The 115063-nt window shown below is 56.2% G+C and carries 110 protein-coding genes, 1 tRNA gene and 2 pseudogenes (2 of these 113 running past the window's edge); 33 read left to right on the top strand and 80 right to left on the bottom strand.

Annotated elements, in window-relative coordinates:
* From ERD84_RS08190 to ERD84_RS08175, 4 genes are all read right to left on the bottom strand, one after another.
* Positions 1 to 1049: the 5' portion of an aminopeptidase P family protein gene (locus tag ERD84_RS08190; RefSeq protein ID WP_130039144.1), read on the bottom strand. The gene continues 745 nt to the left of window position 1, outside the view; 1049 of the gene's 1794 nt are visible here — the first part of the coding sequence; the start codon lies at positions 1047 to 1049; its stop codon lies off the left edge, out of view.
* A 90-nt stretch (positions 1050 to 1139) separates the two neighbouring features.
* On the bottom strand, positions 1140 to 1793 hold the full coding sequence (locus ERD84_RS08185; protein ID WP_130039143.1) for a CoA transferase subunit B: 654 nt from the start codon (positions 1791 to 1793) through the stop codon (positions 1140 to 1142).
* 2 nt (positions 1794 to 1795) lie between these two features.
* Positions 1796 to 2503: a CoA transferase subunit A gene (locus tag ERD84_RS08180; protein WP_130039142.1), complete on the bottom strand. Its 708-nt coding sequence runs from the start codon at positions 2501 to 2503 to the stop codon at positions 1796 to 1798.
* A 68-nt stretch (positions 2504 to 2571) separates the two neighbouring features.
* The gene (locus ERD84_RS08175; RefSeq protein WP_130039141.1) at positions 2572 to 3012 is read right to left on the bottom strand and encodes an acyl-CoA thioesterase; all 441 of its coding nucleotides are present in this window, start codon (positions 3010 to 3012) and stop codon (positions 2572 to 2574) included.
* 132 nt (positions 3013 to 3144) lie between these two features.
* On the opposite strand from ERD84_RS08175, the gene ERD84_RS08170 reads away from it, so the two are divergent.
* Positions 3145 to 4791, top strand: coding sequence for an electron transfer flavoprotein-ubiquinone oxidoreductase (locus ERD84_RS08170; RefSeq protein ID WP_167667364.1), 1647 nt, complete (start codon positions 3145 to 3147; stop codon positions 4789 to 4791).
* A gap of 15 nt (positions 4792 to 4806) precedes the next feature.
* Here ERD84_RS08170 and ERD84_RS08165 read toward each other — a convergent pair whose 3' ends face one another.
* From ERD84_RS08165 to ERD84_RS08150, 4 genes are all read right to left on the bottom strand, one after another.
* Positions 4807 to 5712: a DMT family transporter gene (locus ERD84_RS08165; protein WP_130039140.1), complete on the bottom strand. Its 906-nt coding sequence runs from the start codon at positions 5710 to 5712 to the stop codon at positions 4807 to 4809.
* Between the two features lie 100 nt (positions 5713 to 5812).
* Complete coding sequence (gene acs / locus ERD84_RS08160) at positions 5813 to 7792, bottom strand: acetate--CoA ligase (protein WP_130039139.1); 1980 nt, start codon at positions 7790 to 7792, stop codon at positions 5813 to 5815.
* Between the two features lie 136 nt (positions 7793 to 7928).
* Positions 7929 to 9257, bottom strand: a complete 1329-nt coding sequence (locus ERD84_RS08155) for an MFS transporter (RefSeq protein WP_130039138.1) — start codon at positions 9255 to 9257, stop codon at positions 7929 to 7931.
* A 46-nt stretch (positions 9258 to 9303) separates the two neighbouring features.
* On the bottom strand, positions 9304 to 9711 hold the full coding sequence (locus ERD84_RS08150; protein ID WP_130039137.1) for a GlcG/HbpS family heme-binding protein: 408 nt from the start codon (positions 9709 to 9711) through the stop codon (positions 9304 to 9306).
* A 315-nt stretch (positions 9712 to 10026) separates the two neighbouring features.
* Between ERD84_RS08150 and ERD84_RS08145 the strand changes: the two genes are divergently transcribed.
* A complete protein-coding gene (locus ERD84_RS08145) occupies positions 10027 to 10674 on the top strand; it encodes a C40 family peptidase (protein WP_180001929.1) in 648 nt (215 codons plus the stop codon).
* A 70-nt stretch (positions 10675 to 10744) separates the two neighbouring features.
* Here ERD84_RS08145 and ERD84_RS08140 read toward each other — a convergent pair whose 3' ends face one another.
* The 4 genes from ERD84_RS08140 to ERD84_RS08125 form a co-directional block, all read right to left on the bottom strand.
* Positions 10745 to 11140, bottom strand: a complete 396-nt coding sequence (locus ERD84_RS08140) for a DUF2325 domain-containing protein (RefSeq protein ID WP_130039136.1) — start codon at positions 11138 to 11140, stop codon at positions 10745 to 10747.
* Between the two features lie 97 nt (positions 11141 to 11237).
* Positions 11238 to 12191: a CysB family HTH-type transcriptional regulator gene (locus tag ERD84_RS08135; protein WP_130039135.1), complete on the bottom strand. Its 954-nt coding sequence runs from the start codon at positions 12189 to 12191 to the stop codon at positions 11238 to 11240.
* Between the two features lie 74 nt (positions 12192 to 12265).
* Positions 12266 to 13759 carry a CoA-acylating methylmalonate-semialdehyde dehydrogenase gene (locus tag ERD84_RS08130; RefSeq protein WP_130039134.1) on the bottom strand — a complete coding sequence of 498 codons (1494 nt, stop codon included), beginning with the start codon at positions 13757 to 13759 and terminating at the stop codon, positions 12266 to 12268.
* A gap of 96 nt (positions 13760 to 13855) precedes the next feature.
* Positions 13856 to 15067, bottom strand: a complete 1212-nt coding sequence (locus ERD84_RS08125) for an ABC transporter substrate-binding protein (RefSeq protein WP_130039133.1) — start codon at positions 15065 to 15067, stop codon at positions 13856 to 13858.
* Between the two features lie 197 nt (positions 15068 to 15264).
* Here ERD84_RS08125 and ERD84_RS08120 point away from each other — a divergent pair, with 197 nt between their 5' ends.
* Complete coding sequence (locus ERD84_RS08120) at positions 15265 to 16185, top strand: LysR family transcriptional regulator (protein WP_130039132.1); 921 nt, start codon at positions 15265 to 15267, stop codon at positions 16183 to 16185.
* Between the two features lie 157 nt (positions 16186 to 16342).
* On the opposite strand, the gene lptF is transcribed toward ERD84_RS08120, so the two are convergent.
* Entirely contained in the window at positions 16343 to 17458 is a 1116-nt protein-coding gene (lptF, locus tag ERD84_RS08115; RefSeq protein WP_130039131.1) for an LPS export ABC transporter permease LptF, read from the bottom strand.
* A 55-nt stretch (positions 17459 to 17513) separates the two neighbouring features.
* Here lptF and ERD84_RS08110 point away from each other — a divergent pair, with 55 nt between their 5' ends.
* The 3 genes from ERD84_RS08110 (at position 17514) to ERD84_RS08100 (ending at position 20265) form a co-directional block, all read left to right on the top strand.
* On the top strand, positions 17514 to 19013 hold the full coding sequence (locus tag ERD84_RS08110; RefSeq protein ID WP_130039130.1) for a leucyl aminopeptidase: 1500 nt from the start codon (positions 17514 to 17516) through the stop codon (positions 19011 to 19013).
* Positions 19014 to 19021: 8 nt separating this feature from the next.
* A complete protein-coding gene (locus ERD84_RS08105) occupies positions 19022 to 19450 on the top strand; it encodes a DNA polymerase III subunit chi (RefSeq protein WP_130039129.1) in 429 nt (142 codons plus the stop codon).
* A gap of 107 nt (positions 19451 to 19557) precedes the next feature.
* Positions 19558 to 20265: a Bax inhibitor-1/YccA family protein gene (locus ERD84_RS08100; protein ID WP_130039128.1), complete on the top strand. Its 708-nt coding sequence runs from the start codon at positions 19558 to 19560 to the stop codon at positions 20263 to 20265.
* 68 nt (positions 20266 to 20333) lie between these two features.
* Here ERD84_RS08100 and rarD read toward each other — a convergent pair whose 3' ends face one another.
* The 20 genes from rarD to ERD84_RS08000 form a co-directional block, all read right to left on the bottom strand.
* Positions 20334 to 21248, bottom strand: a complete 915-nt coding sequence (gene rarD, locus ERD84_RS08095) for an EamA family transporter RarD (RefSeq protein ID WP_209019822.1) — start codon at positions 21246 to 21248, stop codon at positions 20334 to 20336.
* Positions 21236 to 21820 carry a PIN domain-containing protein gene (locus tag ERD84_RS08090; protein ID WP_130039127.1) on the bottom strand — a complete coding sequence of 195 codons (585 nt, stop codon included), beginning with the start codon at positions 21818 to 21820 and terminating at the stop codon, positions 21236 to 21238. Before ERD84_RS08090 ends, rarD begins: the two co-directional genes overlap by 13 nt.
* Entirely contained in the window at positions 21817 to 22401 is a 585-nt protein-coding gene (recO, locus tag ERD84_RS08085) for a DNA repair protein RecO (protein WP_130039126.1), read from the bottom strand. The genes ERD84_RS08090 and recO overlap by 4 nt, the downstream gene beginning before the upstream one ends.
* Complete coding sequence (gene era / locus ERD84_RS08080; RefSeq protein WP_130039125.1) at positions 22394 to 23281, bottom strand: GTPase Era; 888 nt, start codon at positions 23279 to 23281, stop codon at positions 22394 to 22396. The genes recO and era overlap by 8 nt, the downstream gene beginning before the upstream one ends.
* A complete protein-coding gene (gene rnc, locus ERD84_RS08075) occupies positions 23278 to 24036 on the bottom strand; it encodes a ribonuclease III (protein ID WP_130039124.1) in 759 nt (252 codons plus the stop codon). The genes era and rnc overlap by 4 nt, the downstream gene beginning before the upstream one ends.
* Positions 24036 to 24923: a signal peptidase I gene (lepB, locus tag ERD84_RS08070; protein ID WP_130039123.1), complete on the bottom strand. Its 888-nt coding sequence runs from the start codon at positions 24921 to 24923 to the stop codon at positions 24036 to 24038. Before lepB ends, rnc begins: the two co-directional genes overlap by 1 nt.
* 27 nt (positions 24924 to 24950) lie before the next feature.
* Positions 24951 to 26744 carry a translation elongation factor 4 gene (gene lepA / locus ERD84_RS08065; RefSeq protein WP_130039122.1) on the bottom strand — a complete coding sequence of 598 codons (1794 nt, stop codon included), beginning with the start codon at positions 26742 to 26744 and terminating at the stop codon, positions 24951 to 24953.
* A gap of 166 nt (positions 26745 to 26910) precedes the next feature.
* Entirely contained in the window at positions 26911 to 28404 is a 1494-nt protein-coding gene (locus tag ERD84_RS08060) for a Do family serine endopeptidase (protein WP_130039993.1), read from the bottom strand.
* Between the two features lie 41 nt (positions 28405 to 28445).
* On the bottom strand, positions 28446 to 29447 hold the full coding sequence (locus ERD84_RS08055) for a MucB/RseB C-terminal domain-containing protein (protein ID WP_130039121.1): 1002 nt from the start codon (positions 29445 to 29447) through the stop codon (positions 28446 to 28448).
* Positions 29447 to 29947, bottom strand: coding sequence for a sigma-E factor negative regulatory protein (locus tag ERD84_RS08050; RefSeq protein WP_130039120.1), 501 nt, complete (start codon positions 29945 to 29947; stop codon positions 29447 to 29449). The genes ERD84_RS08055 and ERD84_RS08050 overlap by 1 nt, the downstream gene beginning before the upstream one ends.
* Before the next feature lie 10 nt (positions 29948 to 29957).
* Entirely contained in the window at positions 29958 to 30557 is a 600-nt protein-coding gene (gene rpoE / locus ERD84_RS08045; protein WP_013742765.1) for an RNA polymerase sigma factor RpoE, read from the bottom strand.
* The gene (locus ERD84_RS08040) at positions 30554 to 30904 is read right to left on the bottom strand and encodes a hypothetical protein (RefSeq protein WP_130039119.1); all 351 of its coding nucleotides are present in this window, start codon (positions 30902 to 30904) and stop codon (positions 30554 to 30556) included. Before ERD84_RS08040 ends, rpoE begins: the two co-directional genes overlap by 4 nt.
* Before the next feature lie 13 nt (positions 30905 to 30917).
* Entirely contained in the window at positions 30918 to 32147 is a 1230-nt protein-coding gene (gene fabF / locus ERD84_RS08035) for a beta-ketoacyl-ACP synthase II (RefSeq protein WP_130039118.1), read from the bottom strand.
* 233 nt (positions 32148 to 32380) lie between these two features.
* Complete coding sequence (acpP, locus tag ERD84_RS08030; RefSeq protein ID WP_013742768.1) at positions 32381 to 32620, bottom strand: acyl carrier protein; 240 nt, start codon at positions 32618 to 32620, stop codon at positions 32381 to 32383.
* Positions 32621 to 32801: 181 nt separating this feature from the next.
* Positions 32802 to 33545, bottom strand: a complete 744-nt coding sequence (gene fabG / locus ERD84_RS08025) for a 3-oxoacyl-ACP reductase FabG (RefSeq protein ID WP_130039117.1) — start codon at positions 33543 to 33545, stop codon at positions 32802 to 32804.
* A gap of 5 nt (positions 33546 to 33550) precedes the next feature.
* Positions 33551 to 34483, bottom strand: a complete 933-nt coding sequence (fabD, locus tag ERD84_RS08020) for an ACP S-malonyltransferase (protein WP_130039116.1) — start codon at positions 34481 to 34483, stop codon at positions 33551 to 33553.
* A gap of 70 nt (positions 34484 to 34553) precedes the next feature.
* Positions 34554 to 35528: a beta-ketoacyl-ACP synthase III gene (locus ERD84_RS08015; protein WP_130039115.1), complete on the bottom strand. Its 975-nt coding sequence runs from the start codon at positions 35526 to 35528 to the stop codon at positions 34554 to 34556.
* A gap of 20 nt (positions 35529 to 35548) precedes the next feature.
* Positions 35549 to 36631, bottom strand: a complete 1083-nt coding sequence (gene plsX / locus ERD84_RS08010; RefSeq protein ID WP_130039114.1) for a phosphate acyltransferase PlsX — start codon at positions 36629 to 36631, stop codon at positions 35549 to 35551.
* Positions 36632 to 36677: 46 nt separating this feature from the next.
* Positions 36678 to 36860 (bottom strand): 50S ribosomal protein L32, encoded by a 183-nt coding sequence (gene rpmF, locus ERD84_RS08005; protein ID WP_130039113.1) that lies wholly within the window; start codon positions 36858 to 36860, stop codon positions 36678 to 36680.
* A gap of 81 nt (positions 36861 to 36941) precedes the next feature.
* Positions 36942 to 37454, bottom strand: a complete 513-nt coding sequence (locus ERD84_RS08000) for a YceD family protein (RefSeq protein WP_130039112.1) — start codon at positions 37452 to 37454, stop codon at positions 36942 to 36944.
* A 92-nt stretch (positions 37455 to 37546) separates the two neighbouring features.
* On the opposite strand from ERD84_RS08000, the gene ERD84_RS07995 reads away from it, so the two are divergent.
* From ERD84_RS07995 to ERD84_RS07985, 3 genes are all read left to right on the top strand, one after another.
* Positions 37547 to 38125 (top strand): Maf family nucleotide pyrophosphatase, encoded by a 579-nt coding sequence (locus ERD84_RS07995; protein ID WP_130039111.1) that lies wholly within the window; start codon positions 37547 to 37549, stop codon positions 38123 to 38125.
* Entirely contained in the window at positions 38122 to 38841 is a 720-nt protein-coding gene (locus ERD84_RS07990; RefSeq protein WP_130039110.1) for an SAM-dependent methyltransferase, read from the top strand. Before ERD84_RS07995 ends, ERD84_RS07990 begins: the two co-directional genes overlap by 4 nt.
* A gap of 65 nt (positions 38842 to 38906) precedes the next feature.
* The gene (locus tag ERD84_RS07985; RefSeq protein ID WP_167667423.1) at positions 38907 to 39656 is read left to right on the top strand and encodes an N-acetylmuramoyl-L-alanine amidase; all 750 of its coding nucleotides are present in this window, start codon (positions 38907 to 38909) and stop codon (positions 39654 to 39656) included.
* Positions 39657 to 39698: 42 nt separating this feature from the next.
* Here the strand turns inward: ERD84_RS07985 and ERD84_RS07980 are convergent, their stop codons facing one another.
* From ERD84_RS07980 to ERD84_RS07965, 4 genes are all read right to left on the bottom strand, one after another.
* Complete coding sequence (locus tag ERD84_RS07980; protein WP_130039108.1) at positions 39699 to 40337, bottom strand: protein-methionine-sulfoxide reductase heme-binding subunit MsrQ; 639 nt, start codon at positions 40335 to 40337, stop codon at positions 39699 to 39701.
* A gap of 2 nt (positions 40338 to 40339) precedes the next feature.
* Complete coding sequence (msrP, locus tag ERD84_RS07975; RefSeq protein ID WP_130039107.1) at positions 40340 to 41305, bottom strand: protein-methionine-sulfoxide reductase catalytic subunit MsrP; 966 nt, start codon at positions 41303 to 41305, stop codon at positions 40340 to 40342.
* A 132-nt stretch (positions 41306 to 41437) separates the two neighbouring features.
* A complete protein-coding gene (locus tag ERD84_RS07970; protein ID WP_130039106.1) occupies positions 41438 to 42091 on the bottom strand; it encodes an HAD-IA family hydrolase in 654 nt (217 codons plus the stop codon).
* Positions 42088 to 43056 carry an RluA family pseudouridine synthase gene (locus tag ERD84_RS07965; RefSeq protein ID WP_130039105.1) on the bottom strand — a complete coding sequence of 323 codons (969 nt, stop codon included), beginning with the start codon at positions 43054 to 43056 and terminating at the stop codon, positions 42088 to 42090. The genes ERD84_RS07970 and ERD84_RS07965 overlap by 4 nt, the downstream gene beginning before the upstream one ends.
* A gap of 484 nt (positions 43057 to 43540) precedes the next feature.
* On the opposite strand from ERD84_RS07965, the gene ERD84_RS07960 reads away from it, so the two are divergent.
* Positions 43541 to 46495, top strand: coding sequence for an Rne/Rng family ribonuclease (locus ERD84_RS07960; protein ID WP_130039104.1), 2955 nt, complete (start codon positions 43541 to 43543; stop codon positions 46493 to 46495).
* Positions 46496 to 46641: 146 nt separating this feature from the next.
* Here ERD84_RS07960 and accD read toward each other — a convergent pair whose 3' ends face one another.
* From accD to ERD84_RS07940, 4 genes are all read right to left on the bottom strand, one after another.
* Positions 46642 to 47517 carry an acetyl-CoA carboxylase, carboxyltransferase subunit beta gene (accD, locus tag ERD84_RS07955; protein ID WP_130039103.1) on the bottom strand — a complete coding sequence of 292 codons (876 nt, stop codon included), beginning with the start codon at positions 47515 to 47517 and terminating at the stop codon, positions 46642 to 46644.
* 95 nt (positions 47518 to 47612) lie between these two features.
* Positions 47613 to 48458, bottom strand: coding sequence for a tryptophan synthase subunit alpha (gene trpA, locus ERD84_RS07950; protein ID WP_130039102.1), 846 nt, complete (start codon positions 48456 to 48458; stop codon positions 47613 to 47615).
* 16 nt (positions 48459 to 48474) lie between these two features.
* Complete coding sequence (gene trpB / locus ERD84_RS07945) at positions 48475 to 49674, bottom strand: tryptophan synthase subunit beta (protein ID WP_130039101.1); 1200 nt, start codon at positions 49672 to 49674, stop codon at positions 48475 to 48477.
* Between the two features lie 126 nt (positions 49675 to 49800).
* Complete coding sequence (locus ERD84_RS07940; protein ID WP_130039100.1) at positions 49801 to 52071, bottom strand: RelA/SpoT family protein; 2271 nt, start codon at positions 52069 to 52071, stop codon at positions 49801 to 49803.
* A 97-nt stretch (positions 52072 to 52168) separates the two neighbouring features.
* Here ERD84_RS07940 and ERD84_RS07935 point away from each other — a divergent pair, with 97 nt between their 5' ends.
* Positions 52169 to 52684, top strand: coding sequence for a flavodoxin family protein (locus tag ERD84_RS07935; RefSeq protein WP_130039099.1), 516 nt, complete (start codon positions 52169 to 52171; stop codon positions 52682 to 52684).
* Between the two features lie 24 nt (positions 52685 to 52708).
* On the opposite strand, the gene ERD84_RS07930 is transcribed toward ERD84_RS07935, so the two are convergent.
* Both ERD84_RS07930 and pncB read right to left on the bottom strand, forming a co-directional pair.
* Positions 52709 to 53062, bottom strand: a complete 354-nt coding sequence (locus tag ERD84_RS07930; RefSeq protein ID WP_130039098.1) for a RidA family protein — start codon at positions 53060 to 53062, stop codon at positions 52709 to 52711.
* A gap of 59 nt (positions 53063 to 53121) precedes the next feature.
* On the bottom strand, positions 53122 to 54297 hold the full coding sequence (gene pncB, locus ERD84_RS07925; RefSeq protein WP_130039097.1) for a nicotinate phosphoribosyltransferase: 1176 nt from the start codon (positions 54295 to 54297) through the stop codon (positions 53122 to 53124).
* Between the two features lie 217 nt (positions 54298 to 54514).
* Here pncB and fdxA point away from each other — a divergent pair, with 217 nt between their 5' ends.
* The 9 genes from fdxA (at position 54515) to ERD84_RS07880 (ending at position 62518) form a co-directional block, all read left to right on the top strand.
* Positions 54515 to 54838, top strand: coding sequence for a ferredoxin FdxA (gene fdxA, locus ERD84_RS07920; RefSeq protein ID WP_130039096.1), 324 nt, complete (start codon positions 54515 to 54517; stop codon positions 54836 to 54838).
* Positions 54839 to 55183: 345 nt separating this feature from the next.
* Entirely contained in the window at positions 55184 to 56410 is a 1227-nt protein-coding gene (locus tag ERD84_RS07915; RefSeq protein WP_130039095.1) for a polyhydroxyalkanoate depolymerase, read from the top strand.
* Positions 56411 to 56466: 56 nt separating this feature from the next.
* Positions 56467 to 57096 (top strand): RnfABCDGE type electron transport complex subunit B, encoded by a 630-nt coding sequence (locus tag ERD84_RS07910; protein ID WP_130039094.1) that lies wholly within the window; start codon positions 56467 to 56469, stop codon positions 57094 to 57096.
* A complete protein-coding gene (gene nth, locus ERD84_RS07905) occupies positions 57093 to 57725 on the top strand; it encodes an endonuclease III (RefSeq protein WP_130039093.1) in 633 nt (210 codons plus the stop codon). Before ERD84_RS07910 ends, nth begins: the two co-directional genes overlap by 4 nt.
* Before the next feature lie 99 nt (positions 57726 to 57824).
* The gene (locus tag ERD84_RS07900) at positions 57825 to 58595 is read left to right on the top strand and encodes an ABC transporter ATP-binding protein (RefSeq protein ID WP_130039092.1); all 771 of its coding nucleotides are present in this window, start codon (positions 57825 to 57827) and stop codon (positions 58593 to 58595) included.
* Positions 58592 to 59305 carry an ABC transporter ATP-binding protein gene (locus ERD84_RS07895; RefSeq protein WP_130039091.1) on the top strand — a complete coding sequence of 238 codons (714 nt, stop codon included), beginning with the start codon at positions 58592 to 58594 and terminating at the stop codon, positions 59303 to 59305. Before ERD84_RS07900 ends, ERD84_RS07895 begins: the two co-directional genes overlap by 4 nt.
* A gap of 52 nt (positions 59306 to 59357) precedes the next feature.
* Positions 59358 to 60569 (top strand): ABC transporter substrate-binding protein, encoded by a 1212-nt coding sequence (locus ERD84_RS07890; protein ID WP_130039090.1) that lies wholly within the window; start codon positions 59358 to 59360, stop codon positions 60567 to 60569.
* A gap of 99 nt (positions 60570 to 60668) precedes the next feature.
* Positions 60669 to 61556, top strand: a complete 888-nt coding sequence (locus ERD84_RS07885) for a branched-chain amino acid ABC transporter permease (RefSeq protein ID WP_130039089.1) — start codon at positions 60669 to 60671, stop codon at positions 61554 to 61556.
* On the top strand, positions 61553 to 62518 hold the full coding sequence (locus tag ERD84_RS07880; RefSeq protein ID WP_130039088.1) for a branched-chain amino acid ABC transporter permease: 966 nt from the start codon (positions 61553 to 61555) through the stop codon (positions 62516 to 62518). Before ERD84_RS07885 ends, ERD84_RS07880 begins: the two co-directional genes overlap by 4 nt.
* 239 nt (positions 62519 to 62757) lie before the next feature.
* Here ERD84_RS07880 and ERD84_RS07875 read toward each other — a convergent pair whose 3' ends face one another.
* The 4 genes from ERD84_RS07875 to ERD84_RS07860 all read right to left on the bottom strand — a co-directional run bounded on the left by ERD84_RS07875 (position 62758) and on the right by ERD84_RS07860 (position 67705).
* The gene (locus tag ERD84_RS07875; RefSeq protein ID WP_130039087.1) at positions 62758 to 63534 is read right to left on the bottom strand and encodes an ABC transporter ATP-binding protein; all 777 of its coding nucleotides are present in this window, start codon (positions 63532 to 63534) and stop codon (positions 62758 to 62760) included.
* Positions 63531 to 65384, bottom strand: coding sequence for a branched-chain amino acid ABC transporter ATP-binding protein/permease (locus tag ERD84_RS07870; RefSeq protein ID WP_130039086.1), 1854 nt, complete (start codon positions 65382 to 65384; stop codon positions 63531 to 63533). The genes ERD84_RS07875 and ERD84_RS07870 overlap by 4 nt, the downstream gene beginning before the upstream one ends.
* A gap of 4 nt (positions 65385 to 65388) precedes the next feature.
* Entirely contained in the window at positions 65389 to 66426 is a 1038-nt protein-coding gene (locus tag ERD84_RS07865; protein WP_130039085.1) for a branched-chain amino acid ABC transporter permease, read from the bottom strand.
* 109 nt (positions 66427 to 66535) lie between these two features.
* Positions 66536 to 67705, bottom strand: a complete 1170-nt coding sequence (locus tag ERD84_RS07860) for an ABC transporter substrate-binding protein (RefSeq protein ID WP_130039084.1) — start codon at positions 67703 to 67705, stop codon at positions 66536 to 66538.
* Between the two features lie 422 nt (positions 67706 to 68127).
* On the opposite strand from ERD84_RS07860, the gene msrB reads away from it, so the two are divergent.
* The 4 genes from msrB to ERD84_RS07840 are packed head-to-tail and all read left to right on the top strand — an operon-like array spanning position 68128 to position 70161.
* On the top strand, positions 68128 to 68523 hold the full coding sequence (gene msrB, locus ERD84_RS07855; RefSeq protein WP_130039992.1) for a peptide-methionine (R)-S-oxide reductase MsrB: 396 nt from the start codon (positions 68128 to 68130) through the stop codon (positions 68521 to 68523).
* Complete coding sequence (locus ERD84_RS07850) at positions 68520 to 69104, top strand: septation protein A (RefSeq protein WP_130039083.1); 585 nt, start codon at positions 68520 to 68522, stop codon at positions 69102 to 69104. The genes msrB and ERD84_RS07850 overlap by 4 nt, the downstream gene beginning before the upstream one ends.
* The gene (locus ERD84_RS07845; protein ID WP_130039082.1) at positions 69104 to 69367 is read left to right on the top strand and encodes a BolA family protein; all 264 of its coding nucleotides are present in this window, start codon (positions 69104 to 69106) and stop codon (positions 69365 to 69367) included. Before ERD84_RS07850 ends, ERD84_RS07845 begins: the two co-directional genes overlap by 1 nt.
* A 17-nt stretch (positions 69368 to 69384) precedes the next feature.
* Positions 69385 to 70161: a peptidylprolyl isomerase gene (locus tag ERD84_RS07840; protein WP_130039081.1), complete on the top strand. Its 777-nt coding sequence runs from the start codon at positions 69385 to 69387 to the stop codon at positions 70159 to 70161.
* 201 nt (positions 70162 to 70362) lie between these two features.
* Here the strand turns inward: ERD84_RS07840 and ligA are convergent, their stop codons facing one another.
* From ligA to smc, 3 genes are read right to left on the bottom strand one after another with little or no spacing between them, the layout of a single operon-like run.
* A complete protein-coding gene (gene ligA, locus ERD84_RS07835; RefSeq protein ID WP_245150645.1) occupies positions 70363 to 72459 on the bottom strand; it encodes an NAD-dependent DNA ligase LigA in 2097 nt (698 codons plus the stop codon).
* The gene (locus ERD84_RS07830) at positions 72456 to 73478 is read right to left on the bottom strand and encodes a cell division protein ZipA C-terminal FtsZ-binding domain-containing protein (RefSeq protein WP_130039080.1); all 1023 of its coding nucleotides are present in this window, start codon (positions 73476 to 73478) and stop codon (positions 72456 to 72458) included. The genes ligA and ERD84_RS07830 overlap by 4 nt, the downstream gene beginning before the upstream one ends.
* 42 nt (positions 73479 to 73520) lie before the next feature.
* Entirely contained in the window at positions 73521 to 77045 is a 3525-nt protein-coding gene (smc, locus tag ERD84_RS07825) for a chromosome segregation protein SMC (protein ID WP_130039079.1), read from the bottom strand.
* Between the two features lie 259 nt (positions 77046 to 77304).
* Here smc and lplT point away from each other — a divergent pair, with 259 nt between their 5' ends.
* On the top strand, positions 77305 to 78612 hold the full coding sequence (gene lplT / locus ERD84_RS07820; RefSeq protein WP_130039078.1) for a lysophospholipid transporter LplT: 1308 nt from the start codon (positions 77305 to 77307) through the stop codon (positions 78610 to 78612).
* On the opposite strand, the gene ERD84_RS07815 is transcribed toward lplT, so the two are convergent.
* Both ERD84_RS07815 and tsaB read right to left on the bottom strand, forming a co-directional pair.
* On the bottom strand, positions 78606 to 79496 hold the full coding sequence (locus ERD84_RS07815; protein ID WP_130039077.1) for a uracil-DNA glycosylase: 891 nt from the start codon (positions 79494 to 79496) through the stop codon (positions 78606 to 78608). The genes lplT and ERD84_RS07815 overlap by 7 nt on opposite strands.
* A complete protein-coding gene (gene tsaB, locus ERD84_RS07810) occupies positions 79496 to 80734 on the bottom strand; it encodes a tRNA (adenosine(37)-N6)-threonylcarbamoyltransferase complex dimerization subunit type 1 TsaB (RefSeq protein WP_130039076.1) in 1239 nt (412 codons plus the stop codon). Before tsaB ends, ERD84_RS07815 begins: the two co-directional genes overlap by 1 nt.
* Before the next feature lie 243 nt (positions 80735 to 80977).
* Here tsaB and ompR point away from each other — a divergent pair, with 243 nt between their 5' ends.
* The 3 genes from ompR to ERD84_RS07795 are packed head-to-tail and all read left to right on the top strand — an operon-like array spanning position 80978 to position 83720.
* On the top strand, positions 80978 to 81712 hold the full coding sequence (gene ompR / locus ERD84_RS07805; protein ID WP_013742819.1) for an osmolarity response regulator transcription factor OmpR: 735 nt from the start codon (positions 80978 to 80980) through the stop codon (positions 81710 to 81712).
* Between the two features lie 34 nt (positions 81713 to 81746).
* A complete protein-coding gene (locus ERD84_RS07800) occupies positions 81747 to 83150 on the top strand; it encodes a sensor histidine kinase (RefSeq protein WP_130039075.1) in 1404 nt (467 codons plus the stop codon).
* Between the two features lie 21 nt (positions 83151 to 83171).
* The gene (locus tag ERD84_RS07795) at positions 83172 to 83720 is read left to right on the top strand and encodes a peroxiredoxin (protein ID WP_130039074.1); all 549 of its coding nucleotides are present in this window, start codon (positions 83172 to 83174) and stop codon (positions 83718 to 83720) included.
* Positions 83721 to 83747: 27 nt separating this feature from the next.
* Here the strand turns inward: ERD84_RS07795 and ispF are convergent, their stop codons facing one another.
* On the bottom strand, positions 83748 to 84230 hold the full coding sequence (gene ispF / locus ERD84_RS07790) for a 2-C-methyl-D-erythritol 2,4-cyclodiphosphate synthase (RefSeq protein WP_130039073.1): 483 nt from the start codon (positions 84228 to 84230) through the stop codon (positions 83748 to 83750).
* A 19-nt stretch (positions 84231 to 84249) separates the two neighbouring features.
* A complete protein-coding gene (locus tag ERD84_RS07785) occupies positions 84250 to 85026 on the bottom strand; it encodes an IspD/TarI family cytidylyltransferase (RefSeq protein WP_130039072.1) in 777 nt (258 codons plus the stop codon).
* 30 nt (positions 85027 to 85056) lie between these two features.
* Between ERD84_RS07785 and mfd the strand changes: the two genes are divergently transcribed.
* Positions 85057 to 88521 (top strand): transcription-repair coupling factor, encoded by a 3465-nt coding sequence (mfd, locus tag ERD84_RS07780; RefSeq protein WP_130039071.1) that lies wholly within the window; start codon positions 85057 to 85059, stop codon positions 88519 to 88521.
* On the opposite strand, the gene ERD84_RS16170 is transcribed toward mfd, so the two are convergent.
* Positions 88454 to 88705: a nuclear transport factor 2 family protein gene (locus tag ERD84_RS16170; RefSeq protein ID WP_371743171.1), complete on the bottom strand. Its 252-nt coding sequence runs from the start codon at positions 88703 to 88705 to the stop codon at positions 88454 to 88456. The two genes, mfd and ERD84_RS16170, sit on opposite strands and share 68 nt — an antisense overlap.
* A 103-nt stretch (positions 88706 to 88808) precedes the next feature.
* Positions 88809 to 89627 (bottom strand): alpha/beta fold hydrolase, encoded by an 819-nt coding sequence (locus ERD84_RS07770; protein ID WP_245150644.1) that lies wholly within the window; start codon positions 89625 to 89627, stop codon positions 88809 to 88811.
* Between the two features lie 48 nt (positions 89628 to 89675).
* On the opposite strand from ERD84_RS07770, the gene ERD84_RS07765 reads away from it, so the two are divergent.
* Entirely contained in the window at positions 89676 to 89990 is a 315-nt protein-coding gene (locus tag ERD84_RS07765; protein ID WP_130039069.1) for an ArsR/SmtB family transcription factor, read from the top strand.
* A 60-nt stretch (positions 89991 to 90050) separates the two neighbouring features.
* Here ERD84_RS07765 and ERD84_RS07760 read toward each other — a convergent pair whose 3' ends face one another.
* Positions 90051 to 90446, bottom strand: coding sequence for a DUF1330 domain-containing protein (locus ERD84_RS07760; protein ID WP_245150643.1), 396 nt, complete (start codon positions 90444 to 90446; stop codon positions 90051 to 90053).
* A gap of 121 nt (positions 90447 to 90567) precedes the next feature.
* Here ERD84_RS07760 and ERD84_RS07755 point away from each other — a divergent pair, with 121 nt between their 5' ends.
* Together ERD84_RS07755 and ERD84_RS07750 are read left to right on the top strand one after the other, a co-directional pair.
* Positions 90568 to 90948 carry a nuclear transport factor 2 family protein gene (locus ERD84_RS07755; RefSeq protein ID WP_130039068.1) on the top strand — a complete coding sequence of 127 codons (381 nt, stop codon included), beginning with the start codon at positions 90568 to 90570 and terminating at the stop codon, positions 90946 to 90948.
* Positions 90949 to 90988: 40 nt separating this feature from the next.
* Positions 90989 to 91840 carry a helix-turn-helix domain-containing protein gene (locus ERD84_RS07750; RefSeq protein WP_209019821.1) on the top strand — a complete coding sequence of 284 codons (852 nt, stop codon included), beginning with the start codon at positions 90989 to 90991 and terminating at the stop codon, positions 91838 to 91840.
* Positions 91841 to 91854: 14 nt separating this feature from the next.
* Here ERD84_RS07750 and serB read toward each other — a convergent pair whose 3' ends face one another.
* Positions 91855 to 92706, bottom strand: a complete 852-nt coding sequence (gene serB / locus ERD84_RS07745; RefSeq protein WP_130039067.1) for a phosphoserine phosphatase SerB — start codon at positions 92704 to 92706, stop codon at positions 91855 to 91857.
* 144 nt (positions 92707 to 92850) lie between these two features.
* On the opposite strand from serB, the gene ERD84_RS07740 reads away from it, so the two are divergent.
* Complete coding sequence (locus ERD84_RS07740) at positions 92851 to 95349, top strand: DUF3772 domain-containing protein (RefSeq protein WP_245150642.1); 2499 nt, start codon at positions 92851 to 92853, stop codon at positions 95347 to 95349.
* Here ERD84_RS07740 and ERD84_RS16140 read toward each other — a convergent pair.
* From ERD84_RS16140 to tpiA, 22 genes and pseudogenes are all read right to left on the bottom strand, one after another.
* A pseudogene (locus ERD84_RS16140) lies at positions 95264 to 95470 on the bottom strand (DUF2818 family protein); the annotation flags it as partial. The gene ERD84_RS07740 and the pseudogene ERD84_RS16140 overlap by 86 nt on opposite strands.
* Positions 95471 to 95710: 240 nt before the next feature.
* Positions 95711 to 95806: pseudogene (locus tag ERD84_RS16135) on the bottom strand (DUF2818 family protein); the annotation flags it as partial.
* Positions 95807 to 95810: 4 nt separating this feature from the next.
* Positions 95811 to 97292: an NADH-quinone oxidoreductase subunit NuoN gene (gene nuoN / locus ERD84_RS07730; RefSeq protein WP_130039065.1), complete on the bottom strand. Its 1482-nt coding sequence runs from the start codon at positions 97290 to 97292 to the stop codon at positions 95811 to 95813.
* Positions 97293 to 97304: 12 nt separating this feature from the next.
* Positions 97305 to 98792, bottom strand: a complete 1488-nt coding sequence (locus ERD84_RS07725) for an NADH-quinone oxidoreductase subunit M (protein ID WP_167667361.1) — start codon at positions 98790 to 98792, stop codon at positions 97305 to 97307.
* Between the two features lie 11 nt (positions 98793 to 98803).
* Complete coding sequence (gene nuoL, locus ERD84_RS07720) at positions 98804 to 100804, bottom strand: NADH-quinone oxidoreductase subunit L (RefSeq protein ID WP_130039063.1); 2001 nt, start codon at positions 100802 to 100804, stop codon at positions 98804 to 98806.
* A 16-nt stretch (positions 100805 to 100820) separates the two neighbouring features.
* Positions 100821 to 101129 (bottom strand): NADH-quinone oxidoreductase subunit NuoK, encoded by a 309-nt coding sequence (nuoK, locus tag ERD84_RS07715; RefSeq protein ID WP_013742830.1) that lies wholly within the window; start codon positions 101127 to 101129, stop codon positions 100821 to 100823.
* Positions 101126 to 101764: an NADH-quinone oxidoreductase subunit J gene (locus ERD84_RS07710; RefSeq protein ID WP_130039062.1), complete on the bottom strand. Its 639-nt coding sequence runs from the start codon at positions 101762 to 101764 to the stop codon at positions 101126 to 101128. Before ERD84_RS07710 ends, nuoK begins: the two co-directional genes overlap by 4 nt.
* 17 nt (positions 101765 to 101781) lie before the next feature.
* Entirely contained in the window at positions 101782 to 102270 is a 489-nt protein-coding gene (nuoI, locus tag ERD84_RS07705; protein WP_013742832.1) for an NADH-quinone oxidoreductase subunit NuoI, read from the bottom strand.
* Between the two features lie 17 nt (positions 102271 to 102287).
* Positions 102288 to 103361: an NADH-quinone oxidoreductase subunit NuoH gene (nuoH, locus tag ERD84_RS07700; RefSeq protein ID WP_130039061.1), complete on the bottom strand. Its 1074-nt coding sequence runs from the start codon at positions 103359 to 103361 to the stop codon at positions 102288 to 102290.
* The gene (gene nuoG / locus ERD84_RS07695) at positions 103361 to 105697 is read right to left on the bottom strand and encodes an NADH-quinone oxidoreductase subunit NuoG (RefSeq protein ID WP_130039060.1); all 2337 of its coding nucleotides are present in this window, start codon (positions 105695 to 105697) and stop codon (positions 103361 to 103363) included. The genes nuoH and nuoG overlap by 1 nt, the downstream gene beginning before the upstream one ends.
* 14 nt (positions 105698 to 105711) lie before the next feature.
* Entirely contained in the window at positions 105712 to 107079 is a 1368-nt protein-coding gene (gene nuoF, locus ERD84_RS07690) for an NADH-quinone oxidoreductase subunit NuoF (protein ID WP_130039059.1), read from the bottom strand.
* The gene (gene nuoE / locus ERD84_RS07685; RefSeq protein WP_130039058.1) at positions 107076 to 107570 is read right to left on the bottom strand and encodes an NADH-quinone oxidoreductase subunit NuoE; all 495 of its coding nucleotides are present in this window, start codon (positions 107568 to 107570) and stop codon (positions 107076 to 107078) included. The genes nuoF and nuoE overlap by 4 nt, the downstream gene beginning before the upstream one ends.
* 35 nt (positions 107571 to 107605) lie before the next feature.
* Complete coding sequence (locus ERD84_RS07680; protein WP_130039057.1) at positions 107606 to 108862, bottom strand: NADH-quinone oxidoreductase subunit D; 1257 nt, start codon at positions 108860 to 108862, stop codon at positions 107606 to 107608.
* Between the two features lie 3 nt (positions 108863 to 108865).
* Positions 108866 to 109477, bottom strand: a complete 612-nt coding sequence (locus ERD84_RS07675) for an NADH-quinone oxidoreductase subunit C (protein ID WP_130039056.1) — start codon at positions 109475 to 109477, stop codon at positions 108866 to 108868.
* A 40-nt stretch (positions 109478 to 109517) separates the two neighbouring features.
* A complete protein-coding gene (locus ERD84_RS07670; protein WP_013742839.1) occupies positions 109518 to 109994 on the bottom strand; it encodes a NuoB/complex I 20 kDa subunit family protein in 477 nt (158 codons plus the stop codon).
* A 53-nt stretch (positions 109995 to 110047) separates the two neighbouring features.
* A complete protein-coding gene (locus ERD84_RS07665; protein ID WP_130039055.1) occupies positions 110048 to 110407 on the bottom strand; it encodes an NADH-quinone oxidoreductase subunit A in 360 nt (119 codons plus the stop codon).
* Positions 110408 to 110650: 243 nt separating this feature from the next.
* Positions 110651 to 111733, bottom strand: coding sequence for a porin (locus ERD84_RS07660; protein WP_130039054.1), 1083 nt, complete (start codon positions 111731 to 111733; stop codon positions 110651 to 110653).
* A gap of 669 nt (positions 111734 to 112402) precedes the next feature.
* Positions 112403 to 113005 carry a GNAT family N-acetyltransferase gene (locus ERD84_RS07655; protein WP_130039053.1) on the bottom strand — a complete coding sequence of 201 codons (603 nt, stop codon included), beginning with the start codon at positions 113003 to 113005 and terminating at the stop codon, positions 112403 to 112405.
* A 42-nt stretch (positions 113006 to 113047) separates the two neighbouring features.
* Entirely contained in the window at positions 113048 to 113992 is a 945-nt protein-coding gene (locus ERD84_RS07650) for a rhodanese-like domain-containing protein (protein ID WP_130039986.1), read from the bottom strand.
* Positions 113993 to 114164: 172 nt separating this feature from the next.
* A tRNA-Leu gene (locus tag ERD84_RS07645) sits at positions 114165 to 114249 on the bottom strand.
* A 105-nt stretch (positions 114250 to 114354) separates the two neighbouring features.
* Positions 114355 to 114894 (bottom strand): preprotein translocase subunit SecG, encoded by a 540-nt coding sequence (gene secG / locus ERD84_RS07640; protein ID WP_130039052.1) that lies wholly within the window; start codon positions 114892 to 114894, stop codon positions 114355 to 114357.
* A 16-nt stretch (positions 114895 to 114910) separates the two neighbouring features.
* On the bottom strand, positions 114911 to 115063 hold the end of the coding sequence (gene tpiA / locus ERD84_RS07635) for a triose-phosphate isomerase (protein WP_130039051.1). It continues 597 nt past the right edge of the window; the window shows 153 of its 750 coding nt (coding positions 598-750); its start codon lies beyond the right edge, outside the window — the gene reads right to left on this strand; it ends in the stop codon at positions 114911 to 114913.

Genomic DNA, 115063 nt, shown 5'->3' with positions numbered 1-115063 from the left:
GTGATTTGCTCGTCTATCGTTATTTCAGTAATGCGCTCGCGTCCCTGGGCAGCCTCGAACCAGGCAAAGAATTCGCATAGGGCCGCGCCATCTTGCTCCATGGTCAGGCGTACATGATCGGCCTCGGCGGCATTCTTGCGCGACTTGAACAACTGCGACGGATTAATAGCTTCCACCACATCGACAAACGCAGCAGCACCAAATGTACCTACGGTGGAACGCGCAGGATCAAGCAGCAAAGCCTGGCCTTCTGGCAGGCAAGCCAGCGCCCCGGCGGCCTCGTCGTAAGGGGCAATACTGATGCCATCGGCCAGCAGGCGCTCTTGCAGATCAGCCGCTATTTTTCCTGGCGCCACAAACAGGCGGGCGGTGTCGGCACCGATCAGCGCATAGGCCAGGAAGACTGGGTTGTAGGGCACATCGTTGCCGCGCAGATTGAACAACCAGGCAATATCGTCCAGCGAAGACAACCAATGCCAATCAGCCTGATGCTCGGCCATGGCAGCCCTGACATCGGCCAGGTTCTGAGCCCTGCTGCGACAAGCAAACGGCGCAAGATGCTCAAACACTGTGCCCTGCGGCAATGCCGGGCGCGGAGTCCAGACATCATTCAGCACATCAATATCGGTCAGCAAGACAATATTCTTTTTGGACAGAACCTCTTGCCACTGCCTATAGGTTTGCAGCGCCAGCACTTGTCCGTCGACGCTCACTCGCTCGCCCGGGGTCAGATACTCGGCCAGCCATGCGGCCGGCCCGGGCACACCCGCCTGCCCGGCACGCATGAGCGTAATGCCTGTGCCCTGCAGGTCATGCTCGGCCTGCTCCCAGTAGCGGCTATCGGTCCAGAGCCCCGCGTACGTGTCGCTGACCACCAGTGTCCCTGCTGATCCTTCGAAACCACTCAACCATTGCCTGCCCTGCCAACGCTCCGGCAAGTATTCGGACAAATGAGGATCGGAGGTGGGGACGACGCAAGCCTGCACCTTGTGGGCCTGCATGGCCTGGCGCAAAGCCTGGATACGTTGGGCAAAAACAGACTGACTCACATTACTTCCTTCAGAAACGTAAACGCCTGCGCCAGCACGGTGATGACTGACGCAGGCGTTGGCCGGGGCCGATATTCGGACTGATCAGGCTTATGCTACAGCCGAAACATCCAGCTTGGCGGCCGTCTTGGCCTTGATTTCGTCGACCGTGACCCCAGGCGCCATTTCGAGCAGCTTGAGTCCATTATCGGTAACCTCGAGGACGCACAAGTCAGTGATGATCAGGTCGACCACACCAACGCCGGTCAAAGGCAGCGTGCATTCAGGCAAGAGCTTCATGTCTTCGGTGCCGTCTTTTTTACGCGCGACGTGGTCCATCAGTACAACCACCCGGCTGACCCCTGCCACCAAATCCATGGCACCACCCATGCCTTTGATCATTTTGCCCGGGATCATCCAGTTGGCCAGATCGCCCTTTTCGGACACCTGCATGGCACCCAGAATGGCGAGATTGATCTTGCCGCCACGGATCATGGCAAACGAATCGGCCGAAGCAAAGATGGACGAGCCTGGCAAAGTGGTGACCGTTTGCTTGCCGGCATTGATCATGTCGGCGTCAATTTCGTCTTCGGTCGGGAATGGACCTATGCCCAGCAAACCGTTCTCGGATTGCAACCAGACCTCGACACCTTCGGGGACATGGTTGGCCACCAGTGTAGGCATACCTATGCCCAGGTTCACATAAAAACCGTCTTGCAGTTCACGCGCGGCGCGTGCCGCCATTTCATCACGAGTCCAAGCCATTGTTATGCTCCTTGCGCGTTGCGGACAGTACGTTGCTCAATGCGTTTTTCCGGATTGGCATTGAGCACAAGACGATGTGCATAAATGCCTGGCAAATGCACCTGGTCGGGGTCGATGGCACCCAGCTCAACGATTTCCTCGACCTCGACAATGGTGATCTTGCCCGCCATGGCCACATTGGGATTGAAGTTGCGCGCTGTTTTGCGGAACTGCAGGTTGCCGCTGCGATCAGCCCGGTAGGCCTTGACCAGCGACACATCGGGGACAATCGAGCGTTCCATCACATAGGTTTCGCCATCAAACTCGCGCAGCTCTTTGCCATCGGCCACTATGGTGCCCACACCCGTACGGGTGAAAAAAGCCGGGATACCTGCGCCGCCGGCACGCAGTTTTTCGGCCAGCGTACCCTGCGGTGTGAATTCCAGCTCTAGCTCGCCCGCCAGATACTGGCGTTCGAACTCTTTGTTCTCGCCCACATACGAGGCAATCATTTTCTTGATCTGGCGGGTGGACAGCAACTGACCCAGGCCGAAACCGTCGACACCGGCGTTATTGCTGACACAAGTCAAATTCTGCACACCTGAATCGCGCAATGCTGCAATAAGTGCCTCAGGAATACCGCAGAGACCAAAGCCGCCTACGGCAATGGTCTGGCCGTCGGCGACGACGCCCTTCAGCGCTTCTTCGGCGCTGGCATAGACTTTATCCATTACTCCTATCCTTATTCAATTGTCATTCTTCGGCTTTGAGTGGCAACACCCTCGGCCAGTCAAAAATTTTACGCTGACATCAATTCTGCCAGAAGTGCCAGCTCTTGTTCGGACCAAGGCAGTGACTTGCCCGTTTCGGCATCAGTGCCAACAATGACATAACTGCCTTTCGCATAGAGAACGCCTGGCTCATCCTCACGTTCGAGCAAGGTCTCCATTTCGATGCTGGAACGACCCACCCGAACCAGTACCTGGGTCACTACGGCCATGGCCGGATACATCAGGGGCTTAAGAAAATCACAGGCAACGTGCGCCACCACACCGGCCTTGCGTGAAGGGGGCATAATTCCCACCTGAGAGAACAATTGCACCCGCGCTTCCTCAAAGAAACGAAAATACACAGTATTATTTACGTGATTCAGGGCATCAAGGTCACCCCAGCGCACTGGCATGGCACAGCGGTAAACACTACCGACAGCAGGTGTTGATGTTGGGGTTATGATTTGCATTGATCAGCGTCCTATCCAGGCCCTACAGTACGGGCAAGTATAACGTGACGCACAGAACCATTTTTTTACGAATCCGTAGCCATACAGCAGTGTCGAGCTGCAGCACATAAAGAAAGACAGGAGAATTTTGCAATGTCTGAACGCGAATCCATGGAGTACGACGTCGTCGTCGTCGGAGGCGGGCCAGCAGGCCTGGCCAGCGCCATACGGTTAAAACAACTGGCCGCACAGCACGAACACGAAATCAGCGTTTGCGTACTTGAAAAAGGCGCCGAAATCGGCGCTCATATTCTGTCCGGTGCCGTGATGGACCCTCGCGCGCTCACAGAGCTGATTCCCGACTGGAAAGAAAAAGGTGCTCCGCTGGATACGGCCGTATCCGAGGACAAGTTCCTGTTCCTGACCGAAAAAGGCGCTCGCCCGACACCCAACTGGCTGCTGCCCGCCTGTTTCCAGAATCATGGCAATTACATTGTCCAGCTCGGCAACGTCACCCGCTGGCTGGGCGAACAAGCCGAAGCCCTCGGCGTCGATATTTTCCCGGGCTTTGCGGCGGCTGAAATCCTCTACACCGACGATGGCGCTGTAAAAGGCGTAGCCACTGGCGACATGGGTGTAGCCCGCGACGGCTCTCACTCCGGGCACTACCAGCCCGGCATGGAGCTGCTGGCACGCTACACCGTATTTGCCGAGGGCTCGCGCGGGCAGCTCGGCCGCCAGCTTATCGATCGCTACAAGCTCGACGCAGGGCGCGACCCACAAAGTTACGGTATAGGCATCAAGGAAATGTGGGAAGTCGACCCGGCCCAATCACAACCCGGACTGGTGGTGCACACGGCGGGCTGGCCACTAGATTCCGACACCTATGGCGGCTCGTTTCTTTATCACCTGAACAACAATATTGTCGTGGTTGGCCTGGTCGTGGGCCTGGACTATGCCAATCCGTGGCTGTCACCCTTCGAAGAGTTCCAGCGTTATAAAACCCACCCCGCGATCCGTCCCACTTTTGAAGGCGGCAAACGCATCGCCTATGGCGCACGCTCGCTCACGGCAGGCGGCCTGCTATCTTTGCCCAAGCTGTGCTTTCCCGGCGGCGTCATGGTCGGCTGTGAGGCAGGCGTCTTGAATGCGTCGCGCATCAAGGGTAGTCACTCAGCCATCAAGACTGGCGCCCTGGCTGCCGAAGCCGCCTTTGACGCCATCGTGGCCGATCGACGACACGACGAGTTGGTGGCCTACCCCACTGCCTTCCAGAGTTCTTGGCTACATGCCGAACTGAACAAATCCCGAAACTTCAAGCAGTGGTTCAAAAAAGGCCGCACTGTAGCCACCATCATGACGGGCGTTGAACAATGGCTGCTCAAAGGCAAGATGCCCTGGACGCTGCATCATAGCAAGCCCGATCACGCCTGCCTGCAACCTGCTGCCGAGTGCGCGCGCATCGACTATCCCAAGCCGGACGGCAAGCTGACTTTCGACCGTCTGAGCTCGGTGTTTATCTCGAATACCAACCACGAGGAAGATCAGCCCGTTCATCTGACCCTTAAGGATTCCTCGGTACCCGTATCGGTCAACCTGGCCAAATATGGTGGCCCCGAGGCGCGCTTCTGCCCCGCAGGCGTATACGAATTCGTCAAGACGGACAATGGCGAAGACAAGCTGCAAATCAATGCACAAAACTGCGTGCACTGCAAAACCTGCGATATCAAAGACCCCACCCAAAATATCGTATGGGTCGCCCCGCAAGGTGGCGAAGGCCCGGTCTACAACGGCATGTAATGCACGGGCGCGGCTTTATGTCGCGCCCTGCCCGCCAGGGGCTTTGCCGCGAGACCCTTCCAGGTTCACGACGACCAGCCCCGCCATCACCAGAGCAACTCCAGTCAACTCGAGCGACGTGGGCTGCTCGGACAAAATCAACCAGGCCAGTACTACTGTCAGGACAGGCACTCCCAGGCTGGACATCCCGGCAACGGTCGCGCTCACGCGCCGCACCACTGACATCCAGAGCCACCAACCCAACGCTGACGCAATCACCGCCATGTAGGCAATACCCCAGAAGAGGTCAGGCGCCCAGACAACATCTTGCTGCGGCACGACCAGTGTTACCAGGAAGGACAATAGTGCCCCCAGCGCCATCTGCCACATGGTCAGGTTCAGTACATTGGGAGCATGACGCTGGAACATGATTTTGGACAAGACGGTTCCCAAGCCCCAACTGATACCACCCAACAAAGCCAGCACGGAACCCGTCAATGAACCCATGCCCTGCCATGGGGCGATAATGGCAAGCAGCCCTGCTCCGGCGCAGGCAAACCCCAGTGCATGGCGCCGGGTCGGGCGGTCTCCAAGCAGAAGCCAAGCAAACAGAACAACCCAAAAGGGCATGGTGTAGGCCAGCATTACGACTCGGCCCGCCCCACCTGTTACCAGGGCAAACTGACACAGGCATTGAAACGCCGTCGTCTGGAAGATGGCAATGCCCAAGGTCAGCAGAAAGGGGGGGAACTTAAGAGACTGCCGGGTAAGCAACAACACGAGCAGCAAAACAACAAAAGCCAGACCGTAGCGTGCCATGACCAGGTCAAAGGGACCTATGAAAGCCACCAAGTGCTTCATGACGATCCAGCTGAACCCCCATAGGGTCACCGTCAGGGCCATCAGCAACATGGCGCCGTGATCGGTTTGTTTTGAATTCAATTGCTGCTCCAAAGCGGGCCCGAGACCGAGGCGGGAAGGATCAACAATATATCATTCCTGGCCCGGCATCACAGCCGGGCCAGCATGCCTCACCAAAATACTAATGTGCTTGCGACAACTGATCGAGAATCGCAGGATTTTCCAGTGTGGATACATCTTGCGTGACCTGCTCGCCCTTGGCCACCACACGCAGCAGACGCCGCATGATTTTGCCCGACCGGGTCTTGGGCAGGTTCTCGCCGAAACGTATGTCTTTGGGCTTGGCAATGGGGCCAATTTCGCGTGCCACCCAGTCGCGCAATTGCTTGGCAATATGATCAGCCTCTTCACCTTCCGGCAAGGACTGGTTGAGCACCACAAACGCGACCACGGCCTCGCCCGTGGTCGCATCCGGACGCCCAACCACTGCGGCCTCAGCCACCAGGTCGTGTGCAACCAATGCCGACTCAACCTCCATGGTGCCCAAGCGATGGCCTGAAACATTCAGGACGTCGTCGATGCGACCCATGATCCAGAAATAATTGTCTTTATCCCGCTGCGCACCGTCGCCAGCCAAGTAATAGCCCTTGAGTTCGGGTGGAAAATAGCTTTTCTTGAAGCGCTCTGGGTCGCCCCAGATGGTGCGTATCATTCCGGGCCATGGACGCTTGATCACCAGGAAGCCGCCCTTGCCCTGCTCGACCTCTTCTCCAGCTTCGTCGACGACCGCCGCCGCAATACCTGGCAAGGGTAAGGTGCAAGACCCTGGCTTGAGTGGTGTCACACCAGGCAGCGGGGTGATCATGTGAGCCCCGGTTTCTGTTTGCCACCAGGTATCCAGCACCGGGCAGCGCTCGCCCCCCACGTTCTTGTAATACCACATCCAGGCTTCCGGATTGATAGGTTCACCCACTGATCCAATAATGCGCAGGGAGCTCAGATCGTATTCACGCGGATGATGGGATGGCGAAGCCTCGGCAGCCTTGGTCAGGGAACGAATGGCCGTGGGCGCCGTATAGAACACAGTAACCTTGTGACGCTGAATCATGTCCCAGAATCGGCCTACCGTGGGATAAGTAGGCACACCTTCAAATACCACCTGAGTCAGCCCGGCCGCCAGCGGGCCGTAGGTAATATAGGTGTGTCCTGTCACCCAGCCCACATCGGCGGTGCACCAGAATACATCGCTGTCCTTGGCATCGAACGTCCAATTGACCGTCAGCAGGGACCACAGCAGAAAGCCACCCGAGGCATGCTGCACGCCCTTGGGCTTGCCTGTCGAACCTGAGGTATACAAAATGAATAAAGGATGTTCGGCACTCAGCGCAACCGGCTCGCATTGACTGGCCTGATTGGCCGTCGCATCATGCATCCAGACATCGCGCCCTTCGCTCCAGGCTACCTGGCCACCTGTGCGCTTGTAGACGATCACATGGCTGACAGCTTCGCAACCACCCATACCCAGCGCTTCATCCACCGCATTCTTCAGGGGTATGGTCTTGCCACCACGTACCTGCTCGTCAGCGGTAATGACCAGGGATGCGCCCACATCGACCGTACGCTCATGCAGGCTTTTGGAAGAAAACCCGCCAAACACTACCGAGTGGATGATGCCCAGACGAGCACATGCCTGCATGGCCACCACGGCTTCGATGGACATGGGCATGTAAATAATGGCCCGCTCGCCGGTCTTGTGGCCCAGAGCCTTGATGCCGTTGGCGAACTCACATACACGCGCATGCAGCTCTTTGTAGGTGACTTTGGTCACCTTGCCGTCATCGGATTCGAAAATAAGCGCCGTTTTATTGGCAGTTGGCGTGCCAAGATGCTTGTCGAGGCAATTGGCGGAAACGTTTAGCTCACCATCACCAAACCAACGATAGAACGGCGCTTCCGACTCGTCGAGTACCTGAGTGAAAGGCTTATTCCAGACTAGATTCTCTCGGGCCAAGCGCGCCCAGAACTCATCTGGGTTCGCATCAGCCTCGTTACACATCGCACGATACCCGTCCATACCGGAAATCGCGGCACCCTGAACCAAGTTGTCGAAGGGAGGAAAAACACGGTTCTCCGTCAATATGGATTCAATCTCATTAGACATGCTGCTCGCTCCTTTTTGTTGAATTATTCATCTACCGTAGCGGACAAGACTTACATCATGCTGACAACTCCCGGCATGATTGCTTTGTTGCTTATATTTGTGATGGATTATTAGCGTGCCTGATGAACCTCGCAGGCTACACAGACATAGTATCGCGCGCTCGCGCCCCGCGAGCAAAATCCAGACGCGTGAGTACAGCCAGTCCAGCCACGAAAAACACTCCGGTGCACAGCAGGGCCAGCCGATGGTTGCCATCGGTGAGCCAGGTGACCAAGCCATAGAACAAAGGCCCGACCAAAGCGGCAAGCTGTATGGCGAATGTCCATAGAGAATAGAACTCGGCCAGGCGCTTGCGCGGCGCCAGCGCACCCACCATAGCCCGTCCCGCGCTCTGGCTGGTCCCCATGCATAGGCCGGCCACGGTAGCCGCCAGCCAGAACACCCAGACCTCGATGGCGCTGTAAGCCAGCAGCACCATGACAATCCAACCCACCAGAGTCATGAACAACGCAGGCTTATGGCCAAGTCTGTCTTGTAGATAGCCGAACAGAAACGCTCCGGCAGCCGCTGCAATATTGACCGTAAAGACCAGCAGCATGGTCTGCTCCATGGTGAAACCCATGGCTTCGGTGGCGTACACCGCCGCCAGCGTCACGACGACCGCAATGCCCGCCTGATAGCAGGCGCCGCAAATCAACAAAATACGAAAGTCGGGAAAGTTGACGGACGTATCGTGCCATGCTGCCCGCAGGCGCCCCAGCACGCCTTCCGCAGGTTTATGCGTGGGTGGCGTACGCTCGCGCAAAAAAAGAAAAGACGGTATGGCGGCCAGAGCAAACAGACCCGCCGTCAACACCATGACGTAAGGAACGTACTGGCTGGCCGTCTGGCCGCGCCCACTGGCCCACGACACCAGGGCCAGCGACAGGCCCAGGGCCAGCATGCCGCCAAAATACCCAAAACTCCAGCCCCATCCTGACACGCGCCCCAAGGCATGGGGCCGTGCAATTTCCGGCAAAAAGGCTGCGACAATGGACTCGCCCACACAGTAACAGTAGTTGGCCAGGGCAATCACCAGCAAGCCCCAAAAGATATCGCCGGGCCCTGTCAGGCCCAGCAAGGCCGTTGCCACCACGCAGCCCACCGTACTGGTAAACAACAAGCGACGCTTGCCAGCCCGGGCATCAGCACGAGCCCCCAGGCTGGGCATGGTGAACATAATCAATAAATACGACAACGACAAAGCCGCTGTAAAAGCCAGCGTGCCCCAGGACTTGCCGGCAGCCACAACACCCACGAAATAAACGCTGAAAACCGTAGTCAGGACAACCGTGGTAAAGCCGGAATTGGCAAAGTCATACATGGCCCATGCCCACACTTCGCGTTTTGCCACGCCTGCATTCAAGGCGGAATTCGGCCCGGAAGCCTGCACTGCTGAAGCAGAACCAGTCTTATCAGCAGGCATTGCGTCCTCTTCTTGCATGGATCTTCACGTATTTACGATTTATGCATCATGCCTGCAGCGCTGCGATGCCTGCTCGGGCAATTTCCACATCTTCAGACGACTTCACACCAGACACACCTACTGCGCCCACCACCTGGCCATCAACCACGATCGGTACTCCGCCTTCAAGCATGCCCTGAATGGCCGGTACCGATAGAAACGCCGTACGGCCCTGATTGATGGCGTCTTCGTAACCTTTGGATTCGCGTTGCCCCAACGCAGCCGTATGAGCCTTGGCCGGCGCAATATGCGCGGAGATCGGTGCTGCGCCATCGAGCCGCAGCATGCCCAGCAGGTGGCCACCGTCATCTACGACTGAAATGGTGACTGCCCACTTGTTCTTGCCGGCATGCTGTTCTGCTGCTGACAAGATCGCTTTTACATCAGCCAGACTCAGTACAGGTTTGGTTTTCATATGTATCCTTAAGCAAATAATCATTATTATCAAATAACGCAGCGGTCGCCGCCGACGCGGCCTATAGACTAGCCTGCACGCCTGCCGACGTAAAGCGACTACCATCAAATACTGCAAGTAAAAAACTTTGGATCAGGCAAAACTTCTTTACGTTTAAGCGTCAATTCGTTAAACTTGCCGGGTCCCTTAAGTTTAATTTGTGTAAAGTTTTCTCTTTAGCCCGCATTTTCTGCCAAACATTATCGATTTCACTGTTATTTGTTGCCAAATCGAAAATCCGGCGGTGGGCTTTATGCAAACAAAAACCCGTTAATTATGCCGCCGCACCGACTATACCGCCTATCTCCGTACTTTACAGCTCAAAATTTCTGGCGCGGCGCCAAAAGCCTGTTAGCGCTCTCTTGCCTGGCCCTCGCAGGCTGCGCCACCAATAGCAATAGTCAAAACCAGTTCGCCAACAGCAGCATGCTCATCAAGGCTGAACGCGACCTCTACCTGGCCAAGACTCAATCCGATCCCCTAGGCGCCTATCTATCCAATCGCGAACAAAGTTACGCGCACGGCACTTCACCAGCAGCCACATCGGCACTGGCGTCAACAGCACTCAGTGTGCTGGGCATCAAATATCGTTATGGTGGCGAAACGCCTGACACTGGCTTCGACTGCAGCGGTCTGGTCACCTACGCAGCTGAAAAATCGCTAGGCTTGAAATTGCCTCGCCAATCCGCTCAAATGGCGCGCTTGGGCACCTCGGTCAAACGCAACGAACTCAAAAAAGGCGATCTCGTATTCTTCAATACCCGAGGACGTCGTTTTTCACATGTAGGTATTTATCTGGGCGATCGCAAGTTCGTGCATGCCCCTCGTACCGGAAGCGTAGTGCGTATCGAAAGCATGGACATCGCCTATTGGAAAAAGCGCTATAACGGCGCCCGCAGGCTGGCCATCAATACAACCCATTAAGGCCCTTGCCTGACGAGCTTGTACACTTAAGCTCGTTGAATTTACGAATTCGAATTAACCAAACAGCGTATTATGCCGCCCGAACTCTCGGGCGTGCACCCCGCCTGTCCGTCGCCGCAAATTTGACTTGCGGCTCGCTTGCCGAAAGTTTTGCATCGCAGGCCTCACAGTAGCCGCACTGATTCAACGCTTGCTTCATGCTGCAGACCGAACGCCTGCAAGCCAATACCCTGATACCCGCCCGCTGAGCCGCCGCACGAAAGGTTTTCATGACGTTATGGCCCAGGAAATCAGTGAGCAAAATCAATAATTCGGTGCCTGACGGCAGTTGCAGCGTTTTCTTTTGATGTGAAGGGTCACGACCGCTGATGTGATGGCGAATAGCAATATTATGCCCCTTCAATAGTTCCGGGATATTGCCCAAACGATCGGCCCCCACCACTACTGCACTAACGTATTGCGACATGATTGCTCCAAAGCAAGTTGTTTCGCTAACGATAATCATTCTTATTATCATTGTCAACTTAAATCTGGAACCCTCTTCAAAACTATTTTCCGAAAGATCAGGGGTCGACCTTGGGACTCTTGTTGATGGCTTCCTGCACAACCTTGCGCGTCAGTTCGGGAGCCAGCATTTCAAGCAATACGTACACGTAATCGCGTAGAAAGACACCCGACTTGACCGCCACACGAGTAACATGCGTGCCGAACAGATGACCGGCAGGCAAGCCCACCAAACCCTTGTCCCGGCGAGGGTCAAACGCCATGCCTGCAATAATGCCTATGCCCAGACCTACGTCTACATAAGTCTTGATCACGTCCGCATCGATCGCTTCCAACACGATATCAGGCGTAATGCCGGCCGAGGCAAACACCTCGTCGAGCGTCCCCCGTCCAGAAAAAGCGTGATCATAGGTGACGATCGGGTATTCGGCCAGTTGTGCAAGAGTGATCGCCTTGGCGGCACTGGACGTCAGTTGAGCAAGCGGATGGTCTGGCCGCACAACGATGGTGTGCTCCCAGGAATACACTGGCAATGAAGCCAGACCTGGCGTCAGTGCCAGTGTCTCGGTTGCAATCGCAACGTCGGCCTGCTCGTGCAGCACCATACGGGCCAAATGGGGTGGATTACCTTCAGCCAGCGACAGCCTGACCTTGGGAAAGCGCTCGCGGAACGCCGGTATGACTTTTGGCAGGATATAGCGCGCCTGAGCGTGCGTACAGGCAATGGTCAAGCCGCCTTCGTCACGTCGGGCGAACTCATCGCTCACTTTTTTCAGGTTGTCTACTTCGCGCATGATGCGGTCAATGACCTGCGCCACTACATGTCCAGGCTTGGTCAGGCCCTTGATGCGCTTTCCGTGTCGCTCGAATATCTTGACACCCAACTCGTCTTCAAACTCGATGATGGCCTTTGATACACCAGGCTGCGAGGTATATAAGGTGCGTGCAGCCTCAGTCAGGTTGAAATTACGGCGTATGGTTTCCCGAACAAAACGAAATTGCTGCAGATTCATAAAAATAGCCCTTGAATATCAAGGGCTATTATATGTAATAAAGAAATAAAAATATATTCTTTCTAGTTATAAGCTTACTTCATTGAGATCGTGGTATTGACACCCGATGCATGTGCCGACCAGCGTGCCGTGACGGTTTTGGTTTGTGTCCAGAAATGCACGGCCTGCTTGCCATTCGGGCCCAGATCTCCAAGTTTGGATGCACGCGAACCCGTGAAGCTGAACCATGCCACCGGCACCGGAATGGGAATATTGATGCCGATCTGGCCTACATCGATGTTGTGCTGGAAGTAGCGTGCGGCACCGCCATCCTGTGTGAATACAGCCACCCCATTGCCGTTGGGATTATCGTTGATGAACTGAACGGCTTCTTCCAGCGTATCAACAGCCACCACACAAAGCACCGGCCCGAAGACCTCTTCCTGGTAAATCGTCATATTGGCCTTGACGCCATTGAATACGGTCGGGCCAACAAAGTTGCCGCTTTCGTATCCGGCTACCTTCAGATTACGGCCGTCGAGCACAAGCTCGGCGCCCTCATCCACGCCCTGTTGAATCAGGCTTTCTACACGCTTCTTGGCATTGGGGGAGACCAAAGGCCCCAGATCGGCATCTTTATCAGAGCCGACACTGACCTTGAGCTTCTTGGCACGCTCGATGAAGTCGGGCAGCCAATCGCGCGCCTCGCCCACCAGTACGGCCACCGATGTGGCCATGCAACGCTGGCCCGCAGCACCGAAAGCCGCACCCACCAACTGATTGAGCGCTACTTCGCGATCGGCATCGGGCAAGATGACGCAATGATTCTTGGCTCCCATCATCGCCTGGCAACGCTTGCCCGCATTGGACGCCCGTTGATAGATCTCAGTACCCACCCGCGTGGAACCAATAAACGAAACAGCCTTGATGTCAGGGTGCTCACAAATGCCATTGGCAATATCGGGGCCACCGTGCACCACGTTCAGCACGCCGGGAGGCAGGCCAGCCTCGAGTGCCAGCTGAGCCAGCATCAGTGTTGAGCTGGGATCTTGCTCGGATGGCTTCAAAATAAAGGTGTTGCCCGCCGAAACCGCAATGGGGAACATGAAGCAAGGCAGCATGATGGGGAAATTGAAAGCCGTAATGCCGGCACATACGCCCAAAGGCTGTATCAGCGTATAAACATCAATACCGGTTGCCGCATTCTCGGCATACTCGCCCAGCTGCAGCGAGGTCATGGAGCACGCGTGCTCGATAACCTCCAGGCCCCGACCTACTTCACCTTCGGCATCAGGCAAGGTTTTACCGTGCTCAATCGAAATGGACTTGGCAATGGCCGGGATATTATCGCGCACCAGCTTCTGCAGATTCAGCATGATGCGGGTACGTGCAGCCTGGCTGGTATTACGCCATTTCTGGAAGGCTTCTTTGGAATTGGAGACCGCCCGATCCAGCTCTTCTTTGGTGGCGAAAGGCACTTGAGCAACCACTTCCTGGGTTGCGGGATTGATGACATCCCGCCATTCGGTGGTGGTGGACTGGACGAGCTCTCCGCCGATAAGCAGCGGAATACGTGGTACTGCACTCATTAAGGTCTCCTTGGCGCATACATGATGCTGATAAATAAAAATGTACTTCAGCCGGCCTGCGCCCTGTTGCAATGCGCAGGCCGGGCCTGACCCGGATCAGCTCTTCTTGACCAAGGGGCAGGTGGACTCGGACAAAGGCTGGAAGGCTTCGTCTGCAGGAATGGTCGCCATCAGTGTGGACAAATCCCAATCGCCGGTCGATTCGGCTGGCGTCTTGGCCTCATATAAGTACATATCGTGAATCACGCGTCCATCCGGACGAATCGATGCGTTATGCATGATCGGATCATCGATGGGGATCTCACGCATCTTGTCGGCCACTACATTGCCATCAGTCGATTGCGCGGCAGCCACGGCCTTCAGATAATGCAACACGCTGGAATACACACCGCCATGGGTCATGGTCGGCTTAGTACCATCGAAAGCCTTGGCATAACGATCGGACCACTTGCGCGAGGCATCGTCAAAGTCCCAGTAAAAGCCATCGACATAAGTCAGGCCCTGGCCGTTTTCCAGGCCCAGTGCGCGCAAATCCGTCAGGAAGATCAGCAGTGAAGCCAGCCGCTGGCCGCCTTCAACAATACCGAATTCACGTGCCTGCTTGATGGCATTGACCACATCGGCGCCGCTATTGGCCAGAGCAACGACCTGGGCTTTGGAGCTTTGCGCCTGCAGCAGGTAAGAAGCGAAATCGGCTACGCCCAGCGGATGCAGCACAGAACCTACGACTGTACCGCCCATTTCCTTGACCATGTCTTCCGAGCCTTTTTGCAGGGAGTGGCCGAAGGCGTAATCAACGGTAATGAAAAACCATGACTTGCCTCCTTTGTTCACCATGGCCCGCACACCGCCCACCGACTGGGAATAGACGTCGAACATCCAGTGGAAACCCACGGGCGAGCAGCTATCGTTGGTGAGGCCAGTTGTAGCCGGCCCCGAAAACAGCGCTACTTTGTTTTTCTCTTTGGCAATACTTTGTACAGCCAGCGCTACCGCCGAATTGGTCAGGTCGGCAATGGCCGTTACACCATCACGATCAAACCATTCGCGTGCCTTGGCTGCACCAATGTCCGCCTTGTTCTGGTGATCTGCCGATACCACCTCGATGTCCATGCCCTTGCACTCGGCCTTCAGGCAGTCTTCGACAGCCAGCTTTGCCGCAGCGACCGAACCCGACCCACCCATTGCGGCGTAAGTTCCTGACATATCGGTGAGGATACCGATCTTGACAGGCGGCACAGCCGCGTGCGCGCTTCCCATCAAACCCACACACAGGCTCGCAGCCAATGACAAAGTAAATTTTTGCATGTATGTCTCCGTTGTCTTTATGTTTTTTGTACATCAAGCCGAGTAGGCGTGACAAGGGCTCGTTTACTGCCCCGACCGTAGCAATACATGACAGTCTTGGCTGCAGAGGAGTACCCAAGTCCAGTTTAGTTGTGTAAAAAACTAATTTCCATCAAAATATTTGCACATTCATTGCTAAAAAATGCACAACACACATTATGCTCGACTGGGATGGTTTACGTTACTTTCTTGAAGTCGCCCGCACACAGCGGGTCAGTGCAGCCGCTCTGCGGCTGGGCGTGCAGCACAGTACCGTATCGCGCCGCATACATGCGCTGGAACGCGAACTGGACACGCTGCTGTTCGACAAGTCCAAAGCAACGGGATTTACGCTGACGGAAGAAGGCATCCGTTTTTTTGCCTATGCCGAACAGATAGAAGGCACGCTGACTACTGCACGCGAAGAGATCTCTGGCCAATCGCAAACCTTATCTGGTCATTTACGGGTGGGCTCGACCGAAGGTTTCGGCAATTATGTGCTGGCCCCTCTGATGACCGATTTTCAGCGACGCTTTCCCGCCATTACTCTGGACATCATGCCTGTGCCGCGCTTTATCAGTTTGTCGAAGCGCGAAGCGGACATCGCGATCTCGCTTGAGCGTCCCCAGCGCGGCCCTTATTTATGTACCAAACTGCTCGATTACTCCTTGAAGCTGTACGGCACGGCTGAGTACCTTGCCCGCAAGGCGCCCATACGCAAAAAGACTGACTTGGCTGAGCATACCTTTATCGGCTACGTAGAAGAGCTTTTGTTCAGCGACCGGTTGCGTTACCTGGACGATATAGTCGCGAACAGCAGGGTCATATTCAAAAGCACCAGCGTCATCGCGCAATACCACGCAACCTTGCAAGGCGAGTCGCTTGCCATATTGCCCTGCTTCATGGCGGCCCAGGATCCTCGTCTGCAGGCGGTGCTGGAAGACGACATTGTGGTCACACGCAGTTTCTGGATGTATTGCCATGAAGATTTGCGGCACTCCAGGCGGGTGATGGCGCTATGGGATTTCCTGAAAAAATCGGTGCAGTTGAATCAGGCGCTGCTGCGAGGGGAAGCCGGTACGCTGCGATATTTGGCTTGAGTTGTTTGTGATTGCCTGATATTTGGCGACGGGCTGAAATAAACCGGGACGTCCTTGGCGAAGCCAGGGGCCTTAGTGCGCCAAGCCGGAACAGCCCCTGACACACCCGGCTTACTTACGAACCGAGAAAGGCTGTGACCAGAAACCCTCAGGACGATCAGGCTTGCGCCGGCCCAGAATCCTTGGGCGCCTTCACCCGTAACTTTCGCCACATCATATAGCACATCAGCGCCGTGAATATCGCATGCACCAGCCATAAGCCTATGCCAAAACTCAACTGCCCGCTTCCGATCCAGCCTCGCGACAGATTGATCAAATTCATATACAGCAACCCTACCAGCCCGGCAATCAGGAAGTCGCCCGAGCGTCCCAGACGTGGATTCACCGCCCCCAAAGGAATCGCCAGCAAAGCCAGATTCAATGCCGCCAGCGGCAAAGCCAACCGCCACATAATCTGCGACGAAGCGCGATCGTTATTATCGGTGAACAATTTAAGCGTCGGTCTGGCCTTGATCTGGCTTTCGGCCATACGGCGTACCGCCTCGGCAGAACTTTCGCTGGCATTGCTTTCAAGCCTAAAGCCATAGCTATCGAACTCCATCAGCCGAAAGTCCGGCATATTTGGCTTAAGATCGTAGCGATGGCCATTAGTCAGCACCAGAAAACGATCGCCGTTTTCCTCTGTCTGAATTTTCGCGCTTTCCGCCGTAACCACGCTCAACCACTCCGGCGTCACGACCCGGGCAATCACCTTGCCCATCTCCTGGCCCGGTTCAGTTGGCTCTTCAGCAAAGAAAACCCGCGCACCATCTTCGGTTTCAATGAACTGCCCCGCTGTCACCTTGGACAAATCGGAACGCTGCTCAAAACGCTGTCTGTACTCGCTGATCTGCCGATAGGCCCAGGGCGAAGCCATCAAAGTCAGCACGGCAATGATTATGGCCACCGGCACCGCACAGCGCAGCACAGGCCTGATCCAGTCTTTTAGCGACAAGCCACTGGCAAACCACACCACCATCTCGGACTCGCGGAAATTACGCGTAACCGTCGTAAGCACAGCGATAAAAAGCGACACCGATAAAATAACCGGTAAAGCGGTAATACTGGAGAACGTAGCCAGGCCAAATACCACGTTGGCACCAATGGTGCCGTTGGCGGCTTCACCCAGCAGGCGAACCAGCAATACACTGAGCCAAACGACCAGCAGCGTCGAGAACACGACACCTGCGTGACTCATAATTTCGGAGACGACTGAACGTTTGAATAGTGACATGAGAGAATATACGGGATAATCGTAAGCATCTTGTCGACACCTACTGGAAACTGGAATGGAATTTAGCACACAGACCACTGCTTCTTTGCATCAAATCAAAACAGCGGCCCTTGCCGTGGGCGTTTTTTCGGACGGCCTGCTCAGCCCTGCCGCCGATGTCATCGACCACGCCAGCAATGGTGCGCTACGCGCCATCATCAAGACTGAATTCAAAGCCAAGCCCCATACACATCTGGTGCTCCGGGACCTGACTGGCGTTTCAGCTGCTCGCGTCATTTTAGTTGGATTGGGGAAACAAGACAGCTATAACGCCGCCGCCCACGCCGGCGCCGAACTCGTCTTTGCCAATTATTGCGCAAATGCTGGTCTTACAGAAGGCGTATCTGCACTGGCGGCCATAGAGTGTCCCAACGTCAAGCTGCGCACCCGTGCCAAAGCAACAGCAATAGCCGCTAGCCGTGCCCTTTACCGCTACGACGCCACCTTTGGCGAAAAACGCGAAGCCGCGCCCAAACTCAAGAAAATCGCAGTTTGGGTGGCTCGCAACCAGGCGACCGAAGCACAGCATGGCCTGCGCGAAGGCCGCGCTATCGGCAATGGCATGAATCTGACTCGCCTGCTGGGTGACTTGCCACCCAATGTTTGTACACCCACCTACCTGGGCAGTACCGCCAAGGCGCTGGCCAAAGAGTTCAAAAACCTCAAGGCCGAGGTGCTGGGTGTCAAACAAATAGAAGCACTGAAAATGGGCTCCTTCCTGTCAGTCGCCCGTGGCTCGTACGAGCCCCCTGCTTTCATTGTGCTCAAGCATAGCGCGGCAGGCAAAGGCTCCAGTAAAAAGGCCAAGGCTCCCATCGTACTTGTCGGCAAGGGTATCACTTTCGATGCGGGTGGCATCTCGCTCAAGCCAGCTTCCAATATGGACGAAATGAAGTACGACATGTGTGGCGCAGCCAGCGTACTGGGTACGATGCGCGCCGTGGCCGAGCTTGAACTCGACCGCGATGTCATCGGCATTGTTCCTTCCTGCGAAAACCTGCCCAGCGGACGTGCCAACAAGCCCGGGGACATCGTTATCAGCATGTCGGGGCAAACCATAGAAATCCTGAATACCGATGCCGAAGGCCGCCTGGTCCTGTGCGACGCCCTGACTTATGCCGAACGCTTCAAGCCTGCGGCAGTCATCGATATCGCCACTCTGACCGGTGCTTGCGTTGTGGCGCTGGGCCATGTCAACACGGGTCTTTTCAGCACCAACGACGAGCTGGCCGAAGGTCTGCTTCAGGCTGGACGCGAAGCCAACGACACCGCATGGCGCATGCCTATGGACGACGCCTACCAAGAGCAACTACGCTCGAACTTTGCCGACGTCGCCAACATCGGTGGCCCCCCTGCTGGCGCTGTCACCGCCGCTTGCTTCCTGTCGCGCTTCACCAAGAACTATCCCTGGGCCCATCTGGATATCGCTGGTACGGCCTGGCGCAGTGGCAAAGACAAAGGTGCTTCGGGCCGCCCCGTACCCTTGCTGGTCCAGTATCTGCTCAATCAGGCTTGATGCCAGCCATGAGCCGGGTCGACTTTGCCTTTGGGGCGCCCAATCGCTTGCGGACGGCTTGCGAAGTCGTGCGCAAGCATTACAGCGCGGGTCGCCGACTGGTGGTCTACACCCAAGATAGGCAAAGACTGGAGCGCTTCGACCATCTGCTGTGGGGCTTCGACCCCACAGCCTTTGTGCCTCACGTCATGACCGACGATCCGCTGGCAGCCCAGACGCCTGTGCAACTGACGGCGGCAACCCCGGTCGTTGCCGCGGAAAACAGCCAGTCAGTCTGGCTGATCAATCTCGACCTGTCATGCCCGCCTGGCTACGAACATTTCGACCGTATCCTCGAGATCGTTTCCGACCACGAAGAAGACAAGCTTGCGGCTCGCGAACGGTGGCTACAATATAAAGCATCCGGCCATGCCCTCCATGCGCATAAACTAGGGTAATTAATGGCATAAACAAGTTGCATGTTCAGTTAATTGTCAGTTAACCTAGCTTTTAAACACGCCAACAACGGCGAATCAAGCAATTCCGCACAAGGAAAGGATTACATATGAGCGATTTACGTCAACCCGTGACGCCAGGCACCGGATACGGCTCGACCGCGTCGTCCGTGGTGCGCAACCGCGTCCTGCGCAATACCTACTGGCTACTGGCCCTATCCATGATCCCCACGGTGCTGGGAGCCCTGGTAGGCCTGAACACCGGCATCAACCAGATCATGGGCTCCAGCCCCGGCGTCAGTGCCATCGTCTTTCTGGCGGGCGCCTTCGGCCTGATGTTCCTGATCGAGCGTAATAAAAACAGCTCGGTCGGTGTGGCCCTGCTGCTGGCTTTCACCTTCTTCATGGGCATCATGCTGTCCCGTTTGCTGGGCCATGTATTGGGCCTGGCCAATGGCTCGCAACTGATCATGTTTGCCTTTGGCGGGACCGCCATCGTATTCGGAGCCATGGCCAGTATTGCCTCGACCAGCAAGCGCGACTTTTCCACCATGCACAAATTTCTGTTCATCGGTGTCATCATTCTGATTGTCGCTTCGCTGGCCAACATCTTCCTGCAGATGCCGGCACTGATGCTCACTATCTCGGTCCTGGCTGTAGCCATTTTTTCGGCACTGTTGCTGGTCGATCTTCAACGCATCGTCAACGGTGGCGAAACCAACTACGTCACTGCCACCCTGGCCGTTTACCTCGACGTCTACAATATTTTTGCCAATCTGCTGATGCTGCTCGGCTTCTTTGGCGGCAGCCGCGAATAACCATCTGGTCTCCAGGCGCCGGACTCCATCCGGCACTGGCCCGCACTAAATAAATCGCTCAGGCTTCCTTACCTGGGCGATTCTTTTTTGCCGGTAGCTGATTGCCGCCAGGCCATCGCGCCCTCGCCGGCAATCAACAGCACAGCAACCCAGATCGGCACATAGGTAAACCAGGCCTGGTACGACACCACCTCGTGCAAAAACAGAAAAGCCACCCAGAACAGCAATACAGGCTCTACATAGCCCAATATGCCGAAGAGCCCCAGCGGCAGCATACGACTGGCCGAAATATAGGCCACCAGCGCCGCCGAGCTGATCACGCCCAGCAACGGCACTTGTCCAAACAGCCGTGGAAACCGGGAAAACTGCTCCAGCACACTCAGGTCCTGGCTAAATAGAATGAACAAGGCGCCTGGCGTCATGAACAGCATGTCGAACCACAAGGCGCTGAGCGACCCCATGCGCAACCGTCTGCGCAACATGAAGTACGGCGGATAGCCGAACATGACCAAGGCAGTCGCCCACGAAAATGAACCGGACCGCCATAACTCATGGGTCACGCCCAACGCCGCGACCAGAACAGCCACCGTTTGCACTTTGCTCAGGCGCTCGCCATAGAACAGCCGCCCCAGCAACACCATGACCATGGGCAGCAAAAAATAGCCCATGGAGACATCCAGCCCCTTCTGATTGAGAGGCGCCCAGGCGAACAACCATAGCTGCATGCCAATCAGGGTTGCACTCAACAACAGCAATAACCACAAGACGGGTTCCTGACGCAAACGTCCATACACGGCTGATATCTCGTCCCAGCTCCGGGCTCGGTGAATGACCAGGGCAAGTACCGGCAGGCACAGCAATACCCGCCAGGCAAAAACTTCTGTTCCTTTCAAAGGAGGCAAGACTGTTGTGTAGTAATAAAGCGTGGCGAACAGGAAAGATGACAAAACCGACAGTGCGACGCCTTGCCTCATGGATTGCATGGACACACCTTATTGAGCCGGAACAGGCGTTCCCGCTTCAGAATGACACTTACGGCTTCTACTGGCCTGCCGGGCGCCTGTGCGTAGGCGGGCAAGGCCTCAAGCAATTCCAGCATGCATTGTGGATAGGCTTCCCAGCAACGCAGGAGCAACTGGTCAGGATCGAGTAAGGTCAAATCCAGCCCATGGAGCTCAGACCGATTGAAATCCCTGATATTGCGTGTGACGATGCCCACGCTGGCTTGCGGCCGTGCCGCCTGCATGGACCTGGCTGCCGCAATCACATGCCAGTCTTTGGGATCACTGCGTTGCAACCCCTTCTTGTAGTCTTCGATCTCGCCACAGTCGGCTGCAGGAAAACCCTGCTGCAACGACCGCCATTGGGCATCGACCTCATCCTGAGACACCGACCATAAACGCGCCGCGTTACGACGCCACTCATCACCAATGATCCGGCTCCAGGCGGGCTCGAAGCATCCTTGCCTAGCCAGTTGCAAAAGCCCCCGACGCAATACATTGGAAATCAGTACACAGGTATCCAGAACCAGTACCTGCGGAATACGAGAGTTCAATATTTCTGCAGCTCCATCAGTACCTTGCGCGTGAGCAAGGGCCGGTTCAACAGCTCATTGAGTCGTGCACGCAAAGACTGACGCAAGGCCGGCTCAATCTGTGGGTCATCAAAATCCGGTGTGTCGTCTTCGACGCCGTAGCCGGTTTCATTCAGCAAAATCCATTCGAAGCGGCGCAGCGCACTGGCGGCGGACTGCTGCAAGGCAAGTTGTTGCAGGGCCATGTCGTAGGCCTCGTACAGCACAGGATGCGGATCCTCACGAGGTAACAGGCGCAGCAGCAACTCGTTCATATACCAGGCCGACATATAAGCCTGGCCGCTCAACTTGCGTATGCCCATGCACTCGGCCCGGGTCAGGGTCTTGACTTCATTGGCCCCGCTCCAGGACAGTGCGAGTGGTTGAAAGGCAGACAGCACAGGGCGCAGCACCGAATAAGGGCGCTTGGCCCCTTTGGCAACCAGGGCGACTACGCCATGATTCCGGGTAAACGCCTGTATGATCAGCGAGGTTTCCCGCCAGGGGGCTGAATGCAGCAAATAGCCCGCCGCGTCTTGAACACGCAGGCTCCGTTTACTCATATCCCAATTCGCGCAGCGTACTCTCGCGATCAGACCAGCCCTTGCGCACTTTGATGTACACATCCAGGAAAACTGGCTTGTCGAGCAGCTTGACCATGTCTTGCCGCGCTTCGGTCGCAATACGCTTCATGTGCGCGCCGCCCGTGCCCAGCAAAATGGGGCGATGGGTTTCACGCTCGACCAGTATGCAGGCAGCCACCCGTACACCCGCCTCGTTCTCATCCCACTGCTCGATGACAACGGTGCACCCATAAGGCAATTCGTCGCCAACCAGACGGAATACTTTCTCGCGTATGAGTTCGGCCACAATAAAACGCATGGGACGATCGGTCAGGGTGTCGGCCTCGAACATAGGCTCGCCTTCAGGCAGGCGTGCAGCTATTTCCTGCAGCAGATTTTCAAGCTGTACGCCGCGCAAAGCGCTGACGGGCACCACCGCCGAATAGGAATGCTGCGCCATGATTTTGCTGACGTAGGCGAACATGTCGTTCTTGCTCTTGAGCGCGTCAACTTTATTGACGGCCAATATGGTATGACCCGACTGCGGCAGCAAAGGCAGCAACTGGGCGTCGCCGGCCGACCACTTACCCGCTTCGACCACGTGTACCGTCACATCGACATCGGCCAGTGCCTGGGTCACGACACGGTTCATCATGCGATTCATGGTGCCGCCGTGACGCGTCTGGAATCCTGGCGTATCGACGAAAACGAACTGCTCGTGGTCGCGCGTCAGCACGCCATGTATGCGATGACGGGTGGTTTGAGCCTTGCGAGAAACAATCGATATTTTGCTGCCGATCAGGGCATTGGTCAGGGTCGACTTGCCAACATTCGGGCGTCCAACCACTGCCACAAAGCCACAACGAAAAGGAGTCGTCATTTTTTCTCCTGGGAAACAGCAACCGGCAGGGAAAGCTGGGTTGATTTGCGGGCGCGGGCTTTACGCTGCCCCTTGGCTTGCGGTATGGCGTTGATGGCGGTAATAGCCAGCTCGGCGGCGGACTGCTCGGCCGCACGACGGCTGGCGCCTCCGGCCGATACTTTGATATCAAGCGCAGGTATCTGACATTCAACCTCAAACAGCTGATTATGCGCCGCGCCATGCGTGGCGACAACGGCATAGACGGGAAGATCAAGCTTGCGCCCCTGCAGTAACTCTTGCAAGAGTGTCTTGGGATCTTTGCCCAGGGTCTTGGCATCTACATGATCAAGGATGGTTTCGTACTGGCGCTGAATTACCTGTTGCGCCGCATCGAAGCCCCCATCGAGATAGACTGCGCCAAACAGCGCTTCGAGCGCATCAGCCAGAATCGATGGCCGCCGGAAACCACCGCTTTTCAACTCGCCTTCGCCCAGCCGCAAATATTGGGACAGATTCAATCGGCTTGCAATATCGGCCAGCGCCGCCTGCTTCACCAGATTGGCGCGCAGACGTGACAGATCACCTTCGTCTATTTTGGGAAAGCGCACAAACAGCAGAGACGCCACCACGAAATTCAGTACCGAATCGCCCAGAAACTCGAGTCGCTCGTTATGGGGCCCACTGTGGCTGCGATGAGTAAGCGCCTGTTCCAGCAAATTGGCATCACTGAACTGATAGCCCAGCGCTGCCTGCAAGGTATTCTGGCTGGCCATTAATCAAAACTACCTATGCGGCTGGGCTCACTGAAGTTCATCCAGATAAAAAACGCCCGGCCAACAATGTATTCGTCGGGCACAAAGCCCCAATAGCGGCTATCCAGGCTATTGTCGCGATTATCTCCCATCATGAAGTAATGACCGGGCGGCACCGTGCACCGCACGCCATTGCCCAGGTACTCGCAATTTTCGCGATACGGGTAGTTGGTGATTGCCATATAGTCTTGCGAAGCTTGCTTGTTCAGCAAAATATTGTGCTGCACATCGCCCAGTTGCTCGGTATAACGTCCAACGTAAGCGGAGCGGTCGGGCTCGAAGAAGTCGCCGGCACGAGTATGTGCAACCTCTTTTCCGTTGATGGTCAGCACCTTGTTCCGATACTGAATCACATCGCCAGGCAGCCCCACGACCCGCTTGATGTAGTCTACATCGGTATCGACCGGATAGCGGAACACCATGACATCACCGCGACTAGGTTTGCCCAGCTCGATCACTTTCTTGTCAATGACCGGCAAGCGAATGCCATACTGGAACTTGTTGACCAGGATGAGATCGCCATTTTGCAAAGTGGGAAGCATGGAGCCTGAAGGAATCCGGAAAGGTTCGACGACAAAAGAGCGCAAGGCGAACACAAACAGAATAACGGGGAAAAAACTGACGCAGTACTCGATCCACCATGGCGCGCGATTGGCATTATCGTAGGCTTCCTGGCGCACGCGGGCTGCTTCCGCCTGCCCCAGTCCGGCTACCGCCGGACCGGTGGCTGCCATGGCTGCTACGCCGTTGGCTCGTCGGCGTGCCCGCCAATAAAAAAAGTCCAGACACCAGACAATACCGGTTATGACCAACAGAACAAACAAAATCAGGGCGAAATCCCAACTCATGCCAGATGTACCTTGTTATTTTTCATATTACTTGTCTTCAACCTGCAAAATAGCCAAAAAGGCCTCTTGGGGGATTTCAACGTTACCCACCTGCTTCATGCGCTTCTTGCCTGCCTTCTGCTTTTCAAGCAGTTTTTTCTTGCGGGAAATGTCACCACCATAGCACTTGGCCAGTACGTTCTTGCGCAAGGCCTTGACGTTTTCACGGGCAACGACCTCGGCACCGATAGCCGCCTGTATGGCGATATCGAACATTTGCCGCGGAATCAGGCTACGCATTTTGGAGACCACTTCACGGCCGCGATAGCGGGCGTTGGATCGGTGAACGATCATGGACAAGGCGTCGACACGGTCGCCGTTGATCAGCAGGTCAACCCGCACGACATCGGCTGACCGATACTCTTTGAACTCATAGTCCATCGAAGCATAGCCTCGGGATACCGACTTGAGTTTGTCGAAAAAATCGAGCACGATTTCAGCAAGAGGCATTTCATAGGACAAATGCACTTGTCGACCGTGGTAGGTCATGTTCAGCTGTATACCGCGTTTGGCCATGCACAGCGACATGACCGGCCCGACATATTCTTGCGGCATAAACAGGGTGACCGTGACGATAGGCTCGCGGATCTCGGTGATATTGCCGACTTCCGGCATGCGCGAGGGGCTTTCTATCATGGCCACCGTGCCATCGCGCTGCTCTACCTCGTACACCACGGAAGGCGCCGTGGTGATGATGTCCATGTCGAACTCGCGTTCCAGGCGCTCCTGCACGATTTCCATGTGCAGCAAACCCAGGAAGCCACAGCGGAAACCAAAACCCAGCGCCTGCGAAACTTCGGGCTCGAACATCAGGGACGAATCGTTAAGCTTCAGCTTTTCCAACGAGTCGCGCAACTGGTCATATTCGCTGCTTTCCACTGGATACAAACCGGCAAAAACCTGCGGCTTGACCTCTTTGAACCCAGGCAAAGCTGTTGTTGCCGGCTTGCCTGCCAGGGTGATGGTATCGCCCACCTTGGCATGCTCAAGCTCTTTGATGCCGGCAATCACAAAACCGACTTCGCCGGCCGATAACTGCTGACGTGGGACGGACTTGGGTGTGAAAACACCAATATGCTCGCACAAATGACTGGCGCCAGCGGCCATGAGCAGAATCTTGTCCTTGGGCCTGAGCACACCGTTGACAATGCGCACCAGCATCACCACGCCAACGTAGTTGTCAAACCACGAGTCTATGATCAACGCTTGCAAAGGCTGGCTGGGATCGCCTACGGGTGCAGGCACCTTTGCCACAATGGTTTCCAGGATCTCGTCTATGCCGAGACCGGTTTTGGCACTGCACAACACCGCTTCCGACGCATCTATGCCTATAACATCTTCGATCTCTTGCCTGGCATTTTCGGGCTCAGCCGAGGGCAAATCCATTTTATTCAGGACGGGTATGACCTCGACCCCCAGCTCGATGGCGGTATAGCAATTGGCGACGGTCTGAGCCTCGACACCTTGCGAAGCGTCCACCACCAACAGAGCCCCCTCGCAAGCCGACAATGAGCGGCTGACTTCATAGGAAAAGTCTACGTGTCCGGGAGTATCGATAAGGTTGAGCGCATAGGTCTTGCCGTCTTGCGCCTTGTAGCTGAGCGCTGCGGTCTGGGCCTTGATAGTAATACCCCGCTCGCGCTCGATATCCATGGAGTCAAGCACCTGGGTCGACATCTCGCGGTCGGCCAGGCCGCCACAACGATGGATCAAGCGATCGGCAAGTGTGGATTTACCGTGGTCGATATGGGCAATGATGGAAAAGTTGCGGATGTGATCCATAAACCAGCAAAAAGAAGCTCGGCACAGCCAGAGCAATATTTAGAAAATGAAAAAGCAAAAAAGAGCGCCGGGAGCGGTCTGAACATTGCCCACTTGTGGCGGCCTGTTCAAACCCTGCTACCCGGCGCTCCTTCCGGCTCTGCGCCATTTTAGCCGTTTCTACAGATTATTTTCGGGGAGTCACGGTAACCCACTGTGATTGCTCGCCTCGCACCACCAACAATGCGGCAGCACGTGATTTATCGAGATCAGAAACGACCTTGGCATACTGGTTGGGACTGGTGATATCGATATCGTTGATGGTCACGATGACGTCCCCCTCGGTCAGGCCAGCGGCAGCTGCTGGCTCTTCAACCTCGGCAATCTGCACTCCACCCTTGAACCCGAGCTTTTCGTGCGCATCTTCATCGACTTTGGTGACCTTCAAACCCAGGGCATCAACCGGTGAAACCTGCGGTGCTTCGGCTTTTTCGGCTGGCGCGCTTTCCTCGGCCCCTGGCATCTCACCAACCTTGACACGCAGCTTGACTGCCTTGCCCTTGCGCCATACTTCCATATCGACGCGGCTGTCGGGCTTGGTGGCACCTACTATACGCGGCAAGTCGGTCATGTGCTTGATATCCTTGCCATCGAACGTGATGATGACATCGCCTGACCGGATGCCAGCCTTGTCGGCCGGACCGTCTTTCTCGACATTGCTGACCATGGCACCCTTGGAGTCATCCAGCCCTATGGCCTTGGCTACGTCGTCGGATACCGTACTGATCTGTACACCGATCCGGCCACGAGTAACCTTGCCATGCTCTTTGAGCTGTTCGACCACACGCATGGCCTCATCGATAGGAATGGCCAGCGAAATACCCATAAAGCCTCCGCTTTGCGAAATGATCTGTGAGTTCACTCCGATCACTTGCCCAGCCAGGTTGATCAATGGGCCACCCGAGTTGCCTGGGTTGACTGCTACGTCGGTCTGGATGAAAGGCAGGTAGTCTCCGGTCTCGCGATTGATGGCACTGATGATACCCGATGTCGCAGTGGAATCCAGACCAAATGGCGAGCCGATGGCCAACACCCACTGGCCCTTCTTGAGCTTGTTGGAATCACCGATAGGCAACGGCGTCAGGTCTTTGGCATCTATTTTGATCAGGGCGATATCGGTGCGTTGATCAGTACCAATAATTTCGGCCTTGTATTCTTTACCGGAGGTCAGGGTAACAAAGATGCCGTTGGACTTGGCAACCACATGGTTGTTGGTCAGGATATAGCCATCGTCCGAAATGATGAAGCCAGAACCGACACCGCGCGGCACAGTACGCTCTTGCTGTTGGCCAGAGTCTGGGGCGCTGCGTCCGCGCGGGCCCGGCATGCCGGGCGGCATGAAGTCAGGGCCAAAGAACCAGCGAAACATTTCATATGGATCGTTGCTGTTAGGTCCGGACCGGCCAGTGCGCACCGGCACTGCTTCAGTTGTACGGATATTGACCACCGAATTTTCAGTTTCGGCGACAACTTGAGTGAAGTCAGGTACCGATAAAGTAGGTACGGGGGTCGCTTGCTCGCTACTGGCCGCACCCACGGCTGAACACGCGACCAACAGGCTTGCCGAAGCTGCAGCCAGGATTTTTTTAAACTTATTCTGTCCTAGATAAGTAGAAAACATCATGAAACTCCTAGGTTGTTGTTTATTATTCGTTAAAACTATTAATGATCGGAGCGCGGCACATACTCAGTGCTTTGAGCAATGCTGCGCAAGGTACCAGCGGGCACCTCACCCAATGCGGTCAGCCTGTAATCGCCTATACGGGCCTGAAAAATATTCATGGCGCCGGCTCTTGCCATGCCGCCTGCAGACGGCTCAGGGCGATTCGGGTCGTAAGGCTCGATAAAGACCGAGATAGCAGCCAGGCCATCGGTGACGACCAACTGACTGACTTTACGACCCCGCTTCATAGGTCTGGATACTTGGGTAACAGACTGGAAACCCGGAGGAAAAGGAATACGCCATCCATCGGCTGCCAAATCAACTGGTTCCATGGCGGTTTCCACCACTTTCCAATTTTTGGTATTCCATTCAGAAACCAACTGTTCCGGTCGGACCTTGTCACCTAGTTGCAGGCTGTTAAAGGAAATCTGATCAATCAGACCATGCTCCGCACTAATCGTTTGTACCTTGAGGAGCAAATTAGTTTCATTATCGGCGCACAAACGGTAGCCATAACGATGCGCGTCGTTGGGCAGAAGCTCGATCATGGAGCATTCCCGGCTGGCAATGCGATGCGGCACAGGCAGGACATTGACTTGATAATGCTCGGAAATATTCGCACCAGACCCGAGTATCAGGGCAGGAAAACGATCACCACGCCGGCGCTCTACCAAGACCTGTTTTTTTTCAGGGACCAGGCATTGTGTGACTTCGTTATGGCGCAGAAACTCGCGCGGAGCACCGTCGAGCAGTTCCAGGCGTTCGCGCTCACCTGTGCCATCGACTATATGCACGACGCGCGAAGACACCATGGCCGTGCCTTGCTGGTAGGTATAGACACCTGAGTAATCCAGCGTGCGGGCCGCATCCTGGATTTTTTGAAGTATCTGAAGCGGTTGTGCATTCGATGGTGGCGGTTCGGCCGCCCATACAGGCAGCGCCAACATACAGACTGCCACCAACAGCAATCGCCTGGAGGTATGCCTATGCATTGCAAGCATTAGCGGGGCACCTCGAAAGAGGCCTGGCGCACAGCGTTGACACCGGCGATCTCTCGGTGCGCATCCAGATAATCGTGCAAGGCGCCGGCATCGTCTCCGGCACTAGCCACAACTTGTACTGTTCCTTGCTGTTCGACACCACTGCCGTACATATAGGGATAGGCAACCCAAACCACCGACGCCACTGCGGCTGCCACCGCCAGGCCCGACAAGCCTAAGCGTACCGGCTTGTGCCGGCGCAACGTACGTGGCGCCACAATATGCGGCTCAGCGTCGATAGCTTTTGCAATTCGTGCATAGAAGAAGTCGCTGGGCTTGATGGCCAGATCCGAGTTACGCAGCACATCACCGATCAGATGGTAGTTATCCCAAACCTGGCGTCCGTAGGGCGTATCGAGCTCTTCGGGGCGCATTTCACCTTCGCCATCTATCCAGGTGGACACGGACGCTTCCCAGGAAGGAAGATCATCGGGGTCGGCGGCTTGTTGAACGACTTGCATGCTTGGCTCCTTACCAACGACGCTCGGAATCACTACCCAGTACAGGCCGCAGCTGTGCAGCTATGGCTTCCCGCGCACGGAAAATCCGCGAACGCACAGTCCCGATGGGACAGGCCATACTTTGGGCGATATCTTCGTAGCTCATACCTTCAATTTCACGTAAGACAATGGCCGTGCGCAGATCGTCGGGCAGCGCATTAATGGCTGCGTTGACGGTTTCAGCGATCTCACGGCTTGTTGCCATTGATTCCGGAGTGTTATTGTCAGTTAGGTTATCAATTTGGCTAAAAGTTTCACCATCTTCGGTTTCTATTACATTTAGCGTATTGGGACGGCGTCCGCTGGCTACCTGCCAATTGCGGGCGGTATTGATGGCAATGCGGTACAGCCAGGTATAAAAGGCGCTGTCTCCACGAAACTGAGGAATGGCACGATAAGCCTTGATAAACGCCTCTTGTGCGACATCTTCGATTTCGGCGGGGTCACGTATCATGCGTGAAAGCAGCCGCATGATCTTGCGCTGATATTTCAGCACCAGCAGATCGAACGCCCGCTTATCGCCTCTCTGAACGCGCGCTACCAGTTCCGCGTCGACATCACGCTCGCTCATACCCGTTCCTTGTATGTTGGTCGCGGCGACAAAGCCAGTTGCCGTGCCACGCAAATACGTAATTCACGCCAGGCACTGTCAGTCAGGCCATGCTTGCTAATGGTGAGTTCCAGCGCATCGGCGCCGACCATATCCTGCGTATGAAAGCGCAGTGTCATCCAGGCAAAGGCGGGCCAGGCATGAGCCAGGCGCAAACGTTGCATACCCTCGGCATCAGCCAATGTCCACAAGCCTGACCGCTCTTGCAAGGACAAGCGTTTTTGCCGTGCAGGGCCTAGCCGCCAAAACACGCCAGGCAGCCCTGCCCCGCGCTGGCGGCAGACTGGCCATTGCCTGACGGGAGACACTGGGCTCCCCAGGTCAGACCCTGCGAACAATCATGGAGCCGTTTGTGCCACCAAAGCCGAACGAATTCGACAACGCGACATTGATCTTGAGGTCACGGGCTTCGTTGGCGCAGTAGTCCAGATCGCACTCGGGGTCTTGGTTGAAGATGTTGATGGTGGGCGGCGAAATCTGGTTATAGACCGCCAATGTAGTGAAGACGGCCTCGATGCCACCCGCTGCGCCGAGCAAGTGACCGGTCATGGACTTGGTTGAGTTCACGACCAGCTTTTTGGCGTGATCACCGAATGCGAGCTTGAGTGCTTCGCTTTCGTTCTTGTCGCCCAGAGGTGTTGAAGTTCCGTGCGCATTGACGTAATTGACTTCTTCCGGATTGACGCCGCCATTGCGCAAGGCGTTCACGACTCCGCGCCGTGGGCCGTCACGATCAGGCGAAGTGATGTGATGCGCATCGGAGCTCATGCCATAACCGCTAAATTCGCCATAAATACGTGCGCCGCGTTTACGGGCATGCTCGTACTCTTCGAGCACCAGGGCGCCAGCGCCCTCGCCCAACACGAAACCGTCGCGGTCACGATCCCAGGGTCGCGAAGCCGTCGTAGGATCATCGTTGCGGGTAGACAAGGCGCGCATCGCAGCAAACCCACCTATGCCGAGCGGCGATACGGTGGATTCGGCCCCTCCGGCGACCATGACATCGGCATCACCGTATTCAATCAGCCGTGCCGCATCGCCAATGGAATGCAGCCCGGTCGTGCAAGCGGATACAACCGCATAGCTGGGTCCTTTCAGGCCCAGCATAATGGAGAGCTGTCCGGAAATAAGATTGATCAGTGATGCCGGCACAAAGAAGGGAGAGATGCGGCGTGGGCCGCGCTCAAGGTATTCAATCTGGGTTTCTTCGATACGGGGCAAGCCTCCGATACCGGAACCGATAATCGTACCCATGCGATCGGCATTTTCTTCCGTCAGGACCAGGCCGCTATCGCGCCATGCCTGCGCCCCTGCCGCCACACCATAATGGATGAAAGTATCCATTTGCTTGGCTTCTTTGGACGACATGTACTGAGTAACGTCAAAATCCTTGACCTCACCCGCAATCTGGGCATTAAACCCTGATGGATCGAAGCGTGTAATACGCCCAATGCCAGAGCGCCCATTGACGATATTGTCCCATGCGCTGTCAATATCGTTGCCGACCGGCGAAACTATGCCCAGACCAGTGATGACGACACGTCGTTTCACGGATGACTCCTAAGTAAAAAAGCGATTCGAAGCAAACAGGCACACCGTTATTTCAAATCTGGAGGAGATTTGAAATAACGATAGTTCCACACTTCAGGGACCCTCTGATCAAGCCTGCCGAGTCTGATGCGCCCAGGGGGATGCAGCAGCCGGGCGGACTTGAACAGAGGGTCCCGAAAAACCGCCTTGAGGTGACGCGACCACTCACACGCCGCGCACCCGAAAAGTTGATATTACTGCTTGCTGTGCGACGAAATATAGTCAACAGCTTGCTGAACCGTCGTGATCTTCTCAGCTTCCTCGTCGGGAATTTCGGTTTCGAATTCGTCTTCGAGTGCCATCACGAGCTCGACCATATCGAGCGAATCGGCACCGAGGTCGTCAAGGAATGAAGATTCGTTTTTGATCTCGGCTTCGTTGACGCCAAGTTGTTCAGCGACGATCTTCTTGACGCGCTGTTCGATGCTTTCCATGCAGATCTCCAAGTGGGAAAAATTCCCGCGAATTATAGCCAAACGAAAATATTATTGGTGTTGGCCGTGACTAAAAAAACGGCATTACCAGATACGAGCCTATGCATATTGTTGCAAGCCTATATTGGAATACCTCTGGGATGAACAGATTTTACCCTACCAGAGGGCACCTGTTCGGTTATTACATATACATTCCGCCATTCACGTGCAGTGTCGTACCGGTAATATAAGCAGCCTGCGGGCCTGCCAGAAAGGCGACGGCATGAGCAATATCGCTGGCGGCACCCAGGCGGCCCAGCGGAATCTGAGCCAAAATGGCCGATGCCTGGTTCTCGTTCAGGGCACGCGTCATGTCGGTTTCGATAAAGCCCGGGGCAACGCAATTAACAGTGATATTACGGCTGCCCAGCTCTCTGGCCAATGCCCGGGCCATGCCGGCCACACCCGCCTTGGCAGCCGCGTAGTTGGCCTGCCCGGGGTTGCCGCTGGATCCGATCACCGACGTAATATTGATGATGCGACCCCAGCGGGCTTTCATCATGCTCTTGGTTACCGCACGCGACAAGCGGAATACGGCCGACAGATTGGTGTCTATGACCGCTTGCCAGTCGTCATCTTTCATGCGCATGGCAAGGTTATCGCGGGTAATACCAGCGTTATTCACCAGAATATGCGGCCCGCCATCTTGCTTGGCCAACTCTGCCACCAGGCTTTCACACGCCGCTGCGTCGTCTACATTCAGCACAACGCCACGTCCGCCTGTAACAGCCAGCATTTCACTGATGGACTGCGCTCCGGCCTCGGAGGTTGCAGTACCCACCACCGTGGCGCCGCGAGCGGCCAATTCAAGCGCGATCGCCTTGCCTATGCCACGGGTGGCGCCGGTTACCAGGGCAAGCTTGCCCTCGAGTTGTTTGTCTTGCATGGCTATCATCCCTGTAAAGTTTCCAGCGCTGCCTGCAGCGACGCCGGATCGGCGATCGACAAACCGATCAAATCACGGTCTATGCGCTTGGTCAGGCCAGTCAGCACCTTGCCCGGACCACACTCCACGATGTGTGTAATACCTTGCGCCTTCATGGCCTGCAAGGTTTCAACCCAGCGCACGGGATGCCAGGCCTGACGCACCAAGGCATCTTTGATGGCAGCGGGTCCAGATGGGCTGGCTACATCGACATTATTGATCAAAGGATATTTCGGCGAGGCCATATTGATGCTGGCCAGCGATTGCTCCAGTACGTGGGCGGCGGGCTCGAGCAAACTGGAATGGAACGGCGCGGACACCGGCAGCATGAGCGCACGCTTGGCGCCTTCAGACTTGGCCAGCTCGCAGGCACGCTCTACAGCGCCCTTATGACCGGCAATCACTACCTGCGCCGGCGCATTGAAATTGACTGCCTCAACGACTTCGCCTTGAGCGGCACGCTCACACACAGCCTGCACCACGTCGTCATCCAGACCCAATACGGCGGCCATGCCACCCGTACCCACTGGCACCGCAGCCTGCATGGCATCGGCGCGAACGCGCACCACACGCACAGCGTCTTCCAGGCTCAGGGCACCTGCGGCAGCCAGGGCTGAATACTCGCCCAGACTATGACCGGCCACCAGCACAGGCTCTTGGCCGCCGGCATCGACCCAGGCCTGGTACATGGCCACGGCAGCCGTCAGCATGACCGGCTGGGTGTTGGTTGTAAGGTTGAGGTCTTCGGCAGGGCCGGAGGCAATGAGCGCGCCCAGATCCTGACCCAGCGCTTCAGAAGCCTGACCCACCACACGCTGAACGGCAGCGTTGCCAGCCCAGGCGTCAAGCATGCCCACAGACTGTGATCCTTGTCCGGGGAAAACAAAAGCAATTTTCATAACATGCAGACAAAAAATTGAAAGAAACTTCGGCCGCGACGACGGCGAGCCGACCCATTCGTGTTTGTACCTATATTTTGACCAGCACGGAACCCCAGGTGAAGCCACCACCAACACCTTGCATCAGAACGGTATCACCCGTTTTGATCCGCCCATCACGGCGGGCTGCATCATAAGCCAGCGGGACACTGGCGGCAGAGGTATTGGCATGGCTATCGACCGTAATCACGACCTTATCGTCGGCAATATTGAGCCGTCGACCCAGGAAATTGATAATGCGCACGTTGGCCTGATGCGGCACAAGCCAGTCGATATCCTCAAACCGGACACCCGCCTGCTCGCAAACATCGAGCGCTGATTTGGTCAGCGACGTCACGGCCAGTTTGAAGACGGCCTGACCATCCATGCGCAGGAAGGGATCACCCACCACCTTGCCATGCGCCACATTACCTGCAGCACATAGTATTTTCATTTGACTGCCATCGGCATTCAATTGGGCGGCCAAAATACCAGGCTCTTCGGAGGCCTGCAGCACGACCGCACCGGCACCGTCGCCAAACAACACGCAGGTACTGCGGTCGTTCCAGTCGAGAATACTGGAAAACACTTCGGCACCGATGACCAGGGCCGTCTTGGCCCGGCCCGCCTGAATGAAGGCATCGGCGGTAGCCAGGGCATACACAAAGCCACTGCACACGGCCTGCACATCGAACGCAGCGCCACCCTTGGCACCCAGATTGGCCTGAACCAGGCAAGCCGTACTGGGAAAGACAAAATCGGGGGTAGAAGTGGCCACGATAATGAGATCCAGGTCGGCGGCAGCCACACCCGCGTTCTCGAGAGCCGCCTGTGCTGCCTTGGTGGCCAGCTGACTGGTGGTCACGCCGGGGTCGGCGATATGGCGCTGGCGTATGCCTGTACGTTCGACGATCCAGGTATCCGAGGTTTCAATATTACGAGTGGCAAGATCGGCGGCGAGCTCGTCATTGGAGACGACTCGCGTAGGCAAATAAGCACCCGACCCTATTATCTTGGCGTAAGGCATAGTAGCTTCCAGATACCTGACTATGAGGCAGGATCAGACAAATCGTTGGAAAGCTTCGCCGATTGCGCCGCAGCATCCTGCAAGCTCTGGCGAAGATGATCAATGGCGTTGGTGGTGCCATCAAGCAAACCATTATGCACTGCTTCGCGAGCCCGTTGCAGGGCGAAGCCGAAAGCGTATGCGTCAGCCGAACCATGGCTTTTGACAACAATACCCCGCAAGCCCAGCAAGGTGGCACCGTTGTAGCGGCGGTTATCGACCCGATCGCGCAGCCGGTTCAATACCGGCTTGGCCAGAGCACCTGCGGCAAGCGACAGTACGTCACGCTTGAACTCGGCACGCATCATGGTGGCAATCAGCTTGGCCAGGCCTTCTACGGATTTCAGCACGACATTGCCCACGAAACCATCGCAAACAACTACGTCTACCGTACCCTTGAAGATGTCGTCGCCCTCTACATTGCCGTAGAAATTGAGTCCACTGGTACGCAACAACTCGGCCGCCTGCTTGACGACTTCGTTGCCTTTGATGACTTCTTCACCAATATTGAGCAAGCCAACAGAAGGTTGCTGACGCAGGTCGACAGTGGACACCAGGGCCGAACCCATAATGGCGAACTGCAACAAGTGCTCGGCCGAACAATCGACATTGGCCCCAAGGTCGAGGACCGTCGTGGCACCACCCTTCTGGTTGGGAATAGAAGTGGCAATGGCCGGCCGGTCGATGCCGTCCAGTGTTTTGAGCACATAGCGCGAGATCGCCATCCAGGCGCCAGTATTGCCCGCCGAGATACAGGCGTCAGCACGGCCATCCTTGACAGCCTGAACCGCCACACGCATGGAGGAATCTTTCTTGCGCCGCAACGCCACTTCGACGGAGTCATCCATAAGGACGACTTCGGAAGCGGGCAGGATCTCGTACCAATCTTTACCTGGACTGCCGGCATCACGCAGATGAGCCTCGATGGCCATCGCATCGCCCACCAGCAGGAACCGGGTGTCGGGATACTGCTTGACGAATCGACATGCTGCAGGAATGGTGACCGGCAAGCCGAAGTCGCCCCCCATGCAGTCTATGGCAATTCGAATATCGGTTTTCGACATCAAACGCGTAGGTGCCGTGCTATTGCACTAGTGCAAAAACTGACAATTATTCGTCGTTTTTGGTTTTGAGCACTTTACGGCCACGGTAGATACCGTTAGGGCTGATGTGGTGGCGCAGGTGCAGCTCGCCGGTGGTGGGCTCGACTGCCGTGGCGGGCGCCGAAACGAAATCGTGCGAACGATGCATACCGCGTTTAGACGGGCTCTTTTTGTTTTGCTGAACGGCCATGATGACTCCTGAAAACGGGTCGCTATTGTACGCGATGATCCCGCAAGTTAAGTGCGTTAATAATCAAGTTGATACGAAAATTCAATTTTTCTTGAGCTGGCTCAAGACTGCAAAAGGCGACGGCTTGTCCGTATCGACAACCGGTTCGTCTGCAAGCTGCGTCGGTAAGGACGGGCAAACATCATGCTTGGGCACATAAGGCAGGCTAAGGATGATTTCATCTTCAACCAGCCCCGACACATCGAGGCGCGCCGACCCGACTATGCGCTCGATGACTTCATCGGTATCAGCCTGATGATCGTCTTCGAGCTCAAGATCGGCCTCGGATCTGACCAACTGCACACGATTTTCCGTTTCCATCTGAAACGAAAAAGCCTGCATGCAGCGCTGGCACTCAAGTACCGGACAAGCCCGCACTGCAATCCGCAGAAAATACTGTCCGTGCGCGTCTTTTTCGCCCGTTACAGCCCATTCGGCCTGCGCATCGCCCTGCTCCGGCAGCCCATCAAGAAGCCGCGCAAACTGTACTATAGGCGCGGTACCGCGAACCGTATCACCCAAACGGGCTAGTTCGTAGGCATCAATGTATTGCATCCCTACACCTAAAGGCTTCAAGCACAAAGAAAACATTAGATAATAACGTGCTCAGGCATTTACAGTCAAACCAAACCAGGTAAAAACCGCTTATGCGTCTCATCTTAGCCTCAAGTTCACCCTATCGCCGGGAATTACTCACGCGTCTGGGCATCCCCTTTACCTCTGTTGCGCCCAATATAGACGAAAGCCCCCTGCCGGGCGAGGCTCCGGCCGACCTCGCACTCAGACTGTCTGTGGCCAAAGCACAGGCTGTTGGCCTCGACCACTCGGGCGCCCTGCTTATCGGCTCGGACCAGGTCGCCACCATAAACGGCCAGCCTATAGGTAAGCCAGGTAACTTCGAGCGCGCCCAGGCACAGCTTGAACTACTGAGCGGACAAACTGTAGAATTTCATAGCGCCTTATGCGTCAGCGACGGTCACCGCCACGAAGTGGCAGATGTCATCACTCGCTGCAACTTCCGCCAACTGAGCACACAGGAAATCACCGCCTACCTGCTGCGTGAACAGCCTTACGATACTGCTGGCAGCGCAAAAGCCGAAGGACTGGGCATTGCGCTCATGGATAGCATGCAGTCAGACGACCCCACCGCCATCATCGGCTTGCCGCTGATCACGCTATCCCGCATGCTGCGATCATTCGGACTCAACCCTTTGGAGCACTCTTGAAACCCACCGGCACTTTGCATTTGATCCCCGTCTCTCTGGGTGAGTCAGCGCCTGGCAACTGGTTACCGCAAGCCACTCACGAGCTGGCATCACAGCTTTCCACGTACATTGCCGAGAACGCAAAAACAGCAAGAGCATTCCTGAAACTCATAGGCACAACACGGCCACTGCAGGAAATCACCATCCATACACTGACTGATAAAGTCGATGCCCAGCAGATTAAAACCTGGCTCAGTCCCTTGCTTGACTGTGGCGACATCGGACTCGTCTCCGAGGCTGGGTGTCCTGCTGTCGCCGACCCGGGGGCCAAGGTTGTGGCCCAAGCCCACCAGATGGGCTTACGGGTGATTCCCTGGGTAGGTCCATCGTCCATTCTGCTCAGCCTCATGGCCAGCGGACTGGACGGACAACGTTTTGCCTTCCACGGCTATGCCCCGGTCGATGCCAACGAACGGGCCAAACAACTCAAGGCCTGGGAAGCAGCATCACAAAAACAACATCAGACCCAGATTCTGATCGAGACGCCCTACCGCAACGGCGCCATGTTCGACACGCTCAAACAAGCCCTGAAAGGCAACACCCGCTTATGTGTAGCCAGCTCCCTCACCACCCCGGATGAGTGGATACAGACGCACACCACCAGCCACTGGAAAACGCTGCCTGCGCCTGACCTGTCCAAGAAACCCACCATTTTTCTTTATCTGGCGGGTCGATAGTGTCACATCCACGACTTTATTCGGCACCCACGCGGCGCACCGTGCGCCACTTCTTACTGGCCGCCATGATATTGTTGCTGTCGGCCTGCAGCACCTATAGGCCGGGCGAACTGGACATAGATCGCAGCATTCAGGCCAAAAGCCAGAACAGTCGCGTCGAGTTCGTGGTACTGCATTACACCTCGGCCAGTAACGAGGCATCCCTGAGAATTCTCTCAGAGCGCAATGTCAGCAGCCACTACCTGGTCACCAATGAGGCTCACCCTCATGTATATCAACTGGTCGATGAAAGCCGCCGGGCCTGGCATGCCGGCGTAAGCGCATGGTTTGACCGTAGCGACATGAACAGCGGCTCCATAGGCATTGAAATTGTCAATCAGGGGCGCGAGGGTGATCAATGGGAACCCTATAACCCCGTGCAAATACAGGTGGTAGCCACCCTGCTGCAAGACATCATTCGCCGCCACCAAATCAAGCCGCACAATATTGTCGGTCACAGCGACATCGCCCCGCAGCGCAAGATCGATCCGGGTCCACTGTTTCCCTGGAAACAGCTGGCCGACCAAGGCATAGGCCGCTGGTACGATGAAGACAAGGCGAGGCAGTATGAGCAGGAGTTTCTGACGCTGGGGCTGCCCGATATTGCCTGGACACAGGCGCAACTGCGTCGCCTGGGCTATACCGTGCCCCACAGTGGCGAGCTCGATAAAGCCAGCAAAAATGTCATTGCCGCCTTTCAAATGCACTACCGTCCGGCACAATATGACGGCCTGCCCGACGCACAAACCTTGGCGATCATGAAAGCGCTGCGTTAAGCTGGCGGGGCAGCTTCTGGCGCCCAAGGCCTGTCGCGTCTCTTAAACCGAGCGGCGCCGATAGAAATAAAAGACCCGGATCAACAAAAGCCCTGCCAGCAAGGCGCCATACAGATAAGGTTCGGCAAAATCATTTTTGCCCGCCCGCACCAGCCAGAAATGCCACACCGAAAGTATGGCTATCATGTACACACTGCGGTGCAATTGCTGCCAGCCCCGACCCAGGCGGTGTATCCATCCTCGCGTCGAGGTTATGGCTAGCGCAACCATGGGCACAAAGGCAAGCACCCCAACCAGGATGAAGGTACGCTGAACGATGTCAGCCCACATCGATGTCAAAGTCCAGCCGCGCTCCCAATACGCCCAGCCCAGCACATGCAGGCAGGTGTAAAAAAAGGCAAACAAACCCAGCATGCGGCGCAAGCGCACCAGGGCGGGCTGTCGGAGCAGCCGGCGCAAGGGGGTCACGCACAAGGTCAACCCCAGTAGCACCAGTGCCCATATGCCGGAAGAACGGATCAGGAACTCAGGCGGATTGGCGCTCAGGCCGTCATGGGTACCCAGCCATATCCAGCGCGCCAAGGGATACAAGGCCAACAGAAAGACCAGCGGCTTGACACGCGCCACTTCGCGCGCAGTCCAGTTGCGTGTACCGGGCGCACCGATTTGTTGTGCAGACATGCTCAATAGTTCTTTCGCAAGTCCATGCCCTCGTACAGAGAGGCAACTTGCTCAGCATAGCCGTTGTACATCAGGGTATCGACGCGCGGCGCAAAAAAGCCGTCGCCTATCCGCCTTTCGGTGGCCTGACTCCAGCGCGGATGCGGCACCTGAGGATTGACGTTGGCATAAAAGCCGTATTCTTGTGGCGCAATCTTGACCCAGCTGGTCATAGGCATGTTTTCAAGCAGGCGGATTTTGACGATGGACTTGCCGGACTTGAAACCGTATTTCCAGGGCACAACCAGACGCAAAGGCGCCCCGTTCTGGTTGGGCAATTGTTTGCCATACACACCCAACACAAGCATGGCCAGCGGGTGCATGGCTTCATCAATACGCAGGCCTTCTACATACGGCCAGTCGATGATACGACTACCCACGCCCGGCATATTGTCTTTCTGGACGACAGTGGTGAACTCCACGAACTTCGCCTTGCTGGTAGGCTCGACGGCTTTGAGCAGCGTCGAGAGCGAGTAGCCGCTCCAGGGAATCACCATGGACCAGGCTTCGACGCAACGCAGCCGATAGACGCGCTCTTCGATGGGCGCAAGCTTGAGCAGGTCGTCTATGTCGAAAGTGCGCGGCCGGGCGACTTCGCCTTCGACGCTGACCGTCCAGGGCCGTGTTTGCAGTTTGTGGGCATTCTCGAAGGGGTCGCTCTTGCCGGTGCCGAATTCGTAATAGTTGTTGTACGAGGTGATATCTTTTTCGGACGTGGGCTTGTCCATGAGCTGGTAATCGGGGTTGGGTGTGGCGGCCAGAAGTGCCTGTTCACTCTGGGCCCAGGACGAGGCAACGGGCGCCAGCGACCCCGCACCGGCAGCTACGATTCCCATGCCGGCGTGCCGCAGCCACGTTCGTCGGGATTGCCAGACGGCTTCAGATGTGATTTCAGAGGGCGATATGGACGGCAGCTTGAGTCTGGACATGATGTACCACGCTGTAACGATGTCTGGGTATGACGGCGAATGGCGGCTGAAAGTTCCGTTGTTTTTGAGTTTGCATGAAGATCTTACTCCCTGCTTGCAGCAGGGCAGTCAGCGCACATAACACCGCCACCCCTAAACCCGAGCCAGCACCCACTCCCGCATCTCAGGCACACTGCCAACCACCACAGTAGGCTCGGCTGCCAGCAGAACCGACGGCTCATGCGCCCCGTAAGTCACCGCCATGCTGTCCACCCCCGCCGCCGTAGCCATCTGGATATCGTGTGACGTATCGCCCACCATCAGGACCCGATCAGGCTCCAGACCCAACTCCTCCATCAGCTCCAGCAACATCGCCGGATGAGGCTTGCTGAACGACTCATCGGCGCAGCGCGTCGCATCGAAGTGGCTCCGCAACTGCATCGCATCCAGCACCCGGTCCAGCCCGACACGGCTCTTTCCGGTTGCCACCCCCAGACTCACCCGACTGGCCCGCAACTCAAGCAACAACCCGGCAATGCCATCAAACAGCTTGATATGCGGATCACGACTCAGGAAATGAAACCGATAGCGGTCCAGAAACTCATCCATGCGCTCTTCAGTGAGGGTAGGAACACAATGATACAAGGCACTTTGCAGCGAAAGGCCAATCACCCAGCTGGCTTCGCTGGCCGATGGAACCGGCAAGGCCAAATCTGTACACGCACCCTGGATGGCCGCAACAATGGAATGGGTGGAATCCATGACAGTGCCATCCCAATCGAAAATAACCGCCTCGTAACGTTTCACCGACGCTGCTCCAGATAATCAAGAATTCTCAGACACACAGGCGGCAGATCCGCCCTGAATACCAATGGATCACCCGTCAACGGATGAGGGATTTCCAGCCGGCAGGCATGCAAAAACATGCGATTGAGACCCAGACTGGCAAAATAGGCACGAACCTCATCACTGCCATATTTGTCATCGCCCACAATGGGATAGCCGCTGGCTGCCAGGTGCACACGTATCTGGTGAGTGCGCCCGGTGCGCAGCTCGGCGCCCAGCAAACTGTGGCGACCATAACGTTTTTGCATGGTAATAATGGTGTGGGCGGCCTTACCTTGCGCATCCACCTTGACCCGGCGCTCGCCCGAAGCCGTGAGCCACTTCAGCAGCGGCTGGCGCAAGTGTTGTTTATCGTTCACCCAATCGCCCACTACCAGAGCCTGGTAATGCTTGCGTCCGCCCCCCTCGCGCATCATATCGTGCAGACCCAGCAGGGCCTTGCGCTTCTTGGCAATGATCAGCAAGCCCGACGTTTCACGGTCAAGCCGATGGGCAAGCTCCAGGAAGGACGCGTCGGGACGCGCAGCACGCAATTGCTCGATAACACCGAAAGACACGCCGCTGCCGCCATGAACCGCTACACCGGCCGGCTTATCGATCACAAGAATCGCTTCGTCTTCAAACACGACGGGAAATACCGCCGGCGGCACACGGCGGGGCTCGTCTGAGCGCGGCAGACGCAAGGGTGGCACGCGCACGGTATCGCCTATCTCGAGACGATAATCGGCAGCGATACGGCCTTTGTTGACTCTGACCTCGCCATTGCGAATAGCCTTGTACAAGTGGCTTTTGGGCACCCCCTTGCACAAGCGTAACAAAAAGTTATCTATGCGCTGTCCAGCCTGCTCGTCGCCGATTTCCACGAAACGAACGCTGGGATTGTCATGTTTGGCAATAACTGTTTTGCTCATAGGGAAAAGCGGCATATAATCGCGTCAGCCTATAGAAGCTGAAAAAACCGCCGAACGTAGAGATGCAAGGGTGCGTCTCCGTTGGACGAGTAAAGGCCGTATTGTACTGCCCTGGTTTCAGCTTCTGGGTCATTAGGTCGCCGGCGCAGCTGCGATGCGCAAATAGTGGTGTGGCGTATAGCCCGCTATTTGCTTTTTTGCTGCCAACCGCGTGCGACGCTGAATCCTTTGCAAAGTTTGTCTTCGTTTAATGCACCAGGCGCGAATTTACATGCGCGTCTGCCGTTCCCAGCAATTTTTTTGTCAACAATCACTATAGTGCAACTGACCTTCCTGCTGACTGAACCACGTACCTACAGGTACGCCGTGCCTACCCGACACAAGGTGGGCACTGCCTGACGCCGTCAGCCATGCCCCATGCGAATTCAGCGCCACACACCGAGTGACCCGCGGTCGTGCGCCGTACAGCGGCGCGCCATGACTACGGAGAAACACACTCATGAAACGAATGTTGTTCAATGCAACGCATCAAGAAGAACTACGCGTTGCTATTGTCGACGGTCAGAAGCTCATCGACCTCGACATCGAAACTGCCGGACGCGAACAGCGTAAAGGCAATATCTACAAAGGCGTCATCACCCGCATCGAACCCGGCCTCGAGGCCTGCTTCGTCAGCTATGGCGAAGACCGGCACGGCTTTTTACCCTTCAAGGAAGTCGCACGCAGCTACTTCAAAGAAGGCGTCGATGTGCGCACTGCGCGTATCCAGGAAGCACTGACCGAAGGGCAGGAACTGATCATCCAGGTCGAAAAGGAAGAACGAGGCAACAAGGGCGCCGCCCTGACCACCTTTATTTCCCTGGCAGGCCGCTACTTGGTCCTGATGCCCAACAATCCTCGCGGCGGCGGCGTTTCGCGCCGTGTCGAAGGCGAAGATCGTCAGGAACTGCGTGACACCATGGACCAGCTCGACATTCCGTCGGGCATGAGCATTATTGCCCGCACGGCAGGCATAGGCCGCAGCGTCGAAGAGTTGCAATGGGACTTGTCCTATCTGCTGCAACTTTGGGCTGCCATCGATGGTGCTGCCAGCGAAAACGCAGCTCCCATACTCATCTATCTGGAATCGAGCCTGGTCATCCGCGCCATTCGCGATTACTACTCGCCGGAAATCGGCGAAATCCTGATTGATACCGACGATATCTACGAGCAAGCTACTGCTTTCATGAGCGTGGTCATGCCCGATACGGTCCAGCGGGTCAAAATGTATCGCGACGACATCCCCCTGTTCTCGCGCTTCCAGATCGAACACCAGATCGAAACCGCCTATTCACGTACGGTGCAGCTACCCTCGGGTGGCTCGGTTGTCATAGACCACACCGAGGCCTTGGTGGCCATCGACGTGAACTCGGCGCGTTCCACACGCGGTTCCGACATCGAAGAAACCGCCACGCGCACCAACCTGGAAGCCGCCGACGAAGTGGCCCGCCAGCTGCGTCTGCGCGACTTGGGCGGCCTGATCGTGATCGACTTCATCGACATGGAAGAAGGCAAGAACCAACGCGCTGTCGAACAACGCCTGCGCGACGCCCTGCACTTTGACCGCGCCCGTGTTCAGATGGGCAAAATCTCGCGTTTTGGCCTGATGGAACTCTCACGCCAGCGCCTGCGCCCGGCCTTGAACGAAGGCTCTCACGTCACCTGCCCGCGCTGTAACGGCACCGGTGTGGTGCGCGACGCAGAATCCAGCGCCCTGCACGTGCTTCGCCTGCTTCAGGAAGAAGCCATGAAAGAAGGCACGGCGGCGCTACACGCCCAAGTACCTGTTGACGTGGCAACCTTCTTGTTGAACGAGAAGCGTGCCGACATTACCAAGATCGAGGCAAGACTCAAGGTCAACCTCATCCTGATTCCCAACAAGAATCTAGAAACGCCCCACCACCACATCGAACGCCTGCGCCACGATGACCCTCGCCTGGAAGAAAGCAAAAGCAGCATAGAACTCGTCAGCCAGCCTGAAGAGCAGCTCACTCTGGCTTCCAGCAAAAACCAGGAAGCCAAGGCCGCCACCCGTCCCGAAGCGCTGGTCAAGGGCATTACACCGGCACAACCGGCGCCCATTTCAACGACCGCTTCCGCAGCCTCGACTGCCACGGCACAAGGCCCCGGCCTGATCAAGCGTCTGATCAACTGGCTGACTGGCGCCAGCGCCCCCGCAGCCAAGGAAGAACCCAAACCCGAAGCATCCAGCAAGCCTCACGGCGGACGTGGCAAGAACAGCCGTCACGGCGACCGTCGTGAGCGTGGTCAGGGTGACCGCAACAACCGCAATCGTCGTGGCGAACGTCGTCAGGATACGATTGAGGGCAAGTCGGACGAAAGCCAGGCCCCACGCGGACGTCGCCAGTCATCTCAGCAAAACGAGGACGGCAGCCCGGCACGCAGCAACACGGCTGCACGGACGCCGAGCGGCGAAAGTACCGAAACAACAGAAAGCAACAACCGTGGCGGACGCAACCGTCGTGGCCGTGGTCGCAACCGCCGAGATGAAAAGCCGAATGGCCAGGCAGAAGCCGATACGTTGCTCGCCCCGGAAGCTGTTGTCGCCGGCGCGATAACCGACGCACAAGATCAGGTCGAATCCTCGGCTGAGGTCGTCACACAAAATACCGACGCCACCCCAGATACCGAACAGCTTGATCCTGAGCGCAAGCGCCGCCGTCGCCGCAGCCGTCGCGGTCGTCGCAACACCGAAGGAAGCGCAGACGTCAACGCCGCAGACAGCGATGAAGCCGTCGACGCTGTCGACGCTAGCAAACAGGTTCTCCAGACACACGAGACACCTGCTTTCAATGCTGCAGCCTTACCCGCCATGGCTACCACAGCCGGCCAAATAGTTGAGTCAGCTACCGATGCTGATGCCCAGGAGGCCATGCCCCTGGAAACAAGCGCATCCGATCAGACGACGCCTGCACAGGCTGCCGAGCCGGTAGAGCAAGAGCCCGCCGAGACCGACGAAATTGTAGGCACGGCTGAAGTTGTGGCAAACACGACCGTCCCAGCCGCAGCAGCACAAACAAACGCTGATGAAGCGTCTGCCACCCAGCCTGCTGCCGACGCAGAACCTGAGGCAGAGGTATCGGAGGCAGTCACGAATGCAGCAGAAGCTGGTATTACCGCAGCCCCTGAGGCAGAGAAAGTCTCTGAAGCAAGCGTTATTGCAGAAGCTGCTGAAGAGGCCGGCACCACCTCTAATGCTGTAACGACCGCAGCGCCCAAAGAAGCATCCAGCTCGCTGCAAGAAATGCTGCAAACTGCCGGAATGCAATTGATCGAGACCAAATCAGCCCCGGCACCCCAGTCTGCCGCTGCGCCGGTACGTCTGGGCAGGGCCCGCAAGCCGGTCACCAAGGTTGCGGTCGAAGAAGCCTTGCAGCAAGTGGAAACACACTAAAGGATAAAAGAGGCCTGTTGATCGGCAGGCCCTCTTGACCTTCACCGGCCTGCTCTCTTGATGCTCTCGCATCGGTCCAGCGGGCTGGTATAAAAAAAAGCCTGTTGAGTGTTGAACTCAACAGGCTTTTTTATTCGGGGCCTGGCTCAGGACTTGGCCACCACATCGACGGGCTGGCGCATCAGGACGGCCAGCAAGTGAGCCAGCTCATTGCGCATCTCGCGCCGATCTACCACCATGTCGATAGCCCCCTTTTCAAGCAGGAACTCTGAGCGCTGAAACCCTTCTGGCAGCTTCTCGCGCACGGTTTGCTCGATTACGCGAGGGCCGGCAAAACCGATCAAGGCATGTGGCTCGGCCATCACCACATCACCCATAAACGCAAAGCTGGCAGAAACGCCACCCATGGTCGGGTCAGTCAGGATACTGATGAACGGCAAGCCGGCAGCCGACAACTGTGTCAGCATGGCATTGGTCTTGGCCATTTGCATCAGCGACAGCAAGCTTTCCTGCATTCGGGCACCACCTGAAGCCGAAACGCAAATAAAGGGCGTACGATTCTTGATGGCTTCCTGCACTCCACGTGCAAAGCGTTCACCTACCACCGAACCCATGGAACCACCCATAAAGCTGAATTCGAAGCAGGCCAGTACAACCGGCACAGCAAGAATGGAGCCACTCATTACGACCATGGCTTCGCTTTCACCGGTTTGCTTGGTGGCCTCGGCTACGCGCTCTGGATACTTGCGGCTATCCTTGAATTTAAGTGGGTCCATAGGACGCGTGTTCTGTCCGATTTCGACCCGTCCTTCGGCATCAAGCAAGGCCTCGATGCGCTCTCGGGCACCAATACGCATATGATGGCTGCATTTCGGGCAAACATTGAGAGTTGCTTTCAGGTCTTCTTTGTACAGAACGGATTCGCAGGACGGGCACTTGACCCATACCCCTTCGGGAACGCGCCGCCCCCCTTCGTTACTGCGGTTAATCCGCGGGGGCAGAATTTTTTCGATCCAACTCATGTTTTATTCCAAATGAGTACCTGGTTCTACACCAGGCTTTGTTCTATTCCTATAGCCCGCCGAACACGGCGAGCCTGCTTTCAACATGCAGGGCTTCAACCCTCGTCCAAGGCCTGGCGTATACCACCCAACCAACTTGCAGCTGCGGATATCGCTGCCTCATCGATATCGTTGGCCTCTTGGCCGCCGGCCGACGCTTCAGCCACGGCAGCCTCCATGGTCTGGATCAGCTTGCTGCCGATAACAACGGCATCGGCGCATGATGCCAGACGCTTGGCACTGTCGGCATCACGTATGCCAAAACCCACACCCACCGGTACGGATACATGCCGACGGATAGCGGCAAGCCGTGCCGCAACGTCATCGGTATCAATATGGCCTGCACCCGTGACACCCTTCAGGGAAACATAGTAAACGTAGCCGCGTGCAATTTGGGCAACTTTTTGCATGCGCTCTTCGGTGGAAGTGGGCGCCAGCAGAAAAATGGGATCGATGCCTGCATCGCCCAACTGAACAGCAAAATCGGCAATTTCCTCGGGTGGATAATCTACCACCAGGACGCCATCAACCCCAGCCTGGGCGGCAAATTGCGCAAAGGCACGCTGCCCCATTCGTTCGATCGGATTCGCATATCCCATGAGCACCACCGGCGTGATGGTGTCGGTTTGCCTGAACTGTGCCACCATGTCGAACACCTGGCGCAAGCCAACGCCGCGCTTGATGGCGCGTTCTGCCGCCCGCTGTATGACAGGACCATCGGCCATCGGATCAGAAAATGGTACGCCAAGCTCGATGACATCAGCGCCCGCCTTGACCAGGGCATGCATGAGGCGAGGTGTAGCAGCAAGCGATGGGTCGCCCGCAGTGATATAAGGAATAAGCGCGGTGTGTCCCGGCTTATTGGCAAACGCGGCCTTGAGCCGTTCGTTCGAAGCAGTCATTTTATTGAGCAATCCTTCATAGGCTGATGCCACTGGCATCAGCAACCGTATGCATGTCTTTATCGCCGCGACCAGACAAATTCACCAGAATGATCTTGTCTTTGGCCAGGGTGGGCGCCAATTTAAGCGCATAAGCCAGGGCGTGTGATGACTCCAGCGCAGGCATGATGCCTTCGCTGCGACAGCAGTCGTGGAAAGCGGCCAACGCCTCCTGGTCGTTGATATACACGTATTCGGCGCGTCCGGTGTCTTTCAGCCAGGCATGCTCCGGACCCACGCCAGGGTAATCAAGGCCCGCCGAAATCGAATGCGTTTCCTGGACCTGACCATTTTCGTCTTGCATGACGTAGGTGCGATTACCATGCAATACACCCACGTGGCCAGCGTTAAGCGATGCCGCGTGCCTGCCGGTGTCCAGCCCCTCGCCTGCCGCTTCAACACCTATGAGCTTCACGTCTTCGTGATTGATGTAGGGATGGAAAATTCCCATGGCATTGGAACCACCGCCCACCGAAGCAACAACATAATCAGGCTGACGACCAGCATCTACGGGCATTTGCTCGAGGCACTCATTGCCAATCACCGCCTGGAAGTCGCGCACCATCATGGGATAGGGGTGTGGCCCCGCCACCGTACCGATAATATAGAAAGTATTTTCAATATTGGTAACCCAGTCGCGCATGGCTTCGTTCAGTGCGTCTTTAAGCGTACGCGAGCCCGAATCGACCGGCACTACGGTAGCACCCAGCAACTTCATGCGGTACACATTAGAGGCCTGGCGACGTACATCTTCGCTACCCATGTATACCACGCACTCCAGCCCATAGCGCGCCGCCACGGTGGCTGTCGCCACGCCATGCTGGCCGGCGCCGGTTTCCGCAATAATGCGGGGCTTGCCCATGCGGCGCGCCAGTAGCATTTGCCCTATACAGTTATTGATTTTATGTGCGCCGGTATGGTTGAGATCTTCACGCTTGAGCCAGATTTGCGCCCCTCCGAGCCTGTCAGACCAGCGGCGAGCGTGGTACACCGGACTGGGGCGACCCACGAAATGCTTGAGTTCGTAGGCGAACTCCTGCAAGAACTCGGGATCGTCGCGATACTTATCGTAAGCGGCTCGCAGCTCGTCCAGTGCATGCACCAGTGTTTCAGCGACAAAGGAGCCGCCATACTGGCCAAAGTGCCCATCTTGATCAGGCTGGGTATAGGATATCAAAGCATTACTCTCTGGTTACGCAAAAACATGGCCATGGCGTTGAGCCGGCCTTCAGGCATATAGCTTGGCATTTTAACAGCGTGGCGCCGCCACGGCGTGCCATATCAGTTCTGTACGATATTCAGCTCAATGGCGGCTGGCACTCACCCCTGGCAACTCGTTCAGCCCGGCCAATGCACGACTGATCTGATCACCGTTTTTGATCTCGACCGTAAACACCATGTGCGCCAACGATCGCCGACTATGCGTATTGATGCTGATGACGTTCAGCCGCAGCTTGGCAAACACATCGGACAGATCTCGCAACAAATGAGGCCGGTCTTGCGCATGAATGCTGATGTCTATCGGATATAGGGCGTCGCCCGTACTGCCCCAGTCCACATCGATGAGCCGTTCTGGTTGCCGTGCGGCGAGCGCCGCGTAAGCAGCGCAATCGCGGCGGTGTATGGAGACTCCACGTCCCCGGGTAACAAACCCCACGATGGTATCTGGCGGCGCAGGCCGACAACAACGGGCCAGTTGAGTCATCAATGAATCAACGCCGACAACAAGCACACCGCTCCTGCCTGTTTTGACGACACTGTCGTGACCGCTGGCATAGTTGCGGCTCAGCGCCGCGGCAGCCACGTCATCGTCGCTGGCAGGCTCGGCGGCACGCGCTTTGGCAGCACCCAGCAAATAATCAATCTGGCGCAGGCTGAACTCTTCCTTGGCTACGGCGACATACAGGTCGTCAGCCTTGGCAAAATCCAGTTGCTGCGCAAGTTGTTCCATATTGATGGCGGTCTTACCCAGGCGCTGCAGCTCTTTTTCAACCATGGTCTGACCCTGGCTAATACGTTGCTGCAGCTCAATGGCGTTGAACCAGGCCCTGACTTTGGCACGCGAACGAGGACTGGCCAGGAAACCCAACTGCGGATTGAGCCAATCACGCGAGGGGCCACCCGATTTGGCCGCAATCACCTCAACCGTTTGTCCCGTTTCAAGCTTGGTGAGTAAAGGCACCAATTGCCCATCCACCCGTGCTCCCCGGCAGCGATGCCCCAGGTCGGTATGCAGGTAGTAGGCGAAATCAACCGGCGTAGCGCCCGCAGGCAGCTCCATGACTCGCGCCTGCGGCGTCATGACATAAATGCGATCTGTCGAGTCCGGATGTGTTGCAGCCTGAGTACCGGTGGGATCCTCTGGCTTGCCACCCTCGTGGCCGTCTTGCTCCCAGGCCAACAGCTGACGCATCCAGGCTATTTTCTGATCGTACCGGCCTGCAGCCGAAACCTGACCGCCACGCGGCCCTGCCTCTTTGTAGCGCCAGTGGGCAGCCATACCGTACTCGGCAAACTCATGCATCTCCTGGGTGCGGATCTGAATTTCGAAGGTGCGGCCCTGAGTATCAGTGACCACGGTGTGCAGGGACCGATAGCCATTGGGTTTGGGCCGGGATATATAGTCGTCGAATTCATCAGACACCGGAGTCCATAGGGAGTGCGCAAGAGCCAACACCGCATAGCAGGCGCGCTCGTCCTGAACAATAATCCGTAGCGCCCGCAAATCGAACAATTGACTGAAATCTATATTCTTGTTGCGCATCTTGTTCCAGATGCTGTAGATATGCTTGGGACGGCCACTGACTTGGGCAGGAATATGCGCATCGGCCAGCTCCTGCTCCAGGCGCTTCACGGCGGCGCTGATGAACGCTTCACGCTCCACCCGTTTTTCTTCCAGCTGACGGGCAATCGCCTTGTAGGTCATCGGCTCCAGGAACCGGAAAGCCAGGTCCTCCATCTCCCATTTGATCTGCCAGATACCCAGCCGGTTTGCCAAGGGCGTATAGAGCTCCATGGTTTCGCTGGCGAAGCTGGATGGACATGCTGTCTTGCTGCTGGCATACCAGCGCAGCGACTGCAGGCGCGAGGCAAGGCGCATCAACACAATACGCAGGTCAGCCGCCATGGCCAGCAGCATCTTGCGCTGCATTTCCTTTTGATCAGTGCCTGAGGCTGTACTATCGACGGCCTGCCCGGTCAGATACCCCAGGCGCAACAAAGCACGTGTACCTTGCACCAAGGAAACCACTTCGGCGCCAAAAACCTTGCGCAAGGGGTCTTGCCGGGTCCCGGCCGCATTGTCGGAGGCTGCCAGTGGCAATACCGTGATCAGTGCGCTGGCCCGCGTTTCTGCGTCAGTACCCAGTCCGGCCAGAATGCAAACCACTTCCGCACAATGTTCATCCAGAGGCTCGCCCGTGCTGGCGGTAAGCCCGGTCAGTGGCTTGCGGACCCACTGCACAGCCCGCGCCAACAGATCAGAGCCATCTTCGTCGAGACCCGCCGTGGCGCACTGAAACCAGGCGGTATCAAAGGGAGGTGGACTAGTTTCTGGAAAATCTGTTGTAGCCATGATCAAGTAAGCTTCGGCAAAAAAAATCCCACGCTGCCAGGCTAAATGCCCGCGGCTCTATACTAACGTGTCTGGCGCCAACCATGCATCAAACACTATGGACTCGACGGGAAAAAAAATCTTGTTTGTCGTCTGGCATTCGCGTACCGGCGCGGCCAAACAAATGGCCATGGCGGCGGTTGAAGGCGCCCGCGACGTGATTGCCGAACTGCAGGCCGCCCATCAACTGAACATCATCATCAAAGAGGCCCACGAGGCCGATACTCCCGACCTGCTCCAGGCCGACGGCATGCTGTTCTGCGCCCCCGAAAATCTGGCAGCCCTCAGCGGTGCCATGAAAGAATTTTTTGATCGTTGCTATTACGGAGCGCTGGATCGCCTGAACGGCCGACCTTACGCATTATTGATCAGTGCAGGTTCCGATGGCAGCAATGCCGCCCGCCAGGCCGAACGCATATGTACCGGATGGCGCCTTACGCCCATTGCCCCCGTTCACATTGCCAACCTGCATGCCCAAACAGCCGAAGACATTCTGGCACCAAAGAAGCTGAGCAAACAGGACTACGAAGCCTGCAAAACAATAGGCGGCACACTGGCCGCCCTACTTCTGTAAGCTGCGCTGCGGCAAGCCTGCAGCTTAATTCAACGCCGCGGTCACCACGATCTCGACCTTGAAGTCGGGATTGGCCAGGCGCGCCTCCACGGTTGCCCGCGGTGGGGCATTGCCGTCAGCGACCCAAGCGTCCCAGGCTTTGTTCATGCCGCTGAATTCGGCCATGTTTGCCACAAAAATCTGGGCCATCAGTATGCGGGATTTGTCTGTGCCGGCTGCTGCCAGCAGTTTGTCTATGGTCGCCAGCACTTGTGCCGTCTGGCCTTCCATATTGAGTGAGCTGTCATCGGGAACCTGGCCGGCCAGGTAGGCGACACCGTTATAGATAGCCATATCGGACAGGCGTTTTTCGACATTGATCCGTTTTATCTCGCTCATTGGGTGCTCCGGGTGGAAGAATCAAAAAAACGGATAGTAGCACCAACCGAAGATGAGGCTCAGGCTGGCGGCAGTTCGAACACCTGGCGCAAATAAGCCAGATAAGCGGGATCGTCACACATGGTTTTTTCTGGGGCGTCAGACACTTTGGCCACCGGTTGCCCATTGCAGCGAACCATCTTCATGACGATCTGCAAAGGTTCATGACCCAGGTCATTGGTAAGGTTGGTGCCTATGCCGAACGAAATCTTGCACCGGCCTGCGAAGCGCTTGGCCAGTTCAATAGCCAAAGGTATGGTCAGCGCATCAGAAAACACCAAGGTCTTGGTACGCGGATCGGTACGATTGGCGGCGTAATGAGCCAGCAGCCGTTCGCCCCATACGAAAGGATCGCCCGAGTCGTGGCGCGCGCCATCGAACAACTTGCAAAAATACATATCGAAGTCGCGCAAAAATGCATCCATACCGTAGACATCGGACAGCGCAATACCCAAATCACCGCGGTATTCCTTGGCCCAGACCTCCAAAGCGTAGACTTGCGAATCACGCAGACGCGGCCCCAACGCCTGGCAGGCCTGCAGGTACTCATGCCCCATGGTGCCCAGCGGCGTAACGCCGTGCTTCATGGCCAGCCTGACATTGCTGGTGCCCGCAAAATGCACGCCCATTTGGGCCTTCATGGTGCGCACGACCTCTTCGTGCCATTGCTTGGAGAAACGCCTGCGCGTACCGTACTCAGCCACACGGAAATCCGCCAGCGCCGGGTCGTCGGTGACCAGATGCATTTTCTTCTGCAGCCGCTTGCGCCCTTCTTGCCAGCCGGGTTCTTTGCACTCGTTGCGGAAATACACTTCGTTGACGATGGCCAGAACCGGAATCTCAAACAAAATGGTATGCAGCCATGGGCCCTTGACCGTGATGTCGAGCTCACCTGGAACGGAAGATTCGGCAACCTTGATGCATTTCTCGGGCATATGAAACAAACCCAGAAAATCAACGAAATCGCTTTTTATAAAGCGCAGGCTACGCAAATACTGAAGTTCTTCCTCGGTGAAGCGCAACTGGCATAAATCGTGGATTTCGCTTCTGATTTCATCCAGATAGGCTGCCAGATTGATATGTGGCGTGCGGCATTTATAGCGATACTCTACTTGCGCCGCAGGGAAGTGATGCAGCACCACTTGCATCATGCTGAACTTATACAGATCGGTGTCGAGTAACGAGGTGATTATCATCGCAGAACAGGTGAAATTTTGCTTACCATAGCACACCGCGCCCGCCCGCACAGGCAAAGCAAGCCAATATTGCCCATCAGCCCATAAAGCAGACGGAATACTGCCCGGCGCTGCAGAATAAGATCCATTTTCAAAGACCAGCTTCGCCAACAGGTCAATTCGGGCTTACCTGCGTTTATTGGTTAAAATCCCCGTCATCTGATGTTGGAGTACCAAAATGACACATGTGGTCACCGAAAACTGTATTAAATGCAAATTCACCGACTGTGTCGATGTCTGTCCTGTTGATTGTTTCCGCGAAGGGGCCAACTTTCTGGTCATCGACCCCGACGAATGCATAGACTGCGCCGTCTGCGTGCCAGAATGCCCCGCCAATGCTATTTTTGCGGAAGAAGATGTTCCTCAAGACCAGATCTCGTTCATAGAGCTGAATGCCGAGCTTACGCCTGAATTTGGCATGATCAACCGCTCGAAAAAACCCTTGCCAGAGGCTGACGACTGGAACGGCATACCCGATAAACTCAAGCACCTTGAGCGTTAAAAGCCCAGGCTAGCGCCCGGCCACGCCCAATACCCGCAAAACAAGGCCGCAACCAAGCACTGGCAGGCGTGGTTTGTTGTTTGAAAACATCATTGGCACCAGCCTGTTTCTACGAACTTCACCCCCTCTCCTCCTAGATGACGAACGCTTGTTCGCTTGATATCTCCTGGAAAACGACAAGCGGAATTGACAGATATTTTCTGGCAATTCCGCTTATTTTGTGATTAGCTTATAACGATAAGCTAGTTTCACAGCTTGTTCCTTGATCATTATTAAGCGTAATTCAAACTATCCAGCATAGTTCGACCCAAGAAGAATAAGTATTCACATTACGAGGCTTTTACCATGCTGTACGACCTGCACGAGCTTCAACGGTCATTCCTGACGCCCCTGGCTGCCTTCACCGACACCGGTTCGCAGATGTTCTCCAACCCCTACAGTCCGCTGGCCTACACGCCGGTATCACGGCAAATGGCTGCCATGTACGAACTTGTCCATCGTCTGGGCAAAGACTACGAAAAGCCTCAATGGGGATTAGCCCAAACCAGGGTAAACGGCAAACTCGTCAACGTAAGTGAACACACGGCCATGCAGAAAGATTTCTGCAACCTGATCCATTTCCAGCGTGATGGTGCCAGTGCCTCGCAAAACGACCCTCGGATTCTGCTGGTTGCCCCGCTGTCCGGACACCATGCCACATTGCTGCGCGACACTGTTCGCGCTCTGCTGCCCGCGCACGAAGTCTATGTCACCGACTGGCTGGACGCGCGCATGGTGCCTGCTTCAGCCGGCTCCTTTACCTTGAACGATTATGTCCGCTACGTACAGGACTTCATCCGCCTGCTGGGCCCCGACGTGCACGTCATGTCGGTATGCCAGCCTACGGTACCCGTGTTGGCCGCCATTTCCCTGATGGCCGCCAACAATGAACCCTGTCTGCCGCGCAGCATGATCATGATGGGTGGCCCCATCGACTGTCGTCAGTCGCCCACTCAAGTCAACCGCCTGGCTACGACCAAGTCCTACTCATGGTTTGAAGACAACGTCATCCACCGTGTACCAGCGCGCTATCCAGGCGCGGGGCGGAAGGTGTATCCGGGCTTTTTGCAGCACGCAGGCTTCATGGCGATGAATCCCGATCGGCATTTGCGCTCTCACTACGATTTCTACATGGACCTGCTCAAGGGGGATGATGACGATGCCGAAGCCCATCGTCGCTTCTACGACGAGTACAACGCCGTACTCGACATGCCCGCCGAGTTTTATCTGGACACCATCAAGACTGTCTTCCAGGAATATCAGCTGCCGCGCGGCACTTGGCAAATCGATGGCCAGACGGTCGATCCGTCAGCTATCAAGAACGTAGCGCTGTTCACCATCGAAGGCGAACTTGATGACATTTCCGGCCAGGGGCAAACCCAGTCCGCACACGAGCTCTGTCATAACATTCCCAAAAATCGCCGACAGCACTATACAGCTGCGGGCTGCGGCCACTACGGTATTTTCTCGGGCCGGCGCTGGCGCGAAACAATATGTCCTAAAATAGCCGAATTCGTACGCAAGACCGCGTAAAGTCCTGGCTGATCACCCCCCACAAAATCAGGGGCCATGCGGCCCCTGATTTTTTTATGCAAGCTCCCTTACTCATCGACCGTATTGATGCGGCGCTGCCGCAAACCCAATGCACAAAATGCGGCTACGACGGATGTCGCCCCTATGCACGCGCCATAGCATTGGATAACGCCCCCATCAACCGTTGCCCACCCGGCGGTCAGGCTGGCATACACACCCTGGCCCAACTGCTGCAACGCCCGGAGCTACCGCTGGACACCCACTGCGGCGAACACCGTCCTTTGCAAGTTGCCGTGATCGACGAGGCCCATTGCATAGGCTGCACACTGTGCATACAGGCTTGTCCGGTCGACGCCATAGTGGGTGCCAATAAGCTCATGCATACTGTGCTGGCCAACGACTGCACTGGTTGTGATTTATGCGTGGCCCCCTGTCCTGTCGATTGCATAAGCATGATCGATGCCGACCACCAGTGGACCCCAAACCATGCCAATGCGGCACGGCTGCGTTATGAACAACGCCAGCACAGGCTCGAAGCTGCACATCACGAATCATCAGGTCCCGCAGCCAGAACCTTGGCCAACAAGGCGCCCGTATCCGCTCTTGCGTCCACCGATGCCAACACGCGTCAAGCCGTCATCGCACAGGCACTTGCACGCGCACGTGCAAGACGCCAAAAGAAATGAACACAGCCAAACGCACAGAAATCTTCCAGCGCTTGCAGGCAGCCAATCCCAATCCCACAACAGAGCTGGAATACAACAGCACGTTCCAGCTGCTGATCGCCGTTATTTTGTCCGCACAAGCCACTGACAAGTCGGTGAACCTGGCCACACGCAGGTTTTTCCCCAAACACGGAACACCACAAGAACTGCTGGCACTGGGGGAATCGGGGCTTGCCGAACACATCAAGACCATAGGCCTGTACAAAACCAAAGCCCGTAACGTCATCATGACCTGTCAAAGGCTTCTTGAACTGCACGGCGGCGAAGTGCCTGAAAACCGCGAAGCGCTCGAGGCGCTGCCAGGGGTCGGACGCAAGACCGCCAACGTGGTGCTGAACACCGCTTTCGGCCATCCGACCATCGCTGTTGACACACATATTTTCAGGGTTGCCAATCGTACGGGCATCGCACCAGGAAAAACCGTGCTTGAAGTCGAGCGCAAACTAAATAAAGTCATACCCAAGCCTTTCTTGCTGGATGCTCATCATTGGCTGATTCTGCACGGGCGCTATGTATGTGTTGCACGCAAGCCCAAGTGTCCTCAATGCGGCATTTCCGATCTGTGTGAATACAAGACCAAGACAATCTAGGGTTTTCCGCACCCTATGAAAAACCCGCATGGCATTTTGCCTACGAAACTCTCATACTTGCAGCAACCTTAAATAGCAGCCGAAACCAAACCGGTCAGTATGAGCGAAAATATCCTAGAAACCCGAAACCTAACCAAAGAGTTCCGCGGATTCGTCGCAGTAAGCGACGTCAATCTTCAGGTCCAACGTGGCAACATTCACGCACTCATTGGCCCTAATGGCGCAGGTAAAACCACCTGCTTTAATTTGCTGACAAAATTTCTTACCCCCACTTCGGGCAAGATTTTTTTTGCTGGCAAAGAAATCACTCACCAAAAGCCGGCGCAAATCGCACGGCTCGGCATTATTCGTTCATTCCAGATTTCAGCGGTGTTTCCACAGCTGACCGTGCTGGAAAACGTCCGTATCGGGCTGCAGCGCGCCACGGGCACGTCCTATCATTTCTGGCGCAGTGATCGCTGTCTCACACATCTTGAAGATGCTGCCCGCGAGTTGCTTGCCCAGGTCGACCTTACCGACTTTGCCAATGAACAAACCGTAAACCTTCCCTATGGCCGCAAGCGCGCGCTCGAAATCGCCACCACTCTGGCCATGGAACCCGAGCTCATGCTGCTCGACGAACCCACACAGGGCATGGGGCACGAAGATGTCAGCCGCGTTACACAACTCATCAAAAAAGTCAGTGTCGGCCGCACCATCCTCATGGTCGAACACAACATGAATGTCATTTCTCAAATTGCCGATAAAATCACAGTGCTTGCTCGGGGCGCCGTACTGGCCGAAGGCAATTATCAGGAGGTCTCTCGCAATCCAGACGTCATGCAGGCCTATATGGGCACCACTACCGGCGAACTTGAAGGGGCTCACTGATGGCTGCCGCACTCGAAGTCTCTAATCTGCACGCCTGGTACGGCGAATCCCATGTGCTTCATGGCATCACCTTCAATGTCAACAAAGGTGAAGTCGTCACATTGCTGGGGCGCAACGGCGCAGGCCGCACCAGCACGCTGCGCGCCATCCTTGGCCTGACCGGCTCACGCAAGGGCTCCATACGCATACAGGGTACTGAATCCATCGACCTACCCACCTATCGCATTGCTCATCTGGGCATAGGCTATTGCCCCGAAGAGCGCGGCATATTCGCAGGCCTATCCTGCGAAGAAAACCTGTTACTGCCACCGGTTGTAGGCGATACCCTTGGCGGCGGCATGTCCCTGTCCGAAATCTACGACATGTTCCCCAACCTCGAAGAGCGCAAACACTCGCCTGGTACGCGCTTGTCGGGCGGCGAGCAGCAAATGCTGGCTGTAGCGCGTATCTTGCGTACAGGCGCCAATCTGCTGCTGCTCGACGAAATCTCCGAGGGGCTTGCTCCCGTCATCGTCCAGGCATTGGCACGCATGATCTCCACCCTCAAGGCCAAGGGCTATACCATCATCATGGTCGAGCAAAACTTCCACTTTGCCGCACCATTGGCTGATCGTTTCTACGTAGTAGAGCACGGCCAGATCGTCGAAGAAATTGCCTCGGCCGACCTGGCTTCCAAGCAAGACACTCTCAATACGCTGCTGGGCGTCTGAACTCCTGCTTCACTCACCAATATCCTCCGTACAACAACAAGGAGACTTACCAATGAAACTACGTACCCTATCGGCAGCGCTTGCCGTGGTCGGCCTAGGCTTTGCCCTTCCTGGTCAGGCAGCCGGCATTTCCGACGATGTCATCCGAATCGGCATGATCACTGACATGTCCAGTGTTTACTCCGACATCGATGGCGCTGGCGGCGGCGAAGCCGTACGCCTGGCCATTGAAGACGCCGGTGGCGAAATCAACGGCAAGAAAATCGAATTCATGATTGCCGACCACCAAAACAAAGCTGACATCGCCTCGGCACGCGCCCGCGAATGGTTCGACGAAGAAAACCTCGACATGCTTCTGGGCGGCACCAACTCAGCCACCGCATTGGCCATGGCCGCCGTTGCTGCCGAAAAGAAAAAGCCCTTTATCGCCATTGGCCCGGGTTCATCCAACCTGACCAACTCGAATTGCACACCCTACACCCTGCACTATGCCTATGACACCATAGCGCTGGCGCGCGGTACCGGCTCTGCCATCGTTGAAGAAGGCGGCAAATCCTGGTTCTTCCTGACTGCCGACTATGCCTTCGGTCACTCCCTCGAGCGCGACACCAGCGCAGTCGTCAAGAAAGCCGGCGGTGAAGTCCTGGGTGCCGTCAGGGTTCCGCTGGCGACTTCCGACTTCTCATCCTTCCTGATACAGGCGCAGTCTTCTGGCGCCCAAATCCTGGGCCTGGCCAATGCCGGCGGCGACTTCACCGCCTCGGTCAAATCCGCCAAGGAATTCGGCGTTACCGAAACCATGAAACTGGCTGGCTTGCTGGTGTTCATCAACGACATCCACGCCCTGGGGCTTGACGCCACACAAGGCATGAACCTAACCTCCGCCTGGTACTGGAACCAGGACGACGAATCCCGTGCATGGGCCAAGCGCTTCCAGGAAAAAGTCAAACGCATGCCTTCCTTCATACAAGCCGCCGATTATTCCGCCACCAATTACTACCTGAAGGCCGTCAAAGACGCTGGCACCGACGATGGCGACGAAATCATGAAATGGATGAAGTCCCACAAAGTTAATGACTTCTTCACCAAAGACGCCCTTGTTCGCGAAGACGGCCGAGTCGTCAACGACATGTTCCTCATGGAAGTCAAGAAACCCTCTGAGTCAAAAGGCGAGTGGGATTACTACAATGTCGTCAAGAAACTGCCTGGCGAACAGGTTTATGCCTCTCTCGAAGAATCAACCTGCGAGTTCATAAAGAAATAAACCTTCCGCTAAAGAGGCCTTGCGCATTCACTGTGCAACGGCCTCTTGCTTCATCTCGGGGCGGCGCATCAGCCCCCCGTCACGGACTTCCAACACGTTATGATTGCAATATTTGGCATACCCATCCAGGCCTTACTCGGACAATTGCTACTGGGCTTGGTAAACGGCTCATTCTATGCCGTGCTTTCATTAGGCCTGGCCGTTATATTTGGATTGCTTAACGTCATCAACTTTGCACATGGCGCCCTGTACATGCTGGGCGCTTTCGTTGCATGGATGGGCTTGCAATACCTCGGCCTGAACTATTGGCTGATGCTGCTCATCGCACCCCTGGTTGTAGGGCTGTTTGGCATTATCATCGAACGTACCCTCATACGTCACCTGTACAAGCTCGATCACCTCTATGGGCTACTGCTGACTTTCGGCATTACCTTGCTCATCGAAGGTCTATTCCGCAGCATGTACGGTGTATCGGGCCAACCCTATCCCACACCCGACCTGTTCAAGGGCGGCGTCAACCTGGGTTTCATGTATTTGCCCATATACCGAGGCTGGGTGGTCGTTGCTTCCATTCTCGTATGTCTGGCCACTTGGTTCGTCATCGAAAAAACCCGTCTGGGCGCCTTGCTCCGCGCCGGAACCGAAAACCCCAAGCTCGTCGAAGCCTTTGGTGTAAACGTGCCACTGGTCGTAACCCTGACCTACGGCTTTGGCGTTGCGCTGGCCGGCTTTGCCGGTGTACTGGCTGCACCCATCATGCAGGTATCTCCACTTATGGGGTCCAACCTGATCATCGTGGTGTTTGCCGTAGTGGTTATCGGCGGTATGGGGTCCATCATGGGGTCCATCGTCACAGGATTGGGACTGGGCATCATCGAGGGGCTCACCAAGGTGTTCTGGCCTGAAGCTTCCAACACCGTTGTCTTCATCATTATGGTTATTGTTCTGCTGCTTCGCCCTGCCGGCCTATTTGGGAAAGAAAAATGAATCGTCAATTAATAAGCTACATACTGGTTGCGATCATTATTGCCCTGCTGCCGGCAATAGGCGCCTATCCGATCTTTGTCATGAAGATCATGTGCTACGCGTTGTTCGCCTGCGCCTTCAACCTTCTGCTGGGCTTTACTGGCCTGCTCTCTTTCGGCCATGCTGCCTTCCTGGGCGGTGCCGCCTATGCCACTGGCCATGCACTGGCGGTGTGGGGCTTTCCTACTATTGTGGGCTTGTTGTTCGGCACGGGTGTGGCCGCCCTCATGGGGCTGGTCATGGGTGCGTTGGCCATACGGCGCAGCGGCATCTACTTTGCCATGATCACCCTGGCCATGGCGCAAATGGTTTTCTTTTTCTTTCTTCAGGCACCTTTCACACACGGTGAAGACGGCCTGCAGGGCATACCCCGTGGCACACTGTTCGGCCTGGACTTGTCCGAAGACATTAATCTGTACTACGTCGTCATGGGCATTTTCTTTCTGGGCTATGCAATCTGCTGGAGAACCATCAACTCACCCTTCGGTCAGGTACTGAAAGCCATCCGCGAAAACGAACCACGCACGATTTCGCTGGGCTATAACGTCGACAATTTCAAACTGCTGGTATTTGTGCTGTCGGCTGCCCTGGCTGGTCTGGCGGGTGCGACCAAGGCTTTGGTATTTGTTTCAGCAACCCTGTCCGATGCGACCTGGCAGATGTCGGGTATGGTGATCCTGATGACGCTGATAGGCGGCCTGGGCACGTTCACTGGTCCGGTATTGGGTGCGTTTATAGTGGTCATGCTTGAAAACAAAGTCGGTGAGTTCGGGCGATTCCTGAGCAACACTACCGGCATTGAGTGGTTCAAGATCTTGGGCGAATCCGTTACGATCGTCATTGGCCTGATCTTCATCATCTGCGTGATGGCTTTCCGGCGCGGTATCGTGGGCGAGCTGGTGCACAAGCTCAAGAAGAGCTGACTTACGGGCCTGTTCAAGCGTCAACCGCATAGAACAACGCCGCGAACACCCTGATGGATGTTCGCGGCGTTTTTGTATTTCATGATGGCACCAGCAGCTATCTTTACGAGTCGCTGCCAACGGCAGATATTCGATGGTGTGGAGCACTTTCCGCAACGGGAGGCCCCGCAGCTTGTCACCGAGACGATTCTGCGGTTCTGCCAATAAAGAAAATCGCCAACAGAGGCCGGCCAGGCGCCCTAAATCTGCTCGGCCACCTTCTGGGCATTCCCCAGCCCAAGATAGCTTTCAATCACTCGCGGATTGCCCGCCAGCTCTTTTGCCTTGCCCTCAAGCACGACCTCGCCCGTCTCGAGCACATAGCCATAATCGGCCACCTGCAAAGCCGCCCGGGCGTTTTGTTCGACGAGGAGAATAGCTACCCCGGTACTACGCAAACGCGCAATAATCTGGAAAATCTCACGCACAATACGCGGAGCCAGACCCAGGCTGGGCTCATCGAGCATCAGGAGCTGTGGCTGTGCCATCAAGGCCCGACCGACCGCCAGCATCTGGCGTTCGCCACCCGAAAGCGTACCGGCCTGCTGCTGCCTGCGCTCTCGCAAGCGTGGAAACAAATCGTAGACCTCATCCATCGTGGCCTTCCAGCCATGCTTGCCGGCGCGATACAAACGAAAGCCTCCCAGCAGCAGATTGTCTTCTACGCTCATGCTGCCGAACAGCTCGCGTCGCTCCGGCACCAGTGAGATTCCGTCGGAAACCCGCCGCTCCACCTGCCACGAGCCAATCTCGGAACCCAGATATTGCACCGAACCCGAACAACTGCCTGTGGAAGGCAAGGCACCCATGATCGAATTAAGCAACGTCGACTTGCCAGCACCATTGCCGCCAATGACCGTCACGATACTGCCCCGCGTGACCGCAATATTGGCGCCAGACACTGCGGTAACCTTGCCATAGCGTGCCGTCAGGTCGGTAACCTGCAAAATAGGATGCCTGGGTTTGCTCGTGCTCATGCGGCGCCCCCCGCTGTGGCGACTGGGCCTTCAGCAGGCTGTCTGGCACTTTCATCAAAATCGAAATCATCGTCTATGCCACCCAGATAGGCTTCCAGCACAGCCGGATGCTGTTGAATATCAGCCGGCATGCCTTCGGCAATTTTGGTGCCGAAATCCATTACCACCAAATGGTCGGTCAGATTCATGACGAAATCCATATCGTGTTCGACCAGCAGAATGCTCATGCCCTCTTGGCGCAACTGATCAAGCACCTGTGCAAGCTCTTGCTTTTCTTTGTAGCGCAAGCCGGCCGCAGGTTCGTCGAGCAGCAGCAAGATGGGGTCAGCGGCCAAGGCACGGGCAATTTCCAGTATGCGCTGTTGGCCCAGGGCCAGATTGCCAGCTTGCTCATATAAGTAATCGCCCAGCCCAACGCGCTCAAGTTGGGTAGCCGCTTCATGCAGAAGCTCTGCCTCGTCGCGCCGTTCGATATGCAAGGCAGCCGCAAACACCCCCACCTTACTGCGCAAATGGGCACCCAATGCCACATTTTCGAGCACCGTCATGGTCGGCAACAACTGAACATGTTGGAAAGTGCGGCCCACACCTAGTTTGGCAATCTCGCGGGCAGGCAGAGCGTCGAGCCGTTCATCAAGAAAGCGCACCTTGCCACGCGTTGCCGGCAGCACGCCGGTGATCAGATTGAACGTGGTGCTTTTACCAGCACCATTCGGGCCGATCAAACCCATGATTTCGCCCGCCTTCAGGGAAAAGCTGATATCGTTGACCGCCACCAGACCGCCGAACTCCTTGCGTATGGCGTCTACTTCAAGCACTAGTGAGCCTTTTTCGGGGCGCTTGCGCTGTGGGAGCGCAGGTGCCCGGGGCGGTGGTGCCATGCGCCGACGCTCGGCTTTGCCCGTCAGGACCGACCACCACGAGGCCAGAATTGGCCAGACACCGTCGCGGGCATATTGCAGGACCAGTATCATCAACATGCCAAAAACAATCAGTTCAAAATTGGCTGTGGTGTCGAGAATTTTGGGCAACACATTTTGCAGCTGGTCTTTGAGCGTAAGAATCAGGCCCGAACCCACCACAGCGCCCCATACACTGCCCGCGCCGCCCACTACAGCCATGAAAAGATATTCTATGCTGTAGTTCAAGCCGAAGGGGCTGGGGCTGACCGCACGCTGCATATGGGCATACAGCCATCCGGATACACTGGCCAACAATGCCGCATAAACAAAAGCAATAACTTTATAGGTGGCCATATTGATGCCGAACGATTCAGCCATGCCGCCACCGGATTTCAGGGCACGTATGGCCCGACCCGGCCGCGAGTCGAGCAAATTGCGCGTTGCCCACATGGACAGCAACACAAAGAGCCAGATCAAATAATAGATATGGCGTCCCTGGCCCAACGAAAAACCAAAAATGTCTATGGGGTCTATACCGGCAATGCCGTCATACTGACCCAGAAAGCCCAGGTTGCCAAACAAGTAATACAAGGACAAAGACCACGCTATGGTGCCCAGCGGCAAGTAATGGCCCGAAAGGCGTAGCGTAATCGCCCCCAATATGTAGGACACGACAAAGGTCAGCAACAAGCCAATGAACAATGTCAGCCAGGGCGACCAAGCTGCGTCTGTCGTCAGGACTGCAGTGGTATACGCACCGATACCCACAAAAGCAGCCTGACCAAACGAGGTAAGCCCACCTATTCCGGTAAGCAGGATCAGCCCCAGGACGACTAGGCTGGACAGACCTATGTAATTCAGGTGTGTAATCCAGAACTCAGGTGTGGCAGGCAGCAAAGGCAAGGCGGCCAGCAATAGAACGACGGCAATCAACAGGACACGATTCATGTGTTCACTCCTCGTCCTCGATGTGGTGCGAGCCAAACGAACGCCACAGCAACACGGGAATGATCAAGGTAAACACAATGACTTCTTTGTAAGCACTGGCCCAAAACGAAGAAAAGGCTTCGAGAATACCAACGAACAGGGCTCCGCCCGCAGCAATCGGATAGCTGACGAGCCCGCCAAAAATAGCGGCCACAAAGCCTTTGAGGCCGATCAGAAAGCCCGTGTCGTAATAAATAGTGGTAACAGGTGCGATCAGCATGCCTGACAAGGCACCGATCGCAGCGGCCAGGGTAAAGGTCAGGCTACCCGACATATTGGTACTGATGCCTACCAAGCGCGCACCGCGTCGATTCACCGCCGTGGCCCGCAGGGCTCGCCCATACAATGTTTTACCGAAGAATATCCACAAGCCCACAATCAGCAAAGCGCAAGTACCCAGCACAAAAAAGGTTTGTGCCGTCCAGCTGACTGAACCCAACTGGATTTCGCCCTCGATGAAAGGTGGAGTGCGCCACCCTTCTGCCCCGAAAAAAACCAGAGCCAGGCCGGTCAGGGCGAAATGCACCGCCACTGAAATAATCAGCAGCACCAGCACACTGGCCTCGGCCACAGGCTGATAAACCAGGCGATACAGCATGGGACCCAGAGGTATGACCAGCGCCAGTGAAAACAGGACGTTGATCCATAAAGAGGTGTCCTTGCTGATGACATAAGGAGCAAGAAAATACAAGGCCAGCGGCAGGAGCAGTGTCCAGGCGAAGGTCTTGGCCATGCCGTTCCAATTGCGATGACGTATAGCAGACAGGCACTCGAGGGCGAAGACCAAGCCGCCAATGATCAGCAACAAATTAACAGTGCCGGGCATGCGTCCGTTGACCATGAAGGCAAGGGTCAAGGCACCAAAGGCAACGAACTCACCCTGAGGTATGAAAATAACCCGTGTTACGACAAACACCAGCACCAGAGCCAGGCCCAGCAAGGCGTAAATGGCGCCGTTCATGACGCCATCTTGCAGCAATATCAGTACTATCGTTGAATCCATTCCGGACCAGCCATCACGTTGGGAAAAGAAACGCCTGGCGCTTCAATCCGAAATATCAACCTGGCTAATGCTTACCGCAGAGCCAGGTTGAAATCGAGCGGGTTTATGTTTACAGATCGGGTTGGTAGGTCCATTTGCCATCGACAACCTTGACGATGACGCGGGCACGCTCGTCGAAGCCGGCATGATCGGTAGGACTCATGTTGAAGACTCCCTGCGATGCAGGCAGATCTTTAATTTGTTCAATGGCATCGCGCAAAGCCTTGCGAAACTCGGCCGTACCCGGCTTGGCACCTGTTTTAAGAGCGGTGGGTATGGCTGTTGCGACCAGCAGGCCGGCATCCCACATATGTCCACCAAAGGTATTGATGGTGCCCTCGCCGTACTTGGCTTCGTATTTGGATTTGTATTCGAGTGCGCTTTTCTTGACGGGATTGCTATCGGGCAGCTGATCGGCAACCAACAGCGGTCCGGCAGGAAGAATCATGTCGTTGCAATCTTTACCGCAGACACGCAGTACATCGTTGTTGGCTGCGCCGTGAGTTTGATACATGATGCCCTTGTAGCCACGGCTTTTGAGCTCGCGCTGTGGTAAGGCCACAGGCGTTCCTGACCCTGCCACAAGAATGCCGTCGGGCTTGGCAGCGACCAGCTTGAGCGCCTGACCGGTAACACTGGTATCAGTGCGGCCGTAGCGCTCGACAGCAACCATTTTGATGCCTTTGGCTTTGGCAGCCTCGGTCATGACATTGAGCCAGCCTTCGCCATAGGCATCGCTATAGCCGATGAAACCTAGTGTCTTGATACCCTGCTTGGCCATGGCATCGGCCAGTGCGCCGGCCATAAGCTGGTCATTTTGCGGCGTTTTGTAAACCCATTGGCGTGCGCCTTCGACGGGTTCGACGATTTTGGCGTTGGCAGCCACACTGATCATGGGTGTTTTGGTTTCACCGGCCACGTCAACCATGGCCAAAGAGCCCGGTGTAACGGACGTACCAATGACTATATCGACGTTGTCGTCAGTAATCAGCTTGCGCATGTTCTTGACGGCCACTGTAGTGTCGGTACCGTCGTCGAGCACGATATATTCGATTTTCTGGCCAGCCACCTCGGTGGGCAGCAAGGACACCGTGTTGCGCTCGGGGATGCCCAGCGAAGCGGCTGGACCCGTACTGGCAACGGTAATGCCGACTTTGATCTGGGCCGAAGCCAGCATAGGCACGGCCAGTGCCACCGCAGCCGTCACCATCGAAAGCCTGATTGACTGATTGATTTTCATTGATTGTCTCCATGGTAGACACGGCAGCTATCGTCCGAAGTGGAAGCAGCCTTAAAGTTATACAGAATCCGGTCCATTTATCAAATAAGCGTATCACTTTAAACTGGCAAAAAACAAGAGGTGTTTTCCTGGGATGGTTTAAGGTTTAAGAATTTCATGGTGAGTGTCTTGTGGGGTTGATACATATAAGCCAACCGAGCAGGACACCTGGATTTTATTGACTTGTATCTGTATCAGACCAAGCAGGCAAGACACCAAGCATACGCCCGGGCATTATCGATAAAAACAGATACAAAGTCTTTTAGGGGATTCCCTGCATAGACAAGGCCCGCTAAAAATAAAATGAAAACAGTGCAACTTCTTGGCTTGGCGAAAGTCGATTAACATGGCAGGTAGCAAAATCAATGCTTCAAGGTAAGGATGTGAACAAAATCAGCAAAAGCGACGCGCAGTGGCGCGCCGAACTAAATCCCGACGAATACGCCGTGGCACGCCAAAAAGGCACCGAGCGCCCATTTACTGGCCGCTACTGGAACACCACCGAGCACGGCATCTACCGCTGCATAGGCTGCGGCACCGCCTTGTTTGCCTCAGACACCAAGTTTGATGCCGGCTGCGGATGGCCCAGCTATTTCGAGCCACTCAACCCAGACAACGTACGCGAAGAAACCGACACCACCCACGGCATGGTTCGCACAGAAGTCTTGTGCAATATTTGCGACTCTCACCTGGGCCACGTGTTCCCCGACGGTCCGCCCCCCACAGGCCTGCGCTACTGCATCAACTCTGTTTCGCTCAAGTTCGAGCCTGCCAAATGAAGAAATTCCTGTTCGATCTATTTCCGCTGATTCTGTTCTTTCTGGCATTCAAGTTTTCCGATATATTCACTGCGACAGCTGTGGCTATCGCCGCCGGCATAGGGCAGTTCATCTGGCTAAAGGCCACGGGCAAAGCCATTGAAGCCACACACTGGATCAACCTGTCGGTCATCGTGGTATTCGGCGGCGCAACGCTGCTGTTTCACAACGAGGCCTTCATCAAATGGAAGCCCACTGTGCTGTATTGGCTTTTTGCCTCCATTCTGGTCGGTGGCAAACTGTTTTTTGGGCGAAATCTCATGCATAAGCTCATGGGCACCAAAATCGATATGCCTCCCGCCGTCTGGGACAAGCTCAACTACAGCTGGGCGGTTTTCTTCTTCATATCAGGCGCCTTGAACCTCTATGTGGCATTTTCGGGCAACTTCACCGAATCACAGTGGGTCAACTTCAAGGTCTTTGGCCTGATGGCCCTGCTGCTGCTATTTGTGATCCTGCAATCACTGTGGCTGGGCAAGCATATGAAAGAAGATCCTTCCAAAGCGCTGCCGGAGCCAGCTGATTCCAAGGAGCATTCATAGTGTCCGCCGAACGCAAGCAGTTGCTTGAAGAACGGCTGCTGGCCTTGCAGCCCAGCCATCTTGATATTGTCGACGAATCTCATTTACATGTAGGACATGCAGGCAGCAAAGATGGCGCCAGCCACTTTCGCCTATACATCTGGACACCTCAATTCACAGGTCTTTCCACCCTTGCCAGGCACAGACTTGTGTATGATCGCGTCCAAGACCTGATGCCCTATCCCATTCATGCCTTGGCCATCGTAGCCAAAGAAAATTTTTGAAATCAAAAAGGAATTACATGAAACGACTCGCCGTACTGGCCGCAGCATGCGCCATTGCCCTTCCTGCTTACGCTCAAACCGTAGCCACCGTTAATGGCAAAGCCATCACTCAAGACAAGCTTGATCAGTTTGTTGCACTGCTCATAGAGCAAGGCGCCCAAGATACGCCCGAACTGCGTACACAGGTCAAGCAAGAGATGGTCAACCGTCTGGTCGCCGTCCAGGCTGCCGAAAAGGCCGGTATCGATAAACAAGCCGCCGTAAAACAAGAAATCGAACTGGCTCGCCAGGGCATACTGGTCAGGGCTCTGATGGCCGACCACTTGAAGAAAAATCCGGTTACCGATGCAAAGATCCAGGCCGAATACGACAAGATCAAGAAGCTTCAGGCCGGCAAGCAGGAATATAAAGTACGTCATATTCTGGTCAAGGACCAGAAAGCAGCTGAAGACCTGACGGCAGCAATCAAAGCCAAGAAGGTTACTTTTGAAGCGGCAGCCAAGAAAGACTCGATCGATCCGGGCAGTGGTAAAAACGGTGGCGATCTGGGCTGGGCACCCTCTACCAACTATGTGCCTGAGTTTGCCGAGGCGGTCGAGAAGCTGAAGAAAGGCCAAATGACCGACAAGCCGGTGAAAAGTCAGTTTGGCTGGCACATTATTCAGGTTGACGACACCCGCGACGTCAAATTCCCCGAACTGGCCGAGGTCAAGCCGCAAATCGAAGAAATGCTGCGTCAGCAGCAATTGGCCGAGTTCCAGGACAGTCTGATGAAGGGCGCTGACATTAAGTAACTTGGTCAGCCAATGAAGAACGGGCAGCTGTATTGACTACAGCTGCCCTTTTTCTATACGGGATAGCCATCGCTGAAGGGGTATCAGCAGGCCCGTCCCGCGGTCAGGCTGCCTTGTGCTGCCCGACTTCCCGCATCAGCGACGGCCGGTACAGCCCACAAGAAGGTACAAAGGGGTGACGCTCGTCGGCATGACAACGGGCTAGGAAATCCCCAGCAACGCCTTCAATCCATCTTCATCGAGCACGGGCACACCCAGTTCAGCTGCTTTGGTCAGCTTGCTGCCAGCCTCTTCGCCGGCCACCACATAGGCAGTTTTCTTGGAGACCGAACCACTGACCTTGCCACCGGCGGCAAGAATACGCCGTGTCGCCTCGTCGCGTGTCCAGGTGGGCATGGTACCGGTCAATACCAGCGTCTTGCCCGCCAGGCGTAAATCGGATCCGGACGGCTGCCTGGGCGCCGAAGCATGCACTCCTGCTACGGCCAATTGGGCAATCACTTCAAGGTTATGTGGCTCGGCAAAGAAATGTTGTATCGATGCAGCCACTACCTGGCCTACATCGTGCACCTGAAGCAAGGCGTCTTCATTGGCCGCCATGACGGCATCCATGGAGCCAAAGTGCCGCGCCAGGTCGCGCGCGGTGGCTTCCCCTACATGGCGTATGCCCAGCGCATACAGCAGGCGCTCCAGCGACGGCGTACGTGCCTTATCGAGCGCCGCCACCAGGTTGTCGGCCGACTTGCGGCCCATGCGCTCGTATTCGGCAAGCTCATCGCTGGTAAGGGTGAACAGATCAGCCAGCGACTTCACCCGGCCACTGTCCACCAGCTGGTCGATCAGTTTCTCGCCCAACCCATCTATATCGAGGGCCTTGCGACCCGCAGCGTGGCTCAGACTTTGCTTGCGTTGGGCGGCACAAAACAGACCGCCTGTGCAGCGCGATACGGCCTCGTCTTCGGGACGTTCTATGGCCGAACCACACACAGGACATTGCCGTGGCATGATAAACAGGGCTGTATCAGGTGGGCGCAAATCCAGCACCGGGGCCAGCACCTCTGGAATGACGTCGCCCGCCCTGCGCACGACCACGGTATCGCCCACCCGGACATCCTTGCGGCGTATCTCATCTTCGTTATGCAGCGTGGCATTGGTGACCGTCACCCCGCCCACGAATACTGGCTCAAGACGAGCTACCGGCGTGATGGCGCCGGTACGCCCTACCTGCACTTCTATACCCAATAGCCTTGTGGTTTCTTCCTGCGCAGGAAACTTGTGCGCAATGGCAAAGCGCGGCGCACGCGCCACATAGCCAAGTACTTCTTGCGCCTCCAGCGAGTCGACTTTGTAGACCACGCCATCAATGTCAAAAGGCAAGGCCGTACGTGTACTGCCAATGTGCTCGTAGAAATCCAGCAAACCTTGTGCGCCATAGACCAGTTTGCGCGAACCATTTACCGGCATGCCCAGGGTCTGCAGCCAATCCAGCATTTGCGCGTGGGTCTTGCAGGGCATGTCAGCGCTGCCCGATTCCTGGCCAAACAATTCGGTTTGTCCATTATGGACGATACGTATCTCGCCCCAGCCATAGGCGTAAAAGCGCAGCGGCCTTTTGGCGGTAATGCGCGGGTCCAGTTGGCGCAGGCTACCCGCTGCTGCATTGCGCGGATTGACGAACACCTTTTCTCCGCGCGCCTGCTGAGCTTGGTTCAGTTTTTCGAAGTCCTGCCGGTTCATCAGCACTTCGCCACGAACCTCCAACACCGGGGGATAATCACCCTTGAGCTTGAGCGGCACTGAACGCAGCGTACGGATGTTGCTGGTGATGTTCTCGCCTACCTGGCCGTCGCCGCGCGTGGCCGCACGCACAAGACGGCCATCTTCGTAACGCAGGCTGACTGCCAGGCCATCGAACTTGAGTTCGGCCACATACGGCACCTGTTCTTCTGCGCTTGCCATGCCGGCACCATGCAAGGTGTCGAATACGCGTTTGCTGAAAGCATGAACGTCCTCGGCATCGAAAGCATTGCCCAATGAGCGCATCGGTACGGCATGCCTGACACTATCGAAAGCAGACAGGGGCTCCGCACCCACGCGTTGGGTGGGTGATTCAGATGTGATCAACGCTGGGTGTGCTTGCTCGAGCTCGATCAGCTCGTTCATCAGCTTGTCGTAGGCGGCGTCGGACACCAATGGTGCGTCCAGAACGTAATAGCGATAATTGTGATCGTTGATCTCGGCGCGCAAGGCCTCGGCCCGCAGCGAAGGCGCCGTCAAACCAGCCGATTCTTGTGTCACGAAAAGACCCGTACCGTACGCTCTGTACCCGCCTCGAAACCTGCTTGCCCCAAGCGGCCGTATAGTTCGAGCAGTTGCTCATCGATGGCCTGGTCGGCGGTGTCGGACACCATGTGGCCCTGATCATCCAGAAGCTCGGCTTTCAGTCGTCGTGACAGATCACGCCCTACGCTGGCCATGCGGCTGAAGGCCTGCTCGTCAGCAGGGCTATTGGGCAGATCCAGTACCAGGTCAACCCGGCTGACCCCCGATGACTGAGCATCAAGCGCAGGAACACCATCGAGCATGGCGGTAAATCGGGACAAACCAGTATCTGACATCCAGGCCAACTGGCGACCATAGGGTAAAAATCCAACCTCTTTCAGGACACTGGAAATTTCCGCAACGGTCAGCACGTCATGCAAGCGCAAAATGAGACCGACCTGGGCGTCAAGAGCGGCACACAATTGATCGAGTTCGACAGCACGAGCCAATACCTGATTTTGTTCCGGAGCCTCAATGGCACCGTCGAAGCGCTCGGCCAAGCCTTGGGCTGCCGTCCATAACTGCGACCATTCAATATCGGTCAGCGGTCCGCTACGATTGGCCAGCAGTACGGCCAGTTGCATGGACACATAAGCTTCGTTAGGACGTAAACGGGCACGGTGGCCGCCGCCCTCGCGTTCGGCGAAGATGCGGATTTGCTTGCTACCCGGTTTGACCAGAGCCTGTATGGCAGTATGCAAGGAAGCGCTCGGTACAGCTTGCGCAAAGGCAATATCAATCACGACTTCGGTTGTAGGATCGACTTCGGAAGCATCGTCGCCTTCTTGCTCTACTTCGGGTTCGCGCACTCCCAAACCAGGCTCTCGGCGACCCGGCGCGGTTTGGCCGCCCCCCATCAGCGGATCGTGCTCGCGCTCAGGAAAGTGTTCCTGCATTTTCTGCCGTATCTGCCTGTCTTGCCACCAATTGAAGATCAGCACGACCAGGATCAGGACGATGCCCAGAATAATCAAACCGATTTGCAAGTCGCTCATTGTCAGCCCCGCCGTATCATCAAACATTTACTGTTGTTCATCTTAGGCCTCGGCCAATTGTAGGGCGGAGTCGATATCGACCGCGACAATGCGCGATACACCCTGCTCCTGCATGGTAACGCCCACCAACTGTTTTGCCATCTGCATGGCAATTTTATTATGGGATATGAACAGAAACTGCGTTTGTTCGCTCATGCTGCCCACCAGGTTCGCATAGCGCTCGGTATTGGCGTCGTCCAGCGGTGCATCGACCTCGTCCAGCAGACAAAATGGGGCGGGGTTCAGCTTGAACAATGCAAACACCAAAGCGGTGGCTGTCAATGCTTTTTCACCACCTGACAGCAGATGGATGGTGCTGTTGCGCTTGCCTGGCGGTTGTGCCATGACCTGGACGCCAGCATCGAGGATTTCATCACCGATTATTGTCAGCCTGGCTTCTCCGCCACCAAAAAGACGTGGAAACAGGTCTCCAAAATGGCCGTTGACCGTATCAAAGGTGTCTTGCAGCAAAGCACGCGTTTCACGATCGATCTTGCGTATGGCGTCTTCCAGGGTTTCGATGGCCAAGGTCAGGTCCTGGTGCTGCGAATCCAGGAAGCCTTTGCGCTCACGGGCAGTATTCAATTCATCAAGTGCTGCCAGATTTACGGAGCCCAGGCCTTCTATTGTGCGCGAAATCCGCTGCACCTCGGATTGCAGCCAATTGGCGCGACGCCATTCTTCAGATTGCTCCGCCAGAAATTGACGCAACTGATCGCGATCGACCTGGTGCCCGTCCAGTTGCTCGGCAAACTGCTCAATGGCCAGGCGCGCTGCTTGTTCCTGCAATTGCAACTCCATGATGCGAGCCCTGCGCGGCTCCAGCGAGCGCTCCATGGAAACACGCTCTTCATCGGCAGTGCGCAGCGTGGCAGCCAGATTATCAAGCTCTATGCGGGTAAGATTGAGCGCTTCCTCGCGCTCGGCACGCAGGGCCAATGCATCTTGCAAGCCCGCCTGCGATGCCGAGGCATCCAGTTCGAAAAGTTCGCCCTGCAGACCTTCAAGTTCATCTTGTGCGCGCTGCGCCTGATCGCCCGCCAATTGAAGGTTGCGTTTCAGGTCTGCGAGCCGGGTCTGCAGGGCACGCTCGGCATACTCGGATTCGTGCACGCTACGCTCGAGGTCGCGCAATCGTTGCCTGGCCTGCTCGGCCTGCTCCTGCAAGCCTTCGCCCGATATTTCCGCATCAGAAAACCGCATTTGATGCTCGCCGAGCTGAATATCCAGCGCTTCAAAGCGGGCCTCGGCCTCTTCTTTGGTGGCCATGAGCTCTTCTGTGTGCAGCTTGATCTCTGCCAGATCTTCGTGGATACGACCAGCCCGTTCATCGGATTGCTCGGCCTGCTGTTTGAGCTTGGAGTATTCAAGCTGTACATCATGCAGACGGCGTGTCAGCTCAGCCACGCGCTGGCGCGCCGGCACCAGCGATGATGCAACTTGCTGCCAGGCGTTTTCGGCACGCGCGACTGCGCCTACGGCTTCATCGGCGATCAATTGCCGTGCTTTGAGATCGCGTTGCAGATTTTCGATTTCCTGCTGGCGTGCCAGCAGGCCCTCTTGTTCGGAGTCGGCAGCATAAAAGCGAATGCTGTGCCGATCGATCAAATGCCCTTCCTGAACGACATACAGACCGCCGGCAGGCAGGTCGGCACGCAGGGCCAGGGCTTTTTCAACATCGGCACACACATACACCTGAGCCAGCCAGTCGTTCAGCAAACTGCGCAGATCTGGATCACTGATGCGCAACAGCTCGGCCAGAGGCTGCATGCCCTGAGGTACAGCCGGCGCAGGCGCTGGAGCCGGCAACTGGTAAAAAGCCAGCCTGGCGGGTGGCGCATCACCGGCAAAGGCTCGGGCGTGCTCGAGCTGGCGCAGCTCCAGGCCAGCCATGCGCTCACGCAACACCGACTCCAGTGCGGTTTCCCATCCTGACTCTATATGCAGCTTTTGCCACAACCGGCCCAGGCTGTTCAATTCGTGATGCGCCAGCCAGGGCTCGAGCGCGCCCTGCTTCTGCACATCGTCCTGCAACTTGCTTAATGCGCCCAGCCGGGCATCCAGGCGCGATACAGCCTGAGATTCTTCCTGTGCGTGGGCCTGCGCCTGACGGCGCTGCTCATCCAGTCCGGGCAAACGGTCTTCCTGCTCCAGCAGTTGCGCCTGCGCTTCTTCAAGCTGCTCTTCGATGGCGGCGCTATCGCCCGCCAGACGCTCGACACTGGCCGGGTCGGGAGCATTCAAGCCGCGTAGTTCCTGGTTGAGCCGTTCCTGGCGTTGTTCCAGCACCTGCAGCTGCCGGTCGGAATCACGCTGGGATTGTGCCACCAGGGCGAGTTCTTGCTCGACCTTGGCCAATACGCCACGCATTTCGTCCCGGGAAAGTGCCGCCGCACGCACCTTGTTTTCTATATCGGGCAAAAGCCCCTGAGCTTCATCGGCTTGTGCCCGCAACTCTTCGGTGCGCGCAGCTGCAATTTCCTGGTCGGCTTCAGACTGGGCGATCTGTTCGGTGCAATGGGTTTGTTGATCGGCCCATTCCTGCATTTGCTGCTGCAATTGCCCGCGCCTCGACTGCACACGATTGCGCGCATCCACCACATGACGAATCTCGGCCTCGAGACGGCTGACCTGCGCACCTGCCTCAAAGAGCAGGCCTTGGGCCGCATGCACTGCATCTCCTGCCGCGTAGTGTGCCTGCCTGCGCGACTCAAGCTCGGCCTCTCCGGCACGCAGGCTGGCAGTGGCCGCTTCAAGCTCGGTCTGTGCCTGTTCAATCGCCAAGAACTTGCTTTTCTGGTCTTCCCTGGCCTTGTCTTCTTTCAGAAGCCACAGTGCATGCTGCTTTTGCTCGCCATCCTCTTGCAGGGCCCGATATTGCGAGGCAACCTCAGCCTGTATTTCCAATTTTTCGAGCTGGCTGCCCAGCTCGCGCAGAATGTCTTCGACCCGAATCAGATTTTCGCGTGTATCGCCCAGACGATTTTCGGTTTCGCGGCGCCGCTCTTTGTAGCGCGATACGCCCGCAGCCTCTTCAAGAAACACCCGCAGCTCTTCTGGCCGCGCTTCGATCAGGCGGTTGATCATGCCCTGACCGATAATGGCATAGCCCCGTGCGCCCAGGCCTGTACCGAGGAAAATATCGTGGATATCGCGCCGGCGCACTTGCTGATTGTTGATCAGATAGCTGCTAGTGCCGTCACGGGTCAGTACCCTCCGGACGGCAATCTCGGAATAAGTACTCCATTGTCCGGTCGCCCTGCCCTCAGAGTTATCAAAAACCAGCTCCACCGACGCTCGCGCAGCCGGCTTACGTTGACCCGAGCCATTGAAGATGACGTCCTGCATGGACTCGCCGCGCAGTTCGGACGCCTTGCTTTCCCCCAGCACCCAGCGGACCGCGTCGATGATGTTGGATTTGCCGCAGCCATTGGGACCTACTACCCCAACCAATTGACTGGGCGTAGGAATGACTGTCGGCTCGACAAAGGATTTGAAACCGGCTAGTTTTATCTGGGTCAGGCGCACAATAAGCGAACAATAAAAAATGAGTCGGAAAACCCCGCCATTTCAGACAAAGAGGCTACTGAAGCATGAAACAGGCAGCCCTTTATTCTGGCTTGCAATCGGCTCGTATGATAACGCACACCGCAGTGCATTCCCGGTCTTGAAACCAAACTGCGCTATTATTTTCGATTTGGCGAACCAGCAACCGCTATACTCGCTAACATTTTCTTGCCATTGAAAGCAAGCGCAATACCCTTTCCATTACTTGCCGGGATTTCCATTGAAAAAAGGCTTTTATCTGGTCATGATAGCCCAGGCGCTTTCGTCTGTGGCCGACAATGCGTTGCTGATTGCCGCGATTGCCCTGATTGCCGATCTGAGCGGGCCAGACTGGATGGCCCCCATGATGAAATGGTGGTTCGCCCTGGCATACGTCATTCTTGCCGCTTTTGTCGGAGCCTTTGCAGACTCCTTTCCCAAGGGCAGGGTCATGTTCATCACCAACGCCATCAAGGTGTGCGGTTGCCTTTTGATGTTCAGCTATCAAAGCTTTGGTCCCAGCAATACCGATCAGCTTCTGCTGGTTTTCTGCGCCTATACTCTGGTGGGTATCGGCGCCGCTGCTTACTCACCGGCCAAGTACGGCATCGTCACCGAAATGCTGCCGCCAGAACTGCTGGTCAAGGGCAATAGCTGGATAGAAGGCCTGACCGTGCTGTCTATTATTGTGGGCACCGTAGTAGGCGGCATACTGATTCACCCAACCGTATCGCAAGCACTGCAGTCTCATGCATGGATACACCACCTGGCGCAGACACGCACTGAAGCCGCCATTCTGGTCATTGCCATCGTATATTTCCTGGCGGCGGCCACCAACCTGCTCATACCGCTCACTCACGTACGCTACCCTCGCCAGCAAACCCATCCGTTGAAACTGATCCGCGAATTCAGGGGATATATCCGCATTCTGTGGCACGACAAGCTGGGGCAAATATCGCTGGCAGTTACCACTCTGTTCTGGGGCGCTGGCGCCACCCTGCAGTTTATCGTTATTGAATGGGGGGCCAAGCATCTGGGCTACCGCCTGGACCAGGCCTCAATCCTGATGGGCGTTGCTGCCGTAGGCACTGTGGCGGGTTCCATTCTGGCCGGTCGCGTCCCGCTGAAGCGGGCGCTTTCTGTGCTGCCTGTAGGTGTCATCATGGGTTTTACCGTCATGCTCATGCCTATCGTGCACGATACCTGGGCAGTCTACAGCGTGCTGCTGCTCGTAGGCGGCTTATCGGGGTTTTTTGTGGTGCCCATGAATGCCTTGCTGCAGCATCGCGGCCATGTGCTGTTGTCAGCCGGACACTCGATTGCCGTGCAAAATTTCAACGAACAACTGAACATTCTGCTGATGCTGGCCTTGTACAGTCTCATGCTCTGGCTGGACCTGCCCATCAATGCCATCATTATCCTATTCGGCCTGATGGTATCGGGGCTGATGCTGGTGTTCATTCATTGGAATCGGCTGAACCATCGTGCCAACCCGGGTCTGAAGAACACCATAGGGCAGCACGGCCACGGGCAGGCGCTACGTCATTGAGTGCTGGCACCTTGCTGCGTCAGCATGCCTCGCGCCAGATTCAAATCGCGCCAGGCATCGGGCTTATGTTGGGGGCGTAGTAGCAACGCCGTCGGATGATAAGTAACGACCACCGGAATATCCTGGCCGGCTTCGCTGCGCACAGAATGTACCTTCCCGCGCAAGGCCTCCAGATCATCCTGCAAACCCAGCAAAGCCTGCGCCGCAAGACTGCCCAGCGCAAGAATTCTATGCGGTTTCAGCAACGCAATCTGACGCTGTAAATAAGGCATGCATGCCAAGATTTCTTCTTGAGTGGGCGGGCGGTTGCCCAAGGGGCGGCACTTGATCACGTTGGTGAAAAAAACCGGTGTCTGTTCGGTGACCTGTATAGAGGCCAGCATGGCTTGCAAGAGCTGACCGGCCTTGCCTTGAAAAGGCAGACCCGTGCGGTCATCGACGCTGCCCGGCGCCTCGCCCACAACTAGCCATTCGGGCGCGTGCTCGGCCCCCGAGCCAGAAACCGCATGGCTGCGCCCCATGTGTAGCCCGCATGCACGGCATTCGTCGATATGGGAAATCAATGCTTGCCAGGTTTCAGGCACAGGCGCACGCGGCGCATCAGGCAACTGAGCTGCAGGCTTCCCGGCTTTGGGCTGCGGCGGTGTACGAAGCAGCTCTCGGGTCGCTTGCAGACCACCGCCTGCTGGCTTCTGCTGCAAGGGTTGCAACGACGGCTGCAGCGATTGCGGTTGTTCGGTGGGTTCTTGAGGTGCGCGCTTCGCCACCGGCGCAGCAGTTGGCGTGACATACTGTGCCAGCATGCGTCTGTCCAGCCCGATTTCTTGCAGCCAGGCTTGCTGCAGGCGATTCAGGCGCGGCGCCTGGGCGCGTATGTTTTGCATCACACCAACCTTTTCGTCATGACGCAGGCATCTTCACGCTTGCCATGCTCGGCCGGGTAGTAATCTTTGCGCGTCGCCAGCAACTCAAACCCACGGTGCCGATAGAAACGCAGTGCCTTCTCGTTGGATGGCCTGACCTCGAGCACGATGGTACCCAAACCACGTCGCAGGGCTTCTTGTTCGCAGCGGCGCAGCAGTTGCGTGCCTACGCCCGCGCTCTGGCAAGCAGGCGACACCGCAATTACCAGCAAATGCGCCACATCGGGCGCCAACATTGTCATGCAAAAACCCACGACCTTGCCCGACTGCATGGCCACCCATGCATCATAGCCCGTCTGCAGCCCATCGGCGAAATTACCGCGCGTCCAGGGAAAGGCCTGCACCGAGGCTTCGATATCGGTAACTGCATCGAGATGGGCTGCTTGCATGCGCTCTAGAACGATGAAGCCCTCTGGCGCCCTGGGGTTGCCGCCCGCCCCAAGCTCGCGCTCCATGGTGGTATAGGCAACCTTGTCGCGGACATACAGAGGAGCCGCCAACTCGGGAGCAATGCCGCCCCCCTCTTGCCATACCTGCAGGGCCAGCCTGGCCACGCTTGAGGCATCGGAACGCAGGGGAGCGCCGACTTTCAGCCAGTCTCGCCCGCTGGCGATATCGGCCAAGGCGGGACAAGCCTGAATGGCGTCCCCAAGCAGGCGCGCACCCGGGCTGTGGGCCAGCCCCCAGGCCTGGGCGGCAAAATCCAGCCAGTTGCCCAACTGGGCAGCGTCAAGCAGAATCGGAGCCTGGACTTCTTGCCATGCAGCTCGCCCCGAATCCAGACCAGCCTGATAGGCGGCCAAGTATATTTCGCCCATGCGTGCGTCCTGCACTACGATCTGCAAAGGCGCCGACCCTGACAACGCAATATGCTCGCGTGCGGCAGCCGCCTGCAGGGACGGCACGGGGATAACCGGGATGTCCAGGGCAAAAGCCATGCCCTGCGCCACGCCGCAAGCCACGCGCAGCCCCGTAAAGCCGCCCGGCCCCTGCCCGAACGCCACAGCCGACAGGCGGTTGGGGGTGATACCAGCCAGTTCAAGCAGCTCATCGACCATGGGTAGCATGCGTTCAGCGTGTTCGGACACGGCATCGTGTTCCAGCAGCTTCAGGTCGATTGCCCCATCATCCCCCCGGGACAGCAGCGCAACGCCACACAGGCTGGATGAGGTTTCCAAGGCAAGAAGGTGTAAAGTCATAGGCCGTCATTTTAGACGCAAGACCCAGGCAGCGACAGCCGACTGGCGGTAGCCATTGAAATAGTACCAATTCAGGCCTTTAACGTATAAAATCAGCAGAAACGACCGGTAACATTCCAGCCAAAACAGAGTTACTTCAAGTACTTACACTAAAATGTAACCGTCTTTTCTACCAGACGCTTAATGTGTAATATCTTGCTACATGCTCTGTACGGCTCAACTCGACCCTGTTACATTTTCCCCATGAACACACAAAATCAATCTCTCGCCCGAAAAATTCTTGTCGTCGACGACGACCCTCGGTTACGTGATCTCCTGCGCCGCTACCTGACGGAACAGGGTTTCAATGTTTTTGTCGCCGAAGACGCCAAAGAAATGGGCAAACTATGGCAGCGCGAGCATTTCGACTTGCTCGTGCTTGATCTCATGCTTCCCGGCGAAGACGGCTTGTCCATCTGCCGCCGTTTGCGTGGTGGCCACGACAACACCCCCATCATCATCCTGACGGCAAAGGCCGAAGAAATCGACCGTATCGTGGGCCTGGAAATGGGTGCCGACGACTACCTGTCCAAACCCTTCAACCCACGCGAACTTCTGGCACGCGTCAATGCTATCTTGCGTCGTCGTGGCACCGAAGAGCATCCAGGAGCCCCCAGCCAGGAAAACGAGTCTATCGAATTCGGCCCCTACGTATTGAATCTGTCCACGCGCACACTTACGCGCAACAACGAACAGGTACCCATTACAACAGGCGAGTTCTCCGTACTCAAGGTATTTGCCCGTCACCCCAAAATACCGTTATCGCGCGACAAGCTCATGGAGCTTGCACGCGGACGCGAATACGAAGCTTTCGACCGTAGCCTCGACGTGCAAATTTCACGACTGCGCAAGCTGGTTGAACCCAATCCTTCCAAACCCGTCTTCATCCAGACGGTATGGGGGCTGGGCTATGTATTCGTCCCTGATGGCGGCCATTGATCGCTTGCGAGTGTAGATCAGCAAGCGTTCATTCATGCCGTTACCGCAAAACCCCAGAACCAAGATCAAATCGCGGTTCCGCTTAGGCCTGTTCACCCGCTCTTTCCTGCTACTTGCAGGTCTGATGCTGGTGAGCCTGGTCGCGTGGCTGCAGGTGTTCTTCAGCATGGAGGAAGGGCCGCGCGCGACCCAGATGGCCCAACGTGTCACTACGGCGGTCAGCATTACCCGTAGTGCACTCATATACGCGCCAACCAGCGTGCGCCCCGCCCTGCTGCTGGACCTGGCTACCAAAGAAAGTCTGCGGGTACAGCCTCTGGAGCCCACCGACACCCTTGAGCCGCTACCCGATTCCAATTACTGGAATCACGTCGCTGCTGAAATCAAGCAGCGCCTGGGGTCTGAAACGCGCGTCATGTGGACGGTCAACAACACACCTGGCATATGGGTCAGCTTCGACATCAACAATGACCACTACTGGCTGGTTTTCGATCGCGAACAGTTGGGGCTGACCTCCGGCGTCGAATGGTTTGGCTGGGGCGCCACCGCGCTTCTGCTTGCCCTGATCGGCGCAGCGGTCAGCGCCCGCTTTGTCAACCGCCCGCTGGCGCAATTGGCCAAGGTTGCCCAGCAGTTGGCACGGGGTGAAACTCCTTCTCCGCTACCTGAAAAAGGACCTGCCGAAATTCGCGACATGAACATCGCCTTTAATCGGATGGCGCGCGACATACGGCAAACCGAAGCCGATCGCGAAATCATGCTTGCCGGAATTTCACACGACTTGCGTACACCTTTGGCACGCATGCGCCTGGAGATCGAACTGAGCGACGTCAGCGACGAAACCCGCCTGGCCATAGACGAAGATCTGGGCCAAATCGACCACAGCATTGGCCAGCTCATGGAGTACGCCAGGCCCGCCGCCGCTGCGCCCGAGCAGGGCATCAATGTGTCCTCGGTACTGCAAGACGTATTCGAGCGCGAACGCAGCCATACCGAATCACTCGGAGACGAGCTCCAGGCCAACATCGCTTCCCATCTCTATGCACGAATCAATGCTCACGACCTGAAACGCATCGTGAGCAACCTCATCGAAAATGCTCGGCGTTACGGCCGCACTCCAGCTGATGACCGCGCGCACATACAGCTTGTCGCCAGGCAGGAAGGCAGTATTGTCGCCATTGAAGTCCAGGACAAGGGAACAGGCATAGCGCCTACCGATATCCAACGGCTACTGCGTCCGTTTTCACGCGGAGAATCTGCACGCACTGGTGTAAGCGGAGCCGGGTTGGGGCTGGCCATCGTCGAGCGCCTTTTGGGCCAGGTAGATGGTACGCTTGAACTTATTTCACAACCATCGGGCGGCCTGATTGCGCGCATAGAACTACCTAAAGTGCGCAGCAAAGAAGCAAGCTCAGGCCGCCCCGGATCCAAAGCGTAGTGCGTCAATACGGAGTTCTGTATGAAAACAGTAGGCGATAAGCTCGACCCATTCAAAGTAACGGGCGTCAAACCTGGCTTCAATCTGCACGAGGAAAACGGCGTTTCAGCTTTCGAAGACATTACCGAAAGCTCATTTCCCGGCAAATGGAAAGTCATCTATTTCTACCCCAAAGACTTTTCTTTCGTATGCCCTACCGAAATTGTCGGCTTCAACAACCTGACGCAAGACTTCGAAGACCGCGATGCCGTCCTGATGGGCGGATCGATCGACAATGAATACGTCAAGCTGGCCTGGCGTCGCGAGCATGCCGAGCTGAGCAAGCTGGGTCATTATCAGTTTGGTGACACCGCAGGTTCCCTGATTGATCAACTAGGCATACGAGAAAAACTGGAAGGCGTAGCCTTGCGTGCAACCTTTATCGTCGACCCCGACAACATCATCCAGCATGTGTCGGTCAACAATCAGAGCGTAGGACGCAACCCCGAAGAAGTACTGCGCGTGCTTGACGGCATTCAAACCGAAGAACTATGCGCCTGCAACCGCTCGGTGGGTGGCGACACGCTGTAGGCAAGCAGCAGCGCCCTACCGGCGCCTTTATGCCGTCAGCAACACCACGACGTTTGCGGCAATGCCCTCTTGCCGACCAAGATAGCCCAAGCCTTCATTGGTTTTGGCCTTGATATTCACATCTTGCGGCGTGATGGCCAGATCTTGGGAGATATTGGCGGCCATCGCAGCCACATGCGGCCCCATTTTGGGCGCTTGTGCATGCAGGGTGGCGTCTATATTGATGATTTTCCAGCCGGCCTGCGTCACCTTATCGTAAGCAGCCCGCAGCAACACCCGACTGTCGGCCCCCTTATAGGCCGGATCCGTGTCAGGAAAATGGCGCCCGATATCGCCCAGGCCGGCTCCGCCCAGTATGGCATCGGTAATCGCATGCAGCAGAACGTCGGCATCCGAATGCCCCTGCAGGCCATGTGTATGCGGAATCGTCACACCGCCTATGATTAGCGGACGCCCCTGAACCAGCGCATGCACATCGAACCCTTGCCCTACCCGTAAGGAAAAACTCATTACCTCTCCTGTTTTGTGCTTAAAGCCACTTTTCCATCAATTCGAAATCTTCGGGCCAAGTGACCTTGAAGTTGCGCACGGATCCGGGTATCAGCAAAGGCGTATAGCCCGCGGCCTCGACTGCCGAGGCCTCATCGGTGAACTGATCCACCGAGGCATGAGCAGCCAGCAAGGCTTCTACCAAACGGCCCGCTGGAAACATCTGAGGCGTCTGGGCCAGCCACAGGCGCTCGCGAGGAACTGATTTTTCAACCCCGACCAGTGCCGGCATTTCGCGAACGCCTCCTTCCGGGCCGTCATCGTCCAGCCCCACGACTCCAGCCAGCTTGACGGTATCGGCCACAGGCTGTGCCAGCAGGCCGCCTGCCCGACGCTGCAGGCATACGTCTATCAGGCGCTTCAGGGCGCCAGCCGGCAGCCCTGGCCGTGCCGCATCGTGCACCAGCACCCAATCGTCATCGCCCAGGCCAGCCTCTTGCAGCGCCGCCAGCACGGTCGCCGCACGGCTGGGCCCGCCACAAGGGCGCCACACCGTGCGTGGCAAACCTGCCAGCGCCTGCTCTACCCAGGTGTCCTGCGTTGCCACAGCCACCCTGACCTGTGCAATACGCTCATCAGCCAGCAGAGCTTTGACAGCCCAGCGCAGCATGGGTTCGCCCTTGAGCAAACGATATTGCTTGGGAATGGACTGGGCCGCCAGCAAGCGGCCGCGGTCGTGATCTGCCGCCGCAGGCCCTGTTTGGGCACGCGCGCCAATACCAGCGGCCGGGACGATAGCAATCAATTTTCTTGACATAAGGAAAGGCATTTTATAATGGTGGGCTACATGAATACAGAAACAGCTCCTTCATTGACAATTCCCACAACCAAAGCCGTACTGGCCGCCTTGAAACCTGGGCACAGGCATGTGCAGGCCTTGCCTCCCGGCTCGGGCGACGCATGGTGGCTGGCCGACCTGGCGCGCGCATCCGGTAAGACAGTCGTGGCACTTTGCGCCGACCCGTTGGCCGCCCAGCGTCTGGCCGACGAGGTATTACTGTTTGCGCCCGACTTGCGCGTGCGACAACTACCCGATTGGGAAACCTTGCCCTATGACGGATTCTCGCCGCACCAGGATCTGATTTCAGAACGTCTGCGCACCTTGCACGCTTTGATGCAGGAACAGGTCGATGTACTGACTGTACCCGTGACCACCGCATTGTATCGACTGGCGCCACCCGAATTCCTGGCCGCCTATACCTTTGCGTTCAGACAGGGCGACAAGCTGGATGAAGACGGCTTGCGCAAGCAACTGACACGGGCCAACTACAGCCACGTCACACAGGTTACCGCGCCAGGAGAATTCTGTATACGAGGCGGGCTGATAGACCTGTTTCCCATGGGTTCGGCCTTGCCCTATCGGCTGGACCTGTTCGACGATGAAATCGAGTCCATACGCAGTTTCGACATAGATACCCAGCGCAGTCTGTACCCGGTCAAAGACGTGCAATTATTGCCCGGCCGCGAATTTCCGATGGACGAAGCTGCGCGCAATCAGTTCCGGGCGCGGTTCCGTGAGGTATTTGAAGGCGACCCGTCGCGCGCACTGCCTTATAAAGACATAGGCAACGGCATTGCCTTTGCCGGTATCGAATATTATTTGCCGCTGTTTTTCAGCCAGACCGCCACGCTGTTCGACTATCTGCCCGAACAAGCATTTACTGTTACGCTGGGCGACATTGACCAAACCATTCAGCGCTTCGCACAAGATACGCACAGCCGTTATCAATTCCTGAAAAGTGATCGCGAGCGTCCCGTCCTGCCACCCGAACAGCTATTTCTTGATCAGGAAGACCTGTTCGCCCGTCTAAAAGCCTTTGCACGATTGGTCCTGAGCACTGAGAAATCGCACCCTGATTTCCAGCCTGCGCCCAATGTTGCGGTCGCCCGACGGTCCGAAGACCCTCTTGCCAGCCTGCGCAAGTTATTGAGTCAGAACGGCCAGCGTGTTGTTTTATGTGCCGACTCTGCCGGGCGGCGTGAAACCATGCTGCAAATGCTGGCTGAATTCGACATCGTTCCCGACTCGGGTAGCGAAACACTTCAGGATTTTCTGAACTCAGACAATCAATGTCGTTTTGCCCTGATTGTTGCCCCACTAAGCAGTGGTTTCAGCGTCACAGGCTTATCGCTGGTGCTGATCACGGAAAATGATCTGTACCCCAGCCAGGCGCGCACGCTGCGGCGTGGCAAACGCACACAAGAACATGGCAGCGATGTCGAAGCCATGGTGCGCGACTTGTCGGAACTGCGCGAGGGCGACCCGATCGTCCATGCCCAGCACGGCATAGGCCGCTATTGCGGCCTGATCGAAATGGATCTGGGCGAAGGCCAAATGGAATTCCTGCACCTGGAATACGCCAACGGCAGCACGCTCTATGTACCTGTAGCGCAGTTGCATGTCATTGCGCGCTATAGCGGAGCCGACCCTGAACACGCTCCGCTGCATCAACTTGGGTCGGGCCAATGGGACAAGGCACGCCGCAAGGCAGCCAAACAGGTGCGCGATGCCGCCGCCGAACTGCTTGCCCTGTATGCTCAGCGCGCAGCGCGCGAAGGTTTCCGCTTCAAACTACCTCCTAACGACTATCAGGCCTTTACAGAAGGCTTTGGCTTCGAGGAAACGCCTGATCAGGCAGCCGCCATCGAGGCTGTCATGGGAGACATGACCTCGGGTCGCCCCATGGACAGGCTGGTTTGCGGCGATGTGGGCTTTGGCAAGACTGAAGTCGCCTTGCGCGCCGCCTTTCTTGCTGTCATGAATGGCAAGCAAGTCGCCCTGCTATGCCCGACCACCCTGCTGGCCGAACAACACGCACAGACCTTTGCCGACCGCTTTGCCGATTGGCCAGTCAAGGTTGTCGAGCTGTCGCGATTCCGCTCATCGAAAGAAGTGGCGGCAGCCATCAAGGGCTTGAATGAGGGCCAGGTAGATATCGTTATCGGCACTCACAAAATCCTGTCGAAAGAAGTGAAGTTCAAACAATTGGGCCTGGTCATCATCGACGAAGAGCACCGATTTGGTGTCCGGCAAAAAGAAGCCCTGAAGGCCTTACGCGCAGAGGTGGACGTGCTGACGCTGACCGCCACACCCATACCCCGTACGCTGGGCATGTCGCTCGAAGGCATACGCGACTTTTCCGTGATCGCCACGGCACCGCAAAAGCGGCTGGCCATCAAAACCTTTGTACGCCGCGAAGACAACAGCACCATACGCGAAGCCTTGCTGCGCGAACTCAAGCGCGGCGGGCAGGTGTACTTCCTGCACAATGAGGTCGACACCATACACAACCGGCGGGCCCGCCTTGAAGAACTGGTTCCCGAGGCGCGCATCGCCGTAGCCCATGGTCAAATGCCAGAACGCGAGCTTGAGGAAGTCATGAAGGGCTTCTACCAGCAGCGCTACAACGTTCTGCTGTGCACGACCATCATTGAAACCGGCATTGATGTCCCTACGGCCAACACCATCGTGATCCACCGTGCCGATCGCCTGGGCCTGGCTCAGCTGCATCAATTGCGCGGACGCGTCGGACGTTCGCATCATCAGGCCTATGCCTATTTGATGACGCCCGGCGAAGACGCCATGACTTCCAATGCCAAGAAAAGGCTGGAGGCCATCCAGGCCATGGAAGAACTGGGCGCCGGCTTCTTCCTGGCCATGCATGACCTGGAAATCCGCGGCACGGGCGAAGTGCTGGGCGAATCGCAGTCGGGCAATATTCACGAGATTGGGTTCTCGATGTATTCCGACATGCTGAATGCTGCGGTACGTGCTCTCAAATCGGGCGAAGAGCCCGACCTGGACTCCCCTTTCTCTGCGCTATGTGAAGTTAATCTGCATGCTTCGGCGCTGCTGCCTTCGGACTATTGCCCGGACGTCCACGCACGCCTGGGCATGTATAAAAAACTGTCGCACGCCAAGCATGAAGACGATTTGATTCATATCCAGGAAGAGCTGATCGACCGTTACGGCAAGCTGCCTGAGGCGGCACAGACGCTGCTGGCTACCCACCGTTTGCGGCTTCATGCGGAGCCGCTGGGCATCAATAAAATAGACGCCAGCGAAGCCCAGGCACTGATACAGTTCTCGGCCAAGCCCAATGTGGATCCTTTACGTATTATTCAATTGCTCCAGACGCGCCGCGACGTAAAGCTGGCCGGGCAAGACAAGCTGAAGGTGGAGATCAAGCAAGGCCAGCAGGTGGCTGCGCGTATCGATGCGGTGAAGAATGTATTGCGGGCGTTAGTGTAGGACGTGCTCGAAATGCTATCGGCTCAACGGGTGGGCTGACGACAGCCCGTTGGCGTGTCCAGTAGTCGCGCACAGCCTCATGCCCATGAACGTGACCGCCGTCCATGCCGTTGGCCCAGGCAACGTCGTCGGCAACCGCGGCAAGTACGCCGCCGATGTCTCTCGCATTGAAGCACTCATACATTCCCTTGATAACTTCAATATCACTCTTCGACATATTTACTTCCCCAGAAGGAGTTGAAGGGATTGTTGATAGCAGCGAGCCAGCATTGCTTGACGAACTGCCGTCAGGTGTTGGCGAGCTGTTTCAGGACGGCCGCCACAATGGCTTCCGGGCGATCTTCTTGCACAAGATGCCCTGCATTCCTAATTGGGACACAGGGTCCGTCCGAAATCAGAGAAGCCAAAGCTTCACCGTTCTCGTACGGAATCCAGTTGTCGTTCTCCCCCCACAAGACCTTCACCGGGCAGTCCATAACGCGATATCTTTCCTGAAGCTCATCTGTGTACTTCTGATCCATCTGCGCAATCTGCCGATAAAAGGCTGGCTGGCCAATCAGGCCCAACCAGGGTCTGCTGTAGACATCGAGCGCTTCATCAGAGAGAGGGTTACACGCTGCCGTCTGCAAATACGCTTTCAGGAGTGCGCGATGCATGTAGTCGGGCATCCCCGAAAAAGCGTTCTCATGCTTGCGAACGTGTTGGATTAAGGGCGATCCCCAAGGAGCCAGGGCAACAGCGTCAAATATCGTCAGGGAGGCGTAGCGTAGCCCGTCCAAGTAGTAGGCGCGCAAAGCGGTAGCGCCGCCAAAATCATGCGCCAAAACATCAGGGCGTTCAAGGCCCCACTCATTGAACAACGCCGAAAGCGCCTTGTTTTGCACGGCGAGTGACACATCTTGACCTTCTCGCATTTCGGATTGCCCATAGCCCACTAAGTCAAAGAAGTAGACGGTTCTGCGATCGACAAGCTGCGGCACGATCCTGCGCCATACCTGTGAAGAAAATGGTGTTCCATGAATGGCCACGAGAGGTGGCCCGTCACCGGATTTCCCCCATCTGACAGCATTTCCTTCGATCATCAACGTATTCGGTAAATTCAGCACAAGCGTCTCTCATATCGTTAATTCGCTAAGTGACGATATAATAGGTGGATGAAACGTTCAATGCAAATTAAGGCGATGGCCAGCGAAGTCCGTATGTCAATCTTGCGGTATTTAGCCGATGCGAAGAAACACTTCGGACATCAGTGGTCAGCAAACCCCGAGGAATTCGGGGTTTGCATGACCTTGATCGCTGAGGCAATGAATATATCGCAGCCGACGACAAGCAGGCATCTGGATATCCTGAAGCAGGCAGGATTCATCATCGTTCGCAAGCACCAGAAGTGGTCATACTGCAAAAGAGATGAAGCGGTGATCCAAGACTATCTGGCATGGTTGCAACAGCAGCTGTCGACTGCAGCATAGATCCACTTTGGTTCGACTATGGTCAATGACCAAAGCCCTAGTCGACTCGAAGCGAACCTTTTAAACAAGAATGTCGATAGCGCGGTGGGCTGGTGGCACACCAGGGGCGAGAAAAACTATACCGACGCTGTTCTCCATTCTTAGCGGCTTAATCGCCCGGTAGTCCGGTGAGTCATACCAGCTCGAAGCAAGCTCCAGGCTTGGAAATTCGATGACAATCAAGTCGCCCGTTGGTTCACCCTCCAGCGGCAGATATGGCCCACCATGAATAATGAATCTTCCTAAGTACGGTTGAAGCGTCGCGTCGATGTGCTCCAGATAGTCGCGAATAGCGCCACTCAATCGTGTTTCATTAATAATTCCGACGGCATAGGCTGGCATGTATAGCTCCATGTTGATTGACGCTGACAAGAAGGCAACACCGTGTTGCGATAGCATTACGGTATTTTCCAGCATAGACTCCGGCGAATCGATTACCTGACGGGTAATCGACCAAACTGACGTGGCCCTCCAAAATGTCGCTGTCGCACTCGACAAACAAGTCCTCAAGGACCTGGTAATTTCAACGGAGAATTCCATGACCACCAATAGGCCTCCAAACACCCCAGCCGAAATTGCTACACAATATGTGCATATCTGGAATGAAAGTGATCCGACGCGCCGGCGCACGTTGATCGAACAAACATTTACGCCGGATGCCAGCTACATTGACCCGCTCACGCAGTCCACCGGCCACCAAGCGCTCGATGCGATGATCAGCGTTGCCCAGGCGCAGTTTTCTGGTCTAAGCTTTAGCGTGTCTGGGAAGCCGGACGGGCATCACGAGGTGTTGCGCTTTTCGTGGTCTCTTGGGAAAGATGATGCCTGCCCGGTAGCGCGCGGGACCGACATCGCGGTCATCGCGCCCGATGGACGGATCGAACGGATTACAGGCTTCCTCGACAAGATGCCTTCCTGAAGCCGCTGATCCAGCGTCCGCCAGTCAGCCAGGAGAATAAATGGATCAACAAGAGCCGATGCGGCATAGTGTGGATACGAGCTGCTACTTTACTGATTTTGCCGCAGCGTTGCGCTATTGGCGGGGCAAGCGAGGCTACAGCCAGCTTCGATTATCAACGACAAGCGGCATTTCGCAGCGACATATTAGCTTTCTTGAAAGCGGTCGTTCGCAACCCAGCCGTGAGATGGTCGTGAAACTGGGGCTTATTCTCGACATCCCGCTGCGGCAGCGCAACGGGATGCTCCTGGCAGCAGGCTATGCCCCGGCGTACAGAGAGCGCAGTTTATCCGATCCTGAGCTGGTGCCAGTGAAGCAGGCACTGGACTTCATGCTGGCCCAGCAAGTACCGTATCCCGCACTGGTGGTCGATCGCCTTTGGAATCTTGTGATGGCAAATGCACCAGCGTTAGGCATGATACGCTGGTTGCTAGATACACCGCAGAGCACGCCGTTGCGAAGCGAGGGAGTCAATGTCCTTAAATTGATGCTCGACCCGAATGGTATTCGCAATCACCTGCAGAATTGGGAGGATGTCTGCGCAGATCTATTGCACTGGATTCAGCGCGAAGCAATGAGCGATGGTCCTGCTAGCGAAGCAGCAGCCCTTCTCAGCGAACTGGCAGCCATGCCTGGGATCAATGCGGCGACCCGCCAAGCTAATCTTGATACGCTTGCGTTGCCATTCTTGCCGATGCAAATCCATAAGGACGGTATGACATTGAATTTATTCACTTCGATCGCCACCATAGGTACGCCGCACGACGTGACTGTACACGAGTTGCGGATCGAATCTTTCTTTCCAGCTGACGCAGTTACTGCGAGCTGGTTTCAGACGCGCTACAGGAGCTAGCGTTCGAACCCCAATCAATGGCTTAACCGAAACCAATTCAAAATACCATCCAGCGGAGCCACATTCAAAGCATAACGAGCCTGCTCGCGCACCACAGGCTTGGCCCGATACGCCACCGAAAAATGCGCATGCGCCATCATCTTCAAATCATTGGCGCCATCCCCAACCGCAATGATTTGCTCTGCACTGGCGCTCAATTCCGTAGCCAGCGCCTGCAAATGATGAGCCTTGCCCTGTGCATCAACAATATCGCCCTGCACTCGGCCCGTCAGCACACCATCGGCCACTTCCAGCACATTGGCATGGCAAGCATCCAGGCCCAGACGTTCCTTCAGGCGCTCGGTAAAGAAGGTAAACCCACCTGAGACCAGCAAAGTCTTCAGGCCGTTTCGCTTTGCTGTAGCAATCAAGTTTTCAGCACCCGGATTCAAGCGCAAACGCTCGCTATAAACTTGCTCGAGCGCAGAAACGGGAACCCCTTTCAGCAAGGCCACCCGCCGCGTCAAACTTTCAGAAAAATCAGTGATTTCTCCACGCATGGCCGCTTCCGTAATAGCCGAAACCTGTTCCTTGCGCCCCACCATGTCGGCAATTTCATCTATGCACTCGATATTGACGAGCGTCGAATCCATATCCATGGCCAGTATCCGGCAATCGCGCAGGCGTGTAATTTGCTCGAAAAAAGCGTAATCCATACCGAAAGTTTCGCAGCAGGCCCGCACTTCGGCACGCGCCTGGTCGTCGACATCGAGCAGACGCACGGCAGTATTGCCCAACTCCTGCACCCCTGCTGCGCTGGCGATAGCCGCTATCTTTTCAATATTCGCGGAAACAAGATTGGGAGCCTGCAAAATAAGATGAGTCATAGCTGATTACGGTAAGCCTTGATAAAGCAAATGATCAAGCCGCCATTTTACCCGCAGCAAGTAGCAATATGAACGGCACCGTTACGCTCCGCATTCCCCCTGCCCCCTCCAAGTGCTAAGCTAGTTCTTTTCGTATAAAAATCAATGACTCCAACTCATTGTTCCAGTCGGCCTCTGCTCATGCAGGCCATGCTCAAAAGATGGTGCCCGGCACTCATGCGCTGCCTGCTTGTGCTATGCCTCGCTTTTTTCACAGCCATCGCACCTGTCTACGCGCAAGACCAGGGCTCTCCCGCCGAAATCAGCAAAACACTCGATACTGTGCGCGCACAAATCGATGCATTGCAAAACGATCTTGATGCGGCGGCTGAGGAGCCTCTGGAAGATAGCGAACTTCTACGCCTGCGCGATACGGCACAAGAGGCCTCCAAGCAGGCGCAGCAAGCCGAGTCCACGCTAGAACCCCTCTTGGCCAGCATGCAGGCGCGCCTGGCCGAACTGGGCGAGCCCGCTACAGGCATCACAGAGGCTCCAGACGTTGCCACGCAGCGACGTGAATTATCCAAAAATGTCAGCCTGCTGGATGCCCAGATCAAGCTGGCCCGCCTTATCGATGTCGAAGCCGGACAGGCCAACGTGCGCATCCTGCAGCTGCGGCGCGCCCAGTTCCAGGCCGAACTGGGTAAGCGCAGCAATTCGGTGCTCGACGACGATTTCTGGGGTGAGCTGCGAACGCTGCTGCCCCAAGACATCAACAGCTTGAAACCTGTATGGAAGGAATTGAAAACCGCTGCCCAGGAGCAAGGCAAGCCTATCTGGCTGGCCGTACTGCTGGGCATCGCCGTCATTATTATCGTGCGCAAGCTGGCCGGACGACTGCTCTGGACCTTGACCACTACTCGCGTGGCACCCGGCCGCTTACGGCGTTCGCTCTATGCCACCGCTCAGCTTGCACTGGCAACCGTAACGCCAGGCGCCATTGCCGAAATCATCCACGCCGGCATCAATGCGCAGTCTACCCTGCCGGGCGATCTGGACGGCTTGTTGAACCAAGCCACTGGCGCTGCATATTTTGCCGGATTTGTGACCGGCCTGGGCCGTGCGCTGCTCTCTGCCGACAGGCCTACATGGCGGCTGATATCTCTACCTGACCCAGTGGCCAGCGGGCTGCGGTGGTACCCGGCTGTGCTTGCCATTACCCTGGCTGCCGGCTGGATGGCCCAAAAACTGGCCACATTGGTCAATGCCAGCCTGGCAGCCACCGTCGTGCAAAACAGTCTCATGACGCTCATACTGGGTACGCTGCTGGCCCATGCCATGCGTCGTGCGACCCGCCTGCGGCGACCTCCTGCCCCAGACCCCCACGCTGTCGCCTCCGAACCTGCGCCGGCACCGATGCCCGCCGGATATTTTTTCGCTAGAGGCCTGGTCTGGACAGCGGTCATCATTAGCTTCGCATGCCTTGCACTAGGCTATATTGCGCTGGGCAGCTTCATCAGCAGGCAAACGGCATGGGTCCTTATCGTATTGGGTTCGGCTTATCTGCTCAACGGCCTGATCGAAGACGGCAGTGAAAGCATACTGGCCGCCATCAAACGCAATACAGGTGACGAGCACTATGCCAGGCCCATGACGCGCGTACGCAGCCAGGTCATAGTCCTGCTGGCCGGAGCAGGCCGCCTGCTGGTCCTGTTACTCGCCCTGGTGCTGTTGGCGGCCCCTTTTGGCGACGGGCCCGCCGCTTGGTTGCAGCGCCTGGATTATCTCCATAACGGCATAGCCATAGGCGAAATCCAGCTACGGCCGGCGACCATGGTTTTCGCACTCGTGGTCTTGCTGATAGGGTTTGCTGCGGTCAAGATAGTCCAGGTCTGGCTGGCCCGCCAGTACCTCCCCACCACCAGTCTCGATCCTGGCATGCGTTTGTCAGCCGCAACGCTTTTTGGCTACGCGGGATATGTTCTGGTTATCGCTCTTTCGCTTTCAGCGGTAGGCATAGGCCTGGAGCGCGTTGCCTGGATAGCTAGCGCCTTGTCGGTGGGCATAGGCTTTGGTTTGCAAGCAGTCGTACAGAATTTTGTGTCAGGCCTGATTCTGCTGGCCGAGCGCCCGGTCAAAGTAGGCGACTGGGTCACACTAAGCGGTGTCGAAGGCGATATTCGCCGAATCAATGTCCGCGCGACTGAAATCCAGATGGCCGACTACTCTACGATCATTGTTCCAAACTCGGAGTTCATTACCAAGATCGTGCGCAATGTCACACATGAAAACCCATTAGGCAGAGTCCAGATCAAGCTGGCCCTGCCGCTAGACAGCAACGCCGATCAAGTGCACGACTTGATACTTGCCGCTTTTACCGACAATATGGATATTCTGGACGATCCGGCCCCGGACGTCATGCTGGAAGGCGTTGAAACCACCGGCCTCATCTTCAACGCAACCGGGTATGTGCATACACCCCGTGCTGCCTACAGGGTGCGCAGTGCCTTGCTGTTTGAGTTGTTGCGGCGCTTCAAGGCGAACAAGCTGACACTCATCAACCCGCCCGCCATGGTGCTTAAAGAGACTTACGTTTCGGACGGCGCATCAGGTAGCGGAATACAAAGCCGGGATAGCCAAGCACCAGAAACAGACTCAGTGTAACGGCATAGAACTCCCAGGTTTGGCTAAAGGCATTACCCATGTTTACTTCAAAGGCAAAACCCAGCGTACCAACCAAGCCGTAAAATACCAGCACCTCAAGCAAGCGCGCCAAGAAAGACTTGTGTATGTCATGGCTGCGATTGTGCCAGCCTGGAAAAGCCAGCAACAAAGCAGTCAAGCCGAATACCAGCGCCAGCTTGCCAACGAACAGCGCGACTGAAGCCAAATCGGATGCCATGAAGAAAGCGCGCCCGATCATAAAAAAGCCCGCGTAGGCCAGCCCCAGCAATAGGCCGAAAAAGACCAGGGAAGCTACCCATTGCAACCAAAAGGGGCGTTGGGGTTCGCCGGCCTGCGTCCAGGGCAGTACCAGAAAGGGACGCTGCACGACAAAGGGCAGATTGGCAGTGAGCAAGGACAGCACGATGACTGTCCAGACAGCAAATGATAGGTTCATTCGTTCAGAACTTCAGCGAGCCTTCAATCACCCGTACACACAAGGCCATCAGACCGCTGGGTAGTACACCCAGGGCGATGATGAGCAGGCCATTGACGGACATCAGCCCACTGGTGATCACGCCGTTGCTGATGGGCTCTGCATCGCCTTCCGGCTCGTCAAAGTAAGCCACCTTGACCACGCGCAGATAATAGAAAGCGCCGATCAGAGAGAAGATCACTGCCACGACGGCAAAAGCCACATGACCCGCACCAACCAAGGCTTGCAACACAGCCAGCTTGGCATAGAAGCCCGCCAGAGGAGGAATACCCGCCAGCGAAAACATAGCCAGCATCAGCATGGCGGCCATAATGGGGCTGCGGCGATTCAGACCTTTCAGGTCGGAAATCTCCTCACACTCAAACCCTCTGCGGCTGAGCAACATGATCAGGCCGAAGGTAACCAGGGTGGTCAACACATAAATGACCATGTAAAACAATGCAGAGCCATAAGCCCAGCCCGTTACGGCCTGGTTCTGACCCACACCCGACAACAGGCCCAGGAAAATGAAGCCCATATGGGAAATCGTGGAATAAGCCAGCATGCGCTTGAAGTTGGTTTGCGCAATGGCAGCCAGATTACCTATGGCCAGCGACAGCATGGCCATCACCAGCAGCATGGGCTGCCAATCGATGGCGATGCCATGCAGGCCTTCGATGAGCAAGCGTAGTGTGATGGCAAGGGCAGCAAGCTTGGGAGCCGCACTGACAATGAGGGTAACCGCTGTCGGCGAACCCTGATAAACGTCGGGTGTCCACATATGGAATGGTGCCGCCGCCAGCTTGAACGCCAGGCCCGCAACAATAAATACCACGCCAAACACCAAGGGCAGACGCTCGGCATTGCCCCCGGCAATGACTTGCGCAATCAGACGCAGGTCGAGCTGGCCGGTAGCGCCGTAGATCATGGACAGACCGTACAGCAGCACACCTGAGGCCAAGGCACCCAGCACGAAGTACTTCATGGCAGCCTCGGTTGCCTTGATATCGTCGCGACGCAAGGCAACCAGGGCATACAGGGCGAAGGACATAAGCTCGACACCCAGATAAACCGTCAACATGCTGCCGGCCGAAATCATGACCATCTGGCCCAGCAGTGCAAACAAGGTGAGCGAGTAAAATTCACCACCGTGCTTGAGCATATCGCGCTGCTCAGCGTACTCGCGTCCGTAGATCAGTGTGGCGGCCACCGCGATATAAGACAGTACTTTCAGAAAGTGCGACAGCGAGTCGACCACATATAGGCCACCGAAGGAGTTGCCCTCTACGCCACTGTTCCACTGCCACAGGGACACTACGGTCAGCACCAGCAACACACCAATACTTAGCGTAAAGGTGGTGTGACGTGATTCGGTTTTGTTGAAAGCATCGAACAGCAGCACGATCGCTGCCAGAATCAGTAGCGTAATCTCGGGCGCAGCCAAGGCGAAGTCAAATGGATTTTGCATAGTATTTGAGGCCTACAGTTTCGAGACAGAGACATGCTGCAGCAGTGCTTCTACCGACACGTGCATAACGTCTGTAAACGGCTTGGGATAAATGCCCATGTACAGTACCGCAATGGCCATGATGCCCATAATGAAAAACTCGCGCGGGCTCAGGTCTGACATGCCGCGCACATTGTCGTTGGCAATGGCACCAAAGGCGACGCGTTTGTACATCCAGAGCGAATAGGATGCGCCCAGTATCAACGCTGTAGCAGCCAGCAAGCCTATCCAGTAGTTGTATTCGACTGCACCCATGATGACGGTGAACTCACCCACGAATCCACTTGTGGCCGGCAAGCCGGCATTGGCCATAGAGAACAACAGGAAAAACGTTGCAAAACGCGGCATGACGTTGATGACGCCACCATAGTCATCAATGCGACGAGTATGCAGGCGGTCGTACAGTACCCCTATGCACAGGAACATGGCGCCCGACACGAAGCCGTGCGAAATCATCTGGACAATGGCGCCTTCCATCCCGGCTGTATTGAACAGAAAAAAGCCGAGCGTGACAAAGCCCATATGAGCTACCGACGAGTACGCCACCAGCTTCTTCATGTCGTCCTGGACGATGGCGACCAGACCGATGTAGATGACGGCAATCAGCGACAGCGCAATGACAATGCCGGCCAGGCTATGTGAAGCATCGGGTGCGATGGGTAGCGAGAAGCGCAGGAAGCCGTAAGCACCCAGCTTCAACATAATGGCAGCCAGCACCACTGAACCACCTGTAGGCGCTTCCACGTGGGCATCGGGCAGCCACGTGTGGACGGGCCACATAGGCACCTTGACGGCGAATGCTGCAAACAAGGCGATGAAGATCAGTATCTGTGGCGTCATGCCCAGTGGAAGTTCATGCCAGGTCTGAATATCGAAAGAGCCGCCGGCTGCATGCCACAAATAAATGAAGGCAATCAGGGTCAGCAGGGAACCCATCAGCGTATACAGGAAAAACTTGAATGCTGCGTACACGCGATTGGGCCCGCCCCACACCCCGATGATCAAATACATCGGTATGAGCGTGGCTTCGAAGAACACATAGAACAGCATGCCGTCCAGCGAGGAAAACACGCCAACCATCAGGCCCGACAGAATCAGGAAGGCCGCCATATATTGCGATACACGGCTGGTAATGACCTCCCAGCCGGCGAGCACCACAATAATGGTAATGAAGGCTGTCAGCAGTACAAACCAGAGCGAAATGCCGTCGATGCCCAGATGGTAGTTAACGGCAAAGGTTTCGATCCAGCTGGCCTGTTCGACAAACTGCATATCGGCTGTCTGGGGATTGAAGCCTAAATAAAGTGGCAGGGTCACCAGAAAACCGGCCACCGAACCTACCAGGGACAGCACGCGTGTAAGCCCCGGCCGGTCATCGCGACCCACCAGCAGGACAATCAATCCTGCCACGATGGGCACGAAGATCGAAAGCGTTAACCAGGGAAGAGTAGAAGACGCCATATCGCTAGCCATCAGTTAACCGTCAGCACAAAAAAGGAAAGTAAAGCCATGATCCCGATGATCATCGCAAAGGCGTAGTGATAGATATAGCCGGACTGCAGGTGCCGGCTGACAGCCGCCACCCAGCCCACTACGCGGGCACTGCCATTGACCATCACACCGTCGATCAAACCGCGATCACCCACTTTCCAGAAGCCATGACCCAGGCAGCGGGCGCCGCGCGCCACCACCTGCTCATTGAACCAGTCAGCGTAGTACTTGTTATCGAGAATGCGGTTGATACCCGACAAGCTGCGGTGAATGGCTGCAGGCACTTTGGGGTTGACCATGTAGCAATACCAGGCCACGACGAAACCAGCGATCATGAGCCAGAACGGCAAGGTCACAAAACCATGCAGGGCATAAGCCACCCAGCCATGCCAGTGTGAGGCCAGTTCGGCCATGGCCGGATGCTCGGGCATGACAGCAATGACGCCATTGAAGAAGCCGTCGAACAACAGCGGATCGATGAACCAGGCACCCGCCACCACAGATGGTATCGCCAGCAATACCAAAGGCAGGGTCACGACCCAAGGCGACTCATGCGGAGTGCCGCCATGATGGCCGTGATCATCGTGACCATGGCCGGCATGACCATGGGTGTCGAAGCGTTCTTTGCCGTGGAAAACCAGGAAATACACCCGGAACGAATATAGGGAAGTGACGAACACACCAATCAGGGTGGCATAGTAGCCAAAACTGGCACCCCACACCTCGGCCGCGCCGGCCGCTTCGATAATGTGCTCTTTCGAGTAGAAGCCTGCAAAGAAAGGCGTACCCACCAGAGCCAGCGTACCCAGCAAAAAGGTGATCCAGGTAATGGGCATGTATTTGCGCAGGCCACCCATGTTGCGGATATCCTGGTCATGATGCATGCCAATAATGACCGAGCCGGCACCCAGGAACAGCAAGGCCTTGAAGAAGGCATGCGTCATCAGGTGGAAGATAGCAACGGAATACGCCGAAGCGCCCAAGGCGACAGTCATGTAGCCCAGTTGGGACAAGGTCGAATAGGCAATGACGCGCTTGATGTCGTTCTGGACGATACCCAAAATACCCAGGAACAAGGCTCCGATCGCGCCAATAACCATGATGAAGGACAAGGCAGTTTCGGAATGCTCGAATACGGGTGAAAAGCGCGCCACCATGAAGATACCGGCAGTCACCATGGTTGCTGCGTGGATCAGCGCCGAAATAGGCGTCGGGCCTTCCATGGAATCAGGCAGCCAGGTGTGCAAAGGCACTTGTGCCGACTTACCCATGGCACCCACAAACAAGGACAGGCAGGCTACCGTCAGCATTTGCCAGTCGGTACCCGGGAATATCGTGGTGGCCAGCTCATCGCTCTTGGCAAAGATATCACCGTAGTGCATGCTGCCCGTATAGGCGAACAACAGACCTATGCCCAGCACGAAACCGAAGTCACCCACACGGTTGACCAGGAAGGCCTTCATGTTGGCGAAGATGGCCGTGGGGCGCTCGTACCAGAAGCCAATCAGCAGATACGACACCAGACCCACCGCTTCCCAGCCGAAGAACAGCTGAACCATGTTGTTGGACATGACCAGCATGAGCATGGAAAAGGTGAACAGCGAAATATACGAGAAGAAACGCTGATAGCCCGGATCGTCGGCCATATAGCCTATGGTGTAGATGTGCACCATCAGCGAAACCGATGTCACCACGACCATCATCAGGGCCGAGAGTGAGTCAATCAGGAAGCCCAATTCCACCTTGGTGGTGCCTATGACCGACCAGGTATAGAGCGCGCCGTCGTAGGTGTGGCCATCAAGTACCTGGAACAGTACGATGACCGAGCCTATGAAGGAAATCAGCACACCTGCGATGGTGATCAAGTGCGAGCCCCGGCGACCCACGAAACGGCCCAGGAAACCTGTACCGAAGAAGCCAGCCAATATGGCGCCGACCAGCGGAGCCAGTGCAATCAGTAGATAAAGATTAGGTGAATTCATAGTATGTGCAATCCCATCAACCCTTGAGCTCGTCAAGTTCTTCAACGTTGATCGTATTCAGGTTGCGGAACAGCAACACCAGAATCGCCAGGCCGATGGCTGCTTCGGCAGCCGCCACCGTCAGGACAAAGAAGACGAAAACCTGTCCGGCGGTATCACCAAACCAGGTGGAGAACGCCACGAAGTTCATGTTGGCCGAAAGCAGAATAAGCTCGATGGACATCAACAGAATGATGAGATTGCGGCGGTTCAGGAAGAAGCCGAATATACCGATGGCGAACAGAATGGCGCCAAGTATCAGGTAATGAGCAAGCGTCAGTGTCATGGTTTGTCTCCTTGGGCCTGATCCGTATTGGCCGCTGCGGGCGCTTCAGTTTGCGAGGGTATGCTCACCATACGCAAGCGATCTTGCGCCCGTACCCTGATCTGATCGGAAGGATTGGTGCGCTTGACGTCAGAGCGCTTACGCAAGGTCAAGGCAATGGCAGCGATCATGCCCACCAGCAGGATCACACCACCGACCTGCACCGCAAACACGTAATCCGTATACATGGCCACGCCCAGGGCGTGTGTGTTGTCGACATCGTCGGCGATGACGGCCGCCGGGCCGGCATCAAACCAGCTTTTAGCCAGTACAAAAGCCATTTCCAGCACCATGATCAGGCCGATGATCAGCCCCATGGGCAGATAGGTTTTCATACCTGCGCGCAAGGCATCCATGCGCACATCCAGCATCATCACCACAAACAGAAACAGCACCATGACGGCGCCCACATACACCAGTACCAGCAGCAGGGAGAGGAACTCGGCGCCCTGCAGCATCCAGATCATGGATGCCGTGAAGAAAGTCAGGATCAGGTGCAACACACCCGTGACGGGGCTGTTTGCGGTAATGACGCGAAATGCCGCCACCACCAGCACCAGCGCCAGCACATAAAACAGAATAGTAGAAAAAATCATAGGTGTCGGATCCGGCATCAACGATAAGGGGCGTCTTCGGAACGACGGCGCGCAATTTCTGGTTCGTAGCGGTCGCCGATGGCCAAAAGCATGTCTTTGGTGTAATACAGATCGCCACGCTTTTCACCGTGGTATTCCAGAATATGCGTCTCGACGATGGAGTCGACGGGACAGCTTTCTTCACAGAACCCACAGAAAATGCATTTGGCCAGATCGATGTCGTAGCGCGTGGTGCGGCGGGTGCCGTCATCGCGCTCTTCGGATTCGATGGAAATGGCCAGCGCCGGACAAACAGCCTCGCACAGCTTGCAGGCAATGCAGCGCTCTTCTCCGTTCGGGTAGCGACGCAAAGCATGCAGGCCGCGGAAACGCGCCGATGTAGGCGTTTTTTCCTGTGGATAGCGCAGTGTTACCTTACGCTTGAAAAAATACTTGCCGGTCAGGCGCATGCCCTTGAGCATTTCAGACAGCATCAGGCTGCCGAAGAAATCTTTGATAGCTTCCATAATTTAGCCCCTGTGTCCTAGTGCCATATATTCCAGGGCGTTTGCATCCAGATCGCCACCAGCAACAACCAGATGCCGGTCAGCGGGATGAATACCTTCCAGCCCAAACGCATGATCTGGTCATAGCGATAGCGGGGGAAGGTCGCACGGAACCACACGAACATTGAAATAACTACAAACGTTTTCAGGCCCAACCACAGCCAGCCTGGAATCCAGGTCAGCGGCGCGATGTCGAGCGGAGGCGTCCAGCCGCCCAGGAACATGATGGAGGCCAACGCCGACAACAGAATCATGTTGGCGTACTCGCCCAGGAAGAACAGCGCAAAGCCCATGCCGGAATATTCGACCATGTGACCCGCCACGATTTCCGATTCGCCTTCGACCACGTCAAAGGGGTGGCGGTTGGTTTCGGCCACGGCCGAGATCACATAGATGACGAACAAAGGCAGCAGCGGGAGCCAGTTCCAGGACATGAAATTGATGCCCCGGTCGGCAAACCATCCTGTGTCTTGCCCAGTCACGATGCCGCTCAGGTTGAGCGTGCCCGATACCAGCAGCACCGTGACCAGCACAAAGCCTATGGCCAGCTCGTAGGACAACATTTGCGCTGCAGCCCGCAAAGCACCCAGAAAGGCATACTTGGAGTTGGATGCCCAGCCAGCCACAATCACGCCATACACGCCTATGGATGTGATGGCCATGATGAACAGCAGGCCTGCGTTAATGTCGCCCAGCACCAGCTCGGGGCCGAAGGGAATGACAGCCCAGGCAGCCAGAGCCGGCATCAGCGTTACAACCGGAGCCAATATATACAACACTTTATTGGCCTTGCTGGGGACAATGACTTCTTTGGTCAGCAGCTTGAACACGTCGGCAAACGGCTGCAGCAAGCCCCGGAAACCAACCCGGGTCGGGCCCAGGCGCACGTGCATGGCACCGATCATCTTGCGTTCCCAGTACGTCATGTAGGCAACACACAAAATAATGGGTACGGCAATCACGACGATTTTGATCAGTGTCCAGACTACCAGCCAGGCGGTCGGCCCAATCAGTTCAGTGCCGAAATTTTCAAGTAAGGTAAGCCACTCCATTAGGCACGCTCCACCGTCAGTTGGCCAAAGCCACTACCCAGCGCCAGCGTTTCATTGAACGCAGTGGCGAGTCTTATGCAGCCAGCGGCCACTGTTTCATCTTCCAGAGCCGGTACGACCACCGCCTCGCCTTGCGCACCGACGATGCGCAAGGGGTCACCCGAAACAGCCCCCAGGCCTGCCAGCGTAGCGGCAGACATGCGTGCCTTGGGCGGCTGCGATGCGGCTGTTTCCTGTAAAGGCTGCGAACGGCGCACCAGGACGTCACTGCGATAAATCGGCACATCAGCTACGCGTTCCAGTCCTGTTTTGCTCGGCACCTGAGCCAGGCCAGGTGTTGCCGACACTTCGTTGGACAAGCGCCCTTCTATGCCGCCGACCATGACAGTGTCGCGTATGGACTCGGACGTTTCGTCGTCGAAACCCTGCAACTCGAACAAATTGCCCAGCACCCGCAAGACTTTCCAGCCTGGACGCGTATCGGCAAAGGGAGCAGCAACACCCTTGAAACTTTGCACCCGACCTTCTGCGTTAACGAATGTGCCTGAAGTTTCGGTAAACGGCGAAATAGGCAGCATGATGTCGGCCCACTCTTCAGCGGCCGACTTGAATGAAGTCAGGGCAACAGCAAAACCAGCGCTCTTCAGGGTCTGAACTGCCTGGGCGCCGTTATCTGCGTCGAACGCAGGCTCGGCGTGCACCACCAGATAGGCCTTGAGTTGCTGCTGCAGCATTTGCTCTGCTGTCAGGCCACCCTGCCCTGGCAACGCGTCGGCCAGATAGCCGCCTACCGTGTTGCCACCAGGAGTGAGGAAGCCGAAGGTAGCCTTGGCTGACTTGGCCAGTGCCGTGGCATTGGCTGCGATCAGGCTGGCCTGATCGGATGCCACTGCCATATTGCCCAGCAATACGGCTACGCGTTCACCTGAAGCCAGGCTGGCAGCGATCTGCGTGGCGGCCTCGGAGGGTGACACCGCTGAAAATGCTTCGGGCACTGCTTGGCCGCCAGCCTGAGCCAGTGCCACCAGGACTTCGGCCAAGGCATTAGGCAGTGCGCTGGGCGCAACCGTCATGCGGCCTGCAACCGGAAACAAGGGATCGTCTGCCGCCGAGTCGATGAAAGAAACCTGTGTGCCACGCTTGACAGCCTGGCGCAGGCGTTGAGCCATCAGCGGATGATCTTTACGCAGGAAAGAACCCACGACCAGCACACGATCGAGCTGGTTCAATTCAGCCACCGGCATGCCCAACCAAGGCACACCCTTGACCGCTTGGTCAAAGGTAGGATCGATGCTGCGCAGGCGGAAATCGACGTTTTCGGAGCCAAGGGCACGCATCAGACGAGCCAGCAGGGCCAGCTCTTCGGTCGTGGCCAACGGGCTGCCTATGCCGCCGATTTGATCGGCACCAAACTGTTCGCGTACGGTATTGAACCCCTGAACCACAGCCTGCATGGCATCCGTCCAGGAGGCCTCACGCCACTGACCATCATCGCCCTTGACCATGGGATGCGCAAGACGATCTTCGGTGTACAGGCCTTCGTAGGCAAAGCGATCACGGTCGCTGATCCAGCACTCGTTAACCTCTTCGTTTTCAAAAGGCACTACGCGCAACACACGGTCCATCTTGGTTTGTACCACCAGGTTCGCGCCCAGGCTGTCGTGCGGACTGACCGAACGGCGGCGCGCCATTTCCCAGGTACGTGCGGTGAACTTGAAAGGCTTGGACAGCAGCGCGCCAACAGGACAGACATCGATCATGTTGCCTGACAACTCGGAGTCAACCGCCTTGCCTACAAAAGTAGTGATCTCGGAATGCTCGCCCCGGTTGATCATGCCCACTTCCATGATGCCGCCAATTTCTTGTCCTACCCTTATGCAACGAGTGCAATGTATGCAACGCTGCATGGCGTCGGTAGAAATAAGCGGACCCATTTCCTTGGCCACCACCACGCGCTTTTCTTCCTGGTAGCGCGAGGCCGAGGCACCGTAGCCGACAGCCAAGTCCTGAAGCTGGCACTCGCCGCCCTGGTCACATACCGGGCAATCGAGCGGGTGATTGATCAGCAGGAATTCCATCACGCTCTTTTGAGCAGCGATGGCTTTTTCGGAGCGGGTATGTACAACCATACCGTTGGTGACCGGCGTTGCGCAGGCGGGCAAGGCCTTGGGCGCTTTTTCAACGTCAACCAGGCACATGCGGCAGTTGGCCGCCACGGAAAGCTTCTTGTGATAGCAGAAATGCGGCACGAACACCCCCAGCTTGTGCGCGGCCTGTATGACCATGCTGCCTTCGGGAGCTTCTACTTTGATGCCGTCGATGGTGAGTTCAACCATTGCGTGTCCTGACCCTACAGATATTTGGGCACCACACAGCTTTTATGCTCGATGTGGTGTGCGAACTCGTCGCGGAAATGCTTGATGAAACTGCGCACCGGCATGGCGGCAGCATCGCCCAGGGCGCAGATGGTGCGACCCATGATGTTGTGCGCGACCGAGTCGAGCACGTCCAGATCTTCTGGGCGACCCTGGCCGTTTTCGATGCGCAGCAGCATGCGATACAACCAGCCCGTGCCTTCGCGGCAAGGCGTGCACTGCCCGCAACTTTCTTCGTAATAGAAATACGATAGACGCAACAGCGACTTGACCATGCAACGCGTTTCGTCCATGACAATGACGGCACCAGAACCCAGCATGGAGCCCGCCTTGGCGATGGAATCGTAGTCCATATTGGTCTGCATCATGATCTCGGCGGGCAGCACAGGAGCACTGGAGCCGCCTGGAATGACTGCCTTGAGCTTGCGACCGCCACGCATACCACCGGCCAGCTCCAGCAATTTGCTAAAGGGCGTGCCCAGCGGGATTTCGTAGTTGCCCGGCAACTCGACGTCGCCCGAGATGGAAAACAACTTGGTGCCGCCGGCATTTGCCACACCGATGTCCAGATACTCTTGCGCACTGTTGCGGAATATCCAGGGCACAGCCGCAAAAGTTTCGGTGTTGTTGATGGTGGTCGGCTTGCCGTACAGGCCAAAGCTGGCGGGAAAAGGCGGCTTGAAGCGCGGCTGACCTTTCTTGCCCTCCAGCGACTCGAGCAAAGCGGTTTCTTCACCGCAAATATAGGCGCCGTAACCATGGAAAGCATGCAGCTGAAAGCTGAACTCGGACCCCAGGATCTTGTCACCCAGGAAGCCCGCGGCGCGCGCCTGCTCGAGCGCTTCTTCGAAACGCTCGTAGATTTCGAAAATTTCGCCGTGAATGTAGTTGTAGCCTACCGTAATGCCCATGGCATAGGCTGCAATAGCCATGCCTTCAATGACGATGTGCGGATTAAAGCGCAGAATGTCGCGGTCTTTGAATGTACCGGGCTCACCTTCGTCGGAGTTGCAGACCAGATATTTTTGGCCAGGCAAAGTGCGTGGCATGAAGCTCCACTTCAGGCCGGTGGGGAAACCCGCACCACCTCGCCCGCGCAAGCTGGACGCCTTGACTTCGGCGATGACCTCATCAGGTGTCATGCCTGTGGTCAGGATTTTGCGCAAGGCTTCGTAGCCGCCCCGCTTGACGTAGTCTTCCAGGCCCCAGTTGGAGCCATCGAGACCCGCCACGATTTGCGGATTGATATGCCTGTCGTGGAAGATCATGCTGCGAGGCAGCTCGGCACCCGGATCGGGCGTGAGACCTTGGGAAAACTGCTGCAATAGACCCGGCGCGCTCATGCCGACTCTCCGTGCTGTTTGAGTTCATCGAGCATGGCGTCGATCTTTTCCGACGACATGCGTACACACATATGCCTGTTGTTCATGAGCATTACCGGTGCGTCGCCGCATGCGCCCATGCACTCGCCTTCCATCAGGGTGAACAGGCCGTCGGGCGTGGTTTCGTGAAAATCTATACCCAGCTTCTGCTTGACGTAGTCGGCCGCCTTGACGCCGTCGCGCAGCGCACAGGGCAAATTGGTGCACACCGTGATCTTGAAGCGGCCCACGGGATGGGTATTGAACATATTGTAAAAGGTGGCGACTTCCTGCACCGCAATAGCCGGTACATTTAAATAAGCAGCCACGTCAGTAATGACGTCTGTCGAGACCCACCCTTTTTCTTCCTGAGCGATGGTCAGCGCCGCCATGATGGCAGATTGTTGCTGATCGCTCGGAAACTTGGTGAGTTCCCGGTCAATTTTTTGATAGGCTTGTTCAGAAAGCAGCATAGTTTGAACCCGGTATATACCTTGGCTTACGCCGATTAACGGTCGATTTCGCCAAACACAATATCTTGCGTCCCAATAATGGTGACGGCGTCGGCAATCATGTGCCCGCGCGACATTTCGTCAAGTGATTGCAAGTGAGCGAAACCCGGCGCGCGTATCTTCACGCGGTAAGGCTTGTTGGCGCCGTCTGAAATCATGTAGATGCCGAACTCACCCTTGGGATGTTCGACGCTGGCATAGGTTTCACCGGCAGGCACGTGCATGCCTTCGGTAAAGAGCTTGAAGTGATGAATGAGGTCTTCCATGCCAGTCTTCATGCGTTCACGCTTGGGCGGTGCAACCTTGTGGTTGTCGATAATGACAGGGCCGGGATTGTTGCGCAGCCACTCGACGCATTGGCGAATAATGCGATTGCTTTCACGCATTTCTGCGATACGCACCAGATAGCGGTCGTAGCAGTCGCCGTTTGTGCCGACGGGAATGTCGAAATCGAGTCGATCGTAGACTTCGTAGGGCTGGTGCCTGCGCAGATCCCACTCGACACCGGAACCACGCAGCATCGGGCCGGTAAAGCCCAGCGCTTTTGCGCGTTCAGGGCTGACCACACCCACATCGACCAGACGCTGCTTCCAGATACGGTTATCGGTCAGCAGCGTTTCGTATTCGTCCACGCAAGTGGGGAATCGATTGGTGAAGTCTTCGATGAAGTCCAGCAGCGAGCCCGAACGCGCTTCGTTCATGGCGCGCAGCTCTTTTTCGCCCCGATACTTGCTGGACTGCCCGTATTGCGGCATGGTGTCCGGCAGATCGCGATAGACGCCACCAGGACGATAGTAGGCCGCATGCATGCGCGCGCCCGATACCGCCTCGTAGCAGTCCATCAAGTCCTCACGCTCGCGGAAGGCATACAGAAAGACGGCCATGGCGCCCACGTCGAGCGCATGTGAACCCAGCGACATCAGGTGATTCAGCAAGCGTGTGATCTCGTCGAACATCACTCGTATGTACTGCGCACGCAAAGGCGCTTTGATGCCCACCAGATTTTCTACCGCCATCACATAGGCGTGCTCGTTGCACATCATGGAGACGTAATCCAGGCGATCCATATAGGGCAGCGCCTGCAAAAAGGTTTTGTGTTCGGCCAGTTTTTCAGTAGCCCGATGCAGCAAACCTATGTGCGGGTCGGCCCGCTGGATAACCTCGCCGTCCAGCTCAAGCACCAGACGCAACACGCCGTGCGCGGCCGGATGCTGCGGACCAAAGTTCAGTGTGTAGTTTTTGATTTCAGCCATGTTCTAGCGCCCTGCTCCGTAGCCTTCTTCGCGTATGACGCGCGGCGTAATCTCGCGCGGCTCGATGGATACGGGTTGATAAACCACCCGCTTCTGTTCTGTGTCGTAGCGCATTTCTACATTACCCGACAGCGGGAAGTCTTTGCGGAAAGGATGCCCGATAAAGCCATAGTCGGTCAGGATACGCCGCAGATCGGGGTGGCCATCAAACACAATGCCGAACAGATCGAAGGCTTCGCGCTCGAACCAATTGACCGAAGGCCACACATGGACCAGCGAAGGAATGACCGGGAACTCGTCGTTAGGCACGTACACGCGCACCCGCAGCCGCCAGTTGTGCTGGACCGACAGCAGATGCAGCACCACGGCAAACCGCTGCGGATGCACGCTGGCCGCGGCCGGATAAGTAGGCGCACCCCAGGCGGAATAGTCGACGCCGCACAGGTCAATACAGGTATCAAAGCCCAGCGTGGCATCGTCGCGCAGCACCGTGCACACATCCGACCAGTTTTTGGCAGGGACTTCGAGCGTCAGTTCATTAAGGGCCAGCTTCAGGGAGGCGGATTCACCGAAAGCGGCCTGCAGATTAGTTTGTAGCGTTTCGAGCCGAGTCATAGTTCAAGCAGTTCAACGTTAGGAGCGGCAGCTTTGAAGCCTAGCGCGCAATGGTGTTCGTCAGGCGGATTTTGTTTTGCATTTGCAGCAAACCGTACACCAGGGCTTCCGCCGTAGGAGGACAGCCCGGCACATAGACATCGACGGGGACAATGCGGTCGCATCCACGCACCACCGAATAGGAATAATGATAGTAGCCACCGCCGTTGGCACAAGAGCCCATGGAAACCACCCAGCGTGGCTCAGGCATCTGGTCGTACACCTTGCGCAGTGCAGGTGCCATCTTGTTGCACAGCGTACCCGCCACGATCATCAGGTCGGACTGACGCGGGCTGGGACGAAAGATAATGCCAAACTGGTCAAGGTCGTAACGCGCCGCGCCTGCGTGCATCATTTCGACCGCACAACAGGCCAGACCGAACGTCATGGGCCACAAGGACCCGGTTTTGGCCCAGTTCAGAAACTTGTCTGCACTGGTGGTAATAAAACCTTCTTTCATGATGCCATCAATAGCCATAATTCACCTTTAGCTTGTACCGTAGGAGGCTGCAAAGAGCCTGGCACTGTCGCTTATTCCCAATCGAGGGCGCCCTTCTTCCATTCGTAGATGAAGCCCACGGTCAGAATGGCCAAAAACACAAGAACCGTCCAGAAACCAACCATGCCTATCGTGCCGTTGGCCATGGCCCACGGAAACAGGAAAGCGATTTCAAGATCGAACATAATGAACAGGATCGCAACCAGGTAATAGCGCACATCGAACTTCATGCGCGAGTCGCTGAAGGCTTCGAAACCGCACTCGTACTGCGATAGCTTTTCGTCGTAAGGACGATGTGGACCCAACAACCTGCCGGCGCCCAGCAAGGCAAAGCCTATACAGGTGGCAAAGATAATAAACAGCAGAACAGGAAAGTACTGTTGCAGATTCATGCTGCGCATCCAATCACGATAAGTAAACTTCTGGATTGTAGCATTTTGAGAGCGTCATTCTGCTGAATAACCCTAAGGTGAAACATCTTTGCCACATAAAAATATGCAGTGCAGAGAACAACAAAAAAACCAACACAAAAGCCACCCCTAGGGGTGGCTTTTGTTTGCAGGTTTGCACCTGCGAGCTCTATGTGACCCGACACGCCGGGCCACCGAATGGCATAGACTTGCTATGCCAGACGATTAGAACTGGTGACGCAGGCCGACGCCGACAGCTGTCGACTTGGCATCATCAAGACCGTACAGATTGTCAGCATACGAACCGTAAGCGTAGATGTTGGTACGCTTGGACAGCGCGTAGGTGTAACCCAGGCTGTAGATGCTTTGCTTGTCGAGTTCCTGACCATTCAGATCATCGAAATCAGCCATAGCCCACGAAGCCATAACCTTGCCCGCACCCAAAGGAGCGCTCACACCAACCGTGTACAGATTGGCTTCAAGGCCGTCTTCGTACATATCAGCGCGGGGAGCACCTGCGCCGAAATTGCCTGCACCGATCCAGCCATCTTTCGTTTGACCGAAACCAGCATGCAGCTTGACCACTTCAAAGTCATAGCTCAAACCGAGGTTCCATGCTTTGACTTTACCGTCAACCACGTCGTTCTTGACTTGATCATACGTCAGAGCAGCACCAATGGGGCCGTTGGCATAACGCAGACCGGTGGTGATGCCTTCGTCGTTATCGTCGGAGGTAGGATCGTTATCAACGTCCCAGTCTTGCGAGCCGTTGGTGTTGAAGGAATAACCAACGCCGAACTGGAAGCCCGAGAAGTTGGGGGTTTGATACATAACCATGTTGTCCCAACGGACGGTGTTAGCCGAACCGAAGGTGGCGCCAACGTTGGCTTGGCCGAAGCTAGCACCGAAGGGGCTGGCTACGTCACCGAAGTACTTGGACGCGATATTGGTTTGACGACCCAAATCCAAACGGCCCCAGCTTTCGCCTTGCAGACCGATAGTGGCGTGACGACCAAACAAGCGACCGTCTTGAGCGGAGAAACCAGTGGAGCTGTCAAAACCGCTTTCCAATTGGAAAATGGCTTGCAGGCCGTCGCCCAGATCTTCAGTACCTTTCAGGCCCCAGCGGCTGCCGGACTGAACGCCGTTGATAAGACCGACTTTCTTGGCTTCATAGTTATCGCCAACTTCAACTTTGTTGTAGCCGATACCGGTATCGATAATACCGTATAGGGTGACCGATGTTTCTGCCTGAGCAACGCCGAAGAAACCAACGGTGAGGGCAGCAGCGAGCAGAGTCTTTTTCATGTAAGAAATCTCCGTAGATTTGAGTAACTAGAGCAGCGACTACTTGTTTGCACTGTGCTGCTGCTCTTTCCAACTCCGCGATGGGAAGTTGTTGCTATTGCATCAAAATTCCAGCCTGCTGGCTATTGTCGTGTGGTGAAACGTGATGTTTTTTGCTCCCGCTGTAGGCTTTTAACAACAAAACAACGTTTTTACGGGAAATTTATAAGGGTTTACCCTTGGTTTTGATGTGGCGCGGGCGCCACATCAATCCAGGCCCAACAAGTTAGAGATTATTTTTAAGTTCCCACCACAAGCACTTGTTTTTATTGTTGATTTTTTCTTCAGCAAATCAGGAATTTTTCCTCTGGTTTTCAAAGATTTACGTTCATACCCAGGACAAAACTGGTCTGTGGGCGGGCGGCTACGACGACAGCCGCGGCCACGCATCCACAGATTGTCTATATATAGACACTACATATCAAGCGCGCCATCAGCTAATGCAAACATCGGGCAATGACGCCGTAACGCAGGGATGAGTGACGAAAAACAGAAGAAGAGGATGACCGGCGCGAGTCGCAAAGCTTATTTATTGATAGGCACGCGACTTTATGATGGCCACCGATGCTTGGGGACTTCCACTCCAGACGCTCTTGCCCCCCTCCCACTCGTGACACCCATCGACAGGCATCAAAGATTCCTTTTTTCAAGCTTCCAGGAGAGATGTGAGCGCACAGTCGGCCACTCGGCGGCCACAATGCTGTAGACGCAGGTATCGCGAAGCGCGCCATCAGCGCTGCGCTGGTGACTGCGCAGGATACCGTCCAGCTTTGCGCCCAGGCGCTCGATGGCCCGACGGCTTTGATGATTGAAAAAATGCGTCCGGAACTCAACGGCCAGGCAGCCGAGCTGCTCAAAGGCGTGTGTCAGCAGCAGGAGCTTGGCTTCTGTATTCAACGGCGTTCGTTGAATACTTTGCGCATACCAAGTCGAGCCTATTTCGACGCGCGGACCCACCAAATCTATATTCATATAAGTGGTCATGCCGACAATACGGCCACTGGCGCGGTCGACAACAGTGAACGGCAGCATCGTGCCGGCTGCCTGCAGCGACAGCCTGCGTTCAATTTCAGCTGTCATCCGGTCTGGCGAAGGAACGCTGGTGTACCAAAGCTCCCAAAGCCTCCCGTCATTCACCGCCGCAATCAAGCCGTCTTTGTGGTCCATAGACAGAGGTTGCAACTCAACATACTGCCCGATCAAATGGGTAGGCTGAAAGAAAGAGGAAGACATGAAGGTTCCCGTCACAATTAACGAGCATTAATTCTACGCTTTCTATGCGGGCACGCCTTCAGCTTCCGTAACCTCAATATCTATGGTGTACCCGGCGGCCAGCCAGGCTTCGATGCCACCCGCCAAGGGGCGAACCCGGCTGTAGCCACTTTGCATCAGGCGTTTGGACACGGCAGCAGCGGATGCGTCATGGGGACAATCACAATACACAATGATGTCGTCACCACTCAAAGGAGGAAAGTCATCTTCTCCCACCCGCAAAGCAATAGCACCGGGAATACGTCCTTCTGCTTGCGCCACGGCAGATCGCACATCCACGATAACCGGACGATTCCCTGACTGCAGCATATCGTGCAGCTCTTGCACACTGACCCGCTCCATGCAAAGAGACTTGATGAAGCGATGGCGCTGCCACCATTTCCTCGCAACAAACACTACAAGAGCGGCAGCCAGCAGCAGTGCGCCCAGCATACCGAGATTGACCAGCACTTCCAGCAATTCGTCGACGGCCGTACTGAATAGCGAACCCAGATAAACGGCAGAGCCCGACCAGATCGTCGCACCAATAATGTCGAACAGCAGAAAACTTCTTTTGCGGGTATGCACAGCACCAGCCAGCACGCTGGCGATAGATGCAAAGCCAGGGATAAACTTGGCCACCATCAACGAAGGCGCACCCCAACGCACATAAATCGATTCAGTCTGCTGAATACAGGAATCGGGCGAGAGAGAAATACGGCACAGCATGGAAAGCAGCCTGGCACCGTAGCGCCGGCCTGCCAGATACCATCCATAATCTGCAATCATGGCGCCCAGGACCGCCACCCCTACCAGCGCCAGGGGGCTGTAGCCGCTAGACTCATGCAGTGCGCCGGTGACGACCAGGATAGGATAAGCCGGTATCGGCGCACCGGCCTGCTCTATAAGTACATTAAAGAACACAATCAACAGACCATACTCTTCTATGAGGCGCAAGATTGCTTCCATCATCTCGGTAACCACCGTAGAAATCTTCTTTTAAGGTAGTAAATACTACCTTAAGCGCCGTGTATGGCGATACGCAATTCAGTCGAAGCCAACAAAAAACCCGCATAAACTTAATGTTCATGCGGGTCTTGATACTGCATCAGTCGTTATGAAACGTCCTGATTTTATGTCTTGGTGCCGACGACGAGACTCGAACTCGTACAGCTTTCGCCACTACCCCCTCAAGATAGCGTGTCTACCAATTCCACCACGTCGGCAAGGAAAGAGCGGTATTCTAGCATGAAACCAGGCATATATATTTGGCCTACCCCATACCAGCTGCCCAAGGAAGGCGACGCCACTAGGCCGCCTTCCAGCCCATCTTAATTACTTGAAGCAGGTGCTGCCGGTACAGACTCGCCAGTTTGGCTGGCGGGAGCGGCAGATGGCTCAGTTGCTGGCCCGGACTGGGCGGGAGCAGACGACTCAGTTGCAGGCCCGGATTGGGCAGGCGCCTGTGGTACAGCCGAGGATTCGGGCGCTGCAGGCGCAGGGGCAGGTGCCGAAGGTACGGCAGAGCCGGAAGGCGCTGCACCAGGCACAGCAGAACCAGGGGCCACGGGCACTTCCTGGCTTTGGAAGCCTTGCATGACACCACCATCGATCAGCGATGGAGCGCCCGTAGGATGGTGTGCCACCCAGGCTAGCGCGCCAGTGGAGGCAAAAAAGATGACAGCAGCCCACTTGGTGGTGCGCGACAGGAAGTTGGCCGCGCCAGTTGCGCCGAACAGACTACCGGCCGAGCCGCCGCCAAAAGATGCGCCCATATCGGCGCCCTTGCCCTGCTGCAACAAGACCAACACTATGACACTTAATGACGATATGACTTGAATCGCCATAAGAACGGGTGACAACCATTGCATGAAAAAACTCCGAGGCCTATGCGGCCGCTATACGTAAAAATTCTTCTGCTACCAGCGATGCACCGCCCACCAGGGCGCCATCGATATCGGGCATGGCAAACAATGAAGCCGCGTTTGATGCCTTGACGCTGCCGCCATACAGCACCCTGACTTCAGGTACGCCCAAGCC

It is taken from the genome of Pollutimonas harenae (genome assembly GCF_004153685.1).
In the GTDB taxonomy this organism is placed as follows: Bacteria; Pseudomonadota; Gammaproteobacteria; order Burkholderiales; family Burkholderiaceae_B; genus Pusillimonas_C; species Pusillimonas_C harenae.
This window is presented reverse-complemented; position numbering and strand designations above follow the sequence as displayed.

Excerpts from the sequence above, each read along its gene's own strand:
- ERD84_RS08185 (WP_130039143.1), bottom strand. The coding sequence starts at position 1,793 with ATGGCTTGGACTCGTGATGAAATGGCGGCACGCGCCGCGCGTGAACTG.
- ERD84_RS08180 (WP_130039142.1), bottom strand. The coding sequence starts at position 2,503 with ATGGATAAAGTCTATGCCAGCGCCGAAGAAGCGCTGAAGGGCGTCGTC.
- ERD84_RS08175 (WP_130039141.1), bottom strand. The coding sequence starts at position 3,012 with ATGCAAATCATAACCCCAACATCAACACCTGCTGTCGGTAGTGTTTAC.
- ERD84_RS08170 (WP_167667364.1), top strand. The coding sequence starts at position 3,145 with ATGTCTGAACGCGAATCCATGGAGTACGACGTCGTCGTCGTCGGAGGC.
- acs (WP_130039139.1), bottom strand. The coding sequence starts at position 7,792 with ATGTCTAATGAGATTGAATCCATATTGACGGAGAACCGTGTTTTTCCT.
- ERD84_RS08155 (WP_130039138.1), bottom strand. The coding sequence starts at position 9,257 with ATGCCTGCTGATAAGACTGGTTCTGCTTCAGCAGTGCAGGCTTCCGGG.
- ERD84_RS08150 (WP_130039137.1), bottom strand. The coding sequence starts at position 9,711 with ATGAAAACCAAACCTGTACTGAGTCTGGCTGATGTAAAAGCGATCTTG.
- ERD84_RS08145 (WP_180001929.1), top strand. The coding sequence starts at position 10,027 with ATGCCGCCGCACCGACTATACCGCCTATCTCCGTACTTTACAGCTCAA.
- ERD84_RS08140 (WP_130039136.1), bottom strand. The coding sequence starts at position 11,140 with ATGTCGCAATACGTTAGTGCAGTAGTGGTGGGGGCCGATCGTTTGGGC.
- ERD84_RS08135 (WP_130039135.1), bottom strand. The coding sequence starts at position 12,191 with ATGAATCTGCAGCAATTTCGTTTTGTTCGGGAAACCATACGCCGTAAT.
- ERD84_RS08130 (WP_130039134.1), bottom strand. The coding sequence starts at position 13,759 with ATGAGTGCAGTACCACGTATTCCGCTGCTTATCGGCGGAGAGCTCGTC.
- ERD84_RS08125 (WP_130039133.1), bottom strand. The coding sequence starts at position 15,067 with ATGCAAAAATTTACTTTGTCATTGGCTGCGAGCCTGTGTGTGGGTTTG.
- ERD84_RS08120 (WP_130039132.1), top strand. The coding sequence starts at position 15,265 with ATGCTCGACTGGGATGGTTTACGTTACTTTCTTGAAGTCGCCCGCACA.
- lptF (WP_130039131.1), bottom strand. The coding sequence starts at position 17,458 with ATGTCACTATTCAAACGTTCAGTCGTCTCCGAAATTATGAGTCACGCA.
- ERD84_RS08110 (WP_130039130.1), top strand. The coding sequence starts at position 17,514 with ATGGAATTTAGCACACAGACCACTGCTTCTTTGCATCAAATCAAAACA.
- ERD84_RS08105 (WP_130039129.1), top strand. The coding sequence starts at position 19,022 with ATGAGCCGGGTCGACTTTGCCTTTGGGGCGCCCAATCGCTTGCGGACG.
- ERD84_RS08100 (WP_130039128.1), top strand. The coding sequence starts at position 19,558 with ATGAGCGATTTACGTCAACCCGTGACGCCAGGCACCGGATACGGCTCG.
- rarD (WP_209019822.1), bottom strand. The coding sequence starts at position 21,248 with ATGCAATCCATGAGGCAAGGCGTCGCACTGTCGGTTTTGTCATCTTTC.
- recO (WP_130039126.1), bottom strand. The coding sequence starts at position 22,401 with ATGAGTAAACGGAGCCTGCGTGTTCAAGACGCGGCGGGCTATTTGCTG.
- era (WP_130039125.1), bottom strand. The coding sequence starts at position 23,281 with ATGACGACTCCTTTTCGTTGTGGCTTTGTGGCAGTGGTTGGACGCCCG.
- rnc (WP_130039124.1), bottom strand. The coding sequence starts at position 24,036 with ATGGCCAGCCAGAATACCTTGCAGGCAGCGCTGGGCTATCAGTTCAGT.
- lepB (WP_130039123.1), bottom strand. The coding sequence starts at position 24,923 with ATGAGTTGGGATTTCGCCCTGATTTTGTTTGTTCTGTTGGTCATAACC.
- lepA (WP_130039122.1), bottom strand. The coding sequence starts at position 26,744 with ATGGATCACATCCGCAACTTTTCCATCATTGCCCATATCGACCACGGT.
- ERD84_RS08060 (WP_130039993.1), bottom strand. The coding sequence starts at position 28,404 with ATGTTTTCTACTTATCTAGGACAGAATAAGTTTAAAAAAATCCTGGCT.
- ERD84_RS08055 (WP_130039121.1), bottom strand. The coding sequence starts at position 29,447 with ATGCTTGCAATGCATAGGCATACCTCCAGGCGATTGCTGTTGGTGGCA.
- ERD84_RS08050 (WP_130039120.1), bottom strand. The coding sequence starts at position 29,947 with ATGCAAGTCGTTCAACAAGCCGCCGACCCCGATGATCTTCCTTCCTGG.
- rpoE (WP_013742765.1), bottom strand. The coding sequence starts at position 30,557 with ATGAGCGAGCGTGATGTCGACGCGGAACTGGTAGCGCGCGTTCAGAGA.
- acpP (WP_013742768.1), bottom strand. The coding sequence starts at position 32,620 with ATGGAAAGCATCGAACAGCGCGTCAAGAAGATCGTCGCTGAACAACTT.
- fabG (WP_130039117.1), bottom strand. The coding sequence starts at position 33,545 with ATGCAAGACAAACAACTCGAGGGCAAGCTTGCCCTGGTAACCGGCGCC.
- fabD (WP_130039116.1), bottom strand. The coding sequence starts at position 34,483 with ATGAAAATTGCTTTTGTTTTCCCCGGACAAGGATCACAGTCTGTGGGC.
- ERD84_RS08015 (WP_130039115.1), bottom strand. The coding sequence starts at position 35,528 with ATGCCTTACGCCAAGATAATAGGGTCGGGTGCTTATTTGCCTACGCGA.
- plsX (WP_130039114.1), bottom strand. The coding sequence starts at position 36,631 with ATGTCGAAAACCGATATTCGAATTGCCATAGACTGCATGGGGGGCGAC.
- rpmF (WP_130039113.1), bottom strand. The coding sequence starts at position 36,860 with ATGGCCGTTCAGCAAAACAAAAAGAGCCCGTCTAAACGCGGTATGCAT.
- ERD84_RS08000 (WP_130039112.1), bottom strand. The coding sequence starts at position 37,454 with ATGCAATACATTGATGCCTACGAACTAGCCCGTTTGGGTGATACGGTT.
- ERD84_RS07995 (WP_130039111.1), top strand. The coding sequence starts at position 37,547 with ATGCGTCTCATCTTAGCCTCAAGTTCACCCTATCGCCGGGAATTACTC.
- ERD84_RS07985 (WP_167667423.1), top strand. The coding sequence starts at position 38,907 with ATGATATTGTTGCTGTCGGCCTGCAGCACCTATAGGCCGGGCGAACTG.
- ERD84_RS07980 (WP_130039108.1), bottom strand. The coding sequence starts at position 40,337 with ATGTCTGCACAACAAATCGGTGCGCCCGGTACACGCAACTGGACTGCG.
- msrP (WP_130039107.1), bottom strand. The coding sequence starts at position 41,305 with ATGTCCAGACTCAAGCTGCCGTCCATATCGCCCTCTGAAATCACATCT.
- ERD84_RS07965 (WP_130039105.1), bottom strand. The coding sequence starts at position 43,056 with ATGCCGCTTTTCCCTATGAGCAAAACAGTTATTGCCAAACATGACAAT.
- ERD84_RS07960 (WP_130039104.1), top strand. The coding sequence starts at position 43,541 with ATGAAACGAATGTTGTTCAATGCAACGCATCAAGAAGAACTACGCGTT.
- accD (WP_130039103.1), bottom strand. The coding sequence starts at position 47,517 with ATGAGTTGGATCGAAAAAATTCTGCCCCCGCGGATTAACCGCAGTAAC.
- trpA (WP_130039102.1), bottom strand. The coding sequence starts at position 48,458 with ATGACTGCTTCGAACGAACGGCTCAAGGCCGCGTTTGCCAATAAGCCG.
- ERD84_RS07940 (WP_130039100.1), bottom strand. The coding sequence starts at position 52,071 with ATGGCTACAACAGATTTTCCAGAAACTAGTCCACCTCCCTTTGATACC.
- ERD84_RS07935 (WP_130039099.1), top strand. The coding sequence starts at position 52,169 with ATGGACTCGACGGGAAAAAAAATCTTGTTTGTCGTCTGGCATTCGCGT.
- ERD84_RS07930 (WP_130039098.1), bottom strand. The coding sequence starts at position 53,062 with ATGAGCGAGATAAAACGGATCAATGTCGAAAAACGCCTGTCCGATATG.
- pncB (WP_130039097.1), bottom strand. The coding sequence starts at position 54,297 with ATGATAATCACCTCGTTACTCGACACCGATCTGTATAAGTTCAGCATG.
- fdxA (WP_130039096.1), top strand. The coding sequence starts at position 54,515 with ATGACACATGTGGTCACCGAAAACTGTATTAAATGCAAATTCACCGAC.
- ERD84_RS07915 (WP_130039095.1), top strand. The coding sequence starts at position 55,184 with ATGCTGTACGACCTGCACGAGCTTCAACGGTCATTCCTGACGCCCCTG.
- ERD84_RS07910 (WP_130039094.1), top strand. The coding sequence starts at position 56,467 with ATGCAAGCTCCCTTACTCATCGACCGTATTGATGCGGCGCTGCCGCAA.
- nth (WP_130039093.1), top strand. The coding sequence starts at position 57,093 with ATGAACACAGCCAAACGCACAGAAATCTTCCAGCGCTTGCAGGCAGCC.
- ERD84_RS07900 (WP_130039092.1), top strand. The coding sequence starts at position 57,825 with ATGAGCGAAAATATCCTAGAAACCCGAAACCTAACCAAAGAGTTCCGC.
- ERD84_RS07890 (WP_130039090.1), top strand. The coding sequence starts at position 59,358 with ATGAAACTACGTACCCTATCGGCAGCGCTTGCCGTGGTCGGCCTAGGC.
- ERD84_RS07885 (WP_130039089.1), top strand. The coding sequence starts at position 60,669 with ATGATTGCAATATTTGGCATACCCATCCAGGCCTTACTCGGACAATTG.
- ERD84_RS07880 (WP_130039088.1), top strand. The coding sequence starts at position 61,553 with ATGAATCGTCAATTAATAAGCTACATACTGGTTGCGATCATTATTGCC.
- ERD84_RS07875 (WP_130039087.1), bottom strand. The coding sequence starts at position 63,534 with ATGAGCACGAGCAAACCCAGGCATCCTATTTTGCAGGTTACCGACCTG.
- ERD84_RS07870 (WP_130039086.1), bottom strand. The coding sequence starts at position 65,384 with ATGAATCGTGTCCTGTTGATTGCCGTCGTTCTATTGCTGGCCGCCTTG.
- ERD84_RS07865 (WP_130039085.1), bottom strand. The coding sequence starts at position 66,426 with ATGGATTCAACGATAGTACTGATATTGCTGCAAGATGGCGTCATGAAC.
- ERD84_RS07860 (WP_130039084.1), bottom strand. The coding sequence starts at position 67,705 with ATGAAAATCAATCAGTCAATCAGGCTTTCGATGGTGACGGCTGCGGTG.
- ERD84_RS07850 (WP_130039083.1), top strand. The coding sequence starts at position 68,520 with ATGAAGAAATTCCTGTTCGATCTATTTCCGCTGATTCTGTTCTTTCTG.
- ERD84_RS07840 (WP_130039081.1), top strand. The coding sequence starts at position 69,385 with ATGAAACGACTCGCCGTACTGGCCGCAGCATGCGCCATTGCCCTTCCT.
- ERD84_RS07830 (WP_130039080.1), bottom strand. The coding sequence starts at position 73,478 with ATGAGCGACTTGCAAATCGGTTTGATTATTCTGGGCATCGTCCTGATC.
- ERD84_RS07815 (WP_130039077.1), bottom strand. The coding sequence starts at position 79,496 with ATGCAAAACATACGCGCCCAGGCGCCGCGCCTGAATCGCCTGCAGCAA.
- tsaB (WP_130039076.1), bottom strand. The coding sequence starts at position 80,734 with ATGACTTTACACCTTCTTGCCTTGGAAACCTCATCCAGCCTGTGTGGC.
- ompR (WP_013742819.1), top strand. The coding sequence starts at position 80,978 with ATGAACACACAAAATCAATCTCTCGCCCGAAAAATTCTTGTCGTCGAC.
- ERD84_RS07800 (WP_130039075.1), top strand. The coding sequence starts at position 81,747 with ATGCCGTTACCGCAAAACCCCAGAACCAAGATCAAATCGCGGTTCCGC.
- ERD84_RS07795 (WP_130039074.1), top strand. The coding sequence starts at position 83,172 with ATGAAAACAGTAGGCGATAAGCTCGACCCATTCAAAGTAACGGGCGTC.
- ispF (WP_130039073.1), bottom strand. The coding sequence starts at position 84,230 with ATGAGTTTTTCCTTACGGGTAGGGCAAGGGTTCGATGTGCATGCGCTG.
- ERD84_RS07785 (WP_130039072.1), bottom strand. The coding sequence starts at position 85,026 with ATGTCAAGAAAATTGATTGCTATCGTCCCGGCCGCTGGTATTGGCGCG.
- mfd (WP_130039071.1), top strand. The coding sequence starts at position 85,057 with ATGAATACAGAAACAGCTCCTTCATTGACAATTCCCACAACCAAAGCC.
- ERD84_RS16170 (WP_371743171.1), bottom strand. The coding sequence starts at position 88,705 with ATGTATGAGTGCTTCAATGCGAGAGACATCGGCGGCGTACTTGCCGCG.
- ERD84_RS07765 (WP_130039069.1), top strand. The coding sequence starts at position 89,676 with ATGAAACGTTCAATGCAAATTAAGGCGATGGCCAGCGAAGTCCGTATG.
- ERD84_RS07760 (WP_245150643.1), bottom strand. The coding sequence starts at position 90,446 with ATGCTGGAAAATACCGTAATGCTATCGCAACACGGTGTTGCCTTCTTG.
- ERD84_RS07755 (WP_130039068.1), top strand. The coding sequence starts at position 90,568 with ATGACCACCAATAGGCCTCCAAACACCCCAGCCGAAATTGCTACACAA.
- ERD84_RS07750 (WP_209019821.1), top strand. The coding sequence starts at position 90,989 with ATGGATCAACAAGAGCCGATGCGGCATAGTGTGGATACGAGCTGCTAC.
- serB (WP_130039067.1), bottom strand. The coding sequence starts at position 92,706 with ATGACTCATCTTATTTTGCAGGCTCCCAATCTTGTTTCCGCGAATATT.
- ERD84_RS07740 (WP_245150642.1), top strand. The coding sequence starts at position 92,851 with ATGACTCCAACTCATTGTTCCAGTCGGCCTCTGCTCATGCAGGCCATG.
- nuoN (WP_130039065.1), bottom strand. The coding sequence starts at position 97,292 with ATGCAAAATCCATTTGACTTCGCCTTGGCTGCGCCCGAGATTACGCTA.
- ERD84_RS07725 (WP_167667361.1), bottom strand. The coding sequence starts at position 98,792 with ATGGCGTCTTCTACTCTTCCCTGGTTAACGCTTTCGATCTTCGTGCCC.
- nuoL (WP_130039063.1), bottom strand. The coding sequence starts at position 100,804 with ATGAATTCACCTAATCTTTATCTACTGATTGCACTGGCTCCGCTGGTC.
- nuoK (WP_013742830.1), bottom strand. The coding sequence starts at position 101,129 with ATGACACTGACGCTTGCTCATTACCTGATACTTGGCGCCATTCTGTTC.
- ERD84_RS07710 (WP_130039062.1), bottom strand. The coding sequence starts at position 101,764 with ATGATTTTTTCTACTATTCTGTTTTATGTGCTGGCGCTGGTGCTGGTG.
- nuoI (WP_013742832.1), bottom strand. The coding sequence starts at position 102,270 with ATGGAAGCTATCAAAGATTTCTTCGGCAGCCTGATGCTGTCTGAAATG.
- nuoH (WP_130039061.1), bottom strand. The coding sequence starts at position 103,361 with ATGGAGTGGCTTACCTTACTTGAAAATTTCGGCACTGAACTGATTGGG.
- nuoG (WP_130039060.1), bottom strand. The coding sequence starts at position 105,697 with ATGGTTGAACTCACCATCGACGGCATCAAAGTAGAAGCTCCCGAAGGC.
- nuoF (WP_130039059.1), bottom strand. The coding sequence starts at position 107,079 with ATGAGCGCGCCGGGTCTATTGCAGCAGTTTTCCCAAGGTCTCACGCCC.
- nuoE (WP_130039058.1), bottom strand. The coding sequence starts at position 107,570 with ATGCTGCTTTCTGAACAAGCCTATCAAAAAATTGACCGGGAACTCACC.
- ERD84_RS07680 (WP_130039057.1), bottom strand. The coding sequence starts at position 108,862 with ATGGCTGAAATCAAAAACTACACACTGAACTTTGGTCCGCAGCATCCG.
- ERD84_RS07675 (WP_130039056.1), bottom strand. The coding sequence starts at position 109,477 with ATGACTCGGCTCGAAACGCTACAAACTAATCTGCAGGCCGCTTTCGGT.
- ERD84_RS07670 (WP_013742839.1), bottom strand. The coding sequence starts at position 109,994 with ATGGCTATTGATGGCATCATGAAAGAAGGTTTTATTACCACCAGTGCA.
- ERD84_RS07665 (WP_130039055.1), bottom strand. The coding sequence starts at position 110,407 with ATGAATCTGCAACAGTACTTTCCTGTTCTGCTGTTTATTATCTTTGCC.
- ERD84_RS07660 (WP_130039054.1), bottom strand. The coding sequence starts at position 111,733 with ATGAAAAAGACTCTGCTCGCTGCTGCCCTCACCGTTGGTTTCTTCGGC.
- ERD84_RS07655 (WP_130039053.1), bottom strand. The coding sequence starts at position 113,005 with ATGTCTTCCTCTTTCTTTCAGCCTACCCATTTGATCGGGCAGTATGTT.
- ERD84_RS07650 (WP_130039986.1), bottom strand. The coding sequence starts at position 113,992 with ATGGAAGCAATCTTGCGCCTCATAGAAGAGTATGGTCTGTTGATTGTG.
- secG (WP_130039052.1), bottom strand. The coding sequence starts at position 114,894 with ATGCAATGGTTGTCACCCGTTCTTATGGCGATTCAAGTCATATCGTCA.